Here is a 115,343-nt window from a genome sequence, read left to right as displayed (position 1 = left end):
AGGCGCATGCTGTAAAATCCTGCCTGGAAAATAAGGTAAGTCCTGAATTTCCGGCCAGTATTCTTCAGCAGCATCCTGATTGTGCCCTTTACCTGGATGAAGCATCAGCCTCGCTTTTAAGTCAAAAAGTATCTTTTAATTGATCGTTTGAATAGAAAATGCAGAAGACCCAGACCGTTGAAATTGGTTCATTAAACCCAAAACAAACCTATATATCCATCGCCATAATTGGTGGTTTGTTTTTTATTTTTGGATTTGTTTCCTGGGTCAATGCTATTTTGATTCCTTATTTTAAAATAGCCTGTGAACTGAATAATTTTCAGTCTTATCTGGTTGCTTTTGCATTTTATATTTCCTACTTCATTTTCTCCGTCCCAGCCTCTTACTTGTTGAAAAATGTAGGATTTAAAAAAGGGATGATGGTTGGTTTTTGGGTCATGGCTCTTGGTGCTTTCGTTTTCGTACCTGCTGCCATGGGTAGAACTTATGAATTATTCCTCTTGGGACTGTTTATGATAGGCGCAGGATTGGCGGTTTTGCAAACGGCAGCTAACCCCTACATAACCATTCTTGGCCCAAAGGAAAGTGCGGCGCAGCGGATCAGCATCATGGGCATTTTGAATAAGGGAGCCGGGATATTGGCTCCTTTGATTTTTGCTGCTGTGATACTAAGGGTATCGGATGATGAGGTCATCTCTCAGCTGCCAGCCATGGGTGAACTGGAAAAAAACATATTCCTGGATGAGTTGATCAGTAGGGTGATCATTCCCTACGCCATCGTGGGAACAGTCTTGGTTATTTTGGGGATTTTGGTCAGAATTTCACCTTTACCCGAGATCAATACGGAGAATGAAACGGAAACAGTTTCCAAGGCCAATGCCAATAAGTCATATATCCTGCAGTTTCCCCACTTGATATTAGGAGCCCTGGCCATTTTCCTTCATGTGGGTACACAGGTGATCGCCATCGATACGATCATGAGTTACGCCATCTCTATGAATATCTCATTATTGGATGCCAAGGTTTTTCCGTCCTACACCCTTGCGGCGATGATTGCCGGTTATATTTTCGGAATCATTGTCATTCCCAGGTTTCTTTCTCAGGTCACTGTATTGAAAGCATTCACCACTATGGGCCTGATTTTTACTTTTGCTATCTTATGGATACAGGGAGGAGTAGATTTTTTGGGCATGCAGGTGGATATCTCCATTTGGTTTGTGGTACTCCTTGGATTGGCTAATTCATTAGTTTGGGCAGGGATTTGGCCACTGGCTTTGGATGGTCTGGGCAAATTTACCAAACTGGGAGCTTCCATTTTGATAATGGGGCTTTGCGGAAATGCTATTTTGCCAATGATTTATGGTTATTTTGCCGATGAAATTGGACTAAGAGAAGCATACTGGGTACTGGTTCCCTGCTATCTTTACCTGATGTTTTATGCCTTTAAAGGCCATTCCATTAAAAAGTGGGCCTGAATCAATCAAAATGGGCCAGATTACCAGCCAGCAAAGCTTCATAGTCTTTTAAGGTATCAATGTCGATATTTCCAAGGTCAAATGGCACCGAAGCAGTATGATCGTCTTCCGAATTGATGATTTTTCTGGCACCTTCGGGCCCTTTAAGTTTTTCAAGGCTGGCAAAACAGCTTTGATCAAATAAGACCGGGACTCCAAGCCTGTTTTTATACAGGGAGGCAACTATTTTCTTTTCATGCTGGTTTTTTACCCTTATCAGCTCATCCAGGTGCTTTTTCTCAACAAAAGGCTGATCGGACAACATAATGAGAGCCAGCTTCGCCTTCGCTGATTTTTGAAGCATTTTTATCCCAAGACTCACAGAAGTGCCCATTCCCAGCTTCCAATCTGGATTCTCAACGATCACAGTTCCTAAATGGCTGATTTGCTGCTCTATTTCATTTTTGTAGGCACCGGTTACCACAATTATGGGATGGAAACCTGTATTTTGAGCAGTTAGGATGGCCCTTTCAATTAAAGTCTTTCCCTTATATTTCAGAAGTTGCTTTGGTTTTCCCAGCCTACTGGAATTTCCCGCAGATAGGATAATGGCTGCTGTATTTTCCATTGGGTTTGTCAGGTTACCTCGGAAGATCATTGCCGATAAAGGCATTTGGATTAACTTTTGGAATGCTGCTTCCCCACTTTGCTTGCAGCGCATCTATAAAGTAATTGGCCAGAAATGCATTTGCCCTGGCATTGGTATGCACCCCATCCACAGAAAACCCGCCATTGGGAGGAATGATGGAATTGGTCAAAGGTACCGATCCTGCATTGATGCTTCCAGACGCTACCTTGTCTAAAAAGTCGTTGACATCCACAAGCACCAACCTTTCGCTTTGAGCAGCTACTGCTGCTTGAATGATGCCATTAAAGGTATTGATTTTTTCCTCCAAAAATTCCTGTTCCTGAGGCAAAAGTACAAACTCATCACCTACAGGAACGGTAACTCCTATGATGGATGTTTGGTTACCGCCTACCGTTTCGCCAAGCACCGTAGCCAGGGTTAAAGCTACTTTGTCATTTTGCCGGCTCAGACGTATGGACGGGATTCCCATACCACTGAGATCGGTCAGGGTTTTGTCTTCCATGACAAACCCATTCAGACCAGGCTGAAAGCTTATGCTGCGTAGGTTGGTTTCTTCCGCTGAAATTAATCCTTCTTGTTGCGCCTGATTTAGTGCCAGATTGTAATCTTCAAAGGCCCCATTTGCCAAAATGGCAAAAGCCTGGTTCAGGGGCAACGCATTCCAACTAATGGTGCTGAAAAAAGGAAGGCTATTCAAATCAGGGATATTTCCAACGGCACCTTTTGCCTGGGTATTGGCCTGTAGCATGCTGTTCAGAGCCGTATTGTAAAGTTGCTCAAAATCTTCATCACTGGGTAACAACAGGTCATTGGCACCTCCCTGAAGGGCGTAGGGGAGAACATCGTTTTTTCCCAACCAGAATACAAAAAATGTCCCTCCGTCAGCCAAAGCGGCCGAAGCATCCCCAATCAATGTAGAGGATCCCGGATTACTGGCAAAACGTGCATAATGCAAGTTAAATAGGGGATGCTCTGGGGCATTGATGTTTCCTGTTTGAGGGGATAATGCCGCTGCGAGATTCATTCCATTTACCCCAAAGTTATTGATCTCAGCACGGTTTCCTTCAAAGGGTTGCAATGGGTTTCCCGGGACAATAGGGGCAGGGATTACGGATCCTGAATTGGGATCCACCCTAAGTATCAGCCTTCCGATATTGCTACCCGGAGGGCTCAACACATAAGCTCCTACCTCTGCATTCACATCAGGCAGGTTAAAATCTCCTCCTCCGACTTGTTTGAGCTGTTCTGCTAAAATAGCAACAAATGAATTTTGTTGACCACGATTGTATAAAGCTCCATCCATTACCCCGGCAGTAACCGAGCTGCCTATAGCAATAACTTTGCTATAATCGGCCTGTCCGGGATCGGGATTGGCATCAGTTGGTTCCGGAAAATCATAAAATCCATCACAAGATCCCAATATCAAAAGGAGCAATAAAGAAAGGTATTGTATATTCCGATGCATTTTTTCAGGGTTTAATTTAACAACTCATCAAAGGTTATGGATAGGTAATAAATGGCACCTATAGTGGGCCCCCCGAAATTCAGGAAATACCTGTTGTTGAAGATATTTGAACCTCCCAGTTTTACAACTGATTTGAGACTTCTCAGCTTGTAGGATACCTGTGCGTCCACATTATGTACCTCTGGTACATCTCCCCGCGCAAAGGAGGATTCCCAGCGAAATGCCGTTTGGTACCTGTAGCTCAGGTTGAATCCCATGTTTTTGGCGACTTTTCTATTCCCGAAATTGATATTGTATTTGTGTTCGGGGGTATTGAATTCTGAGAGGAAACCCTCTTCAAACGCAGTGATCAAGCGGTTAAAGTTGTAATTTCCACCTATGGTGTAATTATTGGGCAGGCTATAAGTGATACCAATCACAGCACCATGTGCCCGGACTTCCCTGTCCACAATATTGGTATAGGTCTGGAAGGTGTTTTCCTGGCCCGGGATTGTTACCGGAGTCAATAGGGTAGGGGCATTCACAGCATTGATGGCTCCCTGGTCTGTGGCTGGGGAGGCACCTGGATAAACAGGGCCAGGTGCTTTTCTAATCGCTGTTTGAGAAATAAAATCGTTATAAATATTGTAATAGTAAGCCATGTCAATCAGCAGCCGGTTATCGGCAAGCAAACCCTTGTACCCGATTTCTATGGAGTTAACCTGTTCCGGTCTTAATGCGGGTAAGTCCTCCACCTGTTCCAAAAGATTGGTGGCAGAAGCTGCTACGGGACTGGCTCCTGCGGCTACAGCTTCTGAATACTGTTGTACGGAAGCCAGGGAAAAGGCATTTTCAAACACATTGTATTTTTCCCTGTAGTAGGGCAGCCCTGAAATCAACCTGGCTGACACCACATTTAAATCGATGTGTTGGGCCTGGGTAGTGGGCATACGGAATCCTGTCTGATAAGATAGTCTGAAATTATTGTTCCCTTCTGTAAATACCCCGGAAATTCTTGGACTAAACTGTCCTTCAAAATTTTCATTCTTGTCATACCTGACAGATCCGGTGATCTTTAGTTTTTCGTCCAAAATTCGTTTTGAAGCCTGGGTATAACCTCCGAATTCCGTAACAGAAATATCATTTCCCTCCACGTCTGCAAAAATGGTTCCATTGGACCTCAAGTCATAAATCCGGTAGGAAGCACCAACCTGAAGGTCTATGAAATCAATTTCATTCTTAAAATCATATTGGCCTTCTGCCATATACATTCTGGACCGGTCATTGAACAAAGAACCCTGGGGAATAAAATCAGCTCTGATATTTCGTTCCGCATTTTGAAATTCGCTCGTTCCAGGCAGGTATCTGCCCTGATCTGCCTGAGTCCTTGCGAAGCGATGTGCCTCCGCTTGCTGCTCAATGGACCCCAAGGTTCCCGGAGAGACTTGCTGAAGGGCCAGTGCACCCATGTAATTCAATGTATATTCCCCAAACCATTGGGCATTTCCCTTCCATTCATCATTGATATTCACTCCTGTCAGATCGGCAATGTAGGAGTCTCCCGAATTTTCCCTGGTCGTATACGCCCGCAAAAAATAATTGTCTGTTTTTAGCTCCAGTTTGTGTTGGGTAATATTGAAATTGTTTAATGAGTAGCGTTGGGCCCCGGTATAGACCGATGTGCCGGAACCATAATTCAGGGTATAGGACAATTCTGCGCTGTCATTTAGCCGGTAATGAAGTGCACCGCTTACTTTGTAGTTTTTTGCCCCGTAATCGACCAGATCCCGCTCGTCATAGCCTGTTCGTGAAACCACCTGATCTGGAATACTGGCAATATAACCACCCAGTCCAAAAGCATTGGCTTGTTGTTGTATGGCGCCGACATTTCTCAGCAGACCTATATTATTGGAAACCTCATCTCCAAAAACATGCACCCTGTTTTCACCCGGATTAAATGACAAATCTCCCTGTGCTCCGGCATTGAGATCCGTTTGGTCGGTTCCATACCAGTCTTCAGCTTCCATAAATGTCGCACTTACCTTAAAGGCAAATTTATTGTTGAATGCATGGGCATAGCGGAGGGATCCTTCAAACATGGGTTGAGGAGAAACTGGCTCACCTGCCCTTCCAGCAACATGGTTAATGCCCTGCTTGTAAAAGGCACTTAATCCCTGGTATTCAAAGGGACTTTTGCTGTTTATCAGGAGAATTCCATTAAATGCATTGGGCCCATAAAGGGCTGAGGAAGCTCCGGGAATGAATTCCACACTTTCCACATCCAATTCAGATGGGCCATTGAGGTTACCTATAGGAAAATTCAGGGCAGGGGCCTGGGTGTCCATTCCGTCTGTCAATTGTACAAAACGGGTATTGCCAGTAGAATTAAAACCTCTTGCGTTTAAAATTTGAAAATTTATGGATGTGCTGGTCACATCCACCCCTTTCAGGTTAGCAATTGCTTTGTAATACGTATCGCTGGCTGTTTCCCGGATATCCAGGATATCCATTTTTTCAATAGTTACCGGTGATTGCAGAATACTTTCTTCCACCCTGGAAGCCGAGACTACCACCTCCTGACCCAGCATGGTTTGTTCTTCCAGAATTACCTGTAGCCCGCTTACCTCATTATCCGCTATTTCTACTTCCTTACTGGCAAAGCCAATCATGGAAAAAATCAAAGTCAGTGGTGGGGCTTGGCTGACAGTAAGGTTGTAGTTACCATTCACATCCGTAATGGTTCCGATAACTTTACCCTTAACCAAAATATTGACCCCGATTAAAGGCTCATTGGTTTCGGATTCAACTACTTTTCCTGAGATGGATACCGTATTCTGGCCTTTGATCTGAGCACTAAAAAGAAAAAACCCCAGAATTGCCATCCAGAAGGATAACCTGTATGCCTTTATAGAGATGCTCATGATTTATTTGGGTTTAGGTTAACAAAATGGGTTAATTTGTCAGTCAAAATTTCATAATCATTATTTATATTATAGAATTGATTTTGATACTTCATAGATAAATGATGAAACAGCATTTTATTTTTAAACGGTTAATTTTAATTTAAGGTAATGAAAATTTAATTTATTTGCACCATTATTCCAATGAATTGCTGTAGGGTTTGGTGGGTTTTATTTGAAAATGCGATTAGTGCTAATAAAAAAACAGGAGCAATTCATCCGCTGTGGATAATTACTCCTGTTTCTGTTTCAGGCATTTACTTGGACCTAAAATCTGCAGACCTGTTTCAGTACCAGGTCAAATCCAGACCATTGATGGTATGAAGAAACCTTTCTGATGCAGGTCCGGATTAAAGGATTCAGACTATAAATAAACCAGCTATAGTAAGTACTTCATGCTTATTAAGGGGCTCATCAAAGGATTCTGTCACCCCATCTGCACCAACAAGGCTAACTGTGGTGACATCTACTCCTCCCTGCACCAAGTTATCCTCGCCATTATACACAGCCTGTGTTTGTGCGGGCATGCCTTCACCCCTTTGGTCCTGAAGAATCCAGCCTTTCAAACCCCTCAGTCTCCTCACTTCTGATGCATGTCTGGCCTCCACTGAATGAATCTGCAGCGCAGCGGTCAATAAGTCTCCATTAGAAATCAAGTTCCCCGCCTGACCCTTGTAAGCCCTGACGCCTGTATCTTCAAAAGCTTGTGCTAAAGCCAAAAACTGTTGGTAATCCCCAAATGGATTGAAGGCTCCTCCGGCGGTAAAATCGAAATGGGGTTTGGAAACCGGAGTGGCTCCCAGTGAATCGATGACAATTTTCAGTAAGTCTACATGGTGGGCCTCATGAAATTTGATCAACTCAATGATAGAATGGTCCTTACCGCTAGGAATAAGACCATTTGTATCCAATCCCATTGTATAAAATTCCGCTTCCAGATATTCCAGTGTCAATGCAAAATTAAGCACATCAGCCAGATCTTCGGTAGTCGCAGATTGAGCAGAAGCCTTGTTATTTGCTGCTACACCGGCAAGTGAAAGGGGTATTGCTGCAAAAGCCGCTTTTTTACCTAATCCAACCAGTTTTTCAAAGGCGTCTCTTCTTGATATGAAGTTTTCCATTCCTTCAGGCTTCACATCATAATTTTTTAATAATTTAAATATGTTCATGATTGCTTCCTCCGTTTTAAGATTTTGGTAATTGATTTGCATTTATTTTATTTAGGATAAACGGGGATGCTGCTTCCAGGACTTTCCCGGGTTTAAACGCCCTGTCCAATCCATCGCCATCGATGACATCGCTTCCTGCAAATGACCTGGGATCCTCGTCCAAAACACTTCTGATAGCTGCTGCATGTCTTCCCTCTACAGAAACAATTTTCCCGGCAATCAAAAGCAAATCAGCACTTTCAAATAACCTGCCGGCACCATTGTAAGCAGCAACGCCAAGATCTTCAAAGGTTTTTGCAGTACTTAAGACACTTTGCCGGTTGGAAAAATCCACCGTACTGAAGTCGAAAGTCAGGGAAATAATGGCCTTATCACCTAAGGCTGCCTTTAAGAAATCTCTGTGGGCTACTTCATGCTTCCGTAAATCCTCCATGATCACCATTTCTTCATCAGATATGCCATCGTAAGGCATGTTGACCACTTCAATGTAAAATGCAGCTTCAAGCTGTTCAAGTGCATAGGCATAGTTCAAAATGCCTGTGTCACCCCTGCCCAGATTTACCGGACGTGGGTGACCTTCGGGTTTACCCTTTCCCTTGTCTGGGAGAATTTGCTCCAGGTGTTCACAACCTGAAATCAACAATCCGGAGGCCGCAAGTGTGGCTCCTCCGTATTTGATAAAAGATCTTCGTGAACCATTAAGTCGGGAAACCAAAGGGGTTTCCACTTTTGATTTACTGGTTTTTGACATGATACTGTTGGTTATTGGTTAATAAATTATTGAAGCAAACCTTTAGCATGGCTCATTTTTATAGTAAACCAAGGCTTAGTCTAAGGGGATGAGCAACACTAAATGGTTTCCGTCAATCACTTACGAACCAATCAATCCTTTTGGATCTGCAAGGGGGGGGGAAGAATTAAAAAATTTCCTGTTTGGATAGGTAGGATATAAAAAAGCCCATGTTAATATGGGCCATAAGTTTGAAAATTATTTGGATTTATTTTCCTCATTGACATGGGTTACCAGCCGGTCACAGAGGGATTTTATTTCTTCAGAAAAATATTCATCGCCGGTGCTGTTCAAGATGGTTTGGCCCATGCCACCAAGAATATCGATGTAAAAACGCTTCATTTCGGCAACAGACATGTCATCGGTCCACAAGTCAATCCTCAAAGTGCTTTGATTGAGGTTGTCCCAGACGTTCAGACTGATACTTCTGGTTGATTCCATACCCTCAGCTTCTTTATCTGAGGCATCCCATTCTATGCTTTTGGGCAAATTTTTATCGTCAAGGGATACTGCAAATTTGATTTCGGATTTTTTCATTTTTTTTGTTTTGAGGAGGCAAAACTAACAAAGAATGATGAAATCGACACGATTAACATCATCATTAAACATATAGGGCAATGAATATCTTAATCGTCAAAGATTCCATAGCCTGCCCCGACTAAACGGGGTGGCCATCAAGAAACAATTATAACACATGAAACAGTCGGCATCAACCCAAATCAAAACTTTCCATTTCCGGAATTTCTCCTTTAATCACCAATTTGCCTTCTGTTTTACTTTTGATTTCTTCCAACGTAACTCCCGGCGCCCTTTCAAGTAGTTTAAATCCTCCTTCCGGAAGTATACTGAATACACCGAGATCGGTGAAAATTTTATGAACACATTTTACTCCGGTTATGGGCAATTTGCAATCCTTTAATAATTTGGAGCTCCCGTCTTTGTGGCAATGGTGCATGGCTACAAAAAGCCTGGCCTCAGAAGCCACCAAATCCAAAGCACCTCCTACGCCTTTAATTAATCCGGAAGAAATTTTCCAATTGCTGATATCCCCATTTTCCGATACTTCAAGGGCACCCAGGATAGCAATATCTATATGGCCTCCCCTTATCATGGCAAATGCTTCGGCGGAATCGAACAAAGAGGAGCCTTTGACCATGGTGATCGTCTCTTTGCCGGCATTGACCAGGTCTGGATCGGTGTTGTCCGATTTTGGAAAAGGCCCTATGCCGAGCAAGCCATTTTCGGATTGCAAGACCACCTGCAGGTGATCAGGTATATGATTGGCTACCAGCGTAGGGATACCAATACCTAAATTGATGTATTGGCCGTTTTTGATCTCTTTGGCTATCCTCTGGGCGATTTGGGTTTTGCTTAGCATTTGTAGGGAGGATTAGGCGGAAACAGTGACGTTCTCAATTCTTTTTTCATAAGTTTCTCCCTGAAATATACGCTGCACGTAAATTCCCGGCGTGTGGATGTGGTTGGGGTCCAATTCACCAGCAGGCACCAATTCCTCCACTTCAGCAATGGTGATTTTACCCGCAGCAGCCATCAGGGGATTGAAGTTTCTGGCAGTACCCCTGTAAATCAGGTTACCTGCCGTATCTCCTTTCCAGGCCTTAATCAAGGCAAAATCTGCTTTGATCCATCTTTCCAATAAATATAACCTGCCATCAAACTCCCTGATCTCTTTGCCTTTGGCCACATCAGACCCTATTCCTGCAGGGGTAAAAAATGCGGGAATACCAGCACCTCCTGCCCTTATTCGCTCAGCAAGGGTTCCTTGTGGAATAAGTTCCAATTCAAGTTCTCCTGCGGTATATTGTTTTTCGAATTCTTCATTTTCTCCAACATAGCTGGCAATTAACTTTCTGATCATTCTTTTTTTCAATAAAAGGCCGATTCCGAAATCATCCACTCCGGCATTATTGGATATACATGTCAGGTTCTTCAGATGGCGATGGATAAGGGCTTGAATGGAAGCCTCCGGTATCCCGCAAAGACCAAAACCACCCAATAACAATACTGCCCCGTCAGCGATATCGCTTGTGGCTTCCGAAGCATTGGCTACCCTTTTATCTATCATGCGTATCCTTTTTTCTTTTATCAAAAAAATCCCCTGCAACTTGCCGGTCCTTTTCTAGTTGGGCTTTCAGGTCCTCTAAATTTGCGAATTTTTTTTGTGCCCTCAAAAAGTCAAGAAGAAAGACCCGAATGTTCTCACCATAAATTTCCTTCTGAAAGTGGAGTATATGGACTTCTATACTTTTTTTGGCTCCGCTTACGGTAGGTCTGTTGCCTATATTCAGCATACCATCCAAGCTTTCATTTCCTATTTCAACAGTTACCAGATAAGCCCCATCTGCCGGAATCAGTTTATCCGGTTCCTCCACTTTTATATTGGCCGTGGGGAATCCCAAGGAGCGACCGATTTTATCCCCCTGAACTACGGTTCCTTCCAATTGGTAAGGCCTCCCTAAAAACTCATTGGCAATGGCAATGTTGCCCTTGTTCAGGGCTTTTCTTATTTTGGTACTGCTAATGCCAACATCATCAATGTCCTGACGGGGGATCTCTTCAAGATCAAAATTGTATTTTTCTTGTTGGGCTTTTAAATGTTCAAAACTTCCAGCCCTGCCTTTGCCAAACCGGTGGTCATAACCTATTACCAGTTTTCTGGTTTTAATTTTTTGGACCAATATGCCCTGGATAAATTCATCCGATGTAAGTGCCGCAAATTCAGGGGTGAATGGAATGCTGATCAAATGATCAATTCCGAAATGCTCCAGCAAAACTGTTTTTTCCGAAAATGTATTTAGCAATTGTATGCCGTGATTTTCAGGAGATAAAACCATTCTGGGATGGGGCCAAAAGGAAACCAATACGGTTTCTCCCTGGATGGTATGGGCAATGTCCTGCAATCTTTTGAGAATTTTTTGGTGTCCAAGGTGTACACCGTCAAAGGTTCCAATAGTTACTACCGGGTTTTTAAAATTGGGTAAATCAGCAAGAGATTTATAGATTTTCATGCTGCTCACTTTTAATTTTGTCTATCAGTAATTCCAGTTTCCAGGCATTTTCCAGCCTGAACTCTCCTATGGCTGTCCTTTTTAATGCAGAAAGATAGGCACCCACCCCAAGCAGCTCTCCCATATCCCTTGCAATGCTTCGGATATATGTTCCTTTGGAACAAACAATTTTAAAATGGATTTCAGGCAAATCAATACCGGTTATTTCAAAGGTTTTTACAGTTACCGGCCGGGGATCCAGTTTTACTTCAAAGCCTTTTCTGGCTGATTCATATACCCTTTTCCCATCTTTCCTGATGGCAGAATGATGGGGGGGGATTTGCATGATGTCACCTGTCAGGGATTGGGCAGCCTGTAAAATCTCCTCTTTTTTTAAGTGGGAAGGATCGGCTATTTGCTTTACTTCTCTTTCCAGGTCGAAGGATTCAGTGGTTTTACCAAGTACAAAAGAACCCACATATTCCTTCTCCCTCGCCTGATATTTTTCTATATTTTTTGTTTCCTTTCCTGCACAGATGATCAATAAGCCGGTTGCCAATGGGTCCAGGGTCCCGGCATGCCCCACCTTTTTCACTTTCAGGGCATTTCTGATTTTTTTTACCACATCAAATGAAGTCCATTGATAAGGTTTGTCTACCAGAAATACAGCTCCATATGGTTTTTCCGGCCTGTCCATTAAAACCATGCTGATAATATGGCCAATAAGCCAACGACCAAACAGTAAACAGAAAAATAACTCAGCTTACTTTTCCTTACCAGTTGAATCATCCAGGTACAGGCAAGTAAGCCCGCAATAAATGCCGCAATAAATGCCACAAGCATGGTGGTAAATTGTTCGTTTTGGTAGGTAAGCGCACCATCTAATATATCTTTTCCTATTTTACCCAAAATCAGTGGTACTACCATAAGAAAGGAAAATCTCGCAGCCCTGTTTTTATCAATACCCAATAAGACGGAAGTAGAAATGGTGGCTCCGGACCGGGAAATTCCGGGCAACATGGCAACTGCCTGCGCCAGGCCAATGATGACCGAATGTGAAAAAGAAACCGGCTTCCCGGTATTTTTTGCCCTGTCAGCCAGAAAAAGAAGTATTGCGGTAACCAATAGCATAAATCCAACGAAAACTACCTTACCTCCAAAAAGTTGTTCCAACTGCTCTTCAAAAAGCAAACCTATGACCACGGCAGGTATCATAGAAAGGATTACCTTGAGGGAAAATCTGGTTTCTTCGTTGTCTTTGAATTGAAAAAGTCCCTTAATTATTTCGTATACATCTTTTCTAAACACGACGATGGTACTAAGGGCTGTTGCGAAATGAACCACCACCGTAAACATCAAACTTTCTTCAGGTAAATTTTTGCTTCCCAACAAGGCGGCAGCGATTTCCAAATGACCACTGGAAGATACGGGTAAAAATTCCGTTAATCCCTGGACTATTCCCAGAATTATTGCTTCAAAAAAAGTCATTTATTATTTCTTGTTATAAAAGATGGCATAAAATTGAAAAAGAAAACCAAAAAGCACGATGACTGGGCCCAGGGTAAGCCCCATAAACCCAAAACCATGTAATTGTTGATCCATGCCCATAATGGTGAATCCCAAAACAATAATGGCAATGCCTATCAGCATCAATTGGTAATTCTTTCTGGTGAAAGGTAGTGGATTGTTTTTCATAATTTTAATAAAGTTCGTCCAGGGACATATTCAGGTATTTATTTATAGATCGATAAGTGCTTAGCCAGGACATCAGGGCACCCAGCAAAATCAAGCCCCCAAAAAGCATGATGAGTAATTCTGTGTCGTACAACAACTGAAGTCCTTCAATGAAATTTTTACCATATTCCAATAGGGTGAAAATAATGGATGAGGCGATTATACCGGCCAAAGCCCCATACAGAAAAGACCGCCAAAGGAAAGGCCGCCGGATAAAACCCTTTGTGGCACCGACTAACTGCATGCTCCTGATCAAAAATCGCTGGGAAAACAAGGCCAGCTTTATGGTGTTACTTATGAGAATTACCACCGTAACCAGCAAAATTAAGATTAGGGTTCCCAACACTATGCTGACTTTCAACAGGTTTTCGTTGATGGAGGCCACCATGTCCTGCATGTATGTCACTTCGAAAACCCCTGGCATCTTTTCCAACTGAGCAACAATTACAGCTATTTCTTCTGAAGTTTGAAATTCATCTTTCACGGAAAAAGTAAATGAGTCCCTGAGTGGGTTTTCGTCCAGAAAAGCCGTGAAATCTTCACCTACTTCCTCCAAAAAAATACTTGCTGCATCTTCCTTGGAAGTATATTGTATCACCTGCCCACTTTCCTTTTGGAGCACATAGGGCTTAGAGTCCATTTGTTCAAGTAGCCTGTCAATAGAAGATTGACCCAGGTCTTTATTGAGGAATACTTGTATTTCGATGTTTTCTCTTATCAGGGAGGTTAGTTTTTTGGCCTGAATGACGATCACACCAAATAAACCCATCATTAGCAAAGACAGGGTGATACTAAATAGCACGCTGGCAAACTTATAGCTTCCCAGTTTTGTTTTTTTTCTCTGCAATTTGGCCATTATATGGTATTTATTCGCATCAAAATTAATCAGGTATATTAACTTAACAAACCTTATTTTTTAATTTGATCGGGATCACCGACTCTGGGGTGGTTACCATTACGGTTTTAGCTGCAGCAGCTGACATTTTCATCAACCCGGTAAAACTGCCAAATGCAGGCATGATCAAGTGCTGCTTACTGAAATAAAAGCAAGGTAACTTTAAAAATTGCTTGCTTTTACCCTTGATGAGAAGTCCAGGATGCAAATGCCCACAAACGTTCAGTTTTCCCTCTGCCACTTTTTTTAAAGGCTCATGGCTCAAAATTAAGCTGCCCATCATGTATGATTCCGGAATGATTTCTAATCTACTGCTTGCATATATTTTTGCTGGCATTACATCATGATTTCCCAAGACCAGATAAAAGCTTACCTCTTGATTATTGTCCAGAAAATCCAGAAGCTCTGTCCATGTATCATTATGATCACTATGAAATAGATCCCCTAAAAAATAAACTTTCCGGGCACCTAATTTTAAAATCAGTTGATGGATTTTGAGGTAATCGTTTACATGGACAGTTTCCGGGATGGGAATCCCTGATTTTCTAAAATGTCCGGCCTTTCCAAAATGCGTATCTGCCACCAAAATGGCTTTTTCTTCCTCCACCCAAATGGCTTTTTCCTTTAAAAGGTGAACCCGCTGATCCCCATGTTGCCAAATATGTCTACCGTCTGTAAAGCTATTCAATCCTCGTCAAAATTTTATACAAAGGTAAGCTTTTTGGTATAGAAATTGCCTCCCGACTCAAAGAACATTTGAAAGCCCATGAACTGAAAAAACGGGCCATGGAAACGGAAATAATTCCTTAAAAATGAAAACCAAACCAATTGTCTTAATTGCAGTAATCTTTTTGGCTTTGTTTAGCGAAAAGGGCTTGGCACAGGAACTCGAACTGAGCACAGGAATCACCCATAAATTTTTAATGGGCAAACAAAACGATTTTTATTCCCCGGCTTTAGGTATTGAATTGGCTGCCGGTCGACAGGAATTGGCTCCTTTTTCTGCTGATATGATCACCTGGGGCCTGAATGTAGGAATTTTCCGGATGAACAGAATAAGTGCAGGAGAGGAGGATTCTACCGGACAATACCAACAATTAATAACCACCAAAGGGACTTATCGCTACGATTATTATTACAATGATTTCTTTTCTTTTTTTTATGGGGCTGATGCAGGATTTCAGTTTATTACTCCCAAATCAGAACAGCCAATGACCGTTCCAGCCAATAACGGCACCAGGATTTTTACCAGAGCCGTAGTAGCACCTAATGTGGGTGTCAATTTCGAGTTCAATCCATATGTGGCTGTTTACTACAAACTCCAATATGAAGTGGGTAAATATTTTGGGGAGCAGCCTCTTTGGGGATCTCCCTCCTCAAAATGGAATCATTTGTTGACCAATGCCGCAGGTTTAAGGATAAAAATTTACTGATCAAAGACTCATTTTATCTGCCTCTGGGTTTGCAGGTAAGCCATCAAATCCACCACTTCCTGATTGGATAAAGGCTCAAACAAACCCGGAGGCATCAGGGAAAGATCTGTAATTTCTTTGTTTTGAATGTTGGACTTATTGATTTGAACGGGATCTTGCCCGGCAATTTTTAAGGTGATTTGCCTGGGGCTTTCCGCTACTACATTCCCGGTATATGTTCTGCCATCCAGCGTGGTGATGATTACCAGTCGGTAGGCATCCTGAATTTCAGCACTTGGTTCCAGTACATTCAAAAGAATGTAATCCGGATCCTGCCGGTTGGACCCCGTTAAGTCCGGTCCAATGTCTGCCCCTTCACCAAACATTTTATGGCAGCTTCCGCAGGATTGCAGGAACAATTTCTTGCCGGCTTGAAGGTTGGCTTGTTTCAGGGCATCTGCTGTCAGGATACTCCTGTAATTCTCATAGGCTGCCTTATCGTTGGGAACATGCTCTATAGGGCCCCAGACTTCCACAAAACCACTACCGATTACCCGGTGCAACTGCCTGGCAAGGGTAACGGGAATTTCTTTCTTTGGTATGTTGCCCGATTTGATTTCCTCCATCAACAGGTTTCCATAGACAGGGCGGGAGGACAGGCTTTGAAGGATGGCGGTTTTTTCTTCTTCAGACGCCCGGGGATACAAATCGATCAGGTTTTTCCCCAATGCTTCCCTGTTATAGCCTGCTACTGCGTGAATGGCCGCTGATCTCAATTGCCTGTCATCTAAAAGACCGGGAAGCAGAGGAATCAATACTGCTTTCTGCTGAGCTGCAAGCATCTGTATGGCCCTGACTTTAACTTCTTTGCTTTCTGACTTATTTTGTATGTCTGCCAATGCTTTCTGGGTAGCTTCGGCATCTCCAAACCGGGCAGAAATTTGAGCAGCAAGGTCGCGCAGCCCGCTACCCCGATCGAGTTGTTCCGCAGTTTCTTTCCAATTGGCGGGCACTTCCAGGTCCGTACGGCCTTCCATGCCATTGAGCATGCCTTCCAAAAGCTGCTCTTTGTTCTCCTTCGCCTGGCTTATGGTGGCTACCAAAGGTGTCAACAAATCCTCGTCTACGGCCCTCCGGGCGATGAATCGGGTAAGTAGGGGAATTTTGGACTGAGCAGCCAAAGCAAGTAGTTTTTCCGGGTTCACCTCCATGAAGTGTTCTGTCCCAAACCAAATCATTTTTGGGATATTATGGTCCGATTTGTCTTCCTCCCGCTGCATCAGGGCAGCTGCAATTTCCCATTTCCAGTCCTCCGGAATCCTTTGCAGTGCAGCTGCCAGGTATAGCCTGACGGCAGCAGCAGGATCCTGCTCCGCCAGCACCAGAAATTTTTCCCTTGCTGCTTCAGGAGGGTTTTGGTCTTCGCATAGCAACTGAATGCCCCAGGCCCTGATATAGGGATCCCGATCCTCCAAAACGGCAATTAACTCCTCTTCCTGCCAACCATTGATCTGGTGCAAGGTCCAAAGTGCACGCAAGCGAAAATCGGGATTTTTATTATTTTCAAAAATATTTTTTATTCTGGATATGCTCTCTTGGTTTAATGAGGCTTTGGCAGCTCTCTTTTGCAAAATACCCCTGGCCCTTCTGGAATGCCAGTCACTTTTACTGGTCTGAAGATCAACCAACTCAAAATCCGTTAGCTCATTGAGGTCTCCAAATCTTCCATCCCAGTTTTCTGCCTGGGATTGGTCTGGCATTATCCTGAATATTCTGCCGGTTTCGCCATGAAGCACTTCCTGGCCACAGATATCTGCATCGTGCCAATCCAAAACATAAACTCCCCCTTCCGGGCCAATTTCCATGCTGAAACCTACCCATTGGGCATTGTTGGCCAATAAAAAATCATCTCCATGCTGTCCGCTAAATCCGGAACCTTTGGGAACCAGTTTATCTGTCAATACGGCATGCTCATGAATATTGGCCATAAAAACCTTGCCCTTTTCTTCCTCGGGAAAGGCATCTGACTGATAAATCCTGGCTCCGCCATGGGCAGACCGGTGACTGTGGTCTGTGATGGTTTTGATGTCTTCATAAACATATGGGTTAAAATGCTGGCCTCCCTGCCGGTGGTAAATGCCCCCCGGTACCACATGCCAAAGATGGGGAATCACACAGGCACTCATGATCAATTGGCCCTTGGAATCATAATCTATACCCCAGGGATTGCTGAATCCATGTGCCACTACCTCAAATTGGTCTTTGGTGGGATGGTAGCGCCAGACACCTCCGTTGATATCCACTCCTTCAGCTTCCAGCAAATCTTCAGGAAAGGGATCCTGGTGTCCGTAAAGCTTCTTTTTTTCCGATATCGTTGGTTTCCTGATTTTGGATGGGGTCGCAAAGCCCTGCAATCCATATAACCAGCCATCTGGCCCCCAATGCAAGCTGTTAAGGGTTTCATGACGGTCTCTTATGCCCCAACCTGTAAGCAAGACTTCGATGTCATCGGCATCTGCCTTGTCATCTCCATCCTTGTCGGGGATAAACAGCAGGTTGGGAGGTGCCCCCACATATACCCCGTCAAATCCAACGGCCAAAGCTGCCGGAAAAGCCAGGCCTTCCATAAAAACCTTTTTTTTATCTGCGATACCATCCCCGTTACTATCTTCCAATATCAGGATCCGGCTGTCACCGGCATTGGAAAACCCATGACCGCGGGATTCATAATCCCTGTTTTCAGCCACCCAAAGCCTGCCTTTGTCATCCCAGCAAAATGCCATGGGTTGGGTGATCATGGGTTCGGCAGCATAGACATTGACTTCAAAACCGGCTTTGACAGTCATTTCTTCCACTGCTTCCTCCGGACTCAGAAATTTAGCATTTCTCCCTTCCTCCTGGGCAATTCTCCAGAGGGCCGTGGTATTGTACATGCCGGTATTTCCAGTATATTTCCCCCAGGCCTCTGTCAATGCCAGGTCCTGAAATTCATTTGTATAAATTAGCAGGCGGTGTTTCAAAACCAATTTTTCTCCTGAAGCTATTTCCCAATCCTGATCACGGGTGTAGGCAGGTCCCACACCAAACTGTCCATCAACCCGCCATTTTTGGGGATAGCCCTTGTTATCGGGATGGTCAAACAAAGCAACGTTGACCCGGTCATTGCGATCGGGGACCTGCATCCCTAAATTGAGCCACATAGAAGGCTTCCCCTCAGCCATTTCATTTGTTTGCCTGGCCGTATTGACCACTGCTGCATCCATTCCTTCCTTCCAGGGCATTCGGAGAAACAATCCTCCATAATCGTACTTTCCAATTTTTACTGCTTTTTCTGCCTGGCCTACCCATTCCAGGTCCAGGTAATATTGTCCTTCATTGATGGTGAAGGACCAATTTTGGGTTTCCGTCATGAGGGGTTGGCCCAGGCTATCCAGCATTTCGTATACCGTTTGCCAGGCTACCTTTTCTCCTCCTGTCTGCAATACGTTAGCGGCTATTTTTCGCCAGTGGCTGCCCTCAGGATGGTGAAAATAATCCCTGCCATTGACCTGGGTGAAGCCCCAGTATAACCCTGTTTGGTGTTTGTGGTGCCCGGGACTGTATTCCGTCAAAACACCCTTGCCATCAGGGGCAAGTATGGGATGGATATAAGGCCTGAAATTTTCTTTGGCTTCCTGAATCAAAATTGGTTTTTTCGGCAAATCGGCTCTAATCACCTTGATTTGTCCGGTGGATTCATCCTGCACAATTTTCAATTGAACGGGTCCTGAAAGATCGATTTCGTTGTTACTGCCTTTGTTCTGGCCACAACCAAACACTAGCAGGCTTAGAATAATGAAATAGCTGATCCGCATGTTTTTGGGTTTAATGCTGCTTAATAGTCACTTTTCGGGTGTATGACACCATATTGGGTTTTGATCCTTTTCAAACGGTCCTTAAGCTTTGACTGGATGGAGTCATATTCCGGTTGGTCATACACATTTTTCATCTCCATGGGATCTTTCTCCAGATCATACAATTCCCACTCATCGAGTTCGTAAAAATGCATGAGTTTATGCCGCTCGCCAGTCACTCCTTCGTGCTTTTGGACGCTATGAACGCCTGGGAATTCATAGTAATGGTAATATAGGTAGTCCCTCCAGTCGTCGGGAGTATTTCCCATCATCAATGGAAGCAGGCTTCGGCCCTGCATGCGGTCAGGTGCTTCCACGCCTGCAATGTCAAGAAAGGTCTGTGCAAAATCAAGATTGGACACCAGATCTTTATTCACACTTCCTTCCGGTATTTTGCCCTTCCACTGCATCAACAGCGGCGTTCTGAACGACTCCTCATACATAAAACGTTTGTCAAACCAACCATGCTCCCCCAAATAAAAACCCTGATCAGAGGTATAGACGATCAGGGTGTTTTCATCCAGCCCGTTTTCTTCCAGATAGTCCAGCACCCTTCCGACATTATCATCTACAGATCGGATGGTGGCCAGATAATCCCTCATGTACCTTTGGTATTTCCACTTCACCAATTCTTCCCCAGAGAGGTTCAATTCCTGAAACTCTTCAATTATGGGATCATAGACGGCATCCCATGCGGCTCTTTGCTCCTCATTCATCCTGCCATAGGTGCGGTTAAAGCTACCTTGATTTTTGCTATCTGCTGTCCATATTTTCAGATCAGAAGCCATTTGCATGGTTTTTTCGATGGTCATGTCCTGTTCCCTGGCTGCGGTACCTCTGGTACTGTAGTCATCAAAAAGGTTGTCTGGTTCGGGGAAGGTGATGTCTTCATACAAATCCAGGTGATCCGGACCTTTTTCCCATTCCCGGTGCGGTGCCTTGTGTTGAAGCATCAGCAGAAAAGGCTTATCTTCGCTTTTGTTGGCTTCCAGCCAGGCCAGGGACTTTTCTGTGATCAGGTCAGAAACATAGCCTTCCACAGCTCCGGTATCCGTGGCAGAAATAAAATCCGGATTGTAATAATGCCCCTGACCGGGAAGGATTTCCCAATGGTCAAATCCAGTAGGCGCTGACCGCAAGTGCCACTTACCTATCAGGGCAGTGGTATATCCGTTTTCTTTCAGAAGTTTGGGAAAAGTGATTTGGTTTCCGTCAAAAATATCTCCATTGGTGCGGTGCCCGTTTACATGGCTATGGGTTCCTGTAAGTATGGTAGCTCTTGATGGGGCACAAATGGAATTGGTCACATATGCTTTGTCAAAGCGCATGCCTCCCCTGGCAATTCTATCAATATTGGGGGTGGGGGCCAGGGCTGCCAACCTGTCTTCATAGGCACTTATCGCCTGAAAGGCATGGTCATCTGTGAAAATAAATAAAATATTCGGAGGTTTCGGGGCCGATGTCTCTTTTGCTTTCTGATTGGTGCAGGATGCAGCTGCCAGGGCAAAAGTGAATAAAAGGACAAGGCTATTGGTCAGTAGAAAATTGACTTGTTTCATCATTAAGATTTATCAGGTAAAAAGGTAATATTTTATAAATTTACAAAATTGAAAAGCAATCAATATAAAAATATTTCTTTTCACAAAGAAATCTGAACCAATGATAGGAAAAAGAATTTTTCAGTTTACCATGTGGATGGTTTTTGTTGCTACACAGGCCACTTTTGGTAGGCAGGAACCAATCCGGACATTAGCAGAGAAAAACGGTTTGGTGGCCCTTTGGGATTTTAAGGAAGCGGCCGGAAACGAAAGAAAGGCGATAGGTAGGGGGAGTTTTTCCTTGAAAGAGATGAATGGTCCAATTTCAAGAATCGAGGAAGGACCTCTGTCAGGCTTTTCTGCCGTTTTTAAAGAGGAGGCATTTATGGCACGTCCACATGAAAAGACTGGTGCTCTGAATATTCATGGAAAAATGCAGGGGATTACGGTAATGGCATGGGTGAAATGGCAAGGAAAGACAGGGTTTGTAGGAGGGATGTGGAATGAATATACCGATGGGGGAAAAAGACAATATGGACTATTTGTAGATCTTCCACACTACAATGGGGCCAATCAGGTTTGTGGACATGTTTCCGCTTCCGGTGGAGCTACCCCTCCTTTTCCGTATAGTTGTGATTATTCTGCCAGCAAACAAGAACTAGATACGGATAATTGGCATTTTATAGCTTTTACCTATGACGGTCAGAATATCAAATCTTATCTGGATGGAGAATTTAAGGAAAGGGCTCCTGAGCCCATCAAAAACACCAAAGGATTTCCGGGATTGCCAGAAGGGTTGGTCCATTCCAAAAACCCCTACTATTTTCCGGATGGATTAGGGGACAATGGTTCCGATTTTACGGTTGGGGCCGTTGTATTACAAAGGGGAATGGGTAATTTTTTCAATGGTTTGATTGGTGGACTTGCCATTTTTGACCGGGCTCTGGATGAAACAGAAATGCAGGAGATTCACCAGTTGACCATGTCCGGGAAATTCCGGAATTAATGCCAAACCATCCAAAAACACTTACCTCATCTTTCGTTTAGTCTAAAACATTTACCCGTATGGGGTTCATCAGGTCATTGGTAATATTTTCAATCACCTTTTCATCGGGTTCACCCTGGTGCACATAATACCTAAAGCTACTTTTAAAGGTTTCTCCGGGAGCAATGTAAAATTCTCCATCTACCATGGGCGCATACACCCAATAGGGCATGGTAGGATGAACCCTGATAGCCTGCGGATAACGGAAATTATCCGGAAACCCGAATATTGTGCTTCCTGCGGTTTTTCCATCCACCTCGCCAAATGCAGCCACCCAGGCAGCATGCGTATGGTTGGCATTTTCATTGGTAAAGCCTTCCGAGGTCATGATATTCCATGAATTGGTAAAATGGACCGAATCCACTTCATTCCATTCTCTGCTACCCCGGAAACCCATGCCGCCATAATGATAATCCAATACAAACAAAGTATCGTTGCTGGTATTGGTTTGCTCTGAATACAGGTCAAATAAATAGTAATCAGAAGTTGGATACACCATGACCCGCCATTTTTCTTCCAGGACTTCTCCATCCTTCAGGCTGATGTGGCTCAATATGCTTTCAAACAATGCGGTGTTTACGCCTTCTTCTGTATGTACCAAATCCACATGTTCAACCGTACCGGTCTCCTGATGCTGGTTCCAGAAGTCGACTTTTTCTCCTTTGAATCGGGTATTTACCCAGGCATTGAAAATGGCATGTTGGTGGGTGTGCCCGGCAGGAAAAGCATCTGTGAGCACCTGCCCATCGGGACTGTAAAGTGGGTGGATCATGCCACTTCTTTTATAGTAATCGGGTAATCCCTCCGGAGGAAAAGCAGTGGCCGTCTGGTAAAACAACACCGGATTTCCATCAATAGCAATTTCAAGCCCTTCTTCCGAGCTGCTTATCGCCGGACCTTGAATTGTTGCCTTTTCCTCAGTATTTTGTCTCAGGGCATAACTTGCTGTAGTTCGAGCTGCCATGGAATCAATAAAAACCAATAATTGGCCAGATTCTAAAACCTGGGCAGGATAGGCCTGTCCGCTCTCTTCATGGATCAACTCATAATTACTACCAACGGAAAGCTCCTTGTCGATTGAAATCAATAAAGGGCTGTTTTTCCTTTCCACATCCCCACTTTCAAGGGTAAAACGCATCAGGGGAGGAGAGGAACAGGCAAACATGACCGTTACGGCCAAAGTTACTGTGAAAATATTTTTCAGCATCATTAAATCCGGATTTGAAATCAAATATCGAAAGCTTAACCAGGATTTCCAATCCTGGACTTGTAAATATTAGTCGTTTAAACCAGCCATCCAAAATTTGCCTCCATTTGTGCCGATTTTTTTTCAAATGGCAGATTATTTTAGCATATTGACTGTCTTATTGAGCAAATAACTTTCTTTTTACGATATATAAAATGAAGATTAGGCAGCAGTTTTTATTAACCCTATGTTTTAGTTTCATTGTTTTTTCCAACCTGGCCCAGGTCGATTCTTCTCAAATTGTGCCGCTGGATAGCAGGGTTAAAATTGGGCAGTTGGAAAATGGGATGCAGTATTACATACAGTATAATCCCAAACCTGAAAGCAAATTGGAGCTTCGCCTGGCGATTAAGGCGGGGTCCATGCAGGAGAAGGATAACCAGCTTGGTCTGGCCCATTTTGTGGAACACATGGCTTTCAATGGCTCCGAAAACTTCGAGAAAAACGAACTGATCAGTTATTTACAATCCATAGGTGTCGCTTTTGGCAGTGACCTGAATGCCTATACCAGCTTTGATGAAACGGTTTACATGTTGCCCATTCCCACAGATGAAGAAGAGAAATTGAATAATGGTTTTCAGGTGATGCGGGATTGGGCTGGAGGACTTTTGCTGGAGTCTGAGGATATTGATGCGGAAAGGGGGATAGTAGTGGAAGAATGGCGGACCGGACAAGGAGTGGATCAGCGCATGCGTGACGCTTATCTGCCCGTACTGCTTCATGATAGCCGATATGCTAGGAGACTTCCCATAGGAGATATGGACATCATTCGAAATGCATCGGATAGCCTAATCCGTGCATTTTACAAAGATTGGTACCGACCTGAATTGATGGCTATTGTCGCCGTCGGTGATGTGCCTCCCGATAAGGTTGAAGCATTGATCATGAAGTATTTTGAAGACCTGGAAAATCCAGTAGATGCACCCGAGAGGACCTATCATGAAGTTCCGGAGCATGAAGAGAATTTTGTGAAGATCGTTACAGATGAGGAGGCACCAGGTATTCAGGTTCAGTTGTACTACAAACACCAGCCTGAACCCACCCGAACCTACCAGGACTACAAAGATAGGGTGTTAAGAACCATGTTTGGGGGCATGCTGACCCAAAGGCTGGATGCGATCCGGCAAAAACCTGACGCACCTTTTATTTTTGCAGGGGCCAGGTATGGCAGTCTGGTGAAAGGCCTGGAGTTTTTTACCACTTCAGGTGTAGTAGGCCCGGGCAAAGCCAAAGCTGGCTTGCAATCTTTTTTAGAGGAAAATCAGCGCCTGATGCAACATGGTTTTACCGAAAGTGAACTGGAGCGGGTGAAACGCTCACTCTTAAATAGTGCAGAACGCAGTTTCAAGGAAATGGACAAGGCGGAATCCAGATCCCTGGTGGGCAGGTATGTCTCTCATTTCCTGAACCAGAGTTTTGCGGAAGGGTCGGAGAAAAGGCATGAGATTTACCAGGAAATTATTCCCCAAATTACCCTAAGTGAAGTGAATGAACTGGCTGCGCAATTGATACGGGATGACAATACGGTGGTGATCATCACTGCTCCTGAGAAAGATAAGGCAAGCCTTCCAGGCGAATCCGAATTACTGGCCTTATTGGAAAATGCAAGGGAGATCGAAACAGATCCCTATCAGGAAAAGGAATTGAGAGAAGAATTGTTACTTAGTTTCCCGGAACCAGGAAAAATAAAAACTGTGGATACATTGGCATCAGTGGGGCTTGTTACGGTAATGCTGGAAAATGGGTTGAAAGTCCATTTTAAGCCTACAACGTTTAAAAATGAAGAGATTCTCTTTACGGGATCCAGTGAGGGGGGAACTTCTCTTTATCCCGAAGAAGATCATTACAGTGCCGCCTATGCAGGTACCGCCGTCAATATCATGGGGATTGGAGATTTCTCTCCGTCCGATTTGAGAAAGGTATTGGCAGGTAAAAATGTGCAGGTGACCCCGAATATTGGCACCTATTCCGAAAATATTTCAGGTAACACTTCTCCAAGAGATTTCGAATTGGCACTGCAGCTGATCCACCTGTATTTCAGTGAACCCAGAATGGACAAAGATCTTTGGGAGGTCTTTTTGACCAACCAGAAAAACCAATTGGAAAGTGCCGCTGTCAATCCTGATTTTCAGTTCAATAAAAAAGTCAATGAAATCATCAGCAATGGCAATCCTAGGGGGATGGGCATTTATTCTCCGGAACAGCTGGAAGCCATTGAAGTGGAAAGAAGTCTGGAAATCTACCGGGAGCGGTTTGGGGATATTGCCGATTTTGAATTCCTTTTCACTGGAAATATTGATCTGGAAACGGCCATACCCCTGATAGAACTTTACCTGGGAAGCTTGACGGGAAATCCTTTGGAAGAGGAAGAAGAATTCATTGATCTGGGAATCCGGCCACCCAGCAACCAAAGGGAACTAATAAAGGTAGGAGTAGATGACAAAAGTCAGGTGATTTTGTATTTTAATGGTGAAACTCCCTACGACCTGGAAAAATCCCAGCAATTCTCCTATTTGGGTGAAATATTGACCATCAAATTGATAGAAACTTTGAGGGAGGAAATCGGTGGCGTATATGGGGTCAGCGCCAGAGGGGCTTTGAGCAGAGTTCCTGAAGAACGGTTTGCCTTCACCATAAATTTCCCCTGTGGGCCGGATGCGGTTCAGGAATTGACCGATGAGGTATGGAAGGAAATTGAGAAAATTCAGGAAAATGGTCCCGATGCGGAGGACCTTGAAAAAGTGAGGGAAACCAAACGCATCTCACTGGAAGAAAATTTGAAGCGGAACGGATTTTGGCACGGGCAAATCAGTGCGGCAATTAGTGGAGATATGCCATTAGATACGGTTTTGGGTGCTGAGGACAGGGTATTGGGGGTGACTGCAGATCAGGTGCAGTCAATCGCCAGGGAATTTCTCCAAAAACCCTATTTATTACAGATTATAAGGTATCCGGAAGGCTACGAGGAGTAGTTTTCATGATCTATTGTTAAAAAATAATTTCATACAAATTTTCTAATGTTGTTTTCATTATGGTACTGTACTTTTTACTTGTTTTTTGCTTGAGCGTATCCCCTGACGGGGAGCGCACTTCTATAATTCCAGGTAATGAAGAAATGGATCTTTTTGTTAATGGAGAGGATGGGTACCATACTTACCGGATTCCTTCGCTTTTATTGGCAAAGGATGGTACTTTGCTGGCCTTTGCGGAAGGCAGAAAGTCTGGCCGTGGAGACACGGGTAATATAGACCTGCTATTAAAAAAATCTGTCGATGGTGGGCGAACCTGGACCAAACAGGAGGTCATCTGGGATGATGGTGACAATGTCTGTGGCAATCCCAATCCGGTTTTGGATGAAACTACAGGCGATATTCACCTGCTATTAACCTGGAACAGGGGTGATGACCATGAAGGTGATATCATTTTAAAACGCAGCAAGGATACCCGCAGGGTTTTTGTCATGTCCTCAACAGATCATGGGAAAACATGGTCTGAACCCAGGGATATTACTTCTGGCGTCAAGCGTCCTGAATGGGGCTGGTATGCAACCGGTCCGGGAGTAGGGATTCAAATTAAAAACGGTCCCCATAAAGGGCGATTGGTTATTCCGGCCAACCACAGTTACGATGATCCGAAAGGAAATGTAAGGGGAGGAAAATATGAATATGGTGCTCATGTGGTATACAGTGATGATAATGGCAAAACCTGGCAGCTGGGAGGAGTGATCAGACCTAAAATGAACGAAAGCCAGCTCATTGAAATGGCGGATGGCAAGGGCACCCTGTTGATGAATATGCGATCCTACTTCGGAAAAAACAGAAGGGCTTTATCAGTAAGCCAGGATGGGGGAGGTTCCTGGTCGGATCCGGTGGAGGCACTGGCATTAGTGGAACCGGTTTGTCAGGCGGCTTTAATCCGGTATTCCTGGCCAGAGGACCCCACCGGAGATCTGGTTTTATTTGCCAATCCTTCAAGCACGAAAAGGGAAAACATGACCGTAAAATTAAGCCGCGATAGTGGAAGAACATGGGAAGCTTCGCAACTGCTTTTTGACGGTCCTTCAGCTTATTCTGCCTTGGCTGTAATGCCGAATGGCGAAATTCTCTGTCTCTTCGAAAAAGGGGATCAAAGCCCTTATGAAAAGATATCTTTGGTCAGGCTAAGCCTGGATGATTTTCAATAAGCCAATAGCCAGGACCGATAAAATCAGGGATTAAAAATGAAATGCAGGCTACTCTGATCTCAAGACAATGTTTCAAAAAAAAAGTGAATGCATGGAATGGATGTCCGGTTTTATAATTTATGCTAGAATGATATTGGATGGCAAAGGCTCATGGAAATGGCTAACAGCCGGTTTATCGATGCTGTTGTTTGTATTTCCAGATCTGGACCTGCCGGGACAGTCTGCAGAGTTTCCCGGGAATCCCGAAGTCATCCCCATAGACCGCCCCGGCTATTATGGAGAGGAGGGAAGTACCTATGTGCTCACCAGGGATATCTACGCTGAAAAAAGTGCTTTTTTTCTGGGAAAAGATATCACCCTGGACCTGAATGGGCATACCATCACTTTTGCCAATGGGGCCTATGACAGCCTTAAAAATGGTGGTTTCGAAGATGGGCTGGACGGCTGGGATCTTACAGAAGCACCAGGGGCCGAATTATTGGAAACCCGTAAAACGCGCCCATTCATTGGTGAAAAATTACTTGGTTTGAAAAAAGGAGATCAAATTGTTTCCTCCTACATGGAAGTACCCTATGCCAACAGATCCTATTATGCGATCTGTGGTATCACAGGCCACGTATTTAGGGATATGACGGGGGACCTGAACAATGAAATGAAAATCAGCCTTCTGGTGGAGGACGAAGGAGGGAAAGTGGTGGAGGTATGGACTGATTACGGATCAGAAACCACAAAGAGCAGTCCTGTATTTAACAAAAGTCCCCGGTTGGGAGGGGGATTTATTGTGGCCCATTTGCAGGGTCTTCCGGCAGGAAAGTACAGGCTCCGGATAAAAGCTGAGACGGATTGCCTGGTAGATGAAGTTGGTATTTTTCCCGCTTTTGACGTAGGTATTGGAATTATTGGTAAAACCCATCCAAAAGGACATTACGATCATTTGTATGAAAATCAACATGCTGCATTTTATGATTATACGGCCAATTTTCAAAGTGGCACCCCTTTGCCGGGAATTCCGCAGGTAAGCGGCAGGGGAACCGTCACGATCAAAAACGGCACCATTATATCCGGGTCCCGCGGGGTAATGAGCTGGGGTATTCAATCTACGGCTGATGAGGTGCAGGTGATTCTGGATCGGGTGACCATCATCAATCAGGGGATCAATGCCACAGCGGTTGATGTGCCCCAAGCCCATATCAGTCATTGTAGGTTTGAAGTGAACAACCCCCAATTGATCCACAGGCACGGGTCACAGCATTATGCGGTGGACCTTAGAGGTAAAGGAGCTTCAGAAGTAGCCTACTCAGCGTTTAATGGAGGGCAGGGCTGTCTGGTGTTTAAAGGAGTGAGCTCTTCCATACATCACAATACATTTGTGAATCAACAAAGGGTTACCAACCATTACAGCATCATGGCTATGGGAGACAGCTCCCTGATTTTTGAAAATGACATTGTACCCGAAATTGGTTCCGGTATAGAGATTTTCAGACACAAAGGCATAGAAATATTCAATAACAGGATCCGGATAGCAGCCTCCCCACCGACGACAGAATATGGAAAGGAAGAGTTCAGCACCGCTGCCATTAGAATTGCCGATTACGGGGACAAGCCGGGTTCTCCAACAGGAGCGTATGGGAACAAAGTATATAACAATACAATTGAAGTATTAGGTCGTACTTTTCCGGAATACCCGGAATACACACCCATGGCCTGGGGAATTTTTTACAGTGCCAGTGCAGGCAATAATCTGATCTTGGGTAACCACATTACGGTGAAGCATCCGGATGCATCTTCTCAGTCGGAAGCAGCTGCTTTTTACATTGGAGGAGGGCTGAGCGGTTTTGGTGGAGAGTTTCGCAGCAATCAGGTATTCTCGAATGTTCCCGCTGCCTGGATAGCTTCCCGCTATGGAGGAACAATCAATACCCGACTGGCATTCAATCAATTTACCAATACCAGTGGAAGGGACATGCATCCTTTTCGCATGGGTTGGGAATCCTGCGGAAGCTGCTATGCCAAAGAGGTTACCTTTGTTGGTAATAGTTATGATAAAATGGATTTTGGCATTGATCAGACCAAACAAGCCCACTCCTATCAGCGGATGATGCCCCTCAAAGTAATTTGGAAGGGCACTTCCCAGGCAATGCCCTCCATCCGGGTGGAGGAGGAGAGTGGCGCGCTCATTGAGCTGGGGGAATTCAACAAGGAGGGCTGCTGGCAAACTGAGTTGTTGCTTGAATCCTATCGTCATCCACATTCAATTGTTAGGGAAGGATATTGGATTATTGTTGGCAATGAAAAACGCCTGGTATCCGGTGAAACCTCAAATTCCCTTACTTTTGGGGTTGAAGATTAGCTGTTATTTTAAAAATAGCTGTTCTATAAATACTGGCCTGGGTATGGAAATGCTTGTTCCGGTTGACTCAGGGATTCCGGATTGGTCGTGAATCCTGAAGATAACGACATTATCTGACTCCATATTGGCTACAAACAGTAAATCTCCTTTTTCATCCACTTTAAAATTTCGCGGGTGCTGACCTCCTGTAGGCACATGTTCCTGAAGTTTAAGCAGGCCGGTTTCCTGATCGACATGGTATATGGCCAGGTTATCCTGACCTCTGTTGCTGGCATAGAGCCACTCGCCATCCACCGATAAATGAATGTCGGCCGCAGCATTGTAGTCGCTTTGGATTTCAGGTGAAAGCATGGGTACCCGGTTCATGAAAGAAAGGTTCCCACTTTTGGGATCTACCCTATAAATGCCTACTGTGCTGCTCAGTTCTTCCAGAGAATAAGCATATGGTAAATCAGGATGCAATAAGAAATGTCTGGGTCCTGATCCCGGTTTTGTGGGGAAAATTTCGGGCTTTTGGCCCACACTGCCTTTTTTGGAATGAACCTTGTATTTCAGAATCTGGTCTATTCCCAAATCCGAAGCATATACCCAGTTACCATCAGAGGATGGAATCATGGCGTGCATGTGCGGTTTGGTTTGGTTGGGATGAACACTGCTGCCCTGGTGTTGGATAAAGGAGACTGCCTCACTGATACCCCCGGATTTCAGAATTTTGAAACTGCTCAGATTACCCCCCTGGTAATGGGAAACGAAAGCTACCTGACCCGAAGGGTCTACGCTGATGTGGCAGGGACTGGCTCCCACCGATGAAACCTGATTGATCATAGAGAGTTTCCCTGTTTTGTCATCAATGGCATAAGCCACAATGGTACCTGCAGGATCATGCTCATCTTTTCCTTCCCGGTAGGCGGCATAGAGGAATTTTTCATTTGGATGCAATGCCAAAAAGGTGGGACTTTTTTTATCATGAACCGTTTGGATGGTTTCGGTACTGAGATTTTCCCGGTTGAAGGCCAATACATACAAACCCTTGCTGTCATTTTCACTGTAGGTTCCGATGTACAATATCTCGTTTTGGGTTTGCGTCATGGCTACTGGAGAGAAAAACAATAAGGGAAATGAAGCTATCAGAAATCTGGAAAGCATTCGCAAAGTATCATATGACAGGAAATCTTTTTGCTTCATGGCTTAAGGTACTATTTTTTTGTGAATATCAGGTAGAATAATCAATTGATTTAAAGCCTGAGAAATCGGACTATTTGAGGTATTGCTGTATGGCTGCAATGATTTTATCAAAAATCGCAGTATTCTCATAAACACCCCTGAAGGTATCCGACTGTGGGCCATAGGCAAAAACTGGTACCATTATCCCGGTATGGTCTTCGGTAGAAAATTCAAGTTCTACCTCCTGACGGTTCAGGTTACCTTGTGGAAGGCTAATGCCCCCTGTTTCATGATCAGCCGTCACAATGACAAGGGTCTGCCCATCCTTATCGGCATAGCGAAGGGCTTCAGCCACAGCAAGGTCAAAATCTATCCCTTCCTCTATGATGGTGCTGACCTCATGGGCATGTCCTCCGGAATCGATAAAGGCTCCTTCCACCATTAAAAAGAAAGGTTGCTTTTTGGATTGGAAATAGGCCAGACTGGCTTTGGTTGCATTTTTCAGATAATGCTTTCTTCCTTGCATGACTTTGGGAAGACCATGGTTGGAAGCAAAATATCCTACCCGGGAAGCATTGCTGGCAGCTAGTTCCTCCAGGGAGCCGGCCAGATAAAACCCATGGGCTTCCAGCGTTTTGGTTTCATCTGTACCAAACCTCAGGAAATCATTTTTTCCGCCACCTATAAATAGATTCAGCGGACTTTTTGGCAGATCGGAAGCAATTTCCCTGATAAGGTCCCGCTCGGACTGCTGGGCATAAAAAGCGGCAGGTGTTGCTCCGGTAATATTATCGCTGGTCACAATTCCAGAATTGAAGCCATGAGATTTTAAATATGCAGGTAAATTCTCAGCTGCCGATCCATCCGGAAGGCTTCCGACACTTCTGTTTTTTGCCTTTTTGCCCGAAGCCAGGGCAGTACCGGCTGCAGCAGAGTCTGTGGTAAAATCATCGGCAGCCTGTGTTTTTATCAGTCCCATATTTTTCAATTGGGTGATGGTAAGCTGATTGTCATTGGCATACATGGTGGCAGATAGTTGGGCCAGCCCATTTCCGTCACCAATCAGCAAAATGACATTTTTAACCTTTGATGGTATGCCATCGGTTTCGAAAGTGGGTCGGTATATTTCGCTGACATTGGGACTTTTATACAGCCTTTTTGGCAGGCTTTTCAAATAGGGTCCGGCTGCATAGGGTTGATCGGTGTTGATATAATCCACACCCATTTCGCTTAATGACTTCCAGGCTGTTTTGCTGTCTGGAGTAGCCCAAAACCTGAATGGCTTTCCGAAACCATGTGCGATTTGGATGGGTTTTTTTAATTTTTCTGCATCTTCATCGGTTATCCTTCCCTTACCGTTCCACTGGGAAAATCTTCCAAAACTCAAACTGAATAGCTCGATTTTATCAAGGGGTAAATCCAGCGTGTCTGTTGTGCTCTGATAATCAAAATATATTGGGAAAGGGTATTTGTCGTAGTCTTCTGTGGCAGGACGATTTCCGGATACCACTATTTTGACAAATGGGTTTTCCCGGTTTTCCCATAAAGCTGCATAGGGCTGTATGTCTTTTAACAATTGCTCCATGGTGGAATAGGCCTCTGTTTTGAAATCTACCAATAGCATAAAAGGTTCCTGATGACCAATTCCCAGTTCTCTGGCCTTCAATATGGGATCCAGGTATAGGGAGGTTAAAGTTTGGCCATTTTTGATGCTTTCCTTTTCATGGGCAACAAATAAGGTGTCGTTCATCAGGATGACATCAGCTTCAATGGACTTCGCTCCGGAGGCATAGGCTTCCCAAAAAGGAACATTTTGCAGGTAATCGTTGTGACTGTGAATTTTGGGCTGCTGGGCAGCCAGGCTGAAAATGAGGAAAAATGACAGTATGCCAGTGAAACAACAGGTTTTGTAATGCATATGTTGGAACAATGTAATGAATGTATATTTTCGTAAAAATACCATAAAGGGAACGATTATCTTGTTTGGCTTTGGTTAAATTTTAGTTACTATGCTGGATTTTTACTTCTATTGGCGATAATCGGTATAAATAGCAGGGTTTGATGTGAGAAAATAAATTTTATCGCAACTTTGGTACAAATGTTGTTGTTTCTTAAGTAGAGAATTTCTTCTGAAATGGAGATGAGTTTTTCATATTTTAAACCATTAATATCAGATATTATGAAATCAGCGAAAATAATTTTAAGCGCATTAGCAGGAGTAGCAGTAGGAGTACAGATTGGTTTATTGATCGCTCCGGAGAAGGGAACTGATACCCGTAAAAAACTGACCAAGAAAGGAGAGGAATATTTGAAAGACATTAATGGTCAGATTGATGGCCTTCTGAAGGGAATGAATGAAAAAATGGATAAGATGAATAAAAACATTGCTACCGTTGCAGAAGAGACCAAAGCCAGGGGAAAGGAACTTTTGGCAGAAGCAAAAGATAAAACCAAGTAAATTTCACACTTATTTTGCAGGTCAATGAATATTCATTGGCCTTTTTTTGTTTATACCTAAAACTAAGACAATTATGACATTAGTAAATACTACCGCCATCATTACAGGAGGTAATACAGGAATAGGATTTGGCATAGCTGCAGCACTGGTCGCGGAGGGAGTTAATGTGGCCATCACCAGCCGCTCAATGAAGAGGGCCAGTGAAGCCGCTGAAAAGATCAAGAAAATGTCCACTTCCAAAGGAGAGGTACTTCCCCTTGAGGTGGATGTGAGGGATTTTGATGCCCAAAAAAAAGCCGTACAAGCTGTACTTAAGGAATGGGGCAAGCTGGACTATTTTGTAGCCAATGCAGGTGTTGGCCATTTTGCCCCCATTCAGGAACTTTCACCGGAAAAATGGCACGAAACGATTGATACCAATTTGACTGGTGTATTTTATGGGATCAAAGCGTCTGTGGATGCCCTTAAATCTACCAAAGGTTTTTTTCTCACCATCTCCAGTCTGGCAGGTACCAACTTTTTCGCAGGGGGGTCAGCCTACAACGCCAGTAAATTCGGGCTTACTGGCTTTTCTCAGGCCATCATGCTGGATTTGAGGCAGGAAGGCGTGCGGGTGAGTACCATCATGCCAGGCTCGGTGGCTACCGGCTTCAACGACCATGAGGTAAATGATAAAGATGCCTGGAAAATCCAGATTGAAGATATTGGCGAAATGGTTGTGGGACTGTTCAAATTAGACCCCCGTACCCTACCCAGTAAAATTGAGGTCAGGCCCAGCATGCCTCCAAAGAAATAAAAACTTCACAACGGTAATTTCAAAAACCGGTACTCTTGTAAGTGCCGGTTTTTTTTAGCTTTTGATAATGGAATAATAAGACATCTCCTCATTCGTTTTTTGACGGTATACCGGAAGATTTTTTCCGACAAAGGGCTGGATTTTCATGCATAAAAAAACGTATAAATCTGGTTGGAAATTCAGAAAAAATAATAATCTTTGCATATAAAAGATGATTTTATCCTTTATAGACAAGATTTTGTATTTCAAAGGTTTAAAAACACCTTAAGTTTTAATTTGATTTTTTAAAAGCGGAATGAGATGTGGGGAAAATTAGTAAATGCCTTGTTTCACCAAAGGCTGAAAGAAGCGGACGATCGGATTTTCAGGACTAGACTGACCATACTGTCATGGGCCTATTTATCTACCGCCCTATGTTTTATTCAATGTGTAACATTCGTTTGGGTTTTTGGTGAAATACAGGATGGTTCTATCAGTTTCATTCCATTTATGTTCCTGCATTTGCTGCTCCTTTATTTTCTTATTTTTAAAGAGTGGCTCATCCCATTGGCACACGTGAAGATCGGCTTGTTACTGACACCTATATTGTTAAACTTATTCATCATGCAGGATAGCATCATTCTGATGGTAGATATTGCTTCCTTTTTTAACATTTTGATATTTAGCCTGATAATTCTTTCCCCGCGATGGACTATTTTCTATTTTATCTTAAGTTTTATCCCGGTTGTTTGGGGCTATTTGAATTATGACAGCCAGCTATATCATCAAATTTTTTATGGCTATGAAGGTGGAGACTATGTTTTTGTATCTGTTCTGGCCTATTTATTGGTCATGGCTTTTATATCTTTAATTTGGATTAAAAACGCCTTGTTAAAATCCATTATGGTTTTGTCCGAGCAGTCCGGTTTATTAAAGAAACAGAGGTCCAACCTTTTGGCCCAAGCCAGGGAATTGGAAATGGCGAACAAATCACTGGAACTTCAAAGGAAGGATGCAGAAAAGGCAAGAGAAAATGCAGAATTGGCCAATAAGGCAAAAAGTACCTTCTTGGCCACCATGAGTCACGAAATCAGGACCCCTATGAATGGTGTGTTGGGAATGGCAGGATTGCTGAAAGAAACCACTTTGGATGAAGAGCAGCGGGAATTTACTGAAATCATCTGTACCAGTGGGGAAACCTTATTGAATGTCATCAATGATATACTCGATTTTTCGAGATTGGAATCCGGTGACGTAGCCATTGATCCCCATGATTTTAATTTGCGAAGCAGCATTGAAGAGGTGTTGGATCTGTTTTCAAGACAAGCATCAAAAAAAGGTGTAGACCTCATTTATCAGCTTCCCAATGAGCTTCCGGTATTCATGTGGGCTGACGGAATGAGGTTAAAGCAAATCTTGATAAATCTCGTAAGCAATGCTTTAAAATTTACTTCAGCAGGCGAAGTCCTGGTAAAAGTGGAGGCAAAGGCGCAGGTAGAAGATGAATGGATGCTTAAATTTTTGGTGCAGGATACCGGAATTGGTATTCCCGCTGATAAGATCTCCCGTTTATTCAAATCCTTCTCGCAGGTGGATGCGTCCACCACCAGGCAATATGGAGGAACAGGCCTGGGCCTGGCCATTTGTCGTCATTTGGTGAAGCAGATGGGAGGGAAAATAGGAGTAGCCAGCAAGGAAGGAAAGGGTAGTGTTTTCTATTTTTCCCTGCCCATGAAAGCATCAGAAAAAGGTGATTTGCCAGAGGAAAACCAGGTCGACCAAAGTGCATTGTCTGGCCGAAAGGTATTGATAGTGGACGATAATTTTACAAATCTGAAAATTCTCAGCCTTCAACTGGAAAACCTAAACATGAAACCCTGCGTAGCTTCTTCAGCTAATGCTGCCCTGGATATTTTAGCTAAGGAAAAGGAGATTGAACTGGTGATCACAGACATGGACATGCCAGAAAAAAATGGCCTTCAATTGGCAAAAGCCATTCAGAAAAAGTACCGGGATAAACCCATTATATTACTGAGTTCTATAGGCGATCAATCCAAAAGAAAAAATCCCGGATTATTTTCAGCCGTTTTGAATAAACCGGTTAAATATCAGCAGCTAATGCAATCCATACTTGCGGGCTTAAATGGCCAATCAGGAGAAGTTTTGTTACAGCACAAGTCAAGGAAAAATCTGGACCCGGAATTTTCCAGGAAATATCCCCTGCGCATTTTGGTGGCTGAAGATATGGCTATCAATCAAAAGCTTATCCTGATGATCTTACACCGTTTAGGCTATCAACCTGAATTTGCCAATAACGGTATTCAAACAAGGGAAATGGCGGTAAAAAATGATTATGATTTAGTTTTAATGGATGTTCAGATGCCTGTCATGGACGGACTGCAAGCTGCGGTAGAAATTCGAAACGAAATGAAAGAAAACACCCCGCAGATCATTGCCATGACAGCAGGAGCCCAGCAGGAGGACAAACAGCGGTGTCTTGCAGCAGGAATGGACGGCTATATATCCAAACCCCTTGTAATGGAAAAGCTGATGGGTGTATTGATTAGTGCGGCTGATCGGGTAAGGGAAAGCGCTTGATTACTTTTTCCATTGATCAAAAGGATACTCCTGGTTCTGATTATCCATGGTATTTTGTAAACCAATCATAATTAGGGTTTTATCGATAATTCTATTATTTCGGAAAATTTTTGTCGCTGCATTGGTACGGGGAAATTGGCGTTTCATGTAATTTTTATCGCTGCTTCTTTGATTTTTTTACTAAATTGTAGGATGAATTAGCAAATATTCGAAATATTAATCCAATAATTCTTTATTAATATAGCATAAGTATTCCGATATAAAACATGGATAACAGAAGAAAATTTATGGGAAAGGTCGCTGTGGCGGGTTTGGGCCTTGGCCTTGTGCCGCAAGCTTTTTCCATTGGAAAACCGCTTGTAAGACGAAACAAGAAGGTCGGTATCATCGGCCTGGACACTTCGCACAGTTTGGCCTTTACCAAAGCATTTAATGCATCCGATGCCGCAGCAGATTTGGGGGGGTACAAGGTAGTGGCCGCCTACCCGCATGGCAGCCAGGATATTCCTTCCTCAGTGGAAAGAATTCCGGGGTATACTGAAGAAATTCAAACCCTGGGCGTGGAAATCGTCGACTCCATTGCCTCCCTCCTGGACAAGGTGGATGTGGTACTTTTGGAGACAAACGACGGGCGGCTTCACCTGGAGCAGGCCCTGGAAGTATTCAAATCCGGAAAAACCGTATTTATTGACAAGCCGATTTCGGCCTCTCTGGTTGATGCCATTGTCATTTTTGCGGCGGCTAAAAAATACAAAGTACCGGTATTTTCCAGCAGCTCACTTCGGTATATGGAGAATGCCGTCGCTGTTCGGAATGGCGAGATTGGAAAGGTCCTGGGAGCAGAGGCATTTAGTCCGGCAAAATTAGAACCAACGCATCCGGATTTATTTTGGTATGGAATACATGGTGTGGAAACGCTCTATACCCTTATGGGTACCGGATGTGAAACGGTTCAGCGAACGTATACGGAGGGTGCTGACCTGGTAGTGGGTACCTGGGAAGAAGGTAGAATCGGGACGTTTAGAGGAACACGTGTTGGTAAAAGCGGTTACGGCGGAAGGGCCTTTGGTGAGGAAGGCATTATGGATATGGGCTCCTACGGAGGCTACCGCCCTCTTTTGGTGGAAATAGCCAAATTTTTCGATTCCGGAAAAGCTCCGGTGTCAGAAGAAGAAACTATTGAAATCTTTGCCTTTATGCAGGCAGCAGATGAAAGTAAAAAAATAAATGGACAGGCCGTTTCCCTTCAGGCCGTTTTGGATAAGGCAAGACGGGAGGCCGCTGAAATTAAAATATAAATTTACGCAGTAAGATGAAGAACGATAGAAGAACCTTCGTAAAAAAAGCGATTGCAGGGGCGACATTGGCCTCGGTAGGAGGCATGTTACCCGGTATGTCTGCCAAAAGCTATGGACGAATCATGGGTGCCAATGAACGCATCAATGCCGCCAGCATGGGTGTGGTTAGCCGGGGTCATGCCGTGGGGACCAATTTTGCCAGCCAGGAGCAATGTGATGTGATTTACAGTTGCGACGTGGATATCCGGGCAGCGGAGAAATTTGCCGGTTCCGTAAATGAAATTCAGGGCAGCAAGCCGAAGATTGAAAAAGATATCCGCAAGGTATTGGAGGACAAAGATGTGGATGTATTGATCGTAACGGCCCCGGACCACTGGCATGCTCCGGCCGCACTAATGGCCCTGAAGGCCGGCAAGCACGTGTACCTGGAAAAACCCTGTAGCCATAATCCGCATGAAGGTGAACTCCTGATGGAAGCCCAAAAGAAATACAACAAGGTAATTCAAGTTGGTAACCAGCGCCGCTCCTGGCCCAATGTGATGAAAGGGATTGAGGAATTGCACAACGGAGTGATAGGCAGGCCTTATATGGCCAAAACCTGGTATGCCAATAACAGGGGCCCAATAGGCGTAGGAAAGCAGGTACCGGTTCCGGAATGGCTGGACTACGAACTTTGGCAGGGACCTGCGCCCAGAGAAGCCTACCGGGACAATATCCTGCACTACAACTGGCATTGGTTCTGGAACTGGGGCACCGGGGAAGCCCTGAACAACGGAACGCACATGGTGGATCTCGCCCGCTGGGGCCTGCAGGTGGATTATCCTAATCGTGTAAATTCCTCCGGAGGCCGTTACCGGTACAATGACGATTGGGAGACACCGGATACCCAAATCATCAACCTGGAATTTGACAACAATTCCGTCATCACCTGGGAAGGCAGAAGCTGTAATGGCAAACACATAGAAAACGGAAGCGTCGGCACCTTATTCTATGGGGAAGAAGGTAGCCTGCTGATAGAAGGAGGAAATTCCTATAAAATTTTCAACCTGAAAAATGAATTGGTGAAGGATGTGAAAAACGATCAGGAAATCGATCCCACCAACCGGACCAATCCGGCACAGGCCCTGGATGCCATGCACATTCAGAACTTTTTTGACGGCATCACTAAAGGTACGGAAGTCAGGTCTGAAATCGTTGGTGCGCACAAAAGCACGCTACTGGTTCAACTGGGAAATATAGCCCAGCGAGTGGGGAGGACATTGGATATCGACCCAAAAACCGGGAACATTCAATACGATCCTACAGCGATGGAACTCTGGAAACGGGAGTATGAGCCCGGTTGGGAACCAACCGTCTGATAGTATTTTGTGTTTTTGAAGGCCAAACTTTTACCGTTTGGCCTTCTTTTCAATTTAACCCCAAAAAAGTTTCCCATGGAATTGAGTACCACCGACCTGTTTGTGATTGGCCTGTTTTTTATCCTGATGCTGCTGATCGGCGTCTGGTCCTACTTTAGAAATGATGATGCAGAGGATTATTTTGTCGCCGGAGGGAAGCTTCCCTGGTGGTTGTCAGGAATTTCCCATCATGTTTCCGGTTACAGCGGTGCAGTCTTTGTGGCCTATGCCGGGCTGGCCTATACCCATGGTTTTTCGGTGTATATCTGGTGGGCATTAACAATCGGCCTGACGGTTATTATTTCGGCGAAGGTATTTCCTGTATTCTGGGTCAGGCTTAGAAAACGGTTCAAAATCCAATCTCCCCTGGAGTTTTTGGAAACCCGTTACAACCTGGCTACCCAACAACTGATGGCCTGGAGCGGCGTTATTTTGAAATTATTTGACATCGGTGCCAAATGGGCGGCCATAGCCATTTTATTAAACGTGTTTACCGGTATTTCCCTGACATGGGGGATTTTAATTTCGGGGGGAATATCCCTGCTCTATATCACCTTTGGAGGCTTGTGGGCGGTGATCATTACCGATTTTGCCCAGTTCATTGTACAGATCATTGCCGGACTGGTCATGTTTGTGGTGGTCGTGCAGAAACTGGGTGGTTTGGAATCCGTTTTCACCGTTTGGGATCAATTGCCTGAAGGCAATGCACAGGCTTTCAACGATCCCTACACGGTTGGTTTTGCCCTGGCATTCCTGTTTATCAATTTCCTTTCCTATAATGGGGGGCAATGGAACCTGGCCACGCGCTACATTTCTTCCCCTACGGAACAACAGGCTTCCAAGGCAGCCTGGCTGTCGGGGGCCTTGTACCTGGTTTGGCCATTGATTTTGTTTTTTCCCATGTGGGCTGCCCCCGTACTCCTACCCGATATGGAAGACCCTACCCAATCCTATGGTATTCTTACCATGGAGTTGTTGCCCGTTGGTTTGATTGGTTTGGTGATCGCATCCTTGTTTGCCAACACCATGTCCATGACCTCTTCCGATATCAATACCATCTCGGCCGTGATCTCCCGGGACATTTTACCGGCTGTCAATAAAAAATTCCGGAAGGAAGCCACCTCCCTCACCACAGCCAGGATTACCACTTTTCTGTTTACCCTGGGGACCATTGTGATTGCGTTGCAGTTTGAACGGTTTGGTGGGGTACTGGGATTGATCATCAGTTGGTTTGGTGCTTTGGTAGGGCCCATCGCCATCCCCATGCTTTTTGGGCTGATTCCCTGGTTCAAATCCTGCGGGCCAAAGGCAGCCATTGGATCCATTTTGGTGGGGCTGCTGGCCTTTGTGATCACTAAAAATGTGGAATTAAACAGCCTGGCCCTGGAAGTAAGCCTGCCGGTACTGTCGTCTGCTATTACCTATATACTAGTCGGCTTTCTGGAAAGGGATACCGTACCCGATAAAGTCAAACAGATGTTGTCGGATATCGCGCAGGAGTAGCCGTATGTGTCCAAATCCGCCTTGCCAGGGTGCACCACAGATTACTCAGATTAGCACAGATAATAATTCTGGGTGAAGTATGCTACTTCACCCAGTTATTTACGGAATCATAAACAGATAAAACCTGCTAAAGAGCCATTTGTAATGGCTTCTCGTATGCTTTTTAAAGTGCGATTTTATATACGATTGATCTATGGCTTTCGGCATTACAAATGCCTCGTATACATAACCAAACGAATAGCAGGGATGTAGTTGCAAACTACACCCAGAGAGGGGTTTATTTTAAAGCACGATTTTCGTTACGGTTGGTGATTGGCTTCCGGCATTACAAATGCCTGGTATACGAAACCAATCTGATAACTGGGATGTAGTTGCAAACCACCCAGAGAGGTTTTTGGGGATTACAAATCCCCCTTATCTGAACCACGGAATTACAAATTCCGAGGAGCGGGCAGCCAATCGGATATCCACTTCCACCTTATCCACTTTATCCAATCATTTGTTTTGATTTTAAAGCCAACTACTAGGTTTGATGGAATGTCGGCAAATAAGGAAAGCGGGCAGGCTGGCACAAAACCGGGGGTGCGGCAGGGATGCGGGGGGAAGGATTTTTGTGCCTTGATCTTTTGGTACTTTTGGATCTAAGCCAAAAGTACGAAAGGATTCTGCGGTTTGATTCAGATAGTTACGGTTGTCCTGCAATACCCTTATATCGGTGAGCAAAGACAAAATCCCTCCGCCGCGGCGGAGGGAAATAGGGGGATTTTTTCGCAAGCGTACCGTATTAACATTTCTGTAATCCAGGATTTAGGTACCCAATAACTTAATTAGTACTGGGTGAAGTATGGCACTTCACCCAGTTATTTACGGAATCATAAACAGAAAAAACCTGCCAAAAAGCCATTTGTAATGGCTTATCGGTGCATTTCAAAGCACGATTTTTTTTACGGTTGATCTTTGGTTTCCGGCATTGCAAATGCCTCGTATACATAACCGAACGAATAGCAGGGATGTAGTTGCAAACTCACACCCAAAGAGGGGTTCATATTAAAGCACAATTTTCGTTACGGTTGGTCATTGGATTCCGGCATTACAAATGCCTCGTATCCGTAACCAATCGGATACCTGGGATGTAGTTGCAAACTACACCCAGAGACAGTTTTGGGGATTACAAATCCCCCTTATCTATACCACGGAATTACAAATTCCGAGGAGCGGAGTTAAAAAATGTCAAAACTATTTTTTATTTATTTATATACCGTTTTTTTAGGTGAAATTACCTTTATTTTTACGATATGATTGGTTTTTCCAGGGAATTAAAGCTGTTGTCTTGCTTAGTGCTTTTTCAAGCTTTTATTTTCAGTGGATCATCACAAGGGATCAGAGGCTTGGTCACTTCTGAAGAAGGCGAACCCCTGGCTTACGCAACCGTTTTTGCACGGAACCTGAATGATGGCATCCCCACCAACCAGGATGGGCTGTTTGAATGGAAATTGCCACCTGGAAACTATGATATCATTGTCCAATACCTTGGCTACCAGTCTAAATTGCAGACCGTAGACGTAAAGGATAACTGGGTAGAACTGGATGTAAGTCTGGAAATGCAAACGTTTGCCTTGCAGGAAGTAGAGGTAAAGGGGGATCAGGAGGATCCGGCACTTACCGTCATGCGCAAAGCCATAGCAAAAGCAAAATTTCACCGCCTGCAGGTTCAGGAATACAGCATGATGGTGTACATTAAAGGAACGGGAGAACTGACCAATGCTCCCTTTTTCCTGAAAAAGAAACTGAAAGAGGAGGGAGTTGGCCTCAATGAGGCCTATACTTCAGAATCAGTCTCTAAAATTCACTTTAATCAGCCAGATGAAATAACTGAGACGGTAATCAGTATACGGTCCACTGGTGAAAACAACCAGACTTCCCCTGCTCCCTATATTGGGGCCAGTTTTTACGATGAGCAGATCAATGGAGTGGTTTCCCCTCTGTCCAGGTCAGCCTTTGTTTATTACCGGTTCAGGTTAGAAGGAAGTTTTTTTGATAACGGAGTTTTGGTAAATAAAATAAGGGTTATTCCCCGTTCGAAAGGAGAAAAAGTATTCGATGGATATATTTATATTATTGAGGATTTATGGGCCATTCATAGCCTGAATTTGAAAACTTCCCTCATGGGGTTCGATATTGGGGTAACCCAGCAATATGCTCCGGTGGAGGAAAACATCTGGATGCCCCTGACCCATACCTATACTTTCGGGGGAAAGTTTTTTGGTTTTGCCGGGGAGTACCAGTATTTGGCATCAACCAGGGATTACCAAATCACGCTGAATCCCGATCTTCTGGTGGATACCAGGATTCTGGACGAAAAAGTAGAGGAGATTCCCGATCACCTTCCGGAAATTACCAAAAGCGCAGACCCCATCGAACAGTTGGCAGCAGCTGATCAGATGAGTAGAAAGGATTTCAGAAAAATGGTCAATGCCTATGAAAAGGAATCCTTGAAGGAAAGAGAGCAGGCGGAAGTCCTATCCGAAAGAAACTATAAGGTAGATTCCATGGCCACCAAAAGAGATCTTGTATATTGGGATAGCATCCGGCCGGTCCAACTGACAGCCAAAGAAATACAAGGCTATCGCAGGGACGATAGTTTGGCTGTGGTGGAGGCGGCCCGTGAAAGTGATGTTGACTCCGTGGCCCAAAAAGCCAAAAGAAAATTCCAACCACTTGATTTTCTAACGGGTGGAGATTACAGTTTTGGGAAAGGCAGGTCTGCAGGTTTTCATTCCAATTGGACCAAAATGTCATTCAATACAGTAGAAGGGTTTAAAATCGGATTTTCAGGATACTACCGGGCTGAGAAGAACACAAAAATGGCAGACAGTGTAACCAACCACTTGCGGTCCTGGAATTTCAGACCAGCATTCAGGTATGGTTTTGCAAGTAAGAAGCCCTATGGAATGCTGCATATCAGGCGGTCGGTGACCAAAGGAAGGCCGGGCCATACCTGGGGTATAGAAGGCGGGAAATACATTTACCAATACAATGGGGAGGACCCCATCAATGAGCAGGTCAATGCCCTTTATTCCTTGTTTTTCAGGCAAAATTACATGAAACTGTATGAGAAAACCTTTACCAGATTATACCTGGCGCACAGAATCACGGATGCCCTCACCTATAGGGTGGATTTCCGATTCGAGGATCGGGTGAATCTGGAGAACAATTCCGATTATAGTTTTTACAATAAGCCGGAACGAAGGTATACGTCCAATCGACCAATGAACCAGGAAGCAGGGAACGAGGCCTTTGCACCAAATGAGGCGGTTTTGGTTAGTGGCTCCATTGAGTGGCGTCCTGGATTGAAATACCGGATAAGAAACGGAAGAAAATTTCCGCTTATGGAAACGGCGCCCCTGGTGAAATTTAACTATAACAAAAATTTTTCAGGAGCTGGCAAATTCGATCACCTGGAACTAGGACTGGAGCATGCGCTTAACTTCGGTGTAAGTGGTAAATTGGATGTAAACGTACAAACAGGTACTTTCCTGAATCATTCTCAGGTCTATTTTATGGACTTCAAACATTTTGGGGGTAACCGGACCATCTTTAGTAATATGGGAGCGGCCAGCAATTTCCGGTTTTTGGATTACTACCAATACAGCACCGCAGGTCACTACTTCAGTAGCATCATGCATTATCAATTCAGAAAATTTCTTTTTACCCAATTGCCGGTGCTCAGGTTTTCAGGCATCCGGGAAAATCTTTTTTTCAATTATTTAAAAACCCAAAACGCACCCCATTATTGGGAGTTGGGTTATTCATTGGACAACCTGTATCGGATTTTTCGGGTAGAGATTGGTGCCGGTTTTGAAAACGGCAATTACAAAAGAGGCGGGATTCGCTTTGGTATCGCTACTTTCATTCAGGTCAATGTAGGGGAATGAGGTTTGTTTGCGAGTAAATATCCACCTGGGAAAAATTTTCAAAATATGAGCTGCCAGGGAAAATCTAAATCATTCCATTAACCTTCGTATTATTTTTTGCCCCGGGTTTTAAGAAGGCGGGTAAAAACGGTAAGAAGCCAACTGGTGTGATGCTGACATTTTCTGATCGTATACCGATGACGGGTTTGCTCGTCACTGCGAGATTTAACATTTTAAAAAACGCTGAAATCAGGATGACGATTGGTATTTTGCAATAAACGGGATATAAGGTTATTGTTGGTTTTATCAGGATTAGATCTTAACATCATCTGGTAAACCTCTTATTCTCTGTACTTTTTCCTTGATGAAAAAGTACCAAACCCGCCTCCCGGAGGGCAGGAAATCAAGACAAAAAAATCCTTCCTCCCACAAGCCTCCTGCGCACCCCGGTTTTTTGTCGGGCCAGCGCTCTTTGCGTAATTAAATTTATCTCTTCTTTATTTAACAGATTTTTTAGGGTTTCTTCTTTACCAAAAATAGCTGATTCAATTTCTTCACCGGTATGCTAAGCATTTAGAAAATACACCAAACAGGATGATAGTGTTGATTTTTTAATACATTGATTTACAGTTTTTTAATATACTCGTCATCGGTAGGGTGAAGACGGGAATAAAAAGGAATCGAAAATAGCCATCCACCCGCGGCAGTCTGAAGGGGTACGTGGACGACCTTTCGATCCTATTCCCATTTCCCGATGGATTAATGCTGCCGCTCCGAATCAGATCGCTCCCTTCGACAGGCTCAGGGGCCCGCTGTGCTCGCGATGACGGTAGGTGTACCGATGAGGTATTATATAAAATATGTTGAATTTTCAATAGATATAAACAAATACCGTCATCCCGGTTTCTGCGTTTTTTAAAATGTTAGGTCTCGTGATGACACTATTCTATTCCAAAAAGGGACAGATGACAGGAAAAGGCTACTCGCTTTATCTGATTTGAAATTTTCTTATCGATAATCGAAGTTCTCAAGGATAGCATTTTATATCATGCCTTTCCGGCCTTCAAAGGTTATTGTTAATTTGGGAACTTGGTTTAAGCTGTTTTATGAAAAGTAGGTTTATGATCCCGATGATATTATTTTTAATGCTGATCTTGATGGCTTACGGGTTGGTATATGCTTTTCAGGAAAAGTTGCTTTTCTTTCCTGAAAAACTGAAAAGCAATTTCCTCTTTCAATTTGACCAGAAATTTGAAGAGATGAACATTCGGATGAGCGATGGCATTTCATTGAATGCATTGCTATTCAAAACCGATCATCCAAAAGGCCTTATTTTTTACCTGCATGGAAATGCCGGATCATTAAGAACATGGGGTGGGGTAGCTGAGGTTTTTACCGATTTGGGTTATGACCTGTTTATATTGGATTACCGAGGTTATGGCAAAAGTGAAGGTACGATTCAGGATCAGAAGCAAATGTATCAGGATGTTCAAAGGGCCTACGATTTGTTGAAAAACAGGTATCCCGAGCAGGAGATCATCGTTTTGGGATATTCTATGGGCACTGGTCCGGCTTCAAAACTGGCGTCCGTCAATCAACCCAGACTTTTGATTTTGCAGGCACCCTACTACAGCTTATCCGATCTGGTGAAGCATTATTTCCCTATTTTTCCTTCCTTTTTGCACAAATACCCTTTTGAAAATTTCCGGCATATCCAAAAATGCAAGATGCCGGTGGTGATTTTTCATGGTGAACAGGACGAAGTCATTTATCCGGGGTCTTCCATTAAATTAAAAGCACATTTTAAAGAGCAGGACTCCCTGATCATGCTTAACGGTCAGCAGCACAATGGAATGACGTTTAACCCTGAATATCAATTAAAAATAAAGGAAATATTGAATCGATGAGCTGCAATTGTACACTTAACTCGTCTAAACATTTTTTAGCCATGCATACCTGTGATTTATTCAGCGGCTTATGACGGATAGCCGACTCCTCGACCGCTAGCCTTATCAATGAGTGGATTCTATTGGTGCTGATGGACATTGACGGAATTGGGGAAATTAAAGCTCCTTCCGTGCTCATAATTAAATATCGTAGACATTAATTGGATTGTGAACCAATCCCTCCGCCGCGGCGGAGGGCAAGGGGGATTTTTTTACGTAACTATCAATATTTCAGTATATTGAATAGTTGAAATCTTCGAAAAAATCCCCCCAACCCCCTTTAAAAAAAGGGGGAATTGTTTACGTTGGGATTTTTAGGTACGTAAATACATGCAGGTTGTGGCAAATTACTAGTACCGCTTACCGTTTCCAATGCTGCCGTAAGCCGATCGAAGCCAAATCCGTCCGCCGCGGTTGAGGGATTTGCTGAAATGCAACGGGAATGCTGAGTAGGTGTCATTTGATCGGGCTGTCCAAAAGTGAAACGCTTAATGTACCTACTATACCCATCACCACCAATCCCCCTTTTCCTCCCTAAAAGTGTGCCGCTACCCGCTTGAAATACTCCATGCTTTCCTTGACTTCCGGCAGGTTGTTTTCCCAGTTGTGTTCGTATTCGGCAGAAAAGACGCCTTCAAATCCCTGCCGGTGGAGTTCGTGCAGGACTCCCGCTACATTGCAGTTGCCCGTACCCCAGGGGATATCATGGGCATCCCTTACGCCAGCTTTGTTCAGGTCTTTCATGTGCAGACTGATGATACGGCCCTCCAGTTTGCGCAGACTTGCCACCGGATCCAGGCCAGAGCGTACCCAGTGGCCAATATCCGCACAGACCCCCATCAGTTCGGAACGGCCTTCCAGAAAGCGCAAGGGTACCTCCGGATGCCAGTACATAGAAGGCAGAGGGTGATTGTGCAGGGCGATTTTGATTTGATGTTCCACTGCCAGCTTCTCAATCAGGTCAAACTGATTGGGTCGGGGCTCTGTTGTCAGTATGCCAATGCCCATTTCTTTGGCAAAAGCAAACAAGTCCGGCCATTCCTCATCACTGGGGCTGGCTACCCCATAGGCCACGGCTTCGATATCGTAATGTTGCAATAAGGATTTGATTTTATCTTTATCTGCCTGGGAGGCAGAAAAATGCGTCGTGGCATCACCTGTTTTGGTGATTTTTTGGCCGGGATACAGCTCCACATAGCGTACACCTATGCTGTTTAACTTTTCAAGGGTTTCTTCCAGGGAAAAGAGGCGAAAGGTATAGGCCTGACTGCCCAGTTTCCATCCGGAGGGCATTTCCTGCTGCGCATGTGCAGTGAGGGTAAGATAGGCGGTCAATGAAAGGATTAAGGAGCGAAGGAATAAGGTTTTCATATAAATCAGGTTTTTGGGAAATAACTTTTTGTTAAAACTACTTATTTTTATCGAATTCTAAAATTGTCGTACTTGCGTTAAGCAGGAAGGTGATGGTTTTACACCCAATTTTCGTGGAGAAACGACCATCCTATTGGGCTATTACTTCCTGAAAAAAATGAAAGGCAAACACTAAGGATCAATCTATTGACAAATGAAGGCTAATGTGAACTATTTTTTACCTATAAATAAACGAATGCAGCGAATTAAATGGCTACTGATACTATTTTTTTCGGGATGTTGCCATTCCCCTCTTTTGGCCCAGGAATCAGGCTTTGCTCCCTTTCAACTTATTGCACACAGGGGAGGAGTGGTCAACGATACCCTACCCGAAAACAGCCTGGCGGCCCTGGAGGAAGCCATAAAGAGAGGATACGATCGGGTGGAAGTGGATGTCAGGCTGACCAAAGACAGCCTGTTGATTACCCACCACGACCGGGATTTTCAGCGCTATTACGGGGTGAATCGGGAGGTATCCGACATGAGCTGGGAAGAGATACGTGAATTGAGAGGAAGTGAGGGCCAGCAGGTACTTACACTGGAAACCGTTTTGGCCCATTGCCGGGGCAAGATCAAGGTGATGATCGATAATAAAATCTCCGGATTCAGCGAGCCTCTTTTTGAATCCCTGCTCGCCTTGCTGGATGCGTATGGACTGCGGTCCGGGGCACTCATGATCGGTACCGAAGCATCCACGGAGTATTTTACCGGAAAGATTAAACTTAGCTGCAGTATGGACCAACTGAAGGAAAACCGGAACCGGGCCGATTTCAGCCCGGACCATTACTACTTGTTTTCCACAGCTATTTCCCCGCAGGAGTTCGAATGGGCCACCGAACAGGGTTTTTTGGTGGTAGCCGCCCTGAATGCCTGGGTGTTTGAAAATGGCCGGATCCGGGAGCCGGCCGAAACGGTCGTCGAAAACCTAAAACAGGCGGGCGTTCGTACCTTTCAAATCGATTCCGTTTACGAGCCGTTTTTCAGGTAGGTTTAGCAATTTTGTTTATCCAGCCCCTGGTTTCTAATTGCCTTTAATACGGAACATTTCGCTACTATTGGTGATTGAAAAAGGATTAAATCTGTCAGGTGTTACCTACGCAAAAACTGTTTTGGCTTGCATGGCTAGAAAAACCTGACAGGTTTGCGGATTTTCGGAATCAAACAGATTATTTTTTTTCGGATTGAGAAATTCGAATTGCATCGGGTTGTGTACCTTGCGAAAAAGTAGTATCACCCGAAACCCCTTTCGCCATGCTGGTTGAAGCCCCCTTTTCCGGAAACCGTTCCCTTACTTCCCAATCCCTTTCTGCCGACCTGGTTGTCGTTGGTGGCGGAATGGCAGGCATTTGTGCTGCTATCACAGCAGCCCGACAGGGCTTGGAAGTGGTCTTGGTGCAGGACCGCCCGGTGTTGGGGGGAAATGCCTCCTCCGAAATCCGGCTTTGGATTTTGGGTGCCACTTCCAGCATGGGCAATAACAACCGCTGGGCCAGGGAGGGCGGTGTTATCGATGAGATTCTTCTGGAAAATCAATACCGGAATCCCGAGGGAAATGCCCTGATTCTGGATACGGTGCTGCTGGAAAAAGTAACCCAAGAACCCAACATTACCCTTTTGCTGAATACGGCAGTTCACAGGTGTGAAAAATCAGGAGCCAACCGGATCGCTGCTGCGTTGGCTTTCTGCAGCCAAAACAGTACGGAGTACCGGTTGGAGGCACCCTTGTTCGTGGATGCGTCGGGAGATGGCATCCTCGGATTTTTGTCCGGAGCGGCCTTTCGCATTGGAGCGGAATCCAGGGAGGAGTTTGACGAAGCTTTTGCGCCGGAAAAAGCCTATGGAGAACTGCTGGGTCATTCCCTGTATTTCCACAGCAAGGATTCCGGAAAGCCGGTACAATTTATCCCTCCTGCCTTTGCCAACACCGACCTGTCCAGCCTTCCCTGCTTCCATACCTTTAACCTCCACGACAGGGGTTGCCGCTTGTGGTGGGTGGAATACGGGGGTCGACTGGACACCATACACGCTACCGAAACCATCAAATGGGAGCTTTGGCGCATCATTTATGGCATCTGGCACCATATCAAAAACTCCGGCGAATATCCTGAGATGGAAACCCATACCCTGGAATGGGTGGGCATGATCCCCGGCAAACGGGAGAGCCGGCGTTTTGAGGGGGATTACATGCTTTCCCAGCGGGATGTGGTGGAGCAGCGGACCCATCCTGATCAAGTTTCCTACGGGGGCTGGGCCCTGGACCTGCATCCGGCAGATGGCATCTATGGAGAGCTTCCCGGTTGTACCCAATGGCATGCCAAAGGGGTATACGGCATTCCCTACCGTTGCCTGTACAGCAGAAATATCGATAACCTGTTTCTGGCCGGCAGGATAATCAGTGCCAGTCACGTGGCCTTTGGTTCCTCGAGGGTGATGGCGACCTGTGCCCACAATGCCCAGGCAGTGGGAATGGCTGCCGCCCTTTGCAAAGGACAACAAGTTTTGCCCCGGGATCTGATGGAAGAAGAGCTGATGGACAATTTGCAGCAGCGCCTGATGGACATGGGCCAATACCTGCCTGGCATGCATTTGCGGGATACCGACAACCTGGCCAAAAGGGCTTCCTTATCTATTTCTTCTACTTTTAGTTTGCAGCAGTTACCTGCAGACGCCGGATGGAAAGCCCTGGATAGCAGCATGGCGCAAATGCTTCCACTGGAAGAAGGCAAGATTCCGGATTTTACCTTTGTGGTGAAGGCAAAAAATGCAACCAATCTGATACTCCGCTTATGGGCCAGTAGTTTGCCAGGTAACTTTACCCCGGACAGGCAATTGGCGGAAAAAGAGTTTGCGGTTTCCAAAGGAGTACAGGAACTGACAGTGGATTTTGGGCAATTACTAGATGAGACTGCCTACTATTTTATCGCTTTTGAAGCAAATCCCCTGGTACAGGTAGCCATCAGCCAGCTTAGGCTCACCGGCTTGCTGACGGTTTTTAACCGGGTCAACCTGGACGTTGCCAAAGGCAGCCGACAGGAACCGCCGGAAGGTCTGGGCGTGGATGCTTTTGACTTTTGGTTGCCCGAAAGGCGGCCGGGTGGACATAACCTGGCCATCAGTTGTACTCCATCACTGCAACTATACAGCCCTGAAAACCTGCTCAATGGCAGCTTTCGCCCAACCATACAAACCAATGCCTGGCTGGCTGATCCAACGGACCCTGAACCGACCCTTACTTTTTCCTGGCCGGAACAGCAGAAAATCAGGAAAATTTTGCTTTGGTTTGATACCGACTTTGATCATCCCCTGGAGTCAACGCTGAGGGGCCATGATGAAAGGGTGATGCCTTTTTGTGTGCGGGAGTTTCGGTTGCTCGATGAGCGGGGCAGCCTGCTTTATGAGGAAAAAAACAACCACCAAAGCAGGTATGAAATCCTGTTTGCTACCCCTGTCAAGGTAATAAAGCTGGTCCTTCAGCTAAAGCATCCGGGAAAGAAGGTGCCAGCGGGATTGTTTGGCATAGGGGTTTATTCCTGAAGGAAGTATAGTAACCTGGCTTGATTTAAAATGTTACTGCAATAAAATCCCTCTTTTTCCCTCCCATGCGGCGGTTATAAACATCGCTGGCCCGGTTCAGAAACACACTGTTTCAATCCAGCAATGCAACGGTTCGATTCCAACCTTCAACCGCTCATTTATTTTATTCAACGGTGCACCTTTTAGGTGAAACCTTGCATAAAAAAGCTGCAAAAAGCTGCCAAAAACCTGCGACGATTCACTTCAAAATCGAAACGTTGCATATAAAATACTGACAGGCGAGGTTCTGAACTGTATGATTCGGGTTCAGAAGTCTCCATTTTTTTGGAAATCGAAAAAAATGTCAGTGCTGAATTTTTATGGAATGGAAAGCAGTCCGTTTTCAACAAAAATCTTCAGTTTTTAGCTTCAAAAGCCGACTTCCGAACCGAAACGTTGAATGTTTTATATTCAAGGCTGTCAGTTTTTGGTGAACGCTTGTCAGTTTTTAGTCCGGGCGTTTATTTTTGAAGTCCTCAGCTGGGGTTCGGAGCAGCCTTTGGGGACTTTAGAAGTGCCAGTTTTGGCTATTTTTGGGGTTGTTATAGGACAATATAAGGAATTACACCTATGAGTGGAATTGCTTTATACTCGGGAAATGAAGGAACCAGGCAAAGGTGGAATGCAAAAAAATATCAAAATGCGGCTTGCCTCCTAATCCGAAATGATTAATTTGAAAGTGGAAAGGTGAGGGTTTGGTGGAGTTGATGCTTTCTAGTGAGAACCGATAAGGTATGCAGATTTATCACACTTATGAAGGATATATACCTTTGGTTAACAGATATGCGAGTTATAGCCAATTGTAGAACGACACCGCAAAACAAACAGACAAATTGAACTGGATAGACAAAATAAAAGAGTTGACAACTAAGCAGGACAAATCACCCGAACTGAAAAAAGGAGAGATAAAACAAATTCTCATTCAGACAGCAAGTGAAGTTTTGCCCGACTTTGAATTTTTGGCATATAAGAACAGTTGCTATTCATTTCAACGACTAAGAAAGGTAAACAATTTGACAGTTTATGAAATACTTCACATAATTTTTACGCTTAAAGACAAAAACTTTGCTTGCTCAATTACTTCAATTCTAAATCCACATTACATTTTTTCAAACCATTACAATACAGGACTTTTAAATCCACATAAAGACTTGAAAGTATTGCGACATAATTCAGGTGCATTAAATATTGAAGACGCTTACTATTTCCACAACGGACAAGTTGAAACGACAACAAAAACTGTGAAGGAAATTTTTGGCGACTTTAAAAAATACGGACTTCCATTCCTTGACAAACAAATTGAAAGTCTTAAAACAAATGAAATCGTTAAATGCGGTTTTGAATATATCGACAAATTGCAAACCGACAAGGACAAACTTAAAAAAGAAATAACAGAAGAACTCAATAAAGGTGGACTTTTAGTACCTAGTATAAAGCACCCGATATATATTGACCTGAAAGAAAAATTATTCTTAGTTAATGGACTAACCAAAGACGACCGTAGAGTAATACCTAAGACAGCACACGAATTATTAGAACTATATTGGACGAGATGAAAAGAGCAACTGGCTATAACAGCACCTACAAGAAATTGGCGGTTCAGTGGTTAAATGAAGTTTTGTGCTTCGTATCAAGTTCAGTGGTGGCAGACAGTTTTCGTCTCCGAAAACGCCAACTTCTTGTAGCTGCAAAACGTTGTGGTTAATAGAAAATGGAACATTATACGGCATTAAAATCTGACGACAATGAAACTTTGAACAAGTTGGCAAGTTCCGTAAAACTTAGATTGATAAAGTTTGACCAGTTAGTTGCTATCAATGAACCAAAGTATTTGAAACGATATAATCCGCTGATAATTGAAATAGAGAACAAAACGAACGAAACTTTAGGGACTTTGTTCATAACTGTTATTCGAACAGAATCAAAAATTGGAGAAGATAACCGTTGGACAATTCCATTGGACACTAAAGGTTTGAATCCCAACTCCAAATCGAAGTATAAACTGTTTGCATTTGATCCTTTTACAGAAAAGTTTGAAGACATAAAAATTCGATTAACTACAGCTGAAGATTGGTCTGACAGGTCAGTGACTGACAAATGGGTTGAACGTTCACCCGAATTCACGAAAAAGCTGAAATGGTACAATCTAATTTGAAAAATGAAACTGCCAACCACAATCGAGTAACGCAACCTGATCCAAATGGTTCAGGTTGAGGCTCTAACACCATTGTGGTACGGGTTTCGTACTTAGCGATTTACTGGATTGTAGTTTGCGCCAGCCTGAATGACCTGGACGGGCAGTTTTTGAGGGAATAGGAATAGGAAAACGGGGACTCGGATCTGTGCCTTCTCAAGTGAGATGAATTGATAGGTAAATTAGATAAAATCAATACCATTACTTTTTTGATCGCATTTAGCTCCTCTTCCGCTGTATTGAAAACAATCTTTCATTGCCCGATAAAATGCCGTCCGGATTATGTCTTTCCCTATAGATTTTCCGTTCATCCATTTTGGCTAAAGCCTCTGGTTTGTAATTCTATTCTAAGGAATGGGCTAAAGCCGCATTCCTATTGAGGATAATCATTTGGAACCTGGAGTTTTATTATTAATTGCCCACTGCTTTAGCTGTGGGCATGTTGGGTTTTTAAGGTAAATTGGCTTTAGCCAAACCTTTTATCCATAACCATTCAAATCCATATTTCGCTGTTCTATCCATTTTGGCTAAAGCCGGGGTTTGTGATTTTACTTTAGGGAATGGGCTATTTCCTATTGATTAAGGTTAGGTCTACGATTTACGGAATGCTATATTCTGGAAAGGGCTGATCTCTGTTAGAGGGGGCAGTAATGATTTTTCGATCATTTTTTGCAATTAGGATTTCTTTTCCTCAATTGCCTTATAGCTGTAGGCAATAAAGGTTTTCTAGCCTCATTGGCTTTAGCCAAATCTTCCGGATTTAGATATACGAAATCGATGGAATTACCTAATTTTAGAATATGAAGATTAATGCAGAAAATAAGGAAAAAACGATTGACGCAGTTAAATTTATGCGTGAGCAGAGAGATCGAATCTCAAAGGACATCATGGATTTAAGCCCTGAGGAAATTGTTACCTATTTCGAAAAAAAGACCAAAAGGGAAAAGCGAAAGCCCAGTGCCTAACCTCACCTTGGATCCAGCGTGTTTCGGTAAGAATTTAATTAACGAATTGGTTAAAGCCGCATTCCTATTTGAAGAGTAATCATTTGGAACCTGGAGTTTTATTATCAATTGCCCACTGCTTTAGCTGTGGGCATGTTGGTTTTTTAGGTAAATTGGCTTTAGCCAAATCATTTATCCATAAACCTATCGGATCCACATTTTGCTATTTCATGTATTTTGGCTAAAGCCTCTGGTTTGCAATTCTATTCTAAGGAATGGGCTAAAGCCGCATTCCTATTGAAGAGTATCTATTTGGAACCTGGAATTTTGTAATCAATTGCCTAATAGCTGTTAGCAACAAGATATGCCAGCATCATTGGCTTTAGCCAAATCTTCCCTTTGGTAAACAGATATACAAGTTAGGCACAAGGTGAAAATACCGATTTAGATATACAAAATCGATGGAATTACGTAAATTTAGAAAATGAAGAAACAGCGAATTTATTTGGACACTTCGGTTTTTGGGGGGCTTTTTGATGAGGAGTTCAAAGAGTTTACCGAACCTTTGTTCGATCGGATTGATAAAAATGAGTTTTCCATTATTTTTTCGAATGTAACCAGAGACGAATTGAGCTCCGCTCCTGAAAAAATAAGGCAACGGGCTGAATCATTACCAGAAATCTCAACTGAATTCGTTAAATCGGATATCGAATCTGCCAAACTCGCAAAAAGATACATCGATGAATATGTCGTAGGAAAAACATCTTATGCAGATTGCCTCCACATTGCAATTGCAACTATTCACAATGCTGATATTTTGGTCAGTTGGAATTTCAAACATATTGTAAACGTGGTTAAGATTATTGGCTATAATTCTGTAAACATGGCAGAAGGCTATAAACAAATAGACATCCGTTCACCAAGAGAACTTTTGAAATATGAAGACTAAAGCAGAAAATAAGGAAAAAACGTTTGACGCGGTTAAATTTATGCGTGAGCAGAGAGATCGAATTTCAAAGGACATCATGGATTTAAGCCCTGAGGAAATTGTTACCTATTTCGAAAAAAAGACCAAAAGGGAAAAGCGAAAGCCCAGTGCCTAACCTCACCTTGGATCCAGCGTGTTTCGGTAAGAATTTAATTAACGAATTGGTTAAAGCCGCATTCCTATTTGAAGAGTAATCATTTGGAACCTGGAGTTTTATTATCAATTGCCCACTGCTTTAGCTGTGGGCATGTTGGTTTTTTAGGTAAATTGGCTTTAGCCAAACCTTTTATCCATAACCATTCAAATCCATATTTCACTCTTCTATCCATTTTGGCTAAAGCCTGGGGTTTGTGATTTTACTCTAGGGAATGGGCTAAAGCCGCATTCCTATTGATTAAGGTTAGGTCTACGATTTACGGAATGCTATATTCTGAAAAGTGCTGATCTCTTTTGGAGTGGCAGTAATGATTTTTTGATCTTTTTTTGCAATTAGGATTTCTTTCCCTCAATTGCCTGATAGCTGTAGGCGAAAAAGCTATTGCAGCCTCATTGGCTTTAGCCAAAAGACTTTATCCGTCAATTTACGATTAATATAACACTAGAAATGACTTCAATTCAGCATTAAATCAGCTATTCAGCTATTCCCTCCGCCGAGGCGGAGAGCATTGGGGATTTTAACGGGACCACCAACCAAAAATGCAATAAATACGCAACGGGTTTACTCAAGCAATAAAAAAATCAGGTACTTTCCCGGACGATCAGCCTGGACTTGATGACCTCATGCTTTTTCTCATGGGCTTCTCCTGAGCAGGCGATCTCTTCCAGCAGTACCCTGGCGGCCATTTTGCCCATTTCAAAAGAAGGTTGCGCCATGGTGGTGATCGGGGGACTGATAAACCGGCTCGTTTCATCATTCCCGAAACCGGCAATGGACAATTGCTCCGGAACGGGAATGCCCAGTTGGTGGGCGGCGTGCATGGCCCCTATGGCCAGGATATCCGCAAAGCAAATGAGTCCATCCGGCTTGTCGGCACCGGCCCATAATTGCTGCATGGCTTCTCCTGCCAGGTCAAAAGTAAAATCTTCCAGGGTAATGATTAAATGCTGCTTCACTTGTAAGCCTGCCGCCTGTAGTGCCATATGATAGCCTTCCAGTCTGTCCTTGCATACCCCCAGGGCAAGCGGGCCACCGATATAGGCGATGTTTTTTCTTCCTCTTGCTATCAAATGGTTGGTTAAAATAAAAGCTCCGTTTTTATCGTCTGTTTTGATTTTTGATGTTCCCAGATTGGCACAGGCCCTTTCATAAAGCACCACCGGCACATCCCTATCAATCACATGCTGCACATGATCAAAAGTCCAGGTCTCTTTTGAAAAGGCGATAATAATGCCATCTACTTTACTATTGGCCAGGGTTTCCACAATTTCAACTTCCTTATTGAAAGATTCGCCAGACTGGAAGATCATTACCTTATAGCCTTCCCTATAAGCCAGATTTTCTATACCCGCAATGGAATTGGACCAGAAGTAGCGGTTGATGGTAGGAACGACCACGCCGATGATTTTGGATTTTTTACTGCTCAGACTGCTGGCCAGCAGGTTTGGATGGTAATCCAATTGCCTGGCCATTTCCAGAACAGCTTCCTTGGTTTCTTTTTTGATTTCAGTGGACCCACGCAGCGCTCTGGAGACGGTGGCAATAGACACCTGGAGTTTTTCGGCAATGTCTTTTATGGTAGCTGGTTTTTTCATTGGACTTAATTTTTATAACCGGTCCGTGTCGAAGCATTTTGGCACCGAAGGTAGGGGAGTTTCATCAAATTGGTGATCAAAGGCTGGTATTCGCAAATTAATAAAAAAAGTCCTCATTCTTTGAATTTTTGTTAAATGTAAACGTTTTCGATAACGTTTACAATATAAAAATTTTATATCTGTTAATTCAAAGCTTTTTTATGGTGTTAATCCATGCTAATTTAGAATATTATTTCAAAAAACTATTTATTTAATTAAAATAATTGTAAAACCAAAATCAACCCAAAATGAAAACAAAATTACTTCTATGGCTTTGGCTACTCTGTTTGGGAGGAGCAGGCCTGACATTTGCACAATCGGTCCAGGTAAGTGGTACTGTATTGGATGAATCCGAGCAACCACTGCCAGGAGCCAGCATACTGGTCAAAGGCACCAGTACGGGAACTGTCACCGATATAGATGGAGAATACCAAATCAACGTACCCAGCCAGGATGCTACCCTGGTGTTTTCCTTTCTTGGATATATTACTCAGGAAGTATCGCTGAATAACAGACAGGTAATAGACGTCAACCTGGAACCCGATATGTCAGAATTGGGAGAGGTAGTGGTGGTAGGTTACGGAACCCAAAAGAAGAGTGATCTTACCGGAGCCGTATCCACTATTGGAGGCAGGGATTTGGCCAATAGGCGAACCCCTAATGTTTCCCAGGCCCTCCAGGGTCAGGTGGCAGGGGTTATGGTCACCAGAAGCAATAATGCACCAGGCTCATCGGCAAATATCCGAATTCGTGGTGTGACCACCATTGGGGACAGCAATCCCCTGATTATCATGGATGGAGTGCCTGTAAACAGCATTGACCATATCAATCCCAATGATATTGAAAATATCTCCGTCCTGAAGGATGCGGCATCGGCTTCCATATATGGCTCACGGGCAGCTGCCGGTGTTATCCTGGTCACCACCAAGCGGGCCAAAAAGGGAGAGCTAAGCCTGAATTATAATTTCGAATATGGTACTGAAGTACCCACCAGAATTCCAGACTATGTGGATGTCACCCGTTACATGGAAATTGTCAATGAATTGCGCTGGAATGACAATGGAAATGATGGCAATGAGTATCCCTTGTATCCACAGGAAATGGTGGAAAATTACATGGAATTGAACGCTTCCAACCCTGATTTGTATCCCAATACGGATTGGGTAGGCTTGATATTAAAAAGCAATGCCCCAAGGCAACGGCATGCCCTGGATATTTCCGGTGGGAGTGAAGCCATTCGGACCAAGGCATCCATCGTTTACGATAAATTTGACGCTTTATATGAAGGAAGGACCTTTGAAAGGGTTACGGCCAGGGTGAATACCGATGGGAACATTACCGATAGATTGGGTTTTACAGCTGATATTTTTCTTAGGAGGGAAATCCTGAACCAACCCAGCATTGACCCTATTTACTATATGAATATTTCCGCCCCGGTATATGCTGCAGAATGGCAGGACGGCCGGGTGGCAGAAGGCAAAACAGGAGCGAATATTTATGGCCAATTAAAATATGGTGGATTCCGGCAAAACTGGGAAAACCAGGTTGGCGGTAGGCTGGGTCTTAACTATGAGGTTATGGATGGATTGAAAATTTCGGCCATTGCTTCTCCCAACTTTGGCTTTAATAAAGGAAAGAACTTTCAAAAAAGGGTCACTTACACCGCCTGGGATGATCCCGCAGCTACATTGGGGACATTGCAATGGGCCAATTCTACCAACCTGAACGAATCCCGCAATGACAATTACAATTTGACAACCCAGTTGCTGGTCAATTACGACAAGGTAATCGGAAAACATTCTCTGAGTCTAATGGGAGGGAATGAAAGTTTCCAGGCTTTTTATGAAAACCTGAGTGCCTCCAGAGATCAGTTTTTACTGGACAATTATCCCTACCTGAACCTTGGGCCCCTGGAATTTCGGGGAAACAGTGGTAGTGCCTTTGAAAATGCTTATAATTCCTGGTTTGGAAGGGTTTCCTATAATTTTGAAGAAAAGTATTTTCTTCAGGGAAATATTCGATACGATGCCTCTTCCCGGTTTGCCCAGGATTACCGCTGGGGTTCATTTCCTTCCTTTTCCGCAGGTTGGGTATTGTCAAAAGAAAATTTCTTACAGGATGTCAATGCCATTTCTTTCCTTAAACTCAGGGGTTCTTATGGTACCCTGGGCAATGAACGGATAGGAAATTACCCTTACCAATCCACCATTGGTTTTAGCAATGTACTCTTCCATCAGGGATCCAATGTGGTGTCTTCTCAATCGGCCGCTCAATGGCAATATGCGATTCCAGAAATTTCTTGGGAGAAAACCTCCTCCTACAATATCGGTGTGGATGCCAATTTCCTGAATTACCGGTTGAGGTTTTCGGGAGAATATTTTAAAAAGACAACCAGGGATATGTTACTGCCATTGGAAATCCCAGATTACATTGGCTTTGATAACCCGGAGCAAAATACCGGTGAGATGTATACCGAAGGTTGGGAGCTTGATATGGGCTGGGCCGATGATATCAATGAATTGAGCTATTCGGTCAGTTTTAACCTCTCCGACTTTCGTTCAGTAATGGGAGATCTTGGAGGTATTCAATTCCTCGGCAACCAGGTACGTATGGAAGGTTCGGAGTTTGATGAATGGTATGGATATGTTTCAGAAGGCTTGTTTCAAAGTCAGGAAGAAGTGAATAATTCTGCAGTAATGAATGCCAATGTGAAACCCGGGGATGTGAAATACCGGGATATCAGTGGACCAAATGGTGAACCCGATGGAAGGATTTCTCCTGAGTATGACCGGGTGCTTTTGGGAGGAAGTATGCCCAGGTTCCTTTACGGTGGCAATATCCAGTTAGATTATAAAAACTTTGATTTTGGCCTGGTGATACAAGGGGTAGGCAGGCAAAATTCACGCCTTTCGGGCCTGATGGTGCAGCCCATTATGGAAAATTGGGGTCATGTGCCTGAAATCCTGGATGGGGAATTTTGGAGTACCTACAATACCGATCAGGAAAATCAGGAAGTAAGTTACCCCAGGCTTTCCCGAAACAGTGAGGGCAACAACTTTGCCATGTCAGATTTTTGGTTGATCAACGGGGCCTATTTCAGGCTGAAGAACATTTCCCTGGGATATACCCTACCAAGGCCTGTTGTGGAAAGGTTGGGCATGCAAAACATCCGGGTATACACCAATGCATCGGATGTTTGGACAGTCAATAATTATCCTCCTGGATGGGACCCTGAGGTTTCTGCCAGCGGATATCCGATAACCACTTCCTTTTTAATGGGTGTTTCTGTACAATTTTAAATCAAGTTAGCCATGAAATTAAAATCGATTATATATAGCGGAATATTATTTGGAGCGGTATCCTGCGCTGACCTGGACCTGAACCCGCTCTCGGAAGGATCAAGCGAGGCGTGGTATTCCAATGAAACAGAAGTAGAAATGTCCGTCAATGACCTGTTTAGAGGAGTTTTTTGGCCGGGATATAGTGATTCCTGGACGGATGATTACACCAACAGGGAGGCATTGACACCAATTACAAATGCCACTATCAACGGAGAATGGGGGACGGTAAACAACATCTGGAGCAATACTTACAAAGTGATTGCCAGGTCCAATACCCTTCTTTTAAACCTGGATAAGATAGCGAATACCGTTCCTCAGCAAACCCTGGATAAGTTTGCCGGGAACGCCCATTTTGTGCGAGCAGCCAAATACGGGGAGCTGGTTTTCTTGTATGGAGATGTGGTTTATTCTACTACGATCCTTGATCTGGAAGAAGCTTTTACCATGTCAAGGACCGATAAAAATACAGTAAAAGAGGCTGTATATGAGGACTTCGACAGGGCTGCAGCACTATTGCCTGAGAGTTATGGGTCTTCAGAAAACAAATTGGCTACCAAGGGAGCTGCATATGCCATGAAAGCCAGATTTGCCCTGCAAATGGGAGATTTTGGCATTGCCAGAGATGCGGCAAAGGCTTGTATGGATTTGGGGATCTATGAACTTTACCCGGATTATTCGGAATTGTTCCTGACTGGCACGAGGAATCCTTCTGAAGTAATTTTTGCCATGCCAAGATCCAGGGCTTTGAATGTGACCTGGGGAGTAAGAAATTACCTGCCCAGGAACAGAGGCGGATGGGGAGGTGCCGAGGCGCCATCATGGGATTTGTTTCATGCCTATTTATGCACGGATGGATTGCCTATTGATGAGTCGCCCCTTTATGACCCTCAAAATCCATTTGACAACAGAGATCCCCGCTGTGCGGCCACCATTGTTCCCTTTGGAACCCGGCATCTTGATTTCACCTATCAGCCTCATCCTGATTCTACCATGGTGATGAATTTCAGTACCGGTAGCATGCAGACAAACAATGATACGCGATCTGTAGCACCCTTCGCTTCTTTTAATGGCTTGCTCAGAAAAAAGGGGGTAAATGAGGAATGGCTCCCGAATTTCCAGGCAGAAAACGATGAAATCCTGATGCGCTATGCAGATGTATTGTTGATGTATGCGGAAGCCAAAATAGAATTGGGGGAAATCGAACCAGGTGTGCATGATGCGATGAATGCAGTCCGTGCAAGGGCATACGGTGTGGATCCCACGCAGACAGGGGAATATCCCGCCATAACTACCACAGACCAGGCCGCTCTTCGAACGCTGTTGCGAACTGAAAGAAGAATGGAATTTGGCTTTGAAGGGATCCGTTACAGTGATATTATTCGCTGGGAGATAGCAGAGAAAGTATTGAACAGGGATATTTATGGTATGCTGGATGTAGCTGAACTGAAAGAGAAAGTGGTGGACCAGGGCCTTTGGTTCTTCCCCATGACTCCTGAGATTGATGAAGACGGAGTGGCTGACCTATCCCCCATGTTCGAAGCCGGATTGGTAAAAAGGCTGGCCATCAGAAGATTTGAAGCTCCCAAGCAATACCTGTGGCCCATCCCCTCCAAGGAAATATTGATCAATGCCAACCTGGATCAAAATCCCGGATATTGATTATAAATAGGTTAAATGATAGTTCTCCCATTCAGATCATTTGTTTGACAGAATGGGAGAATTTATATACTCCAGAAAACCTGCTATTATGAAAAACCTGCTTGGTAATACTATGATTTTTATTATAGGGTGTTGCAATCCATATAGTTTTGGTCGGGAAATACCTGAGCCAACCTTCAGGGTAGCTGGCTCTTTCCCGTTGGCGATTTATTAATTTCAAATGAATATGAAAAGCTTATTGGCCTTATCTCTTTTTTTTTATTTCGGTACCATAGCTTTGCGTTTTCAGCATCCTGAACATGGTGGAAAGAAACCTAACTTTATATTCGTTTATACGGACGACCAGCGTTTTGATGCAATGGGTGCCAATGGCAATCCCATAATTATTACACCGAGGCTGGATAATATGGCTGCTCAAGGGCTTCAATTTGTGAATGCCAATGTCGTTTTTGCCTTATGCAGTCCCAGTCGGGCTGCTTTTTTGACAGGAAGGTATGGAAGTGCCAATGGGGTGCTGGAATTGGGCAGTGATTTAAACCCGGGAGAAAAGACGGTTGCCCAGTACTTGAAGGAAGCGGGTTATCTAACGGGTATGGTCGGCAAATGGCATCTTGGCAAAAAACCTGCGGAAACAGGCTTTGATTTTTCAGTATTCTTTACAGGAAATGGTGATTATTATAACAGGTTGATTTATGATGAGGGAAATTCCCTTAGGCCGGAAATTCACTGTGACCAATATTGTGCTAATCGCTCTGTGGACTTTCTAAAAGAGGCAAAAGCAAGTGGAAAACCCTTTTTCCTTTTTCACAACACCCAATTGCCCCACATGAATGGGGAACTGGTTTGGGATGCCAGAGAAGAAACAAAAGCCTTATATGAAACGGATAAAATGCCCGTTGCCAAAAGCCGGTTGGACGACTTGGCCGATAAGCCGGATTACCTGCGCACCGTTAGGAATTTAACCCAGGCCAAAAAATATGGGTATCCGGAGGTGGATGCTATTCAAGACCATACCAGGGATTATTATGCGGTAATTACCGAGATGGATACTTATTTGTCACAGCTCTTTGATACCATTGACAAGCTTGGACTTCGTGAGAACACGTATATATTTTTCATGAGCGATAATGGCTGGATGCTGGGAGAGCATGGTTTTACCAGTAAAGTGTTACCTTACCGGCCATCCACCCGGGTGCCATTTTTTGTGCTTGGACCTGGGCTGTCTCCTGGAGTCTGCGAGGAATTGGTTTTGAATATCGATATGGCACCAACTATCCTTGAATTGGCCGGAGTGGAAATACCTGCATCTGTTCACGGTAGGAGTATAGTACCTTTATTGGCAGGGGAAAGGATGGATTGGCGGGACGGATTCGTGTATGAGGGGTTAGGTACTTATGGAGGTGCTAAACCCAATTTAACAGTTATTACAAGAAATTTCAGATACATAGAAACGTATGATAGTGATTTACTGAATACATTATATCACATTGAATTATATGATCAGCAGGCAGATCCGGATGAAATTCATAATTTGGCGAAAAGTGGAAGACATAGCTGGATCATTGAGAAAGCCCAGAAAATATTGCAGAAACATAAAAAAAATATTAAATAAATAGTTTAAAAAACAATTGTTTCCTAATTTGATATAGAGATGATAATGAAAAAATGGATATCCTTTATTGTTCTTTTATGCCTGATTTCTTTTGCGTGTAATGGGCCTGAAATGTCTGCATCGGAGGAAGAAGTATACCCCTCCATCAGCGGGATTTACCCGCACCTGGCCTATTATAATGAGGAAGGCGAATGTGGTACCGGTGCCGTGGTGCCCTGGGCCGGTAAACTCTGGGTGGTCACTTACGGACCGCACTTTCCTTTTGGCTCATCGGATAAACTCTATGAGATCAATCCGGACCTGTCCTTTAACACCCGTGAAGAAAGTATTGGAGGTACCCCAGCCAACCGAATGATCCACAAGGAAAGCGAACAATTGTTTATTGGTCCCTATGCCATTGATAAGTCAGGGGAGGTTCGGACGATTTCCTATGAAACCATGCCCGGGAGGCATACCGGCAATGCCAGGCACCTGACGGACCCCGCCAATAAAATATATTACGGGACCATGGAGGAAGGTTTTTACGAAGTAGATGTGCATAACCTGGAAACCAAAACCCTGTATGTAGACGGGAACGTTACCCGCAAAGAAGGAGAAATGGCGCAGGAAGCAGAATTATTGTTGGGAGCTCACGGGAAAGGACTCTATTCCGGCCAGGGGGTATTGGTTTATTCCAATAATGGAGAAACGGGACAGAAAGCACTAAAGGATTTTTCCATAGAAGCAGGGGCTCTGTATGAGTGGGATGGGGAAGAATGGCACCTGGTCAGAAGAAACCAATTTGTGGAAGTAACCGGCCCCGGTGGTATTCATGGTAATCCTAATCCCAAAACCGATCCCATCTGGGCCACCGGCTGGGACCACAAATCCGTGATCCTGGGTGTCCGTGACCCGGCAGAAGGCTGGGAGTTTTTCCGCCTTCCCAAAGCTAGCCACAGTTACGACGGTGCCCACGGCTGGAATACCGAATGGCCCCGCATCCGGGATGTGGGTACGGAGGAAGCGCCGGATTATCTGATGACCATGCATGGCATGTTTTGGAAGTTTCCCGAATCGTTCCAAAAAGGACAAACTGCCGGTATCCGGCCCCGCTCTGCTTACCTGAAAGTCATCGGTGATTTTACCCGCTGGCAAGATGGATTGGTTTTTGGCTGCGATGATTCTGCTCAGCGGGAATTTCTCAACAAGCGAAGCGCCAAAGGAAATATCGAAGGCCCCGGACAATCCAACTCCAACCTCTGGTTTACCGATATGGACATGCCGGATAACCTAGGCCCTGTCACCGCCAATGGTGCCCTGTGGTTAGAAGAACAGGTAGCGGCCAATGAACCCTCAGAACCCATGCTGTTTTCCGGTTGGCAAGAGAAAAATGTTTGGCTGCAAAACCAGGGTGAAAAGAAAGTAAATTTTACCCTTGAAATTGATGCAGAAGGTACCGGTAATTGGGAGCTGCTGGAACAGGTTTCCCTCGCCGGAAATGAAAGTAGCTGGCTTTCCTTCGATCAGGACACTAAAGGGGAATGGATCCGGGTGAAAAGTGATGCTGCAACAAAGGCCACTGTCCATTTGTCTTTTTCCAATCCGGAGCAGCGATCTGCTTATCAAAAGGATATTTTCCAGGGTATCCAACCCATTCAGGAAGATGATTATACAGGTGGATTGCTCTATGGTTTGGGAGATAACAGAAGGAAACTGGGCATTGCCGCCAAACGTTACCAGGGAGCAAGCGTTGAAAATGTCGGTTATTATGAAATGGATGAAAAACTTCAGCTGGTTAAAGTTGATGACCCTGAAACCGAGTCTTTTATCACTGATGGATTTGCCATTCCGGAAAAGGTGTTTGAGGTAGACGAAGCCTCCGTATTGATACAAGATGACCAGGGCAGAAGGTGGAGGCTTCCCAAAGGAAAAGATGCCTTCACGGAGCCCTCAGTAAATGGAAAACTCAGGATTGCCAGGGAAGTAGCTACCGAAAGAGACTTGTTCAATTGTCACGGTACTTTCTATGAATTGCCGGCTGAAAATGCCGACGGATTTGCCAAGATAAGGCCTGTAGCTTCCCATAACCTGCGCATCAATGATTACGCTTCCTACAGGGGCATGTTACTCCTGAGCGGAGTGGATCCGCAGGCTGCGGATGGAAATGAACACATCATCCTTTCGGAAGATGGAGAAATTGCGGTCTGGGCCGGGGTGATCGATGACCTGTGGAAACTGGGCAAACCAGTAGGAAAGGGAGGGCCCTGGGCCAATACTGCTGTGGATGCCGGCATACCCTCTGATCCCTATTTGTTTGCGTTTTATGACCAGCGGAAATTGGAACTTCAGCATGGCGCAAACGAGGAAGTTACCTTTACCATTCAATTTGAGCCTGTAGGCCATGGTCCCTGGATGGACTGGAAACAGGTTACGGTTGCCCCTGGTGAAACCCATTTGGAAACCTTTCCGGACGAAATTGAGGCCAGGTGGGTTCGCCTGGTGGCCAACGATGATTGTACAGCTACAGCTATATTTACCTATGAATAAATGCACTGGTTTGTTACTGAATAAAAATGTTTGAACCTGGTTTAAAAATATTGACCTTTAGTCTAATTCTGTTGATTGGTTTGGCTGCGGGCATACAAAATCCGCAACAGGATCAGGTGGAAGACAGGCGACTAATTGAGGAGGTAGAAACCGATTCTATTCGTTATGAGCTCTTTGTTTTGGAAGATGCCGAAGGTAAGGACATGCAATACATGGCTGAAATTTTTACCCCGGTATGCCATACGGACAAATGTTATCCGGTATACATCAATTTCTATTGGGACCTGCTGGGTAATTTCCAGCACTTTGAGATGCCGGAAGGAGAGATCCTGACAAAGTTGGATCATATACCTTTTGAAGAGAAAGATTATGACAAGTTGGAAGCCATTCTTAGTAATAAAAATTCCATCCTGGGAGATTATTCCATTTCGGATTTAGTGGTGAGCACAACCACGGCTGAAACCAATGGGGTGGATGCCGTTACGGGAGCTACTTCCAAAACCATTCAAAATGAAGTGATCTCAGGAGCAGTATATTCCTGTTATACCCTTTGGCAATTGGCGCATGGCTCCCTTTCAGAAAGAACCAAGACGCATACCCTCAATCATTATACCGACGAGACTTTAGTCCGGTTCTTAGAAAGCGGCCATCATCCTTACCAGTACTGGGCCCTGGACAAGATTCAGGAAATGGGAGCAGAAAATGATCTCCGCTTTGCCGGACCCCTGCTGGAGATCATCAGGGGAAACAATATTTTTCTGGCTACCCATCTACTGGAAGAATTACCGGTTGAGATGTTTCAGGATCAGGAAAGGCAGGTCTGGTTCTGGGAAACCTATGAACAATCCCCTTACCGGCTTCAAATGCATATTCTTGACAAAATGAGTCACCTGCGACTGAACTCAGAATGTCAGAGCCAGCTATTGGGCCAATTGGAAAGAAGCAATCCTGCTCAAAGGAAAAAGTTATTTACCGTATTAGGGACACAACAAAACCTGGGCAAAGAACAGCAGGAAATGATCTTGGCTTATCTGGACAAAGGCCTTTGGGAGAAGGAATTGCTTTCCCTGCTGCAAATCCAAAAAAAACCGCAAAAGAGCGTGAAAAAAGCATTGAAAAACAACCTAAATAAGAATCAATAAAATGACCCAAAACATGAAACGAATAGCAATAACCTGTTGTCTGCTGCTAGGAATTACCCTTTTTACTAATGCCCAAACAAGGGTATTGGTAGAAGCAGAATCATTTGAAAATATTGGTGGCTGGGTGATCGACCAGCAATCATTCGATGTACTTTATTCCTCCTACCTGATGGCTCACGGCATGGGCAAACCCGTCGAAGATGCTCGTACCAGTGTTGATTTTTCCAAAGGTGGAACCTACCACCTATGGGTGAGAACCAAGGACTGGGCTCCTTTTCCCACTGGACCGGGAGCCTTTAAGCTGCATATCAATGAGCAAGCTCTGGACATGGTTTTCGGACAAAGTGGTGATGCCGACTGGGATTGGTATTATGCAGGGGAGGTGGACATGAAGCAGGGAGCAAACGAGCTTGTGGCTGAGGACCTTTCGGGCTTTAACGGTCGTTTTGATGCCCTTTATTTCTCAACAGATAAAAGCGATGCTCCGATCAATGATAACGAAGCCCTTCTGAAGGTCAGGAAGGAACTTTTGGGACTTAGCGACGGCCCCGAAAACGTGGGTGAATTTGACCTGGTAGTGGTCGGGGGAGGCATGGCAGGCACCTGTGCGGCCATATCCGGAGCCCGCATGGGATTAAAAGTCGCTTTGATCCAAAACCGACCGGTATTGGGTGGAAATAACAGTTCGGAAATTCGCGTGCACCTGATGGGCCGTGTGGACCAGAATCATTATCCCAAACTGGGTCGGATTGTTAGGGAATTGGACAATGGTGACCCGGGAAATGGAAATCCGGATGCCGACCGGTATGGGGATGAGCGGAAACTACAAATCGTTCGTGCAGAGCCCAATATCTCCCTGCATTTAAATACCCATGTGTATGATGTGGAAATGGATGGCAATACGATCAAAGCCGTAATAGGAAGGGATATAGCCACCAACCAGGAATACCGCTTTGAAGGGGAGTATTTTTCGGATTGTACGGGAGACGGCACCCTGGGGTACCTGGCAGGAGCGGAATACCGGATGGGAAGGGAAAGCCGGTCCGAAACGGGTGAATCACTGGCCCCTGAAAATCCGGATGATTTTACGCTCGGCACTTCCAATCTATGGGCCTCTTTGGAGCGGGAACAGCCTTCAGGTTTTCCCGAAACGCCCTGGGCCATACAATTTTCAGATGAATACCACATAGATGATCACAAAGCGGACTGGCAGTGGGAAACCGGCTTTGGCAATTTCAATACCATTTATGAAGCGGAACAAATCCGCGACCATAACCTGAGGGCCATATTTGGCAACTGGTCTTATTTGAAAAACGAAAAGGCTGAAAAATACAGCCACCATGAATTGGCCTGGGTGGCTTTTATTGGTGGAAAAAGAGAATCCAGAAGGTTAATGGGTGATCATGTATTGACGCAGATGGACATTCAGGATGGGGTCATGTATCCGGATGGCAGCGTAACAGCCACCTGGACCATAGACCTGCACTTTCCGGATGCCAAGAATTCCCAGTACTTCGAAGGAGAAGAATTCTTTGCAGCTACCAAACACATCAAAGTGCAGCCCTATACCATTCCTTACCGCTGCCTGTATAGCCGGAATATAGATAACCTGTATATGGCAGGAAGAAACATCAGCACCACCCACGTGGCCTTTGGCAGCACCCGGGTGATGCGAACCTGTGGCATGATGGGAGAGGCTGTAGGCTATGCCGCATTTGTGGCCAAGAAAAACAACGCCAGTCCAAGGGAAGTCTATAACCTGCACCTGAACGAGTTTATGGATATCATTGAGTCCCCATTGAACATTTATAACCTGCCGACGCTTCCGCAAAACTGATTGCATGCAAACACTGGATTTTCTGACCATAATTGTTTTTACCCTCATTGTTATGATTGCAGGCTTGTCTTTTGGCAAACAGGGTGGAGACATGAAATCTTTCTTTGCCGCTGGTGGGGCAGTACCCTGGTCCATCAGCGGCCTTTCTTTATTCATGAGCTTTTTTTCTGCCGGCACCTTTGTGGTATGGGGCTCCATCGCCTATGAATGGGGACTGGTGGCCATTACCATTCAGATGGCCATGTGCATTAGCGGATTTTTAATCGGAGCTTACCTGGCTGCCAGATGGAAAGAGACCGGTGCCCTAACAGTTGCCGCCTATCTTACCCAACGGTTTGGAAAAAAAACCCAGCGGTATTATACCTTTATTTTTTTGGTGCTTTCACTGGGGTATACCGGGGCCTTCTTATATCCGGTGGCCAAAATAGTGAATGTGGTAACTGGCTTTGATATCTACTATTCGATTTTATTTTTGGGTGCCATGATCATGATTTATACCGCGGTGGGAGGTTTGTGGGCAGTAGTGGTGACCGATGTCCTGCAATTTGTAATTCTTACCGCAGCAGTGCTGATAGTTTTACCCCTTTCCCTGGATAAGGCAGGGGGGGTGAATCAGTTTATCCAGGATGCGCCCGCCACCTTTTTTCATGTATTCAATGGAGAATACACACCATGGTTTATCCTGGCATTTATTGGCTACAATACGATTTTCATCGGAGGAAATTGGGCCTATGTGCAGCGGTATACCTCCGTAAAGGACCGCACATCAGCGAAAAAGGTAGGCTACCTTTTTGGATTTCTTTACCTGATCAGCCCTTTGATCTGGATGTTGCCCCCCATGATATACAGGGTGGTCAATCCGGAATTAAGTGGTTTGGAAACGGAGGGAGCCTACCTCAGGATGTGCATGGATGTATTGCCTGTTGGCATGTTGGGTTTGATGTTGGGAGGGATGATCTTTGCCACAGCCAGTTCTGTAAATACTTCCCTAAACCTGGCCGCCGCAGTGCTTACCAACGACATCTACCATGCCATTTTCCCTGATTCCGATCAGGTAGCTTTAATGCGGGTTGCCAGGATAGCAACCCTGCTTTTTGGGCTGGGTACCATTGGGGTTGCTTTTATGGTTCCTCTGGCCGGAGGGATAGTAGAAGTGGTTTTGAGTATTGGAGCGGTGACCGGCGGCGCTTTATATGGACCCGCCATCTGGGGGCTTTTTTCAAGGCGGCAAACCGGACAATCGATTCTTGTGATTACCGGACTAAGCTTGCTCATCAACCTGTATTTTAAATTTGTATCTCCCTGGTTGTTTTCGTTCAGCCTGGACAGGGCCACAGAGATGCTGCTGGGTGTGTTTCTCCCTCTGGTCTTGCTGGGAGCCTATGAAATCTTTGCCCTGAAGAGAAACCGGGAGAGCAAACAATACCAGTTGTACGTCAACAGAAAGAAACCTACGGCAAAGGAGCTGGCTGCATCGCTTACATCAGGGGAAATACAGAATAATTTTGGCATCAAAGTTTTGGGCTGGGCCTTTGTCAGTATCGGCACCCTACTCTTTTTATTGGGTTTTGGGGCCTCAGCAGGACGCTACTATATGTTTGCGATGGGAGCATTGATACTGATGATGGGATGGACCATGGTCAGGTCAGCCCAAAAAAGATCTGACAGCCATACAAAAAATAAAACTGAACAGTATATTCATGATTAAAGAAGATTTTCAGCAGGAAAAGAGAAACTTAAAATGTGAAAAATCCGAGGTTGACCTGGTGATCATCGGGGGCGGAATGGCAGGTACTTGTTGTGCCATTACGGCGGCAAGACAGGGTTTGGAAGTTGTTTTGGTACAGGACAGGCCGGTTTTGGGAGGCAATGGATCCTCAGAAATCAGGTTGTGGATCCTGGGGGCCACTTCTCATATGGGCAATAACAACCGCTGGGCCAGAGAGGGAGGGGTCATAGACGAGATCCTGGTGGAAAACCTTTACCGCAATCCGGAGGGAAACCCCCTGATCCTGGATACCATACTGATTGAAAAGGTGAGCATGGAACCTAACATTCGCCTGCTGCTCAACACCGCCCTGTATGACATAGAAAAAGGAGCTTCTGATGAGATCCGCGAAGCATATGCCTTTTGCAGTCAAAATTCTACCCGATACCGGTTGCAAGCGCCTTTATTTGTAGATGCTTCCGGTGATGGTATCATGGCTTTTCTGGCAGGAGCTGCCTTTCGTATTGGTGCCGAATCAGCTGATGAATTTGACGAAAAATTTGCTCCGGATCATAAGAGTTACGGTGAACTCCTTGGACATTCGCTTTATTTTTACAGCAAGGATACCGGCAAGCCGGTCCGCTTTGTGGCTCCGTCCTATGCCAATAGGGATTTACCCAATTTGCCCAGGTTCAAATCCTTTAACCTGAAAGACCATGGTTGCAGGCTTTGGTGGGTGGAATACGGGGGAAGAAAGGATACCATTCACGAATCCGAGACCATCAAATGGGAACTCTGGCGGGTGATTTATGGCATTTGGGATTACCTTAAAAATTCCGGTAAATATCCAGACATGGCTACCCATACCCTGGAATGGGTAGGGACCATTCCGGGCAAAAGGGAGAGCAGGCGTTTCGAAGGAGACTATATGTTATCCCAAAAGGACCTGGTTGATCAACGGCAATTTCCAGATGCGGTTTCCTTTGGAGGTTGGGCTTTGGACCTGCATCCTGCGGATGGGGTTTATGGTGAATTGCCGGGTTGTACCCAGTGGCACACCAAGGGTGTATACCAGATCCCCTTGCGAACCATGTATAGCAGAAATATCAAAAATTTATTCATTACCGGGAGAATTATCAGTTCTACCCACGTGGCATTCGGGTCCACCCGCGTCATGGCTACCTGTGCGCACAATGCCCAGGCGGTGGCCATGGCGGCGGTAATTTGCAGAGAAAAAAACCTGCTTCCAGCAGCACTCACCCATTCAGGTCACATGAGCGAGCTGCAAAAAAGACTGATCAAATCCGGACAATATATTCCCGGGGTTCCCCTGGAAGACAAAGAGGAGCTTGCCAAAAATGCGAAGATTTCCGTTTCTTCCACCATGACCCTGGAGGGATTGCCGGGCGATGGTCCCTGGAAAAAACTCAGCTTTGCCACAGCCCAAATGTTGCCTTTGACAGCAGGGGAGATGCCGGGCCTTACTTTCCAGGTTAGGGTGGAAAAGGCCAGCCAATTAAAAGTAGCTTTGCTTAAAAGCAAGCAAAAAGGAAACTTTACTCCGGAGCTGGTTTTGGAAGAAAAAGTATTCGAATTAACTTTAGGTGAACAATCTTTATATATTGATTTTGAATATACTATAAAAGAAACAGAATATTATTTTGTGGCATTTTATCCCAATGAACAGGTGCAGCTCAGGTACTCTGAACAGCGTATGACAGGCTTATTGACTGTGTTTCAAAAGTACAATAAGGCAGTGGCTACCAGTAGCCGGCAGGAAGCTCCTGATGACATAGGCATGGATTCTTTTGACTTTTGGTTACCGGAGCGTAGACCGGAGGGGCAAAACCTGTCTTTTAAGCTACACCAGCCCTTAAAAATGTATGCTAAGGAGAATTTGTTCAATGGCATTTTCAGACCATACCATACTTCAAATGCCTGGGCAGCTGCCCTGAACGATAGCGAACCATACATTGAGTTGAAGTGGGGTAAAGTACAGAATATCAATGAAATAAATTTATTTTTTGACACTGATTTTGACCATGCTTTGGAGTCTACTTTAATGGGGCATCCCGAGTCGGAAATCCCATTTTGTGTCAAGCATTTTAAAGTACTTGACGATAGGGGTAATTGCCTCACAGAAGTCCATGACAACCACCAGACCCGTTATCGCCTGAAGTTCGTAAAGCCCCTTTCTACCCAATCAATTAAGATCATATTACAACATCCTGCTGCCTCGGTACCGGCAGCTTTATTTGGTATCCTTTGTTATTAAGTCTGATAAAAATGATCAATAAAAAACCTTCTGATTTATTTATCCTGATAGTCCTGACAGTTGCTGCTATATTTCCGGTAAAAGGACAAAATAACCTGAGTCTTTCCGGGTCTGCAACCGCCAGTTCAGTGGATGCTGGTAAAAATGCTGATTTTGCGATTGACGGCAATCCGGAAAGTTATTGGAGCAGTGGATCTTTAGATGAGCAGGCATGGTTAACAGTCCGTCTGCCCGGAGCCACTGAAGTGCTGGGAGCTACCATAGACTTTGCCCCGGATCATACACCCAACGGGGCATTGCTCCTGCAATATTTGTTAAATGGGGAATGGAGGACTGTTCATAAGGTAGCCAATAATGAATCCCACAGGGTGGAAGTTGACCTGGAAAAGCCTTTATTGGTGGACCGCATTCGGATCGCAGCAGCTGATCAAAAACCCATGCAGATCGGGGAGTTTATATTATCTGGACAGCAATACAAAGATAGCAGTACGCTTGCAGCCAAACCCATTCTGGTCAACCAAAGTGGATATAACCTGAGCAGGCCAAAGCGCTTTACCGCACCCGGGATAGCGGATGGTACTGCATTTCATGTAGTAAATTTAAAAAACAAACAAACTGTTTTTACCGCTAAGGTAAAGGGAGAGAAAGGAGATTTTTCAGCTTTTAATCCCCAGACCACTGATGCATTTGAGATACAGATTAAGGGTAAGGCTTCTTATCCGTTTCGCATAGGTCCTTACTGGATGGAAAGGGTTACCTATAGGAATATGGTGGATTTTATGCTGGATGCCCGGCACTATGTCGGGAATGTCAAAGAAATAAGGCCTATAAGTTTTGCCTGGCGGGATGGGGATTTTTTCAATTGGTCCATGCAGAGTCTGGTAGCCATGTACCACAGCAATCCTTTTGCTTATGAGCGGATGGAGATAAAGGGAAAGTACGTTCCCAATGAAGCTTTCCCTGACGCTTATCGGGGCTTGTGGGGGGAGTTGCTGCCTTTCAAAGAGGGCACGCCAGATATCATCCAATTAATGCATTGGGATGCAGATGTTAAAATCAGCCAGCAGCTGGACCATGAAATGCAAAAGGCGGAGTTGGCGCATTTTCTGTATGCCTGGCCCTACCTGAAGAAGTGGCTGCCCCGACAAAATTTTGATAAGGTATACCAATATGCCATCTCGGTTTGGGAGAAGGCTGAGGTATCCGAGCACTCTCTTTCCCAGTACGATAAGAGCCCTGAGCACAATTTGTTACACCTTAAAACCCAACTGGGAACTACCAAAGGAGAAATGCCTCCGGGCTTTTCGGTCATTCCTAATCTGATGATGTATGAAGTAAGTAAGCGCGAAAATGACCCGGAGGCGGGAAAATATTTTGATGCGGCCTACCGACAGATGGACTGGATGATCCAAAATCTGGATTGGCAGGACCCGATGACGACCAAAGGCCAAAGGATGTCAGAGCACATGACCATGAGGGCCTTTGCGTATTTTTATACCGAATATCCGGAAAGATCCCCTGCCGGTTTGAAGGCAAAGGTCGCTGACTGGGCAAAAATTGCCTTGTCCCGCTCGGGTAACATGTGGGATTTCAGAAAATACGATGAAGCCGAATGGACCCCTCCGGGATGGAATGAAACTGGAAATATCCTGGGGTTTCCAGCTGCTGCCTTTGCCGCCATGACCCTGCTTGGAGATAAGGATTTGATTCGGGATTTGGAGATTTTGGCCTGGTCTCATTTGGAGAATGCCTTTGGCAGAAATCCCACGGGAAGGCATTTTTCCTTTAAGGGTCCGCAGGAAATAGAAGGAGTGGACCTGGGATGGTACAGCAGGCACAAGGGAGGCATAGGCCTGCTGGACGAGGTCCCCTTTGTGTTTGATGGATCTCCCAAGTCTTTTCATTATCCCAACTATCCAGAAGCCGGAGATGTGGGCTGGACAGAAGGCTGGGTCCAGTTCAATACGGCTTTCAATATCAGTATGGCTTATCTGGCCAATTATTATACCCGCCTGGAATGCAGCCAAAATGAATCAGGAGACCTGCTTATCCGTTTAGTAGCACCGTTAAATTTTTATTCGGATCAGGAGGAACAAGCAAATGTGCAGGTCGCTAACATGGCCGGAAATAGCATTTCCCTTGGCCTAAAAGAGCTGTCTGCTTTCTCTTTGGAATTGGAGGGGAGAATGGAAAAAAATGATTCCAGATTGGAAGCTGAAGGGCAGATACTTCTCCTGGAAGAAAAAGATCAGGTCAAAGTAAGTTATGGTTATGGCTTTTTCGAAAAAAGTGTGGTGGTACCTGTGAAGTAAAACCTTGTCGGCAAAAGAAAGGGCAATTTCAGAGAATAAGCTTTTTTTTGTAAATTGTTAGCATGGATCAAAAAGATCAAACAAAAGAGCCATTTACTGAGTATGGCAGGTATTCTTATGCCGATTACCTGAGCTGGCAGATGGATGAAATGGTGGAGTTGATCAAGGGTAAAGTATTCCGATCTGCTACAGCTGCACCAAGAAGGATTCATCAGGAGATTTCAGGAAAGATTTTTTATTTATTGTATAAGTTTCTGGAAAATCATTCTTGCAAAGTTTATGAAGCACCCTTTGATGTCAGGCTTCCGGTAAAGTCAAAGAATAATGAAGATATTGATACAGTTGTCCAACCTGACATATGTGTCATTTGCGATAAGAGTAAATTAGATGATTTGGGTTGCATCGGAGCTCCGGACCTGATAGTGGAGATCTTATCTCCCGGAAGCAATAAAAAAGAACTTAAAAACAAATATGAAGTCTATGAGGAAAGTGGTGTATTGGAATATTGGATCATTCACCCTGATGAGCGGACTGTAATGGCCTATACCCTTGAGGAGGGTATATACGTTCCTTCCAGATTGATGACTTCAGGGGATGTCATACAGTCTGTATCCATTTCCGGATTTCAACTGGATTTGAATTACGTATTTAAGGATTTGGATTAGTGTTTTCTGAATTTCATCATCAGTTCCTTTTTTGGTAAACGCATCATAGCTGGGAAAGTATGCTTTGAATTTCTTTTTGATCAAATAGTACCAATTATCAATGGGTTTTTATAAATTGATCATCAATTATTATCTTCTTATTGACACTATTCACCATTTAATCGAACACTATGAGAACTGCGGGCATTATTTTATTGATTTTAGGAATTATTGGAACCATCATGTTTGGCCTGCAAGCCATGCAAGATTCAGAAAGCTTCAGTTTATTTGGGTTGGATATTGCGGTTAGTACAGCCAATTGGACCCCAGTCATTATCAGTGTTATCCTACTTGTAATTGGCTTGGTGCTGACCAGCAGAGGCAAGAAGTAATTCGAGGTACCCCAAAAATTCTTCTTTGACAGAAAGCAATCAACATTTATTCAAGTGATTTTGCCAATTAATAATAAAATCAGTTTAAAATTTTATCTGTGCATCTGGGTCTTAATGATGATCCTGCTTGGTTTTCAATCTGCATTTTCGCAGACAGATCATACCGCAGGCAAGCGATTTATCTTGTTGGAGGATGAAATCATTCATAAAGTAAAAGAGCGCATTTCCTTTGGTTCTCAAAAGCCCCTTTTTCCTGCAGTCCAAGCACTTCTCAGGGAAGCAGATCAAAAATTATTGGAGGGGCCCTTTTCTGTTACCCATAAAACCCAGTTACCCCCAAGTGGGGATATACACGATTATACCAGCATGGGTCCCTACTGGTGGCCTGACCCTGAAAAAGAAGATGGCCTGCCTTATATCCGCAGGGATGGGGAAATCAATCCGGAATATTACGATTATAAGGACAAAGAGGAATTGGGTAAATTGATGGATGCCCTTAAAACCTTGAGTGAGGCTTATTTTTTTTCAGGAGAAGAAGCCTACGCTGCTCATGCTATAAAGCTGCTTAGTGCTTGGTTTTTGGATCCTGACACCAAAATGAATCCCAATCTGAACTATGCCCAGCGCATCCCGGGAAGGACCGAAGGCAGGGGTATAGGGATTATTGATACCCGCTCCTTTTCGGAATTACCGGACATGCTATACATGCTTTCAGATTCAGAACATTGGATCGCAGAACTGGAAAAAGGAATGGAGAATTGGATTGCTCTATACCTGGATTGGCTGATCAATAGTGAACATGGAAAAGATGAAGCCATCCATGGGAATAACCATACCACCTGGTACTTTGCCCAGGCGATTCCACTGGCCCTTTATGTAGATCAGCAGGAAACAGCGGACAGCCTGGCCCGTGCCGGGCTTCCTTTGATCATGGATGAAATGATCGAAGCAGACGGGTCTCAACCCAAAGAATTGGCCCGTACCCGTTCCTGGGACTACAGTGCCATGAACTTGTTGGGCATCATGAGCTACGCCAAAGCAGCTGACCATACAGGTTTGGATCTTTGGGCCTATGAAAATCCCAAGGGTGGAAGCATCCGAAAGGCACTGGATTTTATGGTGCCTTATTTGGATACTGGGAAAGATTGGCCCTATGAACAAATCCACGATAAAAACGATGCCCGTTTGGCAGCACCTTTATCTATTGCAGCCAGGGTTTATCAGTATAAATCCTACAAACGGCTGGCTGAGAGAATAAGCAATACGGAGGAGTTCCTTTATTGGAACCTGCTTAAATTTAAGGATTTGAGCCATTGATCAACCTGTATTCTTCAAGCCACTGGCCAAAGCCGTGGTTATTTTGAGCAATCGGGTTACCAATGGCGAGTCGATTTCTTTGGAATCTCTCCAGTTTTTGAGATTCTTCAGTTGTAGTTGGTGCAAGCCGTGAAGGGCATTTTTTCTCCGGACTATACTGTCCAGCAGGCCGGCTCTTCTTTCTTCCCTTTCCTTGCCCAATAATTCGCCGATATGCTGCAGTGCAAGTTTATGTTCCTCCATGATGCTTTTGGTGAATTTCACTCCCGTTTCCCTGTTTGCCACCAATCCTGCATATTGGTTCATGATTTCTTCGTCTGCATTCAATAAATTTGTTTCCACCTGTATCAGGATATACCTCAATAAGGGCCAGGTTTCCGCATTTGATTTCAATTGTTCATAAGCTTCCGATTGGTTTCTTTTTAATTGTTCAAAGGCTGTTCCTATGCCATACCATCCAGTAAGGTTGAACCTGGACTGGCTCCAGCTAAATACCCAGGGGATGGCTCTCAGGTCATCCAGTGACCTTTTCCCACTCCTTCGGGATGGCCTTGATCCAATCTTGCTGAGTTCCAGCACATCAATGGGAGTAGCCTGGCCATAGAACTCCAGAAAATCCGGATGACGGACCAATTCCTGATAATGGTTTTGAGCAATGGTAGACAACTTTTCCAAGGCATCCATTGGAAAATCCGGAATTTTCTCGGGAAAGAGGGAATAGGAGGTTTGAAGGGCAGTGCCTGAAAATAGCATTTCCAGGTTATAACCTGCAGTCAGCAAGTTGGCAAACTGCTGAGAAATGGTTTCTCCCTGCACAGTAATTTTAAGGGATCCCTGCAAGCTGCCTGGTGGCATGCTTTCCAGGAAGCGGTGGTATTTTCCGCCCCCGCGGCTGATGGTTCCGCCTATGCCATGAAAAAAGCGAAGTTCCTTCCCATGCTTGCGTCCGGTTTGGGTAAGCTTTTGTTCGGCCTGATAGATGTTCCACCTGCTGGCCATGATACCACCATCCTTATTGCTGTCACTGTAACCCAGCATGATTTCCTGTAACTTGCTGTTTTTGGGATAGGCAGGATGGCTGAGGAAGGCTTCCAGTATTCGGCTGGACTCCTGCAAATCTTCAATGGTTTCAAACAGCGGGACTACCTGAAAGTGGTTTCTGTCCAAACCGGATTCACGCAAAAATAAATAGACCACCAAAAGGTCGCTCAGGCTTCGGGTCATGCTGACGATAAACGAACCGATTCCATCAGCACCAAACTGATCGATATGGTTTCTAATAACCTGAAAACAAGCCAATACCTGATCTGCCTCCGGACCAAAGGATTTTCCGGGGTAGGCAAATGGCCTGTTGCTTTGAAGTTCATCACCAATAAATTGTACCTTTTCCGCTTCCGACCAGGAGGAATAAGGGCTTAAACCGCTAAAAGTGCCGGCGATGATTTGTTCCATGGCCTTCTCATGAAAGCTGCTGTTTTGCCGTATATCCAGGTGTGCCAGGTGAAACCCAAAACATTTGACCTGCCTTTCCAGGGGTAGGATAAATTGAGTAACCACATGGCCGGCATCAATTTCCAATAAGCTTTTTCTGAGTATGTGCAGGTCTTCCAGTAATTCATCAGCATTGCAATAGATCACTTGCTCCCAGAGTTGTGAGGATGTGTTTTTAGCCTTTAACAACATCAAATTTATAAATTGCCGCCAGGGCTCCATGGGGTTACGGGCAAGGGCCGGTTCGCTTTCCGGGCCGATTGCCCTGGCTTTTTCTTGTATTTTTTCTTTAAAAAATTCTGGTACTGGATTCCTGATGGCAGAAAAACTCATTCTTGATCCCAGCAATTCCAGGTTTCCCAGAATCAGGGACAAGGCCGCTTTTCGATGCTCCAACAAGGTATTTTGGGTAAGCTCGGCACTTACGTATGGATGACCATCCCGGTCTCCGCCAACCCAACTTCCCAATTGAAAATCAGGAAAGGCAGCTGCCTCATTAAAAACGGAAGGATCAAAACCCATGGCTGCCCAGCTGTCCATCAATTGTTGGTCAGCTTTGAGTAGGGCTTTAGGGAAAACCTTGGAAAAATAATGCATGACATTGTTTCTTTCCATTTCCAGAGTGGGTTTTTCCAGGTACACTTCACCTGTTCTCCACCAGCGCTCCAATAAAGCAACGATTTCCCGCTCCATACCGGTTCTTTCAAATTTGGAATAGGCATTGTTTTCCAGTTTGACCAGGTTCAAATAGATTTCCCGGTGAAGCTCCAAAATGGATTTTCTTTTGGCCTCCGTAGGGTGAGCCGTCAATACCGGGTACACCTGGATTTGCCGAACGACTTTTGCCATTTGATTGGCCGTCAATCCCTGTTTTTGCCAACGTTGAAAGGTTTCGCCCCATGATCCTCTGATGGAAGTACAACCATTTTCATTGATCATCTTCCGACGCATCTGAACCCCTGCATTTTCCTCTACCAGGTTCATCAACTGAAGGTAAATGCTGAGAACCTGAATATGCTTTTCCTCCAACTCTCCGGCTTCCAGTTCGATTTCCATGGATCCTGTTTTTTGGACAACCATTTTTTCCAAATCATGCTCACCAAGCTGTTGCAAGACCTTTTGGAAACATTTGGTTAGAAAATTCATGTCGCGGGTAATTTTTTGGAAAAGGGGGCTGTTAGTAGTCATCATTGAATGTCAATTAGTGTTTTGAAAGTGATCTTATAAAGATAAGCCTAAGTGTCATGGGATAAAAATCAAAGCCAGGCCAATGCTTTTGATTTCATAATATTTTTAAATGCCCTAATGCATTACTTTTTTTAACTAAAATGCCTACATTCAATCGTAATTTTCCTTTGAAAAAATAAATTCATCAAATGAAGTTTCCTGAAGCACCGGCAATTTTAATAATGGGTTGTTTTGATACCAAAGCAGCGGTTTATTCCCGGCTCCGTGAACAAGTCATGGCTTCCGGCGAAAATGTTTTTTGCATAAATGTCGGTATCATGGGCTCTACGAATATTTTCCCCGTGGACCTGGAAGCAGCCCAGGTAGCGGCAAATGGAGGTTTCGCACTGCATGAATTGAGAACCAAAAAAGACCGTGGACTCGCCCTGGAGGTGATGGCTAAGGGTTTGAGAAAGATTCTCTCCGCCTTTTCAGAACAAAACAAGCTCAAAGGGGTGATTGCCATGGGTGGAGGAGGAGGAACCTTCCTGGCGCTTTCTGCCATGAAGGTATTACCACTTGGGCTGCCAAAGCTATGTATTTCTACTCTTGCTACAAAGGATGTTTCTTCCCTGGTGGGTCTGAAGGATATCGTCCTTATTCCGTCAGTCGTGGATGTGGCTGAACTGAACAGCATTATTGTGCCCATCATAGACCAGGCAGCAGCAGCCATTGTGGCCATGGGGAGAGTGAAAGTGACCCAAATGAAGCAAGCGAAAGGTGTCATTGCCATCAGCATGTTTGGCAATACCACAGCATGTGTCAATGAATGTACCCGGATATTGCAGGAGAAGGGATTTGAGGTAATGGCATTTCATGCCAATGGTTTGGGCGGGAAGACCATGGAAGCCCTGATCAGAGAAGGGGTGTTTGATGGGGTCCTGGACCTGACCACCACCGAATTGGCGGATGAACTTTGCGGTGGAATCTTAAGCGCAGGTCCTGACAGGTTGAACGCAGCGGTGGAAATGAACCTGCCTTTGGTGCTGGCACCCGGCTGTCTGGACATGGTTAATTTTGGTTCCAAATCATCTGTACCGGAGCAATACAAGGATAGGCTTTTCTATCAATGGGCTCCGGATGTGACGCTTATGCGAACCAACGAAGCAGAAAATATGGCGATGGCAAAACAAATCGCGAAAAAACTGAACAAAGGCCGGTATAAATCAAAAATAACAGTAATCACTCCGATGAATGGCTTTTCCCAACTGGATGCGCCTGGCAATGTTTTTTTTGATAAGAAAACTACGCTTGCATTTGAAGATGCCCTATCCAGGCACCTGGATCCGGAAATCGCAACGACCCTAATAGCTGCGAATATCAATGAGCAGACTTTTGCCAGGGCGGCCGTCGAACAGCTTTTGGGGATTTTGGAAAGGGTTAAACCTAAATATAAAGACCTGTCAGGTTTTTAAAACCTGACAGGTCTATTTTCAAATAACTCTTCCAAAAAAGCAATTAACTCTTCCAAAGTTTAAAACTTTGGAAGAGTTTTTTGATTGAAAGACTTGATTGTTATTAATAGGCCAGCGGATCGGGTCGCATTTGGAAATGGTACACCTTGCTGGTGGTACCTTTTCCTCCCTCCATGTGAAAAGGTGCCCGGGTACTGATGGTAGCCCAGATTCCCCTTCCTTTCCAACCTGTATCGGGATCATCGATGCGGCCGTCCATCCATTTGGTATAAAATCCCATGGGATAAGGCACCCGCAAGACTACCCATTCTCCGTCTTTTAGCACCAACAGGCCTTCCGATTCATTTCCGGTATTGATAGGTATATTTTCACCCAGACCCAGCGTATTGAACTGATCTACCCAGGTGTAATAGCTGGATTCAGCACTGCCGGGATAGTCCACACCTTTCATCTGGGGAAGGGGTTCCGGGTAGAAGGTCCATCCTTCGGGGCAATGCTGTCCGGTAGCATCAGGTCCATTTAAAGGTCCGTTGCACTTGCTTCTGTCAAAGCTGGCCATGTGCCCGCTGGCAAGGGCCACCCAGGCCACCCCATTCCGGTCAATATCCATTCCTCTGGGTGACCAGCCTTCTATGGGTTCACCGGCCTCATCCAGAGGCAATTCATATAATTCGGTCAGCGCAGTTTCGGAAGGATTATCACCGGGAACTATTCGTATTACAGCTCCGGGATAACCCAGGGAAGAACCCCAGACTGATCCATCCGCAGCCGGAGCCACGGCATAAAGCCCATTGGTGATTCTCTTGTCTTTTGCAGGATCTACCTCCTCATCGGGTTCCACGTAAGCATCTCTCTTTCCATTCCCATTGGTATCCAGGATCAGCGGGGTCCATCCCTGGGAGGCAATTTCATCTCCGGTTTCAAGGTATTTTTTGGTGTCCAGCCAACCTACCGCCTGACCTCCGCCGCTGGTCCAAAGGGTATTGTTTTCGTCTTCGGCAAACATCAGGTGATGGGTGCTGAATCCGGTACTGATGTGTTGGTATGTTTCCGTCTCGGGATCATATACCCCAAGATGACGGCTGGATCGATTTAAGGGAAATACTTTTGCGGAGGGATGATCGGATCCTTCCTTAAAAACCGAAGGATTATCAAAAGGACGAACTGCAGCCGTTATCCATACCCTGCCTTCTTCATCCAGCATGGGGTTATGTACATTGGCTTTGCTGTTCCAGATGGCTTCTTCTCCCCAATAGGGGGAAGCAGCAGGCATCTCCGGGCCGGAGGCAACAGGGGTATTGGGATCTCTTACTGTCAGGGGTACCTTGGACGTGGTATGGTTTACCGGGTCAAGCACGGGAAGGTAATCGGCACTGGCTTCCAGGGCACCATAAATCAGCCCATTGGCATTTACAGTCGGGTTTCTCCTGTCGGTAGAAACCAGATCATGTAAATAAGCCTTGGGGTCCGCCCAGTCCCATTGGGTGATGACCACATTTCTTTCCAGCCCTTCCGGCCTTTTGGGCATTTCAGGAATTTCCCCTTCTTCAATCCGATCCGTCCAGTCGGCAAACATTTTTAAAAAACCTTCTTTTCCCAGCTGATGTAAGGAAGAAGTCATGCTTCCTCCTGCTTGTCCGGATTGCAATCTTCTTTCCCATGCAGCCTCTGAACTTTCAATTTCTCTGAATGAGGGATGAAACTCCCGGGTACCCTTGCTGCCAAGTTGGTGGCAGGCCAGGCAGTTGCCATTTTTGATGTTTCTCAGATATTGGGCCTGATTGGTAATGTTTGGAGCTATGCCGTTTCCTTCAGGACCGGTTCCGGGAAAATGACTTTTATCCGGAACTTCCAATAGCGAAAACCAATACCCGGCAGGGTAATACTCAGCTGCCTCCTTCGGACTTGGTGCTTCTATTGCATTGAGGTCTAATGATTGACCGGGGCTGGCCTTTTCTTTAGGTGAATCCACCAACCCGTAACCCCTCACCCATACATCAAAGCTTGCATCAGGTAATTCGGGTATCAGGTACCTGCCTTCATCATCCGTGACCACGATTTTGGCATAGCGGGTAGGGAGGTCCTGGGTTTCTGCGATAACCCAAACCCCCGCTTCCGGACCGTTGGCTCCGGTAACTACACCCGATATGTCCATTTCGCCCCTGGGAACAATTTCCTTTTCCTCCTGACAAGCCAGCAATGCCAACAGGAATATGAGAAAAACTGCCATTTTTAATGGATTGTATTCTGTCTGTCTGTAAATGCTTTCTTTTGATTCCATAGTAATATTTGGGTTAATCTATTGTCAAAAAACGCCAAGGAGAAATTTCATATAATTTAATCAATTTTAAAAAACCAAACAAAAAAATGGAATAATACCTTTCAAAAGCCGATAGGTTCCTTGAATCAACGGAGCTTTTGAGGTAACTTGCTTTTTTAAACCAAATTTTAAAATAACTAAGCACCATGCCTAACCCCTGGACAGGAAAGGGCAACCCTTACAGCCGACAAGAAGTAAGGGATCGCCTGAAGAAAACCATTGATAATAAAAAAGCCATAATAGCTGCCGGTGCCGGAACAGGTATCAGTGCCAAGTTTATCGAAAAAGGCGGAGCGGACTTGATCATTATCTACAATTCGGGCCGTTTTCGCATGTCAGGTCATGGCTCTACTGCCGGCCTCATGGCCTATGGAGATGCCAATGCGGTAGCCATGGAGATTGGTGAGTTTGAGGTCTTGCCCGTGGTGGAAGAAGTGCCCGTGATTTGCGGCGTTCACGGTTCGGATCCCCGACGAAGGATTTGGCATCACTTACTCAAAGTGAAAGATATGGGCTTCTCGGGAATCAATAATTTCCCCACCCACTGCATCGTAGATGGAAATTTCCGTCAGATATTGGAGGAGACCGGAATGAGCTTTGACAAAGAGGTGGAGATGGTGCGTATAGCCGATAAAATGGATATGTTTTCCATTGTTTACGTGGCCAAACCAGAGGAGGCGATCAAAATGGCGGAAGCCGGTGCGGATGCCATCATTGCCCACGTCGGCACCACCGTCGGGGGCTCCGTGGGGGTTACCGGAGCTTCCTGTACCATGGAGGAGGCGATTGACAAAACCCGTGAAATAATGGATGCCTGCCAATCCATTAATCCGAACTTGTTTTTTTTGACGCACGGCGGCCCGATCAACACCCCAGAGGACGTGCGGCAGGTACTGGATGCTACGGATGTACACGGTTTTGTGGGCGCCTCTTCCCTGGAGCGTATGGGTGTGGAGCAATCCCTGCTGGATCTTACGCGTTCGTTTAAGCAGTTAACGTTGAAAAATTAAGATCTCTCCATTTTAACTATGACGGAATGGAAAAAACTGATTCAAGCCGACCTGAGCCAGCTTGGGTTGGGCGAGGGGGACCAGGTACTGGTTCATGCCTCTTTGAATTCCTTAGGAAAGTTTTCGGACAGGGCAAAAATCGTCGTTAATGCCCTTCTGGATCTGTTGGGACCTGAAGGAACCTTGTTGATGCCTGCATTATCGTATAAGACCGTTACCCCAAAAAATCCATTTTTCGATGTTTTGAAAACTCCCTCTTGTGTCGGCGGCCTGCCGGAGTTTTTCCGCACCTTTCCAGGGGTAGAACGAAGCATGCACCCCACACACTCGGTCTGTGCGATCGGAAAATTAAGCGATTATTTTCTCTCCCAACATTTGCTGGATGATACACCCTGCGGCCCGCATTCTCCTTTTGCCAAGCTTCCTGAAGTGCATGGAAAAATCCTGTTTCTGGGCTGCGGGTCCCGGCCCAATACCTCCATGCATGCCGTGGAAGAAGGCATCAAACCACCTTATCTATTGGGTGCCAGGGTCCTTTATACCTTAAAAGATCAAACCAGAAGAGAGATGTTGAAATCGTATTATACGCATGATTTTGCCGGATTCGAGCAGCGTTACGAGCGGGTGGAAGGACTTTTGGGATCGGATTCCTGCCAAAATGGAAAGGTGCTGCTAGCCGATTCGGTACTGATGGATGCCCGGAGCCTTTGGGAAAAAGGGACCCTCCAATTAAAGAAGGATCCCTATTTTTTTGTAGATAGAAAGGAGTCTTAGTGCCTGCCTACACCGCAGCCACAGCCGCTGTGCATGTACGTTTGGATGCTCTCGTGCCAGGGAAAGGCTTCCTGAAACAGGCGATTTTCCCAGTAAAAGGGCGGTCGCTCCCGGTTAAGGTGGCCGATCTCGTTCATGTTTTCCGTTTCATACAAGCGTCCGTTGATCATGGTATGGGTGATGCTTTCCGAGTGGCGGATATCCGCTAGCGGATTTTTATCCAAAACGATCAAATCGGCCAGTTTACCGGGCTTGAGTGATCCCAGGTCCGCATCCATTCCGATATACCGGGCGCCGTTGATGGTAGCCGCTTTCAATGCTTCGTGGTTGGACATGCCGCCTTGTGCCAGGCTCCACAATTCCCAATGAGCACCCAGGCCTTGCAGTTGTCCGTGACCACCCAGATTAACGGTGACGCCTTTATTCGCCAGATCGGTGACTTGCCGGGAAGTGAGGATATGGCTGTTTTCGTAGGTTTCCTCCGGGACCATCGTGCGGTGACGGGACCGTGCATCGATCATCCCCCGGGGACTGAATCGCAGCAATTTTTCGTTTTCCCAAACGTTTGTTTTCTGGTACCAGTAATACTCTGCGTTGATGCCGCCATAGTTGACAATCAGCGTGGGGGTGTAGCCCACCTCCGTTTGGCCCCAGAGCTCCAACACGTCTTTGTACACCGGTGCGATGGGGATGTTGTGTTCGATGCCGGTGTGCCCGTCCTGAATCATGGAAAGGTTATGGAAAAAGGTGGAGCCGCCCTCGGGCACCACATTCACCCCGAGTTCCCGGGCAGCTTGCAGCACCTGTTGCCGCTGATCCCTTCGCGGCTGGTTATAGGATTTCACGGCTGTGGCACCGAAAGCCTTTGTACGGCGTACCGAAAACCGGGCATCTTCCAGCTTGTTGATGACCGCTTTGAAATCGCCATCCGCCCCATAGAGAATAAAGCCCGTGCTGAAAATCCGGGGCCCTACCAGTGCACCGCTTTGCACCATTTCGGAAAGGGTAAAGACCGTTTCGGTATTGGCCGAAGGGTCGTGGGCGGTGGTCACGCCATAGGCCAGGTTGGCGTACAATTGCCAGTTTTGCTGCACGGTAAGCCCATCCCTAAATGCTCCAATATGGGCGTGGGCATCCACGATGCCCGGCATGATGGTTTTTCCAGCCATGTCGTAAACCAGGGCCCCATCGGGGATGGAAATGGCAGCAGAGGCACCTACTGCCTTGATGGTGGAACCTTCGACGATGACCGTGCCGTTTTCGATTACTTCATCTCCTTCCATGGTGATCAGGGTGGCACCGGTAAAGGCAATGATACCTTCCGGCCGATCGACCGCAGCCTCCAATCCAATTTTTATCGGTTCGGTTTCGGTTTTTTCCTCTTCCAGATCTGATTGGCCCAGAAAATCAAAGTTTTCGTCCAGTCGCTTGCTGTGATAGGCATCCCCCAGCGTCCACAGAATGGTCTCACTGTCTGGAGACCAGTGCAGGTTCAGGCCCGCATCTTCGGATAGTTGGGCCACCGGCAGGGATTTGGTTTTATCATCCAGGTTGACCGTTTGTCCATTGAGTACAAGGGGTGCCAGGTAGGCTTTGTGCAAGTGGATAAAGGCTACCCATTGGTTGTCCGGACTGGGAACCAGGCGGTTGGCGTATTTGGATTCAATGTGCGTGCGCTCGTCCTGTCCATTCAGGTCTACGGATTTCAGGCTTTTGGTCAGGTTTCCGAAGAACTTTCCGCCGGTCTGGAAAAATACACGGTTTCCATCTCGGGTAAATACCGGGAAATCGCCCTCTTCCACCAACTTTTTGGTCTCCCGGGACTGGCGATCCATCAGGTAGATGCCGGGATTTTTGGTAAAGGTGCGGCCCTGATCCAGGTTGCCCGATTCTTTTCGGTAGAGGATCCGTGATCCATCCGGAGAATAGGAGGGGTTTCGGTAGATTCCTTTTTCCTGGCTAAGGATGCTTAACCGATTATTGCTCAAATTCACTTCTTTAATGGCTCCTTTGTTCAGGTCATTCCAGGTTACAAAGAGAATTTTGTCCCCTGTTGGCGAAAAGGCCGGTTCCGCCTCAAAGTCAGTACCCTCCGTAATTCTTCTCGGTTTTCCCTTTGGCAAGTCTTTGATCCAGAGATAACCCAATGCCCGGAATACCAGTTGCCGGCCATCCGGCGAAGTGACCGCATCCCGGATCATGCGGGAGGTGAAGGTCTCTCTTGCGATGGGATGGCTGAAATGAACCCGTTCGGCTACTGGAATAGTCGCGTTTACCGTAAAAGGAATGTTGCTTTGGTCCAGGTTTTCGGTATCGATTTTCTGGATTTTCCCTTTGGCCCAAATCAGAATCTGCCGGTTGTCCGGCATCCAGGCGAATCCGGGGTAAACCCCGAAAATGGCCCAGGCGGTCTGCTGGTCTTTGTTTAGTTCATCATAGACCGGCCATTCTTCGCCCGTTTCCAGGTCGTGGATGTAGAGCACCGATTTGGTTCTGACTCGTTTTACAAAGGCCAGTTTTTTTCCATCCGGAGAAACCTGGGGCCGGGCTGCACCTCCGGGTCCTCCGGTGAGCGTTTCCGTTTCACCTGTTTCAAAATCGTAGCGTTTGATCACATAAATTAGCCCATTGGGATCCCGGTTGTATTCAAAGCTGCCACCTGGAGCCATGTCTTCGCTGAAATAAAGGTACCTGCCATCGGGCGATACACTGGGTTCATTGACATCCTGCTGGTCGTTTTTCCGTTGGGTAAGTTGCAAGCCTTCTCCGCCGGAAATATGGTACTGCCACATTTCTCCGGCACCCAGCGATCGACCGGAGGTAAAGTGTTTTCGGGCCACCAGGTAGTTGCCATCCGGCATCCATACGGCATTATTGAGCAGGCGGAAGGACTCTTTGGTAACCTGACGGGCATCGCTGCCATCGGGCTTCATCACCCAGACGTTGTCCCCTCCTCCGGCATCAGAGGTAAAGGAAATCCATTTCCCGTCCGGGCTAAAACGCGGCTGAACCTCAAAAGGCAAGCCGGATCTCAGGACAGTTGCAGTTCCTCCGGAGATCGGCATGGAGTAGATATCTCCCAACAAGTCGAAAACAATGGTGTTTCCGTCAGGGCTGACATCCAGGTTCATCCAGGTGCCTTCATCGGTAGTAAAGGTTACGTTTTCAAATTCCCAATCTCCTTCGGGCGCGGCTACCTGCCAGTCGGTTTCTTCCTGGGCCAGGATAGGAGAGGTGATGAATAGGAGTATAACTGCTGTTTTGAATAATATGGCACTCATGAAATTCCGGATTATTGATTTGGAGGGTAAAGATAGGGAGAAATTGCTGTTCTGCGATTTTTTTGGTGAACTTGGCGAAGCCGCCAGGTTCCTAATGAAGAAATTCCTTAACTACCCTTTGGTAAGCAGGGTAACTTCATTCAGTAGCTACCATTTATAGATATCGTCAACAGTCATAGCAGAAATTCCGGCCATTAGCTGAAGTCTATTAGAAGTTCGGAACGACCTGAGGATTAACCATGTGCTCGCAATTTACAAACCTAGGGCCACATGGTAAAGTGACAAACAAAAGGGCTTAGTGGAACTGAGAATGGCGGTTAAGCAACACCAGTTACCGGGTTGAGAAGAAACATAAATCCACAAATAAAATGTTACCTTTATAATTATTATGGGAGCAATAGACATAAAACAGGAATTAAGAACGCTGATCGAAAAGGAAAATGACCTTCATGTGTTGGAGGCGATTAAAACCTTACTTATTAAGTCCAGTTTAGACCCGGTGCTTAAAGAAAAACTGACCTCCAGGGCATTAAAAGCCGAAGAAGATATCCGGGCAGGCAGGGTATATACAAGGGAAGAGTTAGAGAAGAAGCTGGACGACAGGTTGGGTCTATGAGGGTAGTTTATACAGACCAATCCCTGGAAAGCCTGGAGGAATCCCTAAAATTTTTGCTGAAGGTCCAAAAGGTTCCTTTAGAAAAAGCATTAGAGATTAGAAAACAATTACTGGACAGGGCAGATGGTCTGATCATCAATCCCCACATGGACCAATATGAGGAATATCTGATGCATTTGGGAAAAGGGCACAGAAGGTTGGTGGAAGGCTATTTTAAGATCATTTACCTGATAGAAGACGGCCTGATATTTATAACGGATTTTTTTGATACCCGACAGTCCCCGGAAAAAATGAAAGGATAACCAACCTCCCGTCAGAATGAACATTGAACCAACGACAGATTTTTCAGATTAGGAGGTCTTTGTCATCAGTCGTCAGCGAAATGTGCTCCTTTTTCATGGCTATTGGCAGATTAATTTTTACGGATACTTTTCAACTTAAAAAGAATAAACTATCTTTATGGTTGTCAGATGGAGCAAAACGTCCTTTGTTTACCTCCCACCAGGCCCAGGAAAGTGGTCAACGGAAAGTCTTAGAATCATTGAAATGGTGGTGCGGGGCCTAAGCATTTTGAATTTATTCATTAGTATTCCTGATGACGAAGGTAAACGACCCGAAAACAACATTAATCAGCGTGCCCTTTTTCCTGATGCTTTGGGGGAAAAGGGGAGTAGTGCTTAAAATTAATCAGTCAAAGGAGGTACTCAATAAATGAAAGGCTGTAAAATGGAAGCACTTTAAACGTATGAGTAGTTGATATGAAAATCACTTAAACAAGAGAAGAAATGCCAAAGGTAAATTTCTATAGGATGGAGCTTATTAAAGTGCGTATACATTATCTGCGTAACTTGACTGGGTTATTTGGATTCAGGAATTGCAGTTATTTAATGTTTTTAGTACCATTTTTTCGCTCCTTTTCTTGCCAGGAGAGGAGTACCGAACAAGGTATTCAGGTCATTGAGTATTCAGTAGATACAGTTCTTATAGACTCAAAGGAACAAATATTGGGTGTTTCAGGGTATATGAATGTTTCCGACCTGGGTGATGATGAAAAATCCTTTTTCCTGTATAATCACCATGATCATTCCATTGACGAAATCGACCTGGATCGGAAAGTCTTTGTGAGATCCTTTCCCCTGGAAGTTGAAGGACCCAATGGGGTAGGTCAGCATATCTATGCTTTGCAGTCTTTGAAGGAGAACCTGCTGTTTCTAAAATCCATACCCTTCTCCTCAGTGATTGATAAAAATGGACGTGTAGTTCAAAAGGTCAATTGGCTTACAGCAAAGGATTCTGCAGGAGACCCATTTGGTGCTGTACCGCCGAGAATGGAGTTATTAGTGAACACCGGGGATTGGCGGGTGGTGGGAACCAATCTCGATTTTATGGAAAAGACGGCTTTTTTGGGAATCTTATCAGTCCTGGACAATAGGGTTAAAAATATCGATTTAGATCCAAAGGATTCCTTTACTGATTATTTTTTCAAAGCTGGCATTGTTCCCCGTCCCCCATGGGTATATCTCAATGCTGATGAGAACTATATTTATGTAACCCACCAATATTCTAATGAAATAATCCTCTTTAATCTAAGGGGTGAGCTTGTAAAAGTAGTTGACTACGAACCAAAACTGACGCCTAAAAGGGCTAAATTGCCGAAAATTTTAAATGGTACACGGGAGCAAATTAGCAAGGAGACAAGAAAACTTGGGGAACAAGTCAGTTATGAATCCCCGGTATGGGACAAAGTTAATAGGCGCTATTTTCGATTGTCCAAACAGTGGATTTATGGAGATGGATCTGATGAAACCGCAGCATACCCCAAGGCCAGGGTATTTTTATCGGTGCTTGATGCAGAATTTAACCTCGTTGGAGAAGTTGAACTCAAGGAGCAGTTTATAGCGAATTACAAGTATTTTGCCAAGGATGGGAAACTCTGGATAAGTCAGAATTTTTGGGATGAACTTGGATTTCTTGTCTTTGATCTGTGAGTTTAATGATTCTTTGTCTTTTTATCCTCATTTCGAATAAGCCCTATTGTATCCAGAAAGGATTGATAATCTTTTAATTTCAGTTGTTGCCATCACCTGCCGATAAGTAAAGAACAATATTGGTGTCTAAAATAATACTGTTCCCACTCATCTCTCATTTTTTTCTGAATCTCTAAAGAATTTTATTAATTAACCTTTTCCATATGCACGATCAAATGAGGTAAATCGGCAGGTATCCGGACTACCAGCCGTTTGGGGGAATGATGGATGGTTTCTTGCTTAAGTTGCAAAAAAATACCGGCGAATTTCCCCAGGAAAAGTAATGGGGATTATTGGAATAGGTCTGAATTTGAGTTTGCGCAGGCAGGGAGCTGAATGTCAAACATAGCAGTGCAATTAAGAAGAACCGGCTCATTTTTTTGGGAATCAGTTATAAGAAGGATGAAATCGAATTTTTCAGATAAATAAATCCCGGTAGCAATAAAATACATTTATCGCATTACCTTATTTCTTTATCAACAATTTGTCCCCAAAATACCCTGGTACCTGTATGTCAATACCCAAGCCCGCCTGCACCTTTGGGTGATGAACCGCTACGGTCGGTACCTGCAAAAACTTGGACCGCATGCAGCCCTTTTGCGCTGAAATGGTTGCTATTTACTTGCATTTACTGCACTTGTTCCTTGCTGGTAACTTTTACTGGAGCGTGTTTTCCTGATAGGGTTGGCTGATCTTGTGCGGGTTCGCATAATTGGAGAGAGTCGTCAAACTGGTACCGGTGATTTGCATGCGCTGTCATCCACGTTACCAAAAAGCGTGGGCAAAAAAAATCCCCGGCTGTACCGGGGATGGTTGGTGGTTTTTATTGAATAAAAAAAGCCGTCTATGCTTTTAATTTAGGCTCCCAGCCTTTTTCGTATTCTCGTTTCCAGAGCTTGCTGGCTTGTTTGCTATTTTTGATGTGCCCGTTAGAGGAATCGCATTCCAGGATTTCCCCGGTTCGGGAAGCGATATTCGCAAGGTGACACAGCAGCACACTTTTAGCACCTTCGTCTATGGGGCTGTTTTGTTCCTGTTTTCCACGGATGGCTTCAAAGAAATTGACCACGTGCAGGGTGGACATGTCGCCGCCACCGCCAAGGGCAGTTCCCGCCTCGCTACCACCGGACTCATTGGTTTTGACCACTTTTCCACTGCGGTCAAATTGTTTGTATCCGCCGCGGTCTACATATACCGAACCATCCGTACCATAGATAACCGTACCTCTTCCCGGTCCATAGGTGTTGTGGCCGTTTCGGCTTTTGCCATCCCACTGAATGGTGCGGTTACCGGAAAATTTAAATACCGCATCCATGGTATCATACATTTCCCATCCATCATTGGGCCAGTGGTATTTGCCGGAGTCGACCATTACTTTCTCTGGAAAATCTACCTGCAGGGCCCATCGGGCTACATCTATTTCGTGGGTGGCGTTGTTACCGGATTCTGCTGTTCCATAATCCCAGCCATACCAGTGCCAGTTGTAATTCCAGGTATCGTCGGTATATTCTCTTCTGGGGGCAGGCCCTTGAAACAGTTCCCAATCCAAACCTTGCGGCGGGGCTGCTTTTGTCTGGTTGGGGACTTCACCTCTGGCGGAGTTATAAAAGGCGGTAGCCTTGTATACATCACCTATGGCACCATCATGAATTGCTTTGATGATTTCAATACTTTCCGGTGCGGAGCGTTGCTGATTACCCATCTGTACCACTTTCCCGTATTGCTTTTGGTAAGCGACCAACAATTCTCCTTCATAGGGATTGTGGCTACATGGTTTTTCTACATATACATGCTTGCCAGCTTCCAGGGCCAACCAGGTTCCGGGCGCATGCCAGTGATCCGGGGTCGCGTTGATCAGTGCATCCACTTCCTGGTCTTCAATGACTTTCAGGATGCTGTTTTCCAGCTTTGGTTTGTAATCTATGTGTTTTTCAAAATTTTTAGCAGCCCTTTCTCGCTGGGATTGCATGACATCACACAAGTACATCAAATTTACATTACTGGACTTTAATCCAATCGGACTGTAGAATGCGCCCAATCTTCGGCCCAATCCGGCAATGGCGATATTTAATCGATCGTTTGCGCCAAGAATTTTGCCATAACTTTTGGCAGAAAATCCAACAGCTCCCAGGGCGGAAATGCCCATGGTGGTCATGGCGGATTTTTTGATAAAATCTCTTCTGCCATTTGTTTTCTCAATCATAATTATTATCAGGTTAGTTGATATGTTGACTTTGTTTTTTACTTTTTATTTAACCAAAAATACTTCTTGCCAGCCCAATTTCCAAACCCCTCAATTCAGCCAGACCCCTCAGTCTGCCTATGGCAGAATACCCGGGGTTGGTCACTTTTCCCAAATCATCCAACATCTGGTGGCCGTGATCCGGTCGCATCGGAAGCGATTTTCCCCGCTTTTGCTGCAGTTTGATAATGGCTTCTACCACATCTGCCATGGGTACATCACCTTCCAGGTGGTTGGCTTCATAAAAATTACCCTCCTCATCCCTCTGGGTGCTTCTCAGGTGGATAAAGTGTATGTAATCCCCATATTTTTCCACCATTTCCGGCAGTTTATTGTCAGCCCTCACCCCCAGCGAACCGGTACAAAAGGTAAATCCATTGTATGGACTGTCATTGCCCTTGAGGATTCGGTCATAGTCGGCGGCTGTACTGACCACCCTGGGTAGCCCAAAAATAGGGTAGGGGGGGTCGTCAGGATGAATGCAAAGGAAAACCTTGTTATCCTCTGCTACAGGTACAATCTCACTCAGAAAGGCATTCAAATTATTCCCCAAAGTAGCCGCATCTATACCATCATAAGTATTCAGGGCTTCCTGAAAATCTGCTACGGAATAGCCTGCCTCTGCTCCAGGCAGCCCGGCAATGATGGTGTTTACCAGTTTGTCCTTATCCTCACTGCTCAAGGACTCAAAATGCGTTTTTGCCATTTGAAGCATTTCTTCCGGGTAGTCCTTAGCTGCACCGGGACGTCTTAAAATGTGCACATCGAAAGCCGCAATGGCCTTCATTTCAAATCGCAAAGCCCGTGAGCCATCAGGTAACAGATAGGCCAGATTGGTCCTGGTCCAGTCAAGAATGGGCATAAAGTTATAACAAACGGTATGGATCCCTTCTGCTGCCAGGTTACGTATGCTGTCCTGATAATTTTTTATGTATTGTTCAAAATTTCCCGATCGGGTTTTGATGTTTTCGTGCACAGGTACACTTTCCACCACAGACCAGGAAAGACCTGCTGCTTCGATTAGCTTTTTGCGTTCCCGAATGGCTTCCCTGGGCCATACTTCCCCATTGGGAATCTGGTGCAGGGCAGTTACTATGCCAGTGGCACCCGATTGCCGGATATCGGCCAGACTTACCGGGTCATTGGGACCATACCAACGCATGGTCTGTTCCATCATTATTGGGTTATCGACTTTGCTCATACTCCTGAAAATGCACTGAAGCCCCCATCTACTTCGATTATGGTTCCTGTTACAAACTTTGACGCTTCGCTGCTCAGCCACTGCACCGCTCCGAAAAGTTCTTCTGGCTTACCAAATCTGGCCATGGGAGTGTGGTCCTTGATCAGCTTTCCTCTCTCAGTCAGGCTGCCATCCTTATTGGTCAGCAGGCGCTCATTTTGTGCGGTTAAAAAGAATCCCGGAGCCACTGCATTGACACGAATCCCTTCTCCGTATTTTTTAGCAAATTCTACCGACATCCATTTGGTCATGTTGTCAATGGCCGCTTTGGCGGAGGCATAACCCATTACCCTTGTCATTGGACGGCTGGCTGCCATGGAGGAAATATTGATGATAGAAGCTTTTTTATTTTTGATCAATAGCGGTAAGAAAACCTTGGTTGGCAAAAAAGTACCCATGTAATTCAGATCCATGATGGACTTGACCGCCTCTGAAGAAAGATCTGTAAAAAATTGATCTGGCATTACCGTGGCTCCCGGCATATTGCCACCTGCCGCATTGATCAGCCCGTCAATTTGATCGAAGGATTTTTCCAATTGCTCTTTGACCTGGATGACTTCTGCTTCATTGGTAACATCGGCTACTGCTGGAAAGGCAAAGCCTCCCTCATCCTTTATTTCTTTTACCAGGTCGTCCACTTTTTGTTGGTTACGGCCCAGGATGATCATCTGGGCACCTTCCCTGGCCAGGTGTTTGGCCATGGCTTTACCCAAAACTCCTGTACCTCCACTGATAATGATTACTTTGTTTTTTACTGAGAATAGTTGAGACATAATTCTAAAAACGTTATTGTTGGTATTTGACTAAAGAGAAACTCCCCTTTTCCAAGGTATAAAATCGTCCTGGTTTAACAAAACAGCTTTGGCCTGGACCTTTCCACTGGCCACCTGAATGATGTATTCCAATAATTCATCTCCCATTTCTTCAATGGTTTTTTCTCCGGAAATAATCCCTCCTGTATCCACGTCAATGATATCCGGCATCTTTTCGGCCAATTTATGGTTGGAAGAAACCTTGATGACAGGAGTTACCGGATTACCGGTAGGCGTGCCCAAACCGGTGGTGAAAAGAATGATGTTAGCTCCTGATCCGGCCATGGCAGTGGTACTCTCCACATCATTACCAGGTGAGCATAGCAAACTGAGTCCGGGTTTGGTAGCTATTTCGGTATAATCCAAAATATCTTCTATGGGTGAGGTGCCTCCTTTTTTTGCAGCGCCGGCTGATTTGATCGCATCGGTGATCAATCCATCCTTGATATTGCCGGGACTGGGATTCATGTCAAAGCCGGAGCCTACTGCTTCAGCAGATGCGGCATAAGCCCGCATGAGTTTTACAAATTTTTCCGCTTTCTCATCGCTGGTGCAGCGGTTGATCAATTCCTGCTCTACCCCGCACAATTCGGGAAATTCCGATAAAATGGTTTTACCTCCCAGGGCAGCCAGAATATCGGATACCTGCCCGAGGCTTGGATTGGCAGAGATCCCTGAAAATCCATCCGAGCCTCCACATTCCAAACCTATGGTTAGTTTACTGAGTGGAGCGGGTTCTCTTTTTAATTGATCTGCCTCAGCCATTCCTATAAAGGTAGACTGAATAGCACGGGTAAGCAACTGGGTTTCCGTTCCTTCTTCCTGCTGCTCCAGAATGATGACCGGCTTTTTAAAATCAGGATCTATTTTGGCCAGCTTTTCTTTCAGGATGGCCGGTTGGGCATTCTGGCAGCCCAAACTTAGGATGGTCGCCCCTGCCACATTGGGATTATTGATATAACCTGCAATAAGCGCACACAAGGCTTCTGAATCCTGCCGGGTTCCCCCACATCCTCCATTGTGGGTCAAAAATTTGATACCGTCGATATTTTTAAAAAGCTTTTGCTCTCCGCTTTGTTCTAAAGTCTCTATACCCACCTGCTGCAAACCTTCTTGGTTTCCCTGCAGATAAAGTTGCTTCATTTCTCTAACAAATGATTTATAGGGGTTGGGCCTGGCAAAGCCCAATTCTTCCACAAATGCCTGTTTCATGATGTCCACATTCCTGTTTTCGCAAAATACAAGCGGAACCACCAGCCAGTAATTGGCCGTACCCACCTGTCCATCAGGTCGGTGGTAGCCATCAAAGGTCCTGTTTTTCCAGGAGCTGACATCAGGTGCTTTCCAGGAAAAGGGCTTTCTTTTACCGGTATAGGGGGCTGTTTGGTGCGCAATGTTTTCGGTGGTAATTACCTCGCCTTTGGCTATCGGGATTACCGCTTTTCCTACAATAATGCCATACATGTATATTTTATCCTCCGGATCCATCTTTTGCATGGTAAATTTGTGTTTGGCAGGAACATGGCTGGCCAGCAGGATTTCTTTTCCCTCGAACTGGACCTTTTCACCTTTCTTTAAGTCGGTTAGGGCCACCAGAACATTGTCTTCAGGATGAATTCGTAAAACTTTATGCAACATTTCGAATATTTGATTATCTTGAGCAATCGATTGCACAATTTAGAAATAAATTAAAAGAAAAGAGGCGAAGGGCTTCTTTTTTTTTAAATCACGGTTAAATTTGACGGATAAACAACAGCTACCAAATAACCAAAAAGGTAAATGCGTAAACGGATAGTCACTTTAGGGGAGGTCATGATGCGGTTTTCTACCCCGGGACACGAAAGGTTTATTCAGGCCAGGAATTATGATGCGGAGTTTGGCGGTTCCGAAGCCAATGTGGGTGTTTCCCTGGCATATTGGCATCAGGATGTGTCCCTGATCAGTGCCTTACCTGCGAATGATATGGGGAGGGCAGCACTTCGCTTTCTGAAAACCGCTGGCATTGATACTTCCTACATAGATACCCAAGAGGGCCGGATGGGTTTGTATTTTTTGGAAAATGGGGCCATGCAACGGTCATCAAAAATCATCTATGACAGGTTTGACTCCGTTTTTTCTCATCATGATGGACAAAATATGGATTGGGACCAGGTTTTCAAAGGGGTGGACTGGTTTCATTGGTCAGGAATTACCCCTGCCGTATCTGCCAAGGCTGCTTCATTGTGCTTAAAGGTGCTTCAGGCTGCCAAAAGGAACGGTGTGATGGTCAGCGGAGACATCAATTACAGGAGAAATTTATGGCGATATGGCAAGTCACCATTGGATATCATGCCTGAATTGATTGCGCATAGTCAGGTAATCATTGCCGGTTTGACGGATTTGGCCAACTGTATGGATATCCATGAATCGGACTTTGCGTATGCCTGTGAAAAAGCAAAAGCACTGTGTCCATCTATTCAACTTGTTGCCACCACAGAGAGGGATTCACTTTCGGCTTCCCATAATAAATTGAAAGGCACCTTGTGGACCGAGGAAAGATTGATACAATCCAAAACATATGACATGCCCAATATCGTGGACAGAATTGGCGGTGGTGATGCTTTTATGGCAGGACTGATTTATGGGTTAATGCACCGAAACAAAGAGCAAGCCCTTGAATTTGCCGTTGCCGCATCCGTTTTAAAACATTCTGTTCCCGGGGATGCTAATTTTGTATCTGTCGAAGAAGTGGATCAGCTGGTAAAAGGGGAAAATGTAGGTAGATTGTTGCGCTGATCCAGAAATACAAAGTAAAAAAACAGTATGTTGTACAATTAATGAAAACCAAAATAATTCCACAATAAGTATGTTGAAAGTTATCATGAATAAATCCGTAAGTTATCTGGGGATGCTGTTTCTTGCAGCTATTTTAATAGGTTGTTCCAAACCAGGCGGAGTAAGGATATTGAAACTTGGGCATGGACTGGATACGAGTCATCCAGTACATGAAGCTATGTTATATTTGGCGGAAAAGGCCAAAGAGAAATCCGACGGGAAAATGATTGTGCAGGTTTACCCCAACCAGCAGTTGGGCACGGAAAGGGAATTGGTAGAGCTGTTGCAAATCGGGAGTCTTTCCATGACCAAAGTATCTACTGCAGCCATGGAGGGATTTGCGCCAGAAATAAAGATACTTGGGCAGCCTTACCTTTTCAGGGATGATGCGCACCAGGCAAGGGTTTTGGAAGGTCCAATTGGTGAGCAATTACTGGCCGCAGGAGAAAAATACTGGCTGAAGGGACTCTGTTTCTATGATGCGGGCAAAAGAAGTTTTTATACCATCAATACCCCTGTAGAAAAGCCTGAAGATATTCAGGGCCTCAAAGTAAGGGTAATGGAAAGTCCTACTGCAGTAAATATGGTCCAGAGTTTTGGGGGATCACCTACTCCGGTATCGTTTGGTGAACTTTATACCGCATTACAACAGGGGATCGTAGATGGCGCAGAGAACAATCCACCGAGTCTGGTGACTTCCCGGCATTATGAAGTATGTAAGTACTATTCCCTTAACGAACATACGGCCATTCCGGATATGATGATCGTCAGTACCAAGGTATGGGATATATTATCGGAAGAAGAAAAGATTTGGCTTCAGGAAGCAGCTGACGAATCAGCAGTTTATCAATTCAAACTTTGGGAAGAGTCTGTAGCAGAATCCATGAGGATACTGGAGGAAGCCGGGGTTAATATTTCCTATCCCGACAAGGAACCTTTCAGGAAGGCAGCTGAAAAGGTCTATGAGACCATGAAAATTAATGATCCCGAAATGTATGCCTTGGTGGAAAAAATCAGAGAATATTGAAATATGGAGAATTATAAAGTAAAAATCGATAAAGGGGTTGCCATTTTGTTGATGATCATTATGGGAGCCATGGTATTGAATGTGAGTTGGCAGGTTTTTTCCCGGTATGTCATCCAATCGCCAAGTTCATTTACAGATGAATTATCCAGATACCTACTGGTATGGCTGGGTATGCTGGGGGCTGCGTATGTAGCCGGTCAGGACAACCACCTGGCCATAGACCTGCTGCCCACCAAGCTGAAGGGAGAAGCACATAGAAAATTAATGATTTTGATCCGGGTGGTGATCGTGCTTTTTGTCCTTCCTGTCATGATTCTGGGAGGGGCCAACCTGGTTTTTATCACCTATACCCTGGAGCAAAAATCAGCTACGCTTCAACTGCCCCTTGCCTATGTCTACACCATGATCCCCCTGAGCGGTCTTTTGGTACTTTTTTACCAATTGGTAGGCCTGAAAACCTTAATGAATAAATCAAAAGCCCAAATTTAATCGAAATGGAAGAATATTTAAGTATACTCATATTAGTAGTCAGTTTCATTACCCTGATGGGCATTGGGGTACCGGTAGCCTGGGCACTGGGCTTTTCCAGTTTTTTGACCCTTACCGTTACCATTGCCACAGTACCTTCCGCCACCACCATCGCCCAAAGAATGGGGGTGGGTTTGGATAGTTTTGCCCTCCTGGCCATTCCTTTTTTTATCCTTGCAGGAGAGATCATGAATAAGGGAGGCATTGCCAACCGGTTAATTAACCTGGCCAAAGCCATGACTGGACGCTTGCCTGGTGGATTGTTATATGTAAATGTGATTGCCGCCATGCTCTTTGGTGCCATTGCAGGTTCTGCTGCTGCGGCAGCTTCGGCTATTGGTGGGATTTTGGGGCCAAGAATGGAAAAAGAGGGCTACCCAAGAGAGTTGGGCGCTGCAGTCAACATTACATCTTCCACTACAGGATTGATCATACCGCCTTCAAATGTACTGATCGTATATTCCCTGGCCAGTGGAGGAGTATCTATTGCTGCCTTATTTGTGGCAGGCTATATTCCGGGATTGCTCATTGGTATGTTTTTGATGATCACAGCTGCTATATTTATTAAAAAACACAATCTTAAGGGAGGGGAAATCACCAGCCTGAAGGAACTGTCAAAAAAGTTTCTGGCAGCTTTCCCCAGCTTGATGCTTTTGGTTGTGGTAATAGGAGGTATTGTAATCGGCGTTTTCACAGCAACAGAGGCATCGGCCATAGCGGTGATTTACACCCTGGTCTTGTCTTTTATTTATGGAGAAATCAAAATAAAGGACCTTCCTGGCGTTTTGTTGAAATCTTCTGAAACAACAGCCATTGTGATGTTGCTCATCGCTACTTCCATGAGCATGTCCTGGGCCATGTCCAGCGAGAACATTCCTCAGTCCATAAGTGCTGCCTTATTGGCTCTTAGTGACAATAAATTCGTAATTCTGATCATGATTAACCTGATCCTGTTGTTTGTAGGGACCTTTATGGACATGACTCCCGCAGTACTTATTTTTACGCCGATTTTTCTTCCGGCTGTAGTTACATTGGGCATTGATCCGGTACACTTTGGGATCATGATGGTACTAAACCTTTGTATAGGAATCTGTACCCCACCGGTGGGCTCCGTGTTGTTTATAGGAGTAGGGGTGGCCAGAACCAGTATTGCCAAGGTATTTCTTCCCTTGTTACCTTTTTTCCTGGCCATGATTCTCGGATTGCTGGTGATTACACTCGTTCCGGAGCTGACGCTGTGGCTTCCCGGTTTATTTGGATTATAAAAATGCGTTCGAATCAATCAAAAGCCGCTGAATAATTTTTTTCCAGCGGCTTTTTTAGTTTTTCATAAAAAGTCCGTTTCGGGTGGGGGACTAATGGCTATGTTAACTTAATTTTGAAGGACCTGACCGTGCATTTTATGTATTACGGAAGGATGAGGTGTTGGAAGAGGAACAGGATTTTATTACGATTTACCCTGTGCGGATGGTTCAGAAATAAATTTTGCGGTATAAGCATTGTTGCTTGTTGTTTTACGCAAATTGCCTCATTTCTGGTAAAAGGCTGGAATACGCTCTATGGATTCCGGGGAAAATAAATGGTGGAATTTTTGAGGTCTGTGTTAGGAGTTGTATTAAAATGGAAATGCATGGATCGGTAATAGGTATGAATGCCCTTTCAAAACCAAATAAAAATCGCCTTTTTCTAAAAATAATTTCTAATTTAGGAGCCTTAGCCTTTACCAAATAAATCCATGAAACTATCCATCAGCACCTTCTTTGGTGACTTTCAAATTCCTTTACTTGCCCTGACAATTGTAGGGTTTCTTTTTTGCAGCGGATGCCAGGCGGAAAAAGATCAGGCCGCTTCAGCCTTTTCCCTGCAAATAGAGCAACTTACTTCAGGCACAAAGCATCATTTTTTTGGTTATATCGGGCAATGCCAGACCATACCCTGGAATGAATCGGGGCAATACATCCTGGGAATGGAGATTGACACCATCAGCCGGATGCCCGGACCAGATGAACCTGCGACGATTTTTGTAATAGACACAGAGGATGAAAACAACATTATTCCCCTTGATCAAACCTACGCCTGGAATCCACAACAGGGAACCATGTTTTACTGGAATCCTCTAGCTCCTGAAACTCAATTTTTTTTCAATGACAGAGATCTCGAAACAGGTAAAATTTTCACTGTAATTTATGACATTAGGGAAAGGAAACGTATAAAGGAATACCGGTATGAAGACAGTCCTATTGCAAACGGTGGTGTTGCTGCCAACGGATCGGCCTGGCTAGGAATAAATTATGGAAGACTTGCCAGATTGAGGCCTGTAACTGGTTATCCCGGAGTGCCAGACTGGTCTGAAGAAGAAATTGCCCCAAAAAACGATGGGATTTTTACAGTTGATGTGAAAACCAGCGAAAAGAAATTATTGGTTTCTTACCATCAATTAGATGAAAAGATCAGAGAATCAAATCCGGATTTGCAGCACAGCGGTCTCTTTATCAACCATACGCTTTGGAACAGAAATAGTGACCGAATTTATTTTTTTGCCCGTGCCGGATGGGGTCCGGGAGATGACAGTAGCAATCGGGTTAATGTTCCAATTACCATCAATTCAGATGGAACGGGGTTAACCTTCCATAGTATTTTTGTTGGGGGACACCCGGAATGGGATGAAGGAAATATTCTGATAGGAAGCGCCCCTGATGATTTGGGGAAGAAAAGGCAAGTGCTATACGATGTGGAGCATAAGCAAATCCAGGGATACATGGGTGACTCAGTTTTGTTTCCCAACCCGGAAGGAGATATTTCCCTTTCTCCGGATGCGAATTGGTTTGCAAACGGATTTGGAAAAAATGGTAAGAACTATTATACCATTTTAAGGCGAAATGATGGTGTATGGGCCAAAAGTGAAGGGATTGATAAAGGAGATTTCAGCGGTGATATCCGGATAGATCCTGCACCTAGATGGAACCGTACCAATGATGCCATTCTGGTTCCCGGAATTGCTCCCAATGGGACCAGGCAGATGTTTCTGATACAAGTATTGTCGAACAAAATTTAATAATATTTTTTTTCTGATATCAGTTCAAAATCAGGTAACTACATTTCACCAATAGGAGGAAATGGTTGCTGACATATAAAAAAAACCCGGAAGGAATTTCCGGGTTTTTGTAATTGTGAATAGGCTGATTTTAATCTTCTGTACTGCTGTGGTTTCCATCTACCGTGGTAAGTGGTGGAACATTGTTTTCGAAACCTGAGTATCCTTTGTTTTGATTAATAATACCCTGAGTATTGGTATTGATGGCATCGGCAGGAACAGGCCATAGCACATGGTAAGGGCTATAGGTATACGTATCTCCATGGCGTGTAAATACCCCTTTGTTGTAGAAGTCGGTAAATTCCATGATCCTGTCATACAGGAAATTTTCTTCGGAGAAGTTATCTATGGAATAGGTTTTTCCATTGTAGGCTTGAATACCGGTATTGGCAAAAATATAAGCCATACGGGTCAGTTCCGTTTTTCTGGGTTCTTCATAGTAGAGTTCTCTCGCTCTTTCATCCAGAATAGTCCCTATGTTCATCTCTTCAGGACCATATGGGGCGGCTCCGGCACGTGTTCTCACCGCATTTACATCTGCAGCAGCATTGGCCATATCCCCCTTCCATACATAGGCTTCAGCCCGAAGAAGATAAGTTTCTGCCAGTCGGAATATGTACCAGTCACTATGTCCACCAGAAGGTCGGATATTTTGAGGTTCGGGAACGAATACCTTGTAGTGTGGCCAGGAAAACCAACTTCGGATGGTATCTACTACCAATACAGTACCTTCATCATTTCTGAATTGAAGCGGTTCTCCATAATACTCATCCCCAAGTTCGACCAGAGCTGGATTATTGTAGACCAGATCGGTCATGTCCATCCAGTTTCCGGGGGCATGTCTCAGGTCATTTTCATCGTCCCAAATCATGCTTTGGTGGTACCAGGTACCTCTCAGACGTCCAATGCCCCGACCATAGCGGGTTACATGGTCAATCTCTATGCCTGGTTGATCTATGGTTCCCCGGTTACCATTAGGCGTATTGATATTGGTGATCCAGAAGGGAACAGCCTGACGCATGGATGACATCCCGCCGGAATTTCCATCGGTATCCAATCTGTCCATTACCATCAATATGGCTTCGGTATTGGCGTTCAAGGATTTGTTTTCAGGACGATGCAAGTCCCAGATCAGGTTTCTGTCCGGGTCGTTACCGGTAGAACCAAATCTTTCTGTCATAAGGGCATGGGTACCTCCGTCAATCAGGCGACTCGCAGAAGCAATGGCATCATCAAATTCACCCAGGGCAAGGTTTACCTTGGTTAGCAGGTGTTGAATGGCTCCCTTTGGAACTTGTCCGCGGTCCATTACTTCCGGAACCCAGGGCTCTGCCCACTCCAGGTCTTCCTTCATTTTCCGGAGGATGACTTCTCTATCTGTGGAATAAAAATCAAGCCTGGGCTCAAGGATTTCTTCCAGAATCAAAGGCACATCTCCGAACTGATTGGTTAGCCGGTAATAGCGCAGTGCACGGTGAAAATAAGCAGTACCCAGAATGTGGTTGCGTTCAGCCTCCGATTCGTAATCAGTAGGATCATCGATCCTGGAGATAACCGTATTGGCGTATTTAATGCCTTTAAACCCTTCATACCAATACCAGCCAATTTTGTTGGTGTTGACACTGTTCAGGTTGGCATCAGGCGTGATCAGCAGGTTCATGTCCTGTGCAGGTCCGGATTTATCCGTGGTACCCTCAACAGCCACTTCAGTGAATATGTGCTCCGTTAATATGGGAGGTCCGTCACCGGTATACTCGTGACGCATGTTGCGTTCACAGGCTACCAATGCTCCCCAGAGTCCACTGGCAGCGTTAAAGGTGTTTTCCGGTGCGTAAAAGGAGAGCGGCTTGGGCTCCAACCAGGATTCATCACATCCTGTGGTAGTTAACATCATACCTGAAGCCAGCAGGCCCAAGTAAAATGAAGATCTTTTTATGTTTATTCTCATGATTAATTCTTTTAAATAGTCAACCATTAAAGCGTCAAATCAAGTCCCAGGGTAAAAATCCTTGGGGTTGGTCCGCCAGACTCTGGGTCCCAGAAGTTCATTTCAGGGGCGTAAAAGCCAACGTTGCGAACATTCATGTACAGCCTTAAATTCTCAATTTTTGCCCTTTCCAGAATGGTTTGAGGAACTGTATAGGCCATGGAAATATTTTCCAACCTTACGAAAGACCTGCTTTGGTACACATTGAATCCGCCGGCACCGCCTTCACTGGAATACAATCTAGCCCATTCATTGCTGGGATTTTCCTCGGTCCAATAAGGAAGAATATAGGAATTGGATCGGTCCAGAAAGCCTTGTCGGTTTTTCCTCTGGTTAAAAGTTCCAATATGGCCCAAATAGGCATACATCATGAAGGATACATCAAAATTTTTCCAAATTTTAAATTCATTTCTCCAACTCCACCTTGACCTGGGTTCAGAGAATCCCAGAAACTGCCTGTCGGCATTGGTGTATAATCCGTCTTCATTGACATCTTCGATTTTAAAATCGCCTGGCTTTACCCCATAATCGCTGGCCTCATCGGCTTCGGGCGTTTGCCAAATGCCATCGGTTTTGTAATCCCATACAGCATCTATGGCCCGGTCTATAAACCAACGGTTACCGATATCGTCCAATTCTTCCCCATTCTCATCCAGGTCACCGTATAGGCTGACAATGCGGTTACGGTTCATTTGGAAATTAAGGCTGGTCCGCCAGGTCACATTGGAGCGGTTTACCAAGAGGCTGTTTAAGCTGACTTCGACACCCCGGTTTCTTACTTCACCCAGGTTGTCATACACAAAATTAAATCCCAGAATATCCGGAAGACTTCTTTCTACCAAAAGGTCAGTGGTGGACATGTCATATACTTCAATGGTACCATCCAGTATACTGTTGAACAAGGAGAAATCCAGTCCCAGGTTGGTGGAAGTGGTTTTTTCCCAGCGCAGGTTTGCATTTTGCATGGTGTTTACATACAACTGGCTGACAAAATACAATTCCCCACTGGGTCTTTGGTAGAAGTATTTTCCGGTCTGCAAATCCGACAGGGCCGCATAGCGACCTATGTCCCGGTTACCATTTACTCCCCATGAAGCCCTTAACTTACCATAGTCAAGCCAGGGAATATTGACGAAGTCTTCATCCGTAAATACCCAGCCAAAAGCCGCTGAAGTAAAGGTAGCTCTTGGATTACTTTGGCCAAAGGCAGAATATCCATCCCTTCTAACGGAAAGGGTGGTGATGTATTTGTCGGATAAGGTATAAATCACCCTTCCCATCAATGCATCGGCGGTATGCTGCTGATCATTGCTTGAAATGATGGGATTGATACCCGCGCCGATATTGTGGTAACCCAATCGGTCATGTGGCTCGAAACCAACATTTTGCATGGAATTGTCCCAACTCTGGAATTTTTCCGCATTAGCCAAAAGTGTCACATCGAAATTATGGATGTTGTTGAAATTTTTATTCCAGCTCAGGATATTATCCACCTGCCAGAAATACACTTTTCTTTGTTGCCTGCTGGCCCTTCCGCCCATGTTTTCAAAATCCTGATGGGCAGCCATTTCATGGTTGTATCGCTCATAGAATTCATACCTGGGAGTGAAATTCGTTCTGAACTTGATACCAAAGGGCAGTTCTATAGCTGCAAATAGGGTAGAGTTGATGGTGGTTTCCTTTTGCAGGCGATCGGTAAAGCTGGGTGTATAATAAGGATGGCGACCACCACTTACCTCTTCATTTGGCCTGAACCTCAGACTGACACCATCTTCAAGAAATGGTTCACCCCATGGAGATAGGTTGGTCATATCTCCCCAGTTTACAGGGATCTGGCTTTCATCCCTGTCCGCAAATTGGGTGTTCATTCCTACGGTTAACCATTCGTTGACATTCCCCTCTATGTTGAACCGGCTTCTGACGGTAGTAAATTTATCCCCAACGACAAGCCCTTCGTTGTCCAGGTAACCCATGGACCAATAATACCTAAAGTCTTCACTTCTACCAGAAAGGCTGACAGTATGATCCTGGCGCAGGCCATTCTGAAACATCATATTGTACCAATTTACACTTTCCCCCGCTTTGTAGTTGGCTATTTCCAGAGGTTGCATGTTCAGTCTTTGCAACCAGACTGTTTCCGGGTCGCCATCAGAACCGTCATAATTCAACCAGGTTTCCAAAGAAATGTCAGAAGGGAGGGTGTTGGGATTGGAAAAGCGGTAAGGTTCGAATCCTCCGGCGTTGATACTTTCCATCACATCTTCCCTCCAGGACAAAAAGCCCTGAGGACCGTAAACAGGCTCATTTTTGGCCATGGTAGCCATTCCCCAGTTGGTATTGATTTTAACCTGAGGTTTGCCTAAAGCTCCCTTTTTGGTGTTGACCAACACAACCCCGTTGGCCGCTTTTGCTCCAAACACAGCCGCCGAGCTGGCATCTTTCAGCACATCGATGCTTTCGATATCATTTGGGTTGATATCCGCTAACTGCCCATAATAAATGGCCCCATCCAATACGATTAGCGGACTTGACCCGGCATTGAGTGAAGTTCTACCCCTCACTTCCAGGCTACCACCACCTTTTGCATCCGTATTCAAACCAACATTCAGACCGGCAATGTTACCCCGAAGTACATCCTGTACTGAATTGGGGTTTTCATTTTCCAGCCGGGTAGCGGTAACAGAAGAAACCGCTCCGGTTAAATCTCTTTTCCTTGCCGTACCATAACCAATGACGACCACCTCTTCCAGAGAAGCGGTATCCATTAGAAGTGTGACATTGATTTCGGATTGGTTTCCTACGGTTATAGTTTGTGATACAAATCCAACATAGGAAAAGGTCAAATCCGCCCCTTCTGGTACCGACAAGGAATAACTGCCATCAATGTCCGTCACAGTGCCTGTTCCGGTTCCGGCTATAAAAACAGTAACGCCCGGAATTCCTTCGCCGGATTCATCGGTGACCACACCCGATACGGTAACGTCTTCCGCCCTGGGATTCGCCAAAAGGCGGGTTTCCTCCCGGGGCTTCTCAAATGGCTCATTTTTAGCCATGTTTGCCGCAAAAGTGTTTGCGGCAAACAACAGGCTGAGACAAAGACCAAGACCTAAATGGCCTATCCCTTTGACGCCTGACATTTGTAAGCATTCTTTCATTTTTTTTGGGTTAGAATTAATGAATAATTGTTTTGTTTTCAGGCTTTTGACCCTGTATATCAGCTTGAAAAATATTCCTATCCAAGCCAATAATCGCCTAACATAAGGATATTTTATAGACAATGCAATCGGTTTCATTAATATAATAATGGGTTGCGATAAAAAATTATATTTTTATTATGCAATAAATAAGTAAAACACAGAATTTAATTTTTTAAAAATTATAAGAAAAATTTAGGATTTTAAATGGGATGCCCGATTGGGAGCATCTTTCGAAATATGTTTTGGAAATTAGGGCAACAGCCCTTTAAAAATAATTATTTTTATTGTATTTTTTTTATTAAAAAAAAGTAAAAAATAAATAAAAGTGAATTAAATATAGCTTTTATAATTTATTTGGTTGAATGGTAATTTAAGTCAAGATAATAACTACACTCAAAAGGTTACCGGAATGAGAGATTTTGTACCATTGCCTTAAAGGGATAAATCTAACCAATTGTTTAAATTTTTAGCTATGGTTATTGAAATTGTTGTTAATATCACTAAATTTAAAATAAAGTGTTTCAATTCGTTTTGAAGGGTATGTTATTGTATGTTATATGGAAGAAGTGGATGCAGGTCTTTGGTCTGACTTTGATTTTATGCACAGGACTGTTGGTATATTTTTCCTGTCAACCAAATCAATTGAAGGAGGAGATCCCTGCCCAGGTGGACTTCAATTTCCATATTAAGCCCATTTTGGTACAAAAATGTTATTTGTGCCATGGGCCGGATCCCAGCAGCAGGGAGGCGGGATTGCGGCTGGATCTGGCAGAAGGGGCAACCAAACTTTTAGAAAGTGGACATGCAGCCATTGTACCCGGATCTGTGTCCAAGAGTGCTTTGCTGGACCGCATTACCCAAAATGACCCTGAACTGAGAATGCCTCCACCTTCATCCAAAATGGAGTTGACTGAGAAGGAGATCGAATTGTTGAAAAAATGGATCAATCAGGGAGCAGATTACCAGCCGCACTGGTCTTTTATACCCGCTCAATCTGAGCGGGTATCTACTAATACAGCTACCCATCAGCGTATAGATGAATTTATCAATGAAAAAATTCAGGGCATGGGACTGGAGGTCAGCGAAATAGCGGATAAATACACCTTGCTCAAAAGACTGTCTTTTGTGTTGACAGGGTTGCCCCCTGACCCGGAAACCATCAAGGCATTTGTTTCGGATAGTAGGCCGGATGCCTATGAACGAATGGTGGACCATTACCTGGATAGTCCTGCTTATGGAGAAAAATGGGCCAGCCACTGGATGGATGTGGTCCGCTATGCAGAAACCAAAGGGCATGAATTTGATTTTGCCATACAGGGCGCATGGAGGTACAGGGATTATTTGATCCGGGCTTTCAATGCGGATTTGCCCTACGACCAAATGGTGAAAGAGCATTTGATGGGAGACCTGATGCCGGCACCGAGGCTGGATCCCGAGTCCGGCCAGAATGAATCTGTCTTAGGTACCCTGTTTTTGACCATGACAGAGGGAACCCACAGTCCCGTGGATACCAAAAAAGATGAAGCCGATCGCATTGACAACATGATTGATGTGATCGGGAAAAGTTTTCAGGGACTTACCGTCGCCTGCGCAAGGTGTCACGACCACAAGTTTGACCCCATTCCGACTTCGGATTACTATGCCATGTACGGGATTTTGGGTAGTACCCGTTTTAGCCCTGTTCCTTTAGGGGATACCCAAAAAAAGGCCACTCAAATTAAAGAAGTCCAGCGGATAAAAAGCCAAATCAAGGAAATGCTGGCTACCTCCTGGGACACAGAAACGCAGGATTCCGTACCGGCGTTTTTGGTAAATGATCATCAACCCGCAGGAGAAAGTAAAGCTGCTGCCTTTGTTAAGGTATTGGGTGATTTTAGGGGACAGGATTTTCAGGGTTGGATGCCCGATGGTTGGGCTTTTGGGCAGACGACCACGCTAGGGGACCCAATGGTGCAGAAGAAAACCCGGGAAATATCTGGTTTGCAATTGGGAATGGCATCAAGCCGGAAATATGGGACAGGAATATTCGGAGCACTTCGTTCCCCTGATTTTAAATTAAACCACAAGTATTTGGGTGTAAGGGCAAGAGGAAAGGGGGCAAGTATACGCCTTGTCATGGATAATTTTCAATTGATCAGTTATCCGATTTATGGTGGGCTTGATCAAAAAGTAAATGAAGAGGAATGGAAAAATTACGTTTTTGACGTAGGGGATTGGCAGGGGCACGAAGCCTATTTGGAGATACTGCCTGGCAGCTACGTACGCCATCAATACCAACAAGATCAGGACGCCTATATCGAAGCAGCTTATGCCATCGCTTATGATGAATCCTGGTATGAACCTGCACTGGATAGCAAACGACCTGCATATTCCCTTTCCGGCATGGTCGGCAACTGGCAGGCTGGAAAAAGTACAGCAGCAGAAGTGGCCGAACTCAACGAAAAGATATCAAGCGGTGAATTAGTAATTGATTTTCCGGAATTACGTCAATTGATCTTGAGAAAGGACCTCCTCCTTGCTTCCGTTAAAGACACTTTATTTTTTCAGGGGGTAACAGATGGTTTTGCCAGAGAAAGCCCCGTATTTAAAAGGGGTAATCATTTAGATACAGAAAACCAGGTTGTTGAAAGGAATTTTCTTTCGGAAATATTGGAATGGCAGGAACCTATTGAAGGAAGAGGAAGCGGAAGAATCGAAATGACAGCAACGATTCTTGATGCTCAAAATCCTTTGACGGCAAGGGTGATGGTGAATCGGCTGTGGCACCATGTGTTTGGGAGGGGGCTTGTGGAGACAGTGGACAATTTTGGGCTGCAGGGTAAACTTCCCAGCCATCCTGAATTGCTTGATTTCCTTGCCATAAAATTTAAGGAAGAAAACTGGTCAGTAAAGAAAATGATAAAGTCCCTGGTCATGACATCGGCCTTCCAAAGGAGTACACGGGCAACAGACAGTATCGAAGACCCTGATAATTATTATTTGGCCCGTTATCCGGTAAGACGTTTGGAGGCGGAAGCCATAAGAGACGCCATGCTATCGGCATCGGGAGCCTTGGACACTACCCTTTACGGACCGCCAGTACCCGTATATTTAACATCCTTTATGCAGGGTAGGGGAAGACCGGGGAAATCCGGTCCTTTGGATGGAGCAGGCCGCAGGTCCATTTATCTTGAGGTCAGGAGGAACTTTCTGGACAGGATGATGACTGCTTTTGACCGGCCTACTCCTTTTACCACTTTTGGAAAACGTGACGTGACCAATGTCCCGGCGCAGTCTCTTTTTTTAATGAACGACCCTTTTGTAGCCGAACAGGCAGAAGTAATGGCAAAAAACCTGGTTTCGGCAACTGGATCAAATCCGGAGCAACGGATTAATGAAGCTTACCTGCGGGCTTTTGCCCGGCCTGCTTCCGATTTTGAACGGGAAGAGGGCCTGGCATTTATTGGTGAAATTGAACTTTCACTGGAATCAGCTGAAGGTATTTCGGCCGAAGAAAAACAAGTTCAGGTTTGGAAGGAGTATTGCCATGCACTGTTCAATATGAAATCATTTATCTACTTAATGTAATCCCATGAATAAGCATAAACCCCTGATGAATCAGCCACTTAGCCGCAGAAAGATGCTCGAAATCTGCAGGTGTGGATTTGGGTCAATGGCTTTGATGGGCATGATGGGTTCCATTGTATCTGCATGCAAATCCACGGATAAAAGTTCCCGGGATTTGTTGTCCAAATTGGCACATGCTCCCCACCATTTGCCCAAAGCTAAAAACATCATTTTTCTATATATGGATGGTGGCGTTTCTCAGGTGGATTCCTTTGATCCCAAGCCCCGCCTGGCCAGGGAGAATGGACAGGATCCAAAGTTCAAGATAGATGCTACTCAGTTTAACAATAACGGAAAAATCCTTCAAAGTCCCTGGGCTTTCAAAAGATATGGTGAATCCGGTATGGAAGTGAGCGAACTCTTTCCTCATATAGCCTCTTGTGTGGATGATTTGGCCCTGATCCGGTCGATGGTATCCAATTTTCCTGAACATACCAATGCAAATTATTTTTTACATACGGGAAGCGGGTTGCAGGGTCGGCCAAGCATGGGTGCCTGGGTCAATTACGGCTTGGGGTCGGAAAACAGTAATTTGCCGGGATATGTGGTCCTGGATGGAGGTTTGGTACCTCCCGGAGGGGTGGATAATTTTAAAAATGGATTTTTGCCTGCTGACTTTCAGGCCTCCATCATGAAAACAGGTGACACCCCTGTAGCCAATATCAAGTCCGACAGCAGCCTTTCCGCTCATCAAAGAAAAAAATTGGATTTTATCCAGCAGATGGACCAAAGAAACCGGGATAAATCGGATGAGTTGGAAGCGGCGATCCGGAATTATGAACTGGCCTATCAGATGCAGTCTTCCGTGCCTGAATTGACTGAGTTCCAATCCGAGACAAAAGCTACCCGGAATTTGTACGGCTTATATGATGAAGATCCCCATACCCGAAATTATGGTGCGCAATGCCTGATGGCCAGGAGATTGGTAGAAAGAGGGGTGAGGTTTGTGGAATTGACCTGCCCAAGCCTTGCTGGTATCGATCGCTGGGACCAACACCATGGCCTGAAGAATGGGCATGAGCGGAATGCGCATGCGGTAGACCAGCCCATTGCAGGCTTGTTGAAAGACCTGAAATCCAGAGGATTGCTGGAGGAAACCCTCGTAGTTTGGACCGGAGAATTTGGGCGTACCCCTTTTGCTCAGGGCCAGGATGGCCGGGACCACAATCCCTCAGCCTTCAGTATGTGGATGGCTGGAGCAGGGATCAGGGGAGGTACCATTTATGGACAAACAGATGAATACGGGTATAGGGTAGCCGAAAATCCGGTCACCATCCATGATCTGCACGCTACTATGCTGCACTTGCTTGGTGTGGATCACAAAATGCTTACGTACCACTTTGGGGGCAGGGATTTTAGATTGACAGATGTGCATGGTCATGTGGTCAAAGATGTTTTGGTATAGCGATGCGGCAAACGGTCCTGGATAAAACTGAAATAACCAAATTAATCAGACGTGTAAATTCTTTGTCTCCCGACAAACGGCCCTTCTGGGGTAAGATGAACGCTACAGAAATGCTCCACCATTGTAACTTGGCCAATCAGAGGATTTTATCCTGGAACAAACCCGTTAATCCGGGAACTTTTAAACAAAAATTCATGAAATTTTTAGTACTGCATGTACTTCCTGGTTTTCCGAGAAATGTCAAAACGGCAGCTCCGTTTGAGACCAGAGGGAAAATTAATACCCAGGCATTTGAGAATGAAAAAGAACTTTTTAAAACCGGTTTGTTGGAGTTTGCCAAACCAGGGAAAATTTTTTCGGCTCCCCATCCATATTTTGGTCCGTTAAATACCAGGGACTGGGGCCGCGTGGTATGGATGCATGTTGATCACCATTTGAGGCAGTTTGGCTTATAGGTTAGGTATCAAATGGTCCGTATCAATGATTCTATTTAGTTAACCATTGACTTAAGGAAAATTTGAGGTAGACTGCCATTCAAAATTTATTCTTAGTCAATTTCCTTATAAAGGAGAACTATTTTCAAATTAATTTCCCAGGATCCCAATTTTTGAGCTTTACTTAAAAAGGAAAGTTTTAAATATATTGGCAATCAGTTTATAAAATTTTTGAACTAGGCGTATGATAAATAAAATTCTTTGTAAGGGTATGGTGGTTTTTCTACCATTCTTTTCATGAGGTTTTC

The 115,343-nt window shown here is 44.9% G+C and carries 79 protein-coding genes (1 of these 79 running past the window's edge); 49 read left to right on the top strand and 30 right to left on the bottom strand.

Annotated features, from left to right (window positions below):
- A protein-coding gene (locus tag G9Q97_RS04580; protein WP_166143631.1) for a glucosamine-6-phosphate deaminase crosses the window boundary here: on the top strand, positions 1-143 show its 3' end. Its footprint begins 610 nt before the window's first position; 143 of the gene's 753 nt are visible here — the last part of the coding sequence; its start codon lies beyond the left edge, outside the window; the stop codon is at positions 141-143.
- A gap of 15 nt (positions 144-158) precedes the next feature.
- Positions 159-1,475: a sugar MFS transporter gene (locus G9Q97_RS04575; protein ID WP_166143630.1), complete on the top strand. Its 1,317-nt coding sequence runs from the start codon at positions 159-161 to the stop codon at positions 1,473-1,475.
- A 1-nt stretch (position 1,476) separates the two neighbouring features.
- Here G9Q97_RS04575 and G9Q97_RS04570 read toward each other — a convergent pair whose 3' ends face one another.
- The 14 genes from G9Q97_RS04570 to pdeM all read right to left on the bottom strand — a co-directional run bounded on the left by G9Q97_RS04570 (position 1,477) and on the right by pdeM (position 14,791).
- Positions 1,477-2,082 carry a nucleotidyltransferase family protein gene (locus G9Q97_RS04570; RefSeq protein WP_166143628.1) on the bottom strand — a complete coding sequence of 202 codons (606 nt, stop codon included), beginning with the start codon at positions 2,080-2,082 and terminating at the stop codon, positions 1,477-1,479.
- Between the two features lie 13 nt (positions 2,083-2,095).
- The gene (locus G9Q97_RS04565; RefSeq protein ID WP_166143626.1) at positions 2,096-3,568 is read right to left on the bottom strand and encodes a hypothetical protein; all 1,473 of its coding nucleotides are present in this window, start codon (positions 3,566-3,568) and stop codon (positions 2,096-2,098) included.
- An 11-nt stretch (positions 3,569-3,579) separates the two neighbouring features.
- Entirely contained in the window at positions 3,580-6,468 is a 2,889-nt protein-coding gene (locus tag G9Q97_RS04560; protein ID WP_394352960.1) for a TonB-dependent receptor, read from the bottom strand.
- Between the two features lie 398 nt (positions 6,469-6,866).
- Complete coding sequence (locus G9Q97_RS04555) at positions 6,867-7,676, bottom strand: ferritin-like domain-containing protein (RefSeq protein WP_166143624.1); 810 nt, start codon at positions 7,674-7,676, stop codon at positions 6,867-6,869.
- 16 nt (positions 7,677-7,692) lie between these two features.
- Positions 7,693-8,427 carry a ferritin-like domain-containing protein gene (locus G9Q97_RS04550; RefSeq protein ID WP_166143622.1) on the bottom strand — a complete coding sequence of 245 codons (735 nt, stop codon included), beginning with the start codon at positions 8,425-8,427 and terminating at the stop codon, positions 7,693-7,695.
- Between the two features lie 237 nt (positions 8,428-8,664).
- Positions 8,665-9,003 (bottom strand): gliding motility protein GldC, encoded by a 339-nt coding sequence (gene gldC / locus G9Q97_RS04545; RefSeq protein ID WP_166143620.1) that lies wholly within the window; start codon positions 9,001-9,003, stop codon positions 8,665-8,667.
- Between the two features lie 172 nt (positions 9,004-9,175).
- Positions 9,176-9,844 carry a 3-oxoacid CoA-transferase subunit B gene (locus tag G9Q97_RS04540; RefSeq protein WP_166143618.1) on the bottom strand — a complete coding sequence of 223 codons (669 nt, stop codon included), beginning with the start codon at positions 9,842-9,844 and terminating at the stop codon, positions 9,176-9,178.
- Positions 9,845-9,856: 12 nt separating this feature from the next.
- Positions 9,857-10,552, bottom strand: a complete 696-nt coding sequence (locus tag G9Q97_RS04535; protein WP_166143616.1) for a CoA transferase subunit A — start codon at positions 10,550-10,552, stop codon at positions 9,857-9,859.
- Complete coding sequence (locus G9Q97_RS04530; protein WP_166143614.1) at positions 10,542-11,495, bottom strand: bifunctional riboflavin kinase/FAD synthetase; 954 nt, start codon at positions 11,493-11,495, stop codon at positions 10,542-10,544. Before G9Q97_RS04530 ends, G9Q97_RS04535 begins: the two co-directional genes overlap by 11 nt.
- Positions 11,482-12,171, bottom strand: a complete 690-nt coding sequence (gene truB / locus G9Q97_RS04525; protein ID WP_166145139.1) for a tRNA pseudouridine(55) synthase TruB — start codon at positions 12,169-12,171, stop codon at positions 11,482-11,484. The genes G9Q97_RS04530 and truB overlap by 14 nt, the downstream gene beginning before the upstream one ends.
- The gene (locus G9Q97_RS04520; protein ID WP_166143612.1) at positions 12,171-12,962 is read right to left on the bottom strand and encodes an undecaprenyl-diphosphate phosphatase; all 792 of its coding nucleotides are present in this window, start codon (positions 12,960-12,962) and stop codon (positions 12,171-12,173) included. The genes truB and G9Q97_RS04520 overlap by 1 nt, the downstream gene beginning before the upstream one ends.
- A 3-nt stretch (positions 12,963-12,965) precedes the next feature.
- The gene (locus G9Q97_RS04515; RefSeq protein ID WP_166143610.1) at positions 12,966-13,169 is read right to left on the bottom strand and encodes a DUF3098 domain-containing protein; all 204 of its coding nucleotides are present in this window, start codon (positions 13,167-13,169) and stop codon (positions 12,966-12,968) included.
- Between the two features lie 4 nt (positions 13,170-13,173).
- Positions 13,174-14,064 carry a cell division protein FtsX gene (locus G9Q97_RS04510; protein ID WP_166143608.1) on the bottom strand — a complete coding sequence of 297 codons (891 nt, stop codon included), beginning with the start codon at positions 14,062-14,064 and terminating at the stop codon, positions 13,174-13,176.
- A 43-nt stretch (positions 14,065-14,107) separates the two neighbouring features.
- Complete coding sequence (pdeM, locus tag G9Q97_RS04505; protein WP_166143606.1) at positions 14,108-14,791, bottom strand: ligase-associated DNA damage response endonuclease PdeM; 684 nt, start codon at positions 14,789-14,791, stop codon at positions 14,108-14,110.
- A gap of 124 nt (positions 14,792-14,915) precedes the next feature.
- Here pdeM and G9Q97_RS04500 point away from each other — a divergent pair, with 124 nt between their 5' ends.
- Positions 14,916-15,536: a hypothetical protein gene (locus tag G9Q97_RS04500; protein ID WP_166143604.1), complete on the top strand. Its 621-nt coding sequence runs from the start codon at positions 14,916-14,918 to the stop codon at positions 15,534-15,536.
- A gap of 8 nt (positions 15,537-15,544) precedes the next feature.
- Here G9Q97_RS04500 and G9Q97_RS04495 read toward each other — a convergent pair whose 3' ends face one another.
- Together G9Q97_RS04495 and G9Q97_RS04490 are read right to left on the bottom strand one after the other, a co-directional pair.
- A complete protein-coding gene (locus G9Q97_RS04495) occupies positions 15,545-19,369 on the bottom strand; it encodes a PVC-type heme-binding CxxCH protein (RefSeq protein WP_166143602.1) in 3,825 nt (1,274 codons plus the stop codon).
- A gap of 20 nt (positions 19,370-19,389) precedes the next feature.
- Positions 19,390-20,970, bottom strand: coding sequence for a sulfatase family protein (locus G9Q97_RS04490; RefSeq protein ID WP_166143601.1), 1,581 nt, complete (start codon positions 20,968-20,970; stop codon positions 19,390-19,392).
- A gap of 97 nt (positions 20,971-21,067) precedes the next feature.
- Between G9Q97_RS04490 and G9Q97_RS04485 the strand changes: the two genes are divergently transcribed.
- Positions 21,068-21,952, top strand: coding sequence for a LamG domain-containing protein (locus tag G9Q97_RS04485; protein WP_166143599.1), 885 nt, complete (start codon positions 21,068-21,070; stop codon positions 21,950-21,952).
- A 37-nt stretch (positions 21,953-21,989) separates the two neighbouring features.
- Here G9Q97_RS04485 and G9Q97_RS04480 read toward each other — a convergent pair whose 3' ends face one another.
- A complete protein-coding gene (locus G9Q97_RS04480; protein ID WP_166143597.1) occupies positions 21,990-23,201 on the bottom strand; it encodes a DUF6807 domain-containing protein in 1,212 nt (403 codons plus the stop codon).
- Positions 23,202-23,392: 191 nt separating this feature from the next.
- On the opposite strand from G9Q97_RS04480, the gene G9Q97_RS04475 reads away from it, so the two are divergent.
- The 3 genes from G9Q97_RS04475 (at position 23,393) to G9Q97_RS04465 (ending at position 29,770) form a co-directional block, all read left to right on the top strand.
- The gene (locus tag G9Q97_RS04475) at positions 23,393-26,209 is read left to right on the top strand and encodes a M16 family metallopeptidase (protein WP_166143595.1); all 2,817 of its coding nucleotides are present in this window, start codon (positions 23,393-23,395) and stop codon (positions 26,207-26,209) included.
- A gap of 89 nt (positions 26,210-26,298) precedes the next feature.
- Positions 26,299-27,420, top strand: coding sequence for a sialidase family protein (locus tag G9Q97_RS04470; protein WP_246255416.1), 1,122 nt, complete (start codon positions 26,299-26,301; stop codon positions 27,418-27,420).
- Positions 27,421-27,487: 67 nt separating this feature from the next.
- Complete coding sequence (locus tag G9Q97_RS04465) at positions 27,488-29,770, top strand: hypothetical protein (protein ID WP_222851919.1); 2,283 nt, start codon at positions 27,488-27,490, stop codon at positions 29,768-29,770.
- 3 nt (positions 29,771-29,773) lie between these two features.
- Here the strand turns inward: G9Q97_RS04465 and G9Q97_RS04460 are convergent, their stop codons facing one another.
- Both G9Q97_RS04460 and G9Q97_RS04455 read right to left on the bottom strand, forming a co-directional pair.
- Positions 29,774-30,955: a lactonase family protein gene (locus tag G9Q97_RS04460; RefSeq protein WP_166143589.1), complete on the bottom strand. Its 1,182-nt coding sequence runs from the start codon at positions 30,953-30,955 to the stop codon at positions 29,774-29,776.
- Positions 30,956-31,025: 70 nt separating this feature from the next.
- Positions 31,026-32,852 carry an alkaline phosphatase gene (locus G9Q97_RS04455; protein ID WP_166143588.1) on the bottom strand — a complete coding sequence of 609 codons (1,827 nt, stop codon included), beginning with the start codon at positions 32,850-32,852 and terminating at the stop codon, positions 31,026-31,028.
- Positions 32,853-33,113: 261 nt separating this feature from the next.
- On the opposite strand from G9Q97_RS04455, the gene G9Q97_RS04450 reads away from it, so the two are divergent.
- From G9Q97_RS04450 to G9Q97_RS04415, 8 genes are all read left to right on the top strand, one after another.
- Positions 33,114-33,392 (top strand): YtxH domain-containing protein, encoded by a 279-nt coding sequence (locus G9Q97_RS04450; RefSeq protein ID WP_166143586.1) that lies wholly within the window; start codon positions 33,114-33,116, stop codon positions 33,390-33,392.
- Positions 33,393-33,465: 73 nt separating this feature from the next.
- Positions 33,466-34,188, top strand: a complete 723-nt coding sequence (locus tag G9Q97_RS04445; RefSeq protein WP_166143584.1) for an SDR family oxidoreductase — start codon at positions 33,466-33,468, stop codon at positions 34,186-34,188.
- A 300-nt stretch (positions 34,189-34,488) separates the two neighbouring features.
- Positions 34,489-36,765 carry a response regulator gene (locus G9Q97_RS04440; protein ID WP_166143582.1) on the top strand — a complete coding sequence of 759 codons (2,277 nt, stop codon included), beginning with the start codon at positions 34,489-34,491 and terminating at the stop codon, positions 36,763-36,765.
- A gap of 266 nt (positions 36,766-37,031) precedes the next feature.
- On the top strand, positions 37,032-38,063 hold the full coding sequence (locus G9Q97_RS04435; protein ID WP_246255414.1) for a Gfo/Idh/MocA family protein: 1,032 nt from the start codon (positions 37,032-37,034) through the stop codon (positions 38,061-38,063).
- A gap of 14 nt (positions 38,064-38,077) precedes the next feature.
- Positions 38,078-39,421: a Gfo/Idh/MocA family protein gene (locus G9Q97_RS04430; protein ID WP_166143580.1), complete on the top strand. Its 1,344-nt coding sequence runs from the start codon at positions 38,078-38,080 to the stop codon at positions 39,419-39,421.
- 75 nt (positions 39,422-39,496) lie between these two features.
- Complete coding sequence (locus tag G9Q97_RS04425) at positions 39,497-40,963, top strand: sodium:solute symporter family protein (RefSeq protein WP_166143578.1); 1,467 nt, start codon at positions 39,497-39,499, stop codon at positions 40,961-40,963.
- 1,295 nt (positions 40,964-42,258) lie between these two features.
- Positions 42,259-44,898 carry a DUF5686 and carboxypeptidase regulatory-like domain-containing protein gene (locus G9Q97_RS04420; RefSeq protein WP_166143576.1) on the top strand — a complete coding sequence of 880 codons (2,640 nt, stop codon included), beginning with the start codon at positions 42,259-42,261 and terminating at the stop codon, positions 44,896-44,898.
- Between the two features lie 1,085 nt (positions 44,899-45,983).
- On the top strand, positions 45,984-46,784 hold the full coding sequence (locus tag G9Q97_RS04415; protein WP_166143574.1) for an alpha/beta hydrolase: 801 nt from the start codon (positions 45,984-45,986) through the stop codon (positions 46,782-46,784).
- Between the two features lie 573 nt (positions 46,785-47,357).
- Here G9Q97_RS04415 and G9Q97_RS04410 read toward each other — a convergent pair.
- A complete protein-coding gene (locus G9Q97_RS04410; RefSeq protein ID WP_166143572.1) occupies positions 47,358-48,194 on the bottom strand; it encodes a sugar phosphate isomerase/epimerase family protein in 837 nt (278 codons plus the stop codon).
- A gap of 235 nt (positions 48,195-48,429) precedes the next feature.
- On the opposite strand from G9Q97_RS04410, the gene G9Q97_RS04405 reads away from it, so the two are divergent.
- The 7 genes from G9Q97_RS04405 (at position 48,430) to G9Q97_RS04375 (ending at position 56,047) form a co-directional block, all read left to right on the top strand.
- Positions 48,430-49,221 carry a glycerophosphodiester phosphodiesterase gene (locus G9Q97_RS04405; RefSeq protein ID WP_166143570.1) on the top strand — a complete coding sequence of 264 codons (792 nt, stop codon included), beginning with the start codon at positions 48,430-48,432 and terminating at the stop codon, positions 49,219-49,221.
- 263 nt (positions 49,222-49,484) lie between these two features.
- Positions 49,485-51,767, top strand: coding sequence for an FAD-dependent oxidoreductase (locus tag G9Q97_RS04400; protein WP_166143568.1), 2,283 nt, complete (start codon positions 49,485-49,487; stop codon positions 51,765-51,767).
- 872 nt (positions 51,768-52,639) lie between these two features.
- Positions 52,640-53,362 (top strand): hypothetical protein, encoded by a 723-nt coding sequence (locus tag G9Q97_RS04395; protein ID WP_166143566.1) that lies wholly within the window; start codon positions 52,640-52,642, stop codon positions 53,360-53,362.
- A 155-nt stretch (positions 53,363-53,517) separates the two neighbouring features.
- The gene (locus G9Q97_RS04390) at positions 53,518-53,961 is read left to right on the top strand and encodes a hypothetical protein (RefSeq protein ID WP_166143564.1); all 444 of its coding nucleotides are present in this window, start codon (positions 53,518-53,520) and stop codon (positions 53,959-53,961) included.
- Between the two features lie 839 nt (positions 53,962-54,800).
- Positions 54,801-54,965, top strand: coding sequence for a hypothetical protein (locus tag G9Q97_RS04385; protein ID WP_166143562.1), 165 nt, complete (start codon positions 54,801-54,803; stop codon positions 54,963-54,965).
- Positions 54,966-55,428: 463 nt separating this feature from the next.
- Positions 55,429-55,893, top strand: a complete 465-nt coding sequence (locus G9Q97_RS04380; RefSeq protein WP_166143560.1) for a PIN domain-containing protein — start codon at positions 55,429-55,431, stop codon at positions 55,891-55,893.
- Positions 55,883-56,047, top strand: coding sequence for a hypothetical protein (locus G9Q97_RS04375; RefSeq protein ID WP_166143558.1), 165 nt, complete (start codon positions 55,883-55,885; stop codon positions 56,045-56,047). Before G9Q97_RS04380 ends, G9Q97_RS04375 begins: the two co-directional genes overlap by 11 nt.
- 623 nt (positions 56,048-56,670) lie before the next feature.
- Here the strand turns inward: G9Q97_RS04375 and G9Q97_RS04370 are convergent.
- Positions 56,671-57,684 (bottom strand): LacI family DNA-binding transcriptional regulator, encoded by a 1,014-nt coding sequence (locus G9Q97_RS04370; protein ID WP_166143556.1) that lies wholly within the window; start codon positions 57,682-57,684, stop codon positions 56,671-56,673.
- Positions 57,685-57,971: 287 nt separating this feature from the next.
- Between G9Q97_RS04370 and G9Q97_RS04365 the strand changes: the two genes are divergently transcribed.
- From G9Q97_RS04365 to G9Q97_RS04310, 12 genes are all read left to right on the top strand, one after another.
- Complete coding sequence (locus G9Q97_RS04365; protein WP_166143554.1) at positions 57,972-61,022, top strand: SusC/RagA family TonB-linked outer membrane protein; 3,051 nt, start codon at positions 57,972-57,974, stop codon at positions 61,020-61,022.
- Between the two features lie 12 nt (positions 61,023-61,034).
- The gene (locus G9Q97_RS04360) at positions 61,035-62,723 is read left to right on the top strand and encodes a RagB/SusD family nutrient uptake outer membrane protein (protein WP_166143552.1); all 1,689 of its coding nucleotides are present in this window, start codon (positions 61,035-61,037) and stop codon (positions 62,721-62,723) included.
- A gap of 226 nt (positions 62,724-62,949) precedes the next feature.
- The gene (locus tag G9Q97_RS04355) at positions 62,950-64,335 is read left to right on the top strand and encodes a sulfatase-like hydrolase/transferase (protein ID WP_166143550.1); all 1,386 of its coding nucleotides are present in this window, start codon (positions 62,950-62,952) and stop codon (positions 64,333-64,335) included.
- Between the two features lie 45 nt (positions 64,336-64,380).
- Entirely contained in the window at positions 64,381-66,861 is a 2,481-nt protein-coding gene (locus tag G9Q97_RS04350) for a hypothetical protein (protein ID WP_166143548.1), read from the top strand.
- A 26-nt stretch (positions 66,862-66,887) separates the two neighbouring features.
- A complete protein-coding gene (locus G9Q97_RS04345; RefSeq protein WP_166143546.1) occupies positions 66,888-68,003 on the top strand; it encodes a hypothetical protein in 1,116 nt (371 codons plus the stop codon).
- Positions 68,004-68,016: 13 nt separating this feature from the next.
- Positions 68,017-69,840 carry an FAD-dependent oxidoreductase gene (locus G9Q97_RS04340; RefSeq protein ID WP_166143544.1) on the top strand — a complete coding sequence of 608 codons (1,824 nt, stop codon included), beginning with the start codon at positions 68,017-68,019 and terminating at the stop codon, positions 69,838-69,840.
- 4 nt (positions 69,841-69,844) lie between these two features.
- Positions 69,845-71,548 (top strand): sodium:solute symporter family protein, encoded by a 1,704-nt coding sequence (locus G9Q97_RS04335; protein WP_166143542.1) that lies wholly within the window; start codon positions 69,845-69,847, stop codon positions 71,546-71,548.
- Positions 71,541-73,823, top strand: a complete 2,283-nt coding sequence (locus G9Q97_RS04330) for an FAD-dependent oxidoreductase (protein ID WP_166143540.1) — start codon at positions 71,541-71,543, stop codon at positions 73,821-73,823. The genes G9Q97_RS04335 and G9Q97_RS04330 overlap by 8 nt, the downstream gene beginning before the upstream one ends.
- An 11-nt stretch (positions 73,824-73,834) precedes the next feature.
- The gene (locus tag G9Q97_RS04325) at positions 73,835-76,135 is read left to right on the top strand and encodes a discoidin domain-containing protein (RefSeq protein WP_166143538.1); all 2,301 of its coding nucleotides are present in this window, start codon (positions 73,835-73,837) and stop codon (positions 76,133-76,135) included.
- 62 nt (positions 76,136-76,197) lie between these two features.
- The gene (locus tag G9Q97_RS04320) at positions 76,198-76,800 is read left to right on the top strand and encodes a Uma2 family endonuclease (RefSeq protein ID WP_166143536.1); all 603 of its coding nucleotides are present in this window, start codon (positions 76,198-76,200) and stop codon (positions 76,798-76,800) included.
- Between the two features lie 170 nt (positions 76,801-76,970).
- Positions 76,971-77,171 (top strand): hypothetical protein, encoded by a 201-nt coding sequence (locus tag G9Q97_RS04315; RefSeq protein WP_166143534.1) that lies wholly within the window; start codon positions 76,971-76,973, stop codon positions 77,169-77,171.
- Positions 77,172-77,285: 114 nt separating this feature from the next.
- Complete coding sequence (locus G9Q97_RS04310; RefSeq protein ID WP_166143532.1) at positions 77,286-78,488, top strand: alginate lyase family protein; 1,203 nt, start codon at positions 77,286-77,288, stop codon at positions 78,486-78,488.
- On the opposite strand, the gene G9Q97_RS04305 is transcribed toward G9Q97_RS04310, so the two are convergent.
- Positions 78,489-81,125 (bottom strand): phosphoenolpyruvate carboxylase, encoded by a 2,637-nt coding sequence (locus tag G9Q97_RS04305; RefSeq protein WP_246255412.1) that lies wholly within the window; start codon positions 81,123-81,125, stop codon positions 78,489-78,491.
- Between the two features lie 230 nt (positions 81,126-81,355).
- Between G9Q97_RS04305 and G9Q97_RS04300 the strand changes: the two genes are divergently transcribed.
- On the top strand, positions 81,356-82,621 hold the full coding sequence (locus G9Q97_RS04300) for a Tm-1-like ATP-binding domain-containing protein (RefSeq protein WP_166143530.1): 1,266 nt from the start codon (positions 81,356-81,358) through the stop codon (positions 82,619-82,621).
- A gap of 103 nt (positions 82,622-82,724) precedes the next feature.
- Here G9Q97_RS04300 and G9Q97_RS04295 read toward each other — a convergent pair whose 3' ends face one another.
- Positions 82,725-84,902, bottom strand: coding sequence for a carboxypeptidase-like regulatory domain-containing protein (locus G9Q97_RS04295; protein WP_166143528.1), 2,178 nt, complete (start codon positions 84,900-84,902; stop codon positions 82,725-82,727).
- A gap of 185 nt (positions 84,903-85,087) precedes the next feature.
- On the opposite strand from G9Q97_RS04295, the gene G9Q97_RS04290 reads away from it, so the two are divergent.
- Together G9Q97_RS04290 and G9Q97_RS04285 are read left to right on the top strand one after the other, a co-directional pair.
- On the top strand, positions 85,088-85,951 hold the full coding sequence (locus G9Q97_RS04290; protein WP_166143526.1) for a phosphoenolpyruvate hydrolase family protein: 864 nt from the start codon (positions 85,088-85,090) through the stop codon (positions 85,949-85,951).
- A gap of 18 nt (positions 85,952-85,969) precedes the next feature.
- The gene (locus G9Q97_RS04285; protein ID WP_166143524.1) at positions 85,970-86,725 is read left to right on the top strand and encodes an AAC(3) family N-acetyltransferase; all 756 of its coding nucleotides are present in this window, start codon (positions 85,970-85,972) and stop codon (positions 86,723-86,725) included.
- On the opposite strand, the gene G9Q97_RS25350 is transcribed toward G9Q97_RS04285, so the two are convergent.
- A complete protein-coding gene (locus tag G9Q97_RS25350; RefSeq protein WP_394352975.1) occupies positions 86,722-87,876 on the bottom strand; it encodes an amidohydrolase family protein in 1,155 nt (384 codons plus the stop codon). The genes G9Q97_RS04285 and G9Q97_RS25350 overlap by 4 nt on opposite strands.
- Before the next feature lie 2,518 nt (positions 87,877-90,394).
- On the opposite strand from G9Q97_RS25350, the gene G9Q97_RS04275 reads away from it, so the two are divergent.
- The 4 genes from G9Q97_RS04275 (at position 90,395) to G9Q97_RS04260 (ending at position 92,610) form a co-directional block, all read left to right on the top strand.
- On the top strand, positions 90,395-90,622 hold the full coding sequence (locus G9Q97_RS04275) for a hypothetical protein (protein ID WP_166143520.1): 228 nt from the start codon (positions 90,395-90,397) through the stop codon (positions 90,620-90,622).
- The gene (locus tag G9Q97_RS04270; RefSeq protein WP_166143518.1) at positions 90,619-90,924 is read left to right on the top strand and encodes a type II toxin-antitoxin system RelE/ParE family toxin; all 306 of its coding nucleotides are present in this window, start codon (positions 90,619-90,621) and stop codon (positions 90,922-90,924) included. The genes G9Q97_RS04275 and G9Q97_RS04270 overlap by 4 nt, the downstream gene beginning before the upstream one ends.
- Before the next feature lie 157 nt (positions 90,925-91,081).
- The gene (locus G9Q97_RS04265; protein WP_166143516.1) at positions 91,082-91,303 is read left to right on the top strand and encodes a hypothetical protein; all 222 of its coding nucleotides are present in this window, start codon (positions 91,082-91,084) and stop codon (positions 91,301-91,303) included.
- 206 nt (positions 91,304-91,509) lie between these two features.
- Complete coding sequence (locus G9Q97_RS04260; RefSeq protein WP_166143514.1) at positions 91,510-92,610, top strand: DUF4221 family protein; 1,101 nt, start codon at positions 91,510-91,512, stop codon at positions 92,608-92,610.
- 883 nt (positions 92,611-93,493) lie between these two features.
- Here G9Q97_RS04260 and G9Q97_RS04255 read toward each other — a convergent pair.
- From G9Q97_RS04255 to G9Q97_RS04240, 4 genes are read right to left on the bottom strand one after another with little or no spacing between them, the layout of a single operon-like run.
- Positions 93,494-94,852: a Gfo/Idh/MocA family protein gene (locus tag G9Q97_RS04255; protein WP_166143512.1), complete on the bottom strand. Its 1,359-nt coding sequence runs from the start codon at positions 94,850-94,852 to the stop codon at positions 93,494-93,496.
- A 49-nt stretch (positions 94,853-94,901) separates the two neighbouring features.
- Entirely contained in the window at positions 94,902-96,092 is a 1,191-nt protein-coding gene (uxuA, locus tag G9Q97_RS04250; RefSeq protein WP_246255410.1) for a mannonate dehydratase, read from the bottom strand.
- Positions 96,089-96,904, bottom strand: coding sequence for an SDR family oxidoreductase (locus G9Q97_RS04245; RefSeq protein ID WP_166143510.1), 816 nt, complete (start codon positions 96,902-96,904; stop codon positions 96,089-96,091). Before G9Q97_RS04245 ends, uxuA begins: the two co-directional genes overlap by 4 nt.
- Before the next feature lie 30 nt (positions 96,905-96,934).
- On the bottom strand, positions 96,935-98,581 hold the full coding sequence (locus tag G9Q97_RS04240) for a UxaA family hydrolase (RefSeq protein WP_166143508.1): 1,647 nt from the start codon (positions 98,579-98,581) through the stop codon (positions 96,935-96,937).
- Positions 98,582-98,722: 141 nt separating this feature from the next.
- On the opposite strand from G9Q97_RS04240, the gene G9Q97_RS04235 reads away from it, so the two are divergent.
- From G9Q97_RS04235 to G9Q97_RS04215, 5 genes are all read left to right on the top strand, one after another.
- Complete coding sequence (locus tag G9Q97_RS04235) at positions 98,723-99,718, top strand: sugar kinase (RefSeq protein ID WP_166143506.1); 996 nt, start codon at positions 98,723-98,725, stop codon at positions 99,716-99,718.
- 70 nt (positions 99,719-99,788) lie between these two features.
- Positions 99,789-100,784: a TRAP transporter substrate-binding protein gene (locus tag G9Q97_RS04230; protein WP_246255408.1), complete on the top strand. Its 996-nt coding sequence runs from the start codon at positions 99,789-99,791 to the stop codon at positions 100,782-100,784.
- A gap of 3 nt (positions 100,785-100,787) precedes the next feature.
- Positions 100,788-101,273, top strand: a complete 486-nt coding sequence (locus G9Q97_RS04225; RefSeq protein ID WP_166143504.1) for a TRAP transporter small permease — start codon at positions 100,788-100,790, stop codon at positions 101,271-101,273.
- A 5-nt stretch (positions 101,274-101,278) separates the two neighbouring features.
- A complete protein-coding gene (locus G9Q97_RS04220) occupies positions 101,279-102,577 on the top strand; it encodes a TRAP transporter large permease (RefSeq protein ID WP_166143502.1) in 1,299 nt (432 codons plus the stop codon).
- A gap of 470 nt (positions 102,578-103,047) precedes the next feature.
- On the top strand, positions 103,048-104,367 hold the full coding sequence (locus tag G9Q97_RS04215; RefSeq protein WP_166143500.1) for a hypothetical protein: 1,320 nt from the start codon (positions 103,048-103,050) through the stop codon (positions 104,365-104,367).
- A gap of 130 nt (positions 104,368-104,497) precedes the next feature.
- On the opposite strand, the gene G9Q97_RS04210 is transcribed toward G9Q97_RS04215, so the two are convergent.
- Together G9Q97_RS04210 and G9Q97_RS04205 are read right to left on the bottom strand one after the other, a co-directional pair.
- The gene (locus G9Q97_RS04210; protein WP_166143498.1) at positions 104,498-106,354 is read right to left on the bottom strand and encodes a RagB/SusD family nutrient uptake outer membrane protein; all 1,857 of its coding nucleotides are present in this window, start codon (positions 106,352-106,354) and stop codon (positions 104,498-104,500) included.
- A gap of 26 nt (positions 106,355-106,380) precedes the next feature.
- A complete protein-coding gene (locus G9Q97_RS04205) occupies positions 106,381-109,548 on the bottom strand; it encodes a SusC/RagA family TonB-linked outer membrane protein (protein ID WP_246255406.1) in 3,168 nt (1,055 codons plus the stop codon).
- Between the two features lie 558 nt (positions 109,549-110,106).
- On the opposite strand from G9Q97_RS04205, the gene G9Q97_RS04200 reads away from it, so the two are divergent.
- The 3 genes from G9Q97_RS04200 to G9Q97_RS04190 are packed head-to-tail and all read left to right on the top strand — an operon-like array spanning position 110,107 to position 115,056.
- Positions 110,107-113,157 carry a PSD1 and planctomycete cytochrome C domain-containing protein gene (locus tag G9Q97_RS04200; RefSeq protein ID WP_317168716.1) on the top strand — a complete coding sequence of 1,017 codons (3,051 nt, stop codon included), beginning with the start codon at positions 110,107-110,109 and terminating at the stop codon, positions 113,155-113,157.
- Between the two features lie 4 nt (positions 113,158-113,161).
- Positions 113,162-114,601 (top strand): DUF1501 domain-containing protein, encoded by a 1,440-nt coding sequence (locus tag G9Q97_RS04195; protein WP_222851918.1) that lies wholly within the window; start codon positions 113,162-113,164, stop codon positions 114,599-114,601.
- A 2-nt stretch (positions 114,602-114,603) separates the two neighbouring features.
- A complete protein-coding gene (locus G9Q97_RS04190; RefSeq protein ID WP_166143496.1) occupies positions 114,604-115,056 on the top strand; it encodes a DUF1569 domain-containing protein in 453 nt (150 codons plus the stop codon).
- Positions 115,057-115,343 lie beyond the last annotated feature (287 nt).

This window comes from Cyclobacterium plantarum (genome assembly GCF_011290685.1).
GTDB lineage: Bacteria > Bacteroidota > Bacteroidia > Cytophagales > Cyclobacteriaceae > Cyclobacterium > Cyclobacterium plantarum.
This window is presented reverse-complemented; position numbering and strand designations above follow the sequence as displayed.

What these genes read in the sequence shown, in the direction of transcription:
- G9Q97_RS04575 (WP_166143630.1), top strand. Translation starts at nt 159, where the DNA reads ATGCAGAAGACCCAGACCGTTGAAATTGGTTCATTAAACCCAAAACAA.
- G9Q97_RS04570 (WP_166143628.1), bottom strand. Translation starts at nt 2,082, where the DNA reads ATGGAAAATACAGCAGCCATTATCCTATCTGCGGGAAATTCCAGTAGG.
- G9Q97_RS04565 (WP_166143626.1), bottom strand. Translation starts at nt 3,568, where the DNA reads ATGCATCGGAATATACAATACCTTTCTTTATTGCTCCTTTTGATATTG.
- G9Q97_RS04560 (WP_394352960.1), bottom strand. Translation starts at nt 6,468, where the DNA reads ATGAGCATCTCTATAAAGGCATACAGGTTATCCTTCTGGATGGCAATT.
- G9Q97_RS04555 (WP_166143624.1), bottom strand. Translation starts at nt 7,676, where the DNA reads ATGAACATATTTAAATTATTAAAAAATTATGATGTGAAGCCTGAAGGA.
- G9Q97_RS04550 (WP_166143622.1), bottom strand. Translation starts at nt 8,427, where the DNA reads ATGTCAAAAACCAGTAAATCAAAAGTGGAAACCCCTTTGGTTTCCCGA.
- gldC (WP_166143620.1), bottom strand. Translation starts at nt 9,003, where the DNA reads ATGAAAAAATCCGAAATCAAATTTGCAGTATCCCTTGACGATAAAAAT.
- G9Q97_RS04540 (WP_166143618.1), bottom strand. Translation starts at nt 9,844, where the DNA reads ATGCTAAGCAAAACCCAAATCGCCCAGAGGATAGCCAAAGAGATCAAA.
- G9Q97_RS04535 (WP_166143616.1), bottom strand. Translation starts at nt 10,552, where the DNA reads ATGATAGATAAAAGGGTAGCCAATGCTTCGGAAGCCACAAGCGATATC.
- G9Q97_RS04530 (WP_166143614.1), bottom strand. Translation starts at nt 11,495, where the DNA reads ATGAAAATCTATAAATCTCTTGCTGATTTACCCAATTTTAAAAACCCG.
- truB (WP_166145139.1), bottom strand. Translation starts at nt 12,171, where the DNA reads ATGGACAGGCCGGAAAAACCATATGGAGCTGTATTTCTGGTAGACAAA.
- G9Q97_RS04520 (WP_166143612.1), bottom strand. Translation starts at nt 12,962, where the DNA reads ATGACTTTTTTTGAAGCAATAATTCTGGGAATAGTCCAGGGATTAACG.
- G9Q97_RS04515 (WP_166143610.1), bottom strand. Translation starts at nt 13,169, where the DNA reads ATGAAAAACAATCCACTACCTTTCACCAGAAAGAATTACCAATTGATG.
- G9Q97_RS04510 (WP_166143608.1), bottom strand. Translation starts at nt 14,064, where the DNA reads ATGGCCAAATTGCAGAGAAAAAAAACAAAACTGGGAAGCTATAAGTTT.
- G9Q97_RS04500 (WP_166143604.1), top strand. Translation starts at nt 14,916, where the DNA reads ATGAAAACCAAACCAATTGTCTTAATTGCAGTAATCTTTTTGGCTTTG.
- G9Q97_RS04495 (WP_166143602.1), bottom strand. Translation starts at nt 19,369, where the DNA reads ATGCGGATCAGCTATTTCATTATTCTAAGCCTGCTAGTGTTTGGTTGT.
- G9Q97_RS04490 (WP_166143601.1), bottom strand. Translation starts at nt 20,970, where the DNA reads ATGATGAAACAAGTCAATTTTCTACTGACCAATAGCCTTGTCCTTTTA.
- G9Q97_RS04485 (WP_166143599.1), top strand. Translation starts at nt 21,068, where the DNA reads ATGATAGGAAAAAGAATTTTTCAGTTTACCATGTGGATGGTTTTTGTT.
- G9Q97_RS04480 (WP_166143597.1), bottom strand. Translation starts at nt 23,201, where the DNA reads ATGATGCTGAAAAATATTTTCACAGTAACTTTGGCCGTAACGGTCATG.
- G9Q97_RS04475 (WP_166143595.1), top strand. Translation starts at nt 23,393, where the DNA reads ATGAAGATTAGGCAGCAGTTTTTATTAACCCTATGTTTTAGTTTCATT.
- G9Q97_RS04465 (WP_222851919.1), top strand. Translation starts at nt 27,488, where the DNA reads ATGTTTCAAAAAAAAAGTGAATGCATGGAATGGATGTCCGGTTTTATA.
- G9Q97_RS04460 (WP_166143589.1), bottom strand. Translation starts at nt 30,955, where the DNA reads ATGAAGCAAAAAGATTTCCTGTCATATGATACTTTGCGAATGCTTTCC.
- G9Q97_RS04455 (WP_166143588.1), bottom strand. Translation starts at nt 32,852, where the DNA reads ATGCATTACAAAACCTGTTGTTTCACTGGCATACTGTCATTTTTCCTC.
- G9Q97_RS04450 (WP_166143586.1), top strand. Translation starts at nt 33,114, where the DNA reads ATGAAATCAGCGAAAATAATTTTAAGCGCATTAGCAGGAGTAGCAGTA.
- G9Q97_RS04445 (WP_166143584.1), top strand. Translation starts at nt 33,466, where the DNA reads ATGACATTAGTAAATACTACCGCCATCATTACAGGAGGTAATACAGGA.
- G9Q97_RS04440 (WP_166143582.1), top strand. Translation starts at nt 34,489, where the DNA reads ATGTGGGGAAAATTAGTAAATGCCTTGTTTCACCAAAGGCTGAAAGAA.
- G9Q97_RS04435 (WP_246255414.1), top strand. Translation starts at nt 37,032, where the DNA reads ATGGATAACAGAAGAAAATTTATGGGAAAGGTCGCTGTGGCGGGTTTG.
- G9Q97_RS04430 (WP_166143580.1), top strand. Translation starts at nt 38,078, where the DNA reads ATGAAGAACGATAGAAGAACCTTCGTAAAAAAAGCGATTGCAGGGGCG.
- G9Q97_RS04425 (WP_166143578.1), top strand. Translation starts at nt 39,497, where the DNA reads ATGGAATTGAGTACCACCGACCTGTTTGTGATTGGCCTGTTTTTTATC.
- G9Q97_RS04420 (WP_166143576.1), top strand. Translation starts at nt 42,259, where the DNA reads ATGATTGGTTTTTCCAGGGAATTAAAGCTGTTGTCTTGCTTAGTGCTT.
- G9Q97_RS04415 (WP_166143574.1), top strand. Translation starts at nt 45,984, where the DNA reads ATGAAAAGTAGGTTTATGATCCCGATGATATTATTTTTAATGCTGATC.
- G9Q97_RS04410 (WP_166143572.1), bottom strand. Translation starts at nt 48,194, where the DNA reads ATGAAAACCTTATTCCTTCGCTCCTTAATCCTTTCATTGACCGCCTAT.
- G9Q97_RS04405 (WP_166143570.1), top strand. Translation starts at nt 48,430, where the DNA reads ATGCAGCGAATTAAATGGCTACTGATACTATTTTTTTCGGGATGTTGC.
- G9Q97_RS04400 (WP_166143568.1), top strand. Translation starts at nt 49,485, where the DNA reads ATGCTGGTTGAAGCCCCCTTTTCCGGAAACCGTTCCCTTACTTCCCAA.
- G9Q97_RS04390 (WP_166143564.1), top strand. Translation starts at nt 53,518, where the DNA reads ATGGAACATTATACGGCATTAAAATCTGACGACAATGAAACTTTGAAC.
- G9Q97_RS04385 (WP_166143562.1), top strand. Translation starts at nt 54,801, where the DNA reads ATGAAGATTAATGCAGAAAATAAGGAAAAAACGATTGACGCAGTTAAA.
- G9Q97_RS04380 (WP_166143560.1), top strand. Translation starts at nt 55,429, where the DNA reads ATGAAGAAACAGCGAATTTATTTGGACACTTCGGTTTTTGGGGGGCTT.
- G9Q97_RS04375 (WP_166143558.1), top strand. Translation starts at nt 55,883, where the DNA reads ATGAAGACTAAAGCAGAAAATAAGGAAAAAACGTTTGACGCGGTTAAA.
- G9Q97_RS04370 (WP_166143556.1), bottom strand. Translation starts at nt 57,684, where the DNA reads ATGAAAAAACCAGCTACCATAAAAGACATTGCCGAAAAACTCCAGGTG.
- G9Q97_RS04365 (WP_166143554.1), top strand. Translation starts at nt 57,972, where the DNA reads ATGAAAACAAAATTACTTCTATGGCTTTGGCTACTCTGTTTGGGAGGA.
- G9Q97_RS04360 (WP_166143552.1), top strand. Translation starts at nt 61,035, where the DNA reads ATGAAATTAAAATCGATTATATATAGCGGAATATTATTTGGAGCGGTA.
- G9Q97_RS04355 (WP_166143550.1), top strand. Translation starts at nt 62,950, where the DNA reads ATGAAAAGCTTATTGGCCTTATCTCTTTTTTTTTATTTCGGTACCATA.
- G9Q97_RS04350 (WP_166143548.1), top strand. Translation starts at nt 64,381, where the DNA reads ATGAAAAAATGGATATCCTTTATTGTTCTTTTATGCCTGATTTCTTTT.
- G9Q97_RS04345 (WP_166143546.1), top strand. Translation starts at nt 66,888, where the DNA reads ATGTTTGAACCTGGTTTAAAAATATTGACCTTTAGTCTAATTCTGTTG.
- G9Q97_RS04340 (WP_166143544.1), top strand. Translation starts at nt 68,017, where the DNA reads ATGAAACGAATAGCAATAACCTGTTGTCTGCTGCTAGGAATTACCCTT.
- G9Q97_RS04335 (WP_166143542.1), top strand. Translation starts at nt 69,845, where the DNA reads ATGCAAACACTGGATTTTCTGACCATAATTGTTTTTACCCTCATTGTT.
- G9Q97_RS04330 (WP_166143540.1), top strand. Translation starts at nt 71,541, where the DNA reads ATGATTAAAGAAGATTTTCAGCAGGAAAAGAGAAACTTAAAATGTGAA.
- G9Q97_RS04325 (WP_166143538.1), top strand. Translation starts at nt 73,835, where the DNA reads ATGATCAATAAAAAACCTTCTGATTTATTTATCCTGATAGTCCTGACA.
- G9Q97_RS04320 (WP_166143536.1), top strand. Translation starts at nt 76,198, where the DNA reads ATGGATCAAAAAGATCAAACAAAAGAGCCATTTACTGAGTATGGCAGG.
- G9Q97_RS04315 (WP_166143534.1), top strand. Translation starts at nt 76,971, where the DNA reads ATGAGAACTGCGGGCATTATTTTATTGATTTTAGGAATTATTGGAACC.
- G9Q97_RS04310 (WP_166143532.1), top strand. Translation starts at nt 77,286, where the DNA reads ATGATGATCCTGCTTGGTTTTCAATCTGCATTTTCGCAGACAGATCAT.
- G9Q97_RS04305 (WP_246255412.1), bottom strand. Translation starts at nt 81,125, where the DNA reads ATGAATTTTCTAACCAAATGTTTCCAAAAGGTCTTGCAACAGCTTGGT.
- G9Q97_RS04300 (WP_166143530.1), top strand. Translation starts at nt 81,356, where the DNA reads ATGAAGTTTCCTGAAGCACCGGCAATTTTAATAATGGGTTGTTTTGAT.
- G9Q97_RS04295 (WP_166143528.1), bottom strand. Translation starts at nt 84,902, where the DNA reads ATGGAATCAAAAGAAAGCATTTACAGACAGACAGAATACAATCCATTA.
- G9Q97_RS04290 (WP_166143526.1), top strand. Translation starts at nt 85,088, where the DNA reads ATGCCTAACCCCTGGACAGGAAAGGGCAACCCTTACAGCCGACAAGAA.
- G9Q97_RS04285 (WP_166143524.1), top strand. Translation starts at nt 85,970, where the DNA reads ATGACGGAATGGAAAAAACTGATTCAAGCCGACCTGAGCCAGCTTGGG.
- G9Q97_RS25350 (WP_394352975.1), bottom strand. Translation starts at nt 87,876, where the DNA reads ATGCCGGGCATCGTGGATGCCCACGCCCATATTGGAGCATTTAGGGAT.
- G9Q97_RS04275 (WP_166143520.1), top strand. Translation starts at nt 90,395, where the DNA reads ATGGGAGCAATAGACATAAAACAGGAATTAAGAACGCTGATCGAAAAG.
- G9Q97_RS04270 (WP_166143518.1), top strand. Translation starts at nt 90,619, where the DNA reads ATGAGGGTAGTTTATACAGACCAATCCCTGGAAAGCCTGGAGGAATCC.
- G9Q97_RS04265 (WP_166143516.1), top strand. Translation starts at nt 91,082, where the DNA reads ATGGTTGTCAGATGGAGCAAAACGTCCTTTGTTTACCTCCCACCAGGC.
- G9Q97_RS04260 (WP_166143514.1), top strand. Translation starts at nt 91,510, where the DNA reads ATGTTTTTAGTACCATTTTTTCGCTCCTTTTCTTGCCAGGAGAGGAGT.
- G9Q97_RS04255 (WP_166143512.1), bottom strand. Translation starts at nt 94,852, where the DNA reads ATGATTGAGAAAACAAATGGCAGAAGAGATTTTATCAAAAAATCCGCC.
- uxuA (WP_246255410.1), bottom strand. Translation starts at nt 96,092, where the DNA reads ATGAGCAAAGTCGATAACCCAATAATGATGGAACAGACCATGCGTTGG.
- G9Q97_RS04245 (WP_166143510.1), bottom strand. Translation starts at nt 96,904, where the DNA reads ATGTCTCAACTATTCTCAGTAAAAAACAAAGTAATCATTATCAGTGGA.
- G9Q97_RS04240 (WP_166143508.1), bottom strand. Translation starts at nt 98,581, where the DNA reads ATGTTGCATAAAGTTTTACGAATTCATCCTGAAGACAATGTTCTGGTG.
- G9Q97_RS04235 (WP_166143506.1), top strand. Translation starts at nt 98,723, where the DNA reads ATGCGTAAACGGATAGTCACTTTAGGGGAGGTCATGATGCGGTTTTCT.
- G9Q97_RS04230 (WP_246255408.1), top strand. Translation starts at nt 99,789, where the DNA reads ATGTTGAAAGTTATCATGAATAAATCCGTAAGTTATCTGGGGATGCTG.
- G9Q97_RS04225 (WP_166143504.1), top strand. Translation starts at nt 100,788, where the DNA reads ATGGAGAATTATAAAGTAAAAATCGATAAAGGGGTTGCCATTTTGTTG.
- G9Q97_RS04220 (WP_166143502.1), top strand. Translation starts at nt 101,279, where the DNA reads ATGGAAGAATATTTAAGTATACTCATATTAGTAGTCAGTTTCATTACC.
- G9Q97_RS04215 (WP_166143500.1), top strand. Translation starts at nt 103,048, where the DNA reads ATGAAACTATCCATCAGCACCTTCTTTGGTGACTTTCAAATTCCTTTA.
- G9Q97_RS04210 (WP_166143498.1), bottom strand. Translation starts at nt 106,354, where the DNA reads ATGAGAATAAACATAAAAAGATCTTCATTTTACTTGGGCCTGCTGGCT.
- G9Q97_RS04205 (WP_246255406.1), bottom strand. Translation starts at nt 109,548, where the DNA reads ATGAAAGAATGCTTACAAATGTCAGGCGTCAAAGGGATAGGCCATTTA.
- G9Q97_RS04195 (WP_222851918.1), top strand. Translation starts at nt 113,162, where the DNA reads ATGAATAAGCATAAACCCCTGATGAATCAGCCACTTAGCCGCAGAAAG.
- G9Q97_RS04190 (WP_166143496.1), top strand. Translation starts at nt 114,604, where the DNA reads ATGCGGCAAACGGTCCTGGATAAAACTGAAATAACCAAATTAATCAGA.